108 protein-coding genes, 2 tRNA genes and 1 pseudogene (1 of these 111 only partly in view) are annotated in these 112,653 nt (G+C 74.4%); 51 read left to right on the forward strand and 60 right to left on the reverse strand.

Going from position 1 to position 112,653, the window contains the following annotated elements; all coding sequences use genetic code 11:
• The first annotated feature begins 194 nt into the window (after positions 1 to 194).
• Complete coding sequence (locus ABZ881_RS09890; protein ID WP_358483370.1) at positions 195 to 1,439, forward strand: EAL domain-containing protein; 1,245 nt, start codon at positions 195 to 197, stop codon at positions 1,437 to 1,439.
• Between the two features lie 42 nt (positions 1,440 to 1,481).
• Positions 1,482 to 3,011: an ATP-dependent DNA ligase gene (locus tag ABZ881_RS09895; RefSeq protein WP_358483372.1), complete on the forward strand. Its 1,530-nt coding sequence runs from the start codon at positions 1,482 to 1,484 to the stop codon at positions 3,009 to 3,011.
• Here the strand turns inward: ABZ881_RS09895 and ABZ881_RS09900 are convergent.
• A complete protein-coding gene (locus ABZ881_RS09900; protein WP_358483374.1) occupies positions 2,942 to 3,703 on the reverse strand; it encodes a GntR family transcriptional regulator in 762 nt (253 codons plus the stop codon). The two genes, ABZ881_RS09895 and ABZ881_RS09900, sit on opposite strands and share 70 nt — an antisense overlap.
• Before the next feature lie 100 nt (positions 3,704 to 3,803).
• Here ABZ881_RS09900 and ABZ881_RS09905 point away from each other — a divergent pair, with 100 nt between their 5' ends.
• The gene (locus ABZ881_RS09905; RefSeq protein WP_358483376.1) at positions 3,804 to 5,249 is read left to right on the forward strand and encodes a GuaB1 family IMP dehydrogenase-related protein; all 1,446 of its coding nucleotides are present in this window, start codon (positions 3,804 to 3,806) and stop codon (positions 5,247 to 5,249) included.
• Between the two features lie 54 nt (positions 5,250 to 5,303).
• Here the strand turns inward: ABZ881_RS09905 and ABZ881_RS09910 are convergent, their stop codons facing one another.
• Entirely contained in the window at positions 5,304 to 6,632 is a 1,329-nt protein-coding gene (locus ABZ881_RS09910; RefSeq protein ID WP_358483578.1) for a PhoH family protein, read from the reverse strand.
• Positions 6,633 to 7,048: 416 nt separating this feature from the next.
• Positions 7,049 to 8,299: a DUF885 domain-containing protein gene (locus tag ABZ881_RS09915; RefSeq protein WP_358483378.1), complete on the reverse strand. Its 1,251-nt coding sequence runs from the start codon at positions 8,297 to 8,299 to the stop codon at positions 7,049 to 7,051.
• A 312-nt stretch (positions 8,300 to 8,611) separates the two neighbouring features.
• Between ABZ881_RS09915 and ABZ881_RS09920 the strand changes: the two genes are divergently transcribed.
• Positions 8,612 to 9,001, forward strand: a complete 390-nt coding sequence (locus tag ABZ881_RS09920) for a hypothetical protein (protein ID WP_358483380.1) — start codon at positions 8,612 to 8,614, stop codon at positions 8,999 to 9,001.
• A gap of 766 nt (positions 9,002 to 9,767) precedes the next feature.
• A complete protein-coding gene (locus ABZ881_RS09925) occupies positions 9,768 to 10,229 on the forward strand; it encodes a hypothetical protein (RefSeq protein WP_358483381.1) in 462 nt (153 codons plus the stop codon).
• A gap of 137 nt (positions 10,230 to 10,366) precedes the next feature.
• Here ABZ881_RS09925 and ABZ881_RS09930 read toward each other — a convergent pair whose 3' ends face one another.
• Positions 10,367 to 11,137 carry an isoprenyl transferase gene (locus ABZ881_RS09930; protein WP_344026556.1) on the reverse strand — a complete coding sequence of 257 codons (771 nt, stop codon included), beginning with the start codon at positions 11,135 to 11,137 and terminating at the stop codon, positions 10,367 to 10,369.
• Positions 11,138 to 11,257: 120 nt separating this feature from the next.
• Between ABZ881_RS09930 and ABZ881_RS09935 the strand changes: the two genes are divergently transcribed.
• Positions 11,258 to 11,926 carry a hemolysin III family protein gene (locus ABZ881_RS09935; protein WP_358483383.1) on the forward strand — a complete coding sequence of 223 codons (669 nt, stop codon included), beginning with the start codon at positions 11,258 to 11,260 and terminating at the stop codon, positions 11,924 to 11,926.
• 21 nt (positions 11,927 to 11,947) lie between these two features.
• Here ABZ881_RS09935 and ABZ881_RS09940 read toward each other — a convergent pair whose 3' ends face one another.
• From ABZ881_RS09940 to mca, 4 genes are all read right to left on the reverse strand, one after another.
• A complete protein-coding gene (locus tag ABZ881_RS09940; protein ID WP_358483385.1) occupies positions 11,948 to 12,514 on the reverse strand; it encodes a hypothetical protein in 567 nt (188 codons plus the stop codon).
• A gap of 61 nt (positions 12,515 to 12,575) precedes the next feature.
• Entirely contained in the window at positions 12,576 to 14,591 is a 2,016-nt protein-coding gene (locus tag ABZ881_RS09945) for a thioredoxin domain-containing protein (protein WP_358483387.1), read from the reverse strand.
• 13 nt (positions 14,592 to 14,604) lie between these two features.
• The gene (locus ABZ881_RS09950) at positions 14,605 to 14,898 is read right to left on the reverse strand and encodes a hypothetical protein (protein WP_358483389.1); all 294 of its coding nucleotides are present in this window, start codon (positions 14,896 to 14,898) and stop codon (positions 14,605 to 14,607) included.
• Between the two features lie 64 nt (positions 14,899 to 14,962).
• Complete coding sequence (mca, locus tag ABZ881_RS09955) at positions 14,963 to 15,886, reverse strand: mycothiol conjugate amidase Mca (protein WP_358483391.1); 924 nt, start codon at positions 15,884 to 15,886, stop codon at positions 14,963 to 14,965.
• A gap of 506 nt (positions 15,887 to 16,392) precedes the next feature.
• Between mca and greA the strand changes: the two genes are divergently transcribed.
• Positions 16,393 to 16,881: a transcription elongation factor GreA gene (greA, locus tag ABZ881_RS09960; RefSeq protein WP_344026566.1), complete on the forward strand. Its 489-nt coding sequence runs from the start codon at positions 16,393 to 16,395 to the stop codon at positions 16,879 to 16,881.
• Positions 16,882 to 16,949: 68 nt separating this feature from the next.
• Here greA and ilvA read toward each other — a convergent pair whose 3' ends face one another.
• Positions 16,950 to 18,188 carry a threonine ammonia-lyase gene (ilvA, locus tag ABZ881_RS09965; RefSeq protein WP_358483392.1) on the reverse strand — a complete coding sequence of 413 codons (1,239 nt, stop codon included), beginning with the start codon at positions 18,186 to 18,188 and terminating at the stop codon, positions 16,950 to 16,952.
• A 148-nt stretch (positions 18,189 to 18,336) separates the two neighbouring features.
• Between ilvA and ABZ881_RS09970 the strand changes: the two genes are divergently transcribed.
• The gene (locus tag ABZ881_RS09970) at positions 18,337 to 18,564 is read left to right on the forward strand and encodes a hypothetical protein (RefSeq protein WP_344026570.1); all 228 of its coding nucleotides are present in this window, start codon (positions 18,337 to 18,339) and stop codon (positions 18,562 to 18,564) included.
• A gap of 93 nt (positions 18,565 to 18,657) precedes the next feature.
• On the opposite strand, the gene ABZ881_RS09975 is transcribed toward ABZ881_RS09970, so the two are convergent.
• The 3 genes from ABZ881_RS09975 to ABZ881_RS09985 are packed head-to-tail and all read right to left on the reverse strand — an operon-like array spanning position 18,658 to position 21,695.
• Positions 18,658 to 19,803, reverse strand: coding sequence for a cystathionine gamma-synthase (locus ABZ881_RS09975; RefSeq protein WP_358483394.1), 1,146 nt, complete (start codon positions 19,801 to 19,803; stop codon positions 18,658 to 18,660).
• Between the two features lie 43 nt (positions 19,804 to 19,846).
• A complete protein-coding gene (locus tag ABZ881_RS09980) occupies positions 19,847 to 21,214 on the reverse strand; it encodes a cystathionine beta-synthase (protein ID WP_358483396.1) in 1,368 nt (455 codons plus the stop codon).
• Between the two features lie 19 nt (positions 21,215 to 21,233).
• On the reverse strand, positions 21,234 to 21,695 hold the full coding sequence (locus tag ABZ881_RS09985; protein WP_358483398.1) for a pyridoxamine 5'-phosphate oxidase family protein: 462 nt from the start codon (positions 21,693 to 21,695) through the stop codon (positions 21,234 to 21,236).
• A gap of 108 nt (positions 21,696 to 21,803) precedes the next feature.
• On the opposite strand from ABZ881_RS09985, the gene ABZ881_RS09990 reads away from it, so the two are divergent.
• Positions 21,804 to 23,024, forward strand: a complete 1,221-nt coding sequence (locus ABZ881_RS09990; RefSeq protein WP_358483400.1) for an acetyl-CoA C-acetyltransferase — start codon at positions 21,804 to 21,806, stop codon at positions 23,022 to 23,024.
• A gap of 7 nt (positions 23,025 to 23,031) precedes the next feature.
• Here ABZ881_RS09990 and ABZ881_RS09995 read toward each other — a convergent pair whose 3' ends face one another.
• From ABZ881_RS09995 to ABZ881_RS10005, 3 genes are all read right to left on the reverse strand, one after another.
• Positions 23,032 to 23,484, reverse strand: a complete 453-nt coding sequence (locus ABZ881_RS09995; protein WP_358483402.1) for a hypothetical protein — start codon at positions 23,482 to 23,484, stop codon at positions 23,032 to 23,034.
• A 156-nt stretch (positions 23,485 to 23,640) separates the two neighbouring features.
• Positions 23,641 to 24,441 (reverse strand): Bax inhibitor-1/YccA family protein, encoded by an 801-nt coding sequence (locus tag ABZ881_RS10000; RefSeq protein WP_344026582.1) that lies wholly within the window; start codon positions 24,439 to 24,441, stop codon positions 23,641 to 23,643.
• A gap of 156 nt (positions 24,442 to 24,597) precedes the next feature.
• Positions 24,598 to 24,873, reverse strand: coding sequence for a hypothetical protein (locus tag ABZ881_RS10005; protein ID WP_358483404.1), 276 nt, complete (start codon positions 24,871 to 24,873; stop codon positions 24,598 to 24,600).
• 154 nt (positions 24,874 to 25,027) lie between these two features.
• Here ABZ881_RS10005 and ABZ881_RS10010 point away from each other — a divergent pair, with 154 nt between their 5' ends.
• Positions 25,028 to 25,264 (forward strand): hypothetical protein, encoded by a 237-nt coding sequence (locus ABZ881_RS10010; protein ID WP_358483405.1) that lies wholly within the window; start codon positions 25,028 to 25,030, stop codon positions 25,262 to 25,264.
• Positions 25,265 to 25,273: 9 nt separating this feature from the next.
• Here ABZ881_RS10010 and ABZ881_RS10015 read toward each other — a convergent pair whose 3' ends face one another.
• Positions 25,274 to 25,675 carry a hypothetical protein gene (locus ABZ881_RS10015; protein WP_358483406.1) on the reverse strand — a complete coding sequence of 134 codons (402 nt, stop codon included), beginning with the start codon at positions 25,673 to 25,675 and terminating at the stop codon, positions 25,274 to 25,276.
• Positions 25,676 to 25,729: 54 nt separating this feature from the next.
• Here ABZ881_RS10015 and ABZ881_RS10020 point away from each other — a divergent pair, with 54 nt between their 5' ends.
• Positions 25,730 to 25,966 (forward strand): DUF397 domain-containing protein, encoded by a 237-nt coding sequence (locus tag ABZ881_RS10020; protein WP_344026590.1) that lies wholly within the window; start codon positions 25,730 to 25,732, stop codon positions 25,964 to 25,966.
• A 4-nt stretch (positions 25,967 to 25,970) separates the two neighbouring features.
• Here the strand turns inward: ABZ881_RS10020 and ABZ881_RS10025 are convergent, their stop codons facing one another.
• The gene (locus ABZ881_RS10025) at positions 25,971 to 27,020 is read right to left on the reverse strand and encodes a nitronate monooxygenase (RefSeq protein ID WP_358483407.1); all 1,050 of its coding nucleotides are present in this window, start codon (positions 27,018 to 27,020) and stop codon (positions 25,971 to 25,973) included.
• Positions 27,021 to 27,120: 100 nt separating this feature from the next.
• Here ABZ881_RS10025 and prcB point away from each other — a divergent pair, with 100 nt between their 5' ends.
• The 3 genes from prcB (at position 27,121) to ABZ881_RS10040 (ending at position 28,842) form a co-directional block, all read left to right on the forward strand.
• Positions 27,121 to 27,912 carry a proteasome subunit beta gene (prcB, locus tag ABZ881_RS10030; protein ID WP_358483408.1) on the forward strand — a complete coding sequence of 264 codons (792 nt, stop codon included), beginning with the start codon at positions 27,121 to 27,123 and terminating at the stop codon, positions 27,910 to 27,912.
• 1 nt (position 27,913) lies between these two features.
• Positions 27,914 to 28,420: a DinB family protein gene (locus ABZ881_RS10035; protein WP_358483410.1), complete on the forward strand. Its 507-nt coding sequence runs from the start codon at positions 27,914 to 27,916 to the stop codon at positions 28,418 to 28,420.
• Positions 28,421 to 28,488: 68 nt separating this feature from the next.
• Positions 28,489 to 28,842 carry a hypothetical protein gene (locus ABZ881_RS10040; RefSeq protein WP_358483412.1) on the forward strand — a complete coding sequence of 118 codons (354 nt, stop codon included), beginning with the start codon at positions 28,489 to 28,491 and terminating at the stop codon, positions 28,840 to 28,842.
• 33 nt (positions 28,843 to 28,875) lie between these two features.
• Here the strand turns inward: ABZ881_RS10040 and ABZ881_RS10045 are convergent, their stop codons facing one another.
• Positions 28,876 to 29,082: a hypothetical protein gene (locus ABZ881_RS10045; protein WP_358483413.1), complete on the reverse strand. Its 207-nt coding sequence runs from the start codon at positions 29,080 to 29,082 to the stop codon at positions 28,876 to 28,878.
• Between the two features lie 85 nt (positions 29,083 to 29,167).
• Between ABZ881_RS10045 and ABZ881_RS10050 the strand changes: the two genes are divergently transcribed.
• Genes ABZ881_RS10050 through ABZ881_RS10060 form a run of 3 tightly spaced genes read left to right on the forward strand, consistent with a single transcriptional unit; the run spans position 29,168 to position 31,069 of the window.
• Positions 29,168 to 29,740, forward strand: a complete 573-nt coding sequence (locus tag ABZ881_RS10050; RefSeq protein WP_358483416.1) for a TetR/AcrR family transcriptional regulator — start codon at positions 29,168 to 29,170, stop codon at positions 29,738 to 29,740.
• A 41-nt stretch (positions 29,741 to 29,781) separates the two neighbouring features.
• Complete coding sequence (locus ABZ881_RS10055) at positions 29,782 to 30,552, forward strand: class I SAM-dependent methyltransferase (protein WP_358483418.1); 771 nt, start codon at positions 29,782 to 29,784, stop codon at positions 30,550 to 30,552.
• 19 nt (positions 30,553 to 30,571) lie between these two features.
• Entirely contained in the window at positions 30,572 to 31,069 is a 498-nt protein-coding gene (locus tag ABZ881_RS10060; RefSeq protein WP_344026604.1) for a hypothetical protein, read from the forward strand.
• Between the two features lie 161 nt (positions 31,070 to 31,230).
• Here the strand turns inward: ABZ881_RS10060 and ABZ881_RS10065 are convergent, their stop codons facing one another.
• Entirely contained in the window at positions 31,231 to 31,803 is a 573-nt protein-coding gene (locus tag ABZ881_RS10065; protein ID WP_358483420.1) for a dihydrofolate reductase family protein, read from the reverse strand.
• Between the two features lie 7 nt (positions 31,804 to 31,810).
• On the reverse strand, positions 31,811 to 33,238 hold the full coding sequence (locus ABZ881_RS10070; RefSeq protein ID WP_358483422.1) for an amidohydrolase family protein: 1,428 nt from the start codon (positions 33,236 to 33,238) through the stop codon (positions 31,811 to 31,813).
• Positions 33,239 to 33,437: 199 nt separating this feature from the next.
• Between ABZ881_RS10070 and ABZ881_RS10075 the strand changes: the two genes are divergently transcribed.
• The 7 genes from ABZ881_RS10075 to ABZ881_RS10105 all read left to right on the forward strand — a co-directional run bounded on the left by ABZ881_RS10075 (position 33,438) and on the right by ABZ881_RS10105 (position 41,812).
• Complete coding sequence (locus tag ABZ881_RS10075; protein ID WP_344026610.1) at positions 33,438 to 34,247, forward strand: IclR family transcriptional regulator C-terminal domain-containing protein; 810 nt, start codon at positions 33,438 to 33,440, stop codon at positions 34,245 to 34,247.
• Positions 34,248 to 34,320: 73 nt separating this feature from the next.
• A complete protein-coding gene (locus ABZ881_RS10080; protein WP_358483423.1) occupies positions 34,321 to 35,487 on the forward strand; it encodes a CoA transferase in 1,167 nt (388 codons plus the stop codon).
• The gene (locus ABZ881_RS10085) at positions 35,484 to 36,287 is read left to right on the forward strand and encodes a citryl-CoA lyase (protein ID WP_358483425.1); all 804 of its coding nucleotides are present in this window, start codon (positions 35,484 to 35,486) and stop codon (positions 36,285 to 36,287) included. The genes ABZ881_RS10080 and ABZ881_RS10085 overlap by 4 nt, the downstream gene beginning before the upstream one ends.
• A complete protein-coding gene (locus tag ABZ881_RS10090; RefSeq protein WP_358483426.1) occupies positions 36,284 to 37,180 on the forward strand; it encodes a dioxygenase in 897 nt (298 codons plus the stop codon). Before ABZ881_RS10085 ends, ABZ881_RS10090 begins: the two co-directional genes overlap by 4 nt.
• A 2-nt stretch (positions 37,181 to 37,182) precedes the next feature.
• Positions 37,183 to 38,130: a zinc-binding alcohol dehydrogenase family protein gene (locus ABZ881_RS10095; protein ID WP_358483428.1), complete on the forward strand. Its 948-nt coding sequence runs from the start codon at positions 37,183 to 37,185 to the stop codon at positions 38,128 to 38,130.
• A 74-nt stretch (positions 38,131 to 38,204) separates the two neighbouring features.
• Positions 38,205 to 38,876 carry a GntR family transcriptional regulator gene (locus tag ABZ881_RS10100; RefSeq protein ID WP_358483430.1) on the forward strand — a complete coding sequence of 224 codons (672 nt, stop codon included), beginning with the start codon at positions 38,205 to 38,207 and terminating at the stop codon, positions 38,874 to 38,876.
• Between the two features lie 59 nt (positions 38,877 to 38,935).
• Positions 38,936 to 41,812 carry an FAD-linked oxidase C-terminal domain-containing protein gene (locus tag ABZ881_RS10105; protein WP_358483432.1) on the forward strand — a complete coding sequence of 959 codons (2,877 nt, stop codon included), beginning with the start codon at positions 38,936 to 38,938 and terminating at the stop codon, positions 41,810 to 41,812.
• On the opposite strand, the gene ABZ881_RS10110 is transcribed toward ABZ881_RS10105, so the two are convergent.
• A complete protein-coding gene (locus ABZ881_RS10110; protein ID WP_358483434.1) occupies positions 41,787 to 42,428 on the reverse strand; it encodes a LysE family translocator in 642 nt (213 codons plus the stop codon). The genes ABZ881_RS10105 and ABZ881_RS10110 overlap by 26 nt on opposite strands.
• Before the next feature lie 588 nt (positions 42,429 to 43,016).
• Here ABZ881_RS10110 and ABZ881_RS10115 point away from each other — a divergent pair.
• The gene (locus ABZ881_RS10115) at positions 43,017 to 43,373 is read left to right on the forward strand and encodes a GNAT family N-acetyltransferase (RefSeq protein ID WP_358483436.1); all 357 of its coding nucleotides are present in this window, start codon (positions 43,017 to 43,019) and stop codon (positions 43,371 to 43,373) included.
• 4 nt (positions 43,374 to 43,377) lie between these two features.
• Here the strand turns inward: ABZ881_RS10115 and ABZ881_RS10120 are convergent, their stop codons facing one another.
• Entirely contained in the window at positions 43,378 to 43,767 is a 390-nt protein-coding gene (locus ABZ881_RS10120; protein ID WP_358483438.1) for a nuclear transport factor 2 family protein, read from the reverse strand.
• Between the two features lie 225 nt (positions 43,768 to 43,992).
• On the opposite strand from ABZ881_RS10120, the gene ABZ881_RS10125 reads away from it, so the two are divergent.
• From ABZ881_RS10125 to ABZ881_RS10135, 3 genes are all read left to right on the forward strand, one after another.
• Positions 43,993 to 44,370 carry a DUF4345 domain-containing protein gene (locus tag ABZ881_RS10125; protein ID WP_358483439.1) on the forward strand — a complete coding sequence of 126 codons (378 nt, stop codon included), beginning with the start codon at positions 43,993 to 43,995 and terminating at the stop codon, positions 44,368 to 44,370.
• A 416-nt stretch (positions 44,371 to 44,786) separates the two neighbouring features.
• Positions 44,787 to 45,107, forward strand: a complete 321-nt coding sequence (locus ABZ881_RS10130) for a metalloregulator ArsR/SmtB family transcription factor (RefSeq protein WP_358483441.1) — start codon at positions 44,787 to 44,789, stop codon at positions 45,105 to 45,107.
• Positions 45,104 to 45,772 carry a cation transporter gene (locus ABZ881_RS10135; RefSeq protein ID WP_358483442.1) on the forward strand — a complete coding sequence of 223 codons (669 nt, stop codon included), beginning with the start codon at positions 45,104 to 45,106 and terminating at the stop codon, positions 45,770 to 45,772. Before ABZ881_RS10130 ends, ABZ881_RS10135 begins: the two co-directional genes overlap by 4 nt.
• Before the next feature lie 356 nt (positions 45,773 to 46,128).
• Here the strand turns inward: ABZ881_RS10135 and ABZ881_RS10140 are convergent.
• A tRNA-Leu gene (locus tag ABZ881_RS10140) sits at positions 46,129 to 46,202 on the reverse strand.
• Between the two features lie 34 nt (positions 46,203 to 46,236).
• On the opposite strand from ABZ881_RS10140, the gene ABZ881_RS10145 reads away from it, so the two are divergent.
• Both ABZ881_RS10145 and ABZ881_RS10150 read left to right on the forward strand, forming a co-directional pair.
• Positions 46,237 to 47,055 carry a class I SAM-dependent methyltransferase gene (locus ABZ881_RS10145; protein WP_358483443.1) on the forward strand — a complete coding sequence of 273 codons (819 nt, stop codon included), beginning with the start codon at positions 46,237 to 46,239 and terminating at the stop codon, positions 47,053 to 47,055.
• A gap of 27 nt (positions 47,056 to 47,082) precedes the next feature.
• Positions 47,083 to 47,415 (forward strand): hypothetical protein, encoded by a 333-nt coding sequence (locus tag ABZ881_RS10150; RefSeq protein ID WP_358483444.1) that lies wholly within the window; start codon positions 47,083 to 47,085, stop codon positions 47,413 to 47,415.
• 140 nt (positions 47,416 to 47,555) lie between these two features.
• On the opposite strand, the gene ABZ881_RS10155 is transcribed toward ABZ881_RS10150, so the two are convergent.
• Positions 47,556 to 48,272, reverse strand: a complete 717-nt coding sequence (locus ABZ881_RS10155; protein ID WP_358483445.1) for a uracil-DNA glycosylase — start codon at positions 48,270 to 48,272, stop codon at positions 47,556 to 47,558.
• Positions 48,269 to 49,222 (reverse strand): Ppx/GppA phosphatase family protein, encoded by a 954-nt coding sequence (locus tag ABZ881_RS10160; RefSeq protein ID WP_358483447.1) that lies wholly within the window; start codon positions 49,220 to 49,222, stop codon positions 48,269 to 48,271. The genes ABZ881_RS10155 and ABZ881_RS10160 overlap by 4 nt, the downstream gene beginning before the upstream one ends.
• Before the next feature lie 86 nt (positions 49,223 to 49,308).
• Here ABZ881_RS10160 and ABZ881_RS10165 point away from each other — a divergent pair, with 86 nt between their 5' ends.
• Positions 49,309 to 50,973, forward strand: a complete 1,665-nt coding sequence (locus ABZ881_RS10165; protein ID WP_358483448.1) for an acyl-CoA dehydrogenase family protein — start codon at positions 49,309 to 49,311, stop codon at positions 50,971 to 50,973.
• A 112-nt stretch (positions 50,974 to 51,085) separates the two neighbouring features.
• Here ABZ881_RS10165 and ABZ881_RS10170 read toward each other — a convergent pair whose 3' ends face one another.
• The 3 genes from ABZ881_RS10170 to eno form a co-directional block, all read right to left on the reverse strand.
• Positions 51,086 to 51,595, reverse strand: coding sequence for a DUF501 domain-containing protein (locus ABZ881_RS10170; RefSeq protein ID WP_344026835.1), 510 nt, complete (start codon positions 51,593 to 51,595; stop codon positions 51,086 to 51,088).
• A 40-nt stretch (positions 51,596 to 51,635) separates the two neighbouring features.
• A complete protein-coding gene (locus tag ABZ881_RS10175) occupies positions 51,636 to 52,214 on the reverse strand; it encodes a septum formation initiator family protein (protein ID WP_344026658.1) in 579 nt (192 codons plus the stop codon).
• Between the two features lie 120 nt (positions 52,215 to 52,334).
• On the reverse strand, positions 52,335 to 53,630 hold the full coding sequence (gene eno / locus ABZ881_RS10180; protein WP_358483450.1) for a phosphopyruvate hydratase: 1,296 nt from the start codon (positions 53,628 to 53,630) through the stop codon (positions 52,335 to 52,337).
• A gap of 140 nt (positions 53,631 to 53,770) precedes the next feature.
• On the opposite strand from eno, the gene ABZ881_RS10185 reads away from it, so the two are divergent.
• The 4 genes from ABZ881_RS10185 to efeB all read left to right on the forward strand — a co-directional run bounded on the left by ABZ881_RS10185 (position 53,771) and on the right by efeB (position 57,567).
• Positions 53,771 to 54,172 (forward strand): tetratricopeptide repeat protein, encoded by a 402-nt coding sequence (locus ABZ881_RS10185; RefSeq protein ID WP_358483451.1) that lies wholly within the window; start codon positions 53,771 to 53,773, stop codon positions 54,170 to 54,172.
• Between the two features lie 193 nt (positions 54,173 to 54,365).
• Complete coding sequence (efeU, locus tag ABZ881_RS10190) at positions 54,366 to 55,184, forward strand: iron uptake transporter permease EfeU (protein WP_358483453.1); 819 nt, start codon at positions 54,366 to 54,368, stop codon at positions 55,182 to 55,184.
• Between the two features lie 14 nt (positions 55,185 to 55,198).
• Entirely contained in the window at positions 55,199 to 56,338 is a 1,140-nt protein-coding gene (gene efeO / locus ABZ881_RS10195; RefSeq protein WP_358483454.1) for an iron uptake system protein EfeO, read from the forward strand.
• Positions 56,335 to 57,567 (forward strand): iron uptake transporter deferrochelatase/peroxidase subunit, encoded by a 1,233-nt coding sequence (efeB, locus tag ABZ881_RS10200; protein ID WP_344026668.1) that lies wholly within the window; start codon positions 56,335 to 56,337, stop codon positions 57,565 to 57,567. The genes efeO and efeB overlap by 4 nt, the downstream gene beginning before the upstream one ends.
• A 19-nt stretch (positions 57,568 to 57,586) precedes the next feature.
• Here efeB and ABZ881_RS10205 read toward each other — a convergent pair whose 3' ends face one another.
• Genes ABZ881_RS10205 through ABZ881_RS10225 form a run of 5 tightly spaced genes read right to left on the reverse strand, consistent with a single transcriptional unit; the run spans position 57,587 to position 63,221 of the window.
• Complete coding sequence (locus tag ABZ881_RS10205; protein ID WP_358483455.1) at positions 57,587 to 58,327, reverse strand: lytic transglycosylase domain-containing protein; 741 nt, start codon at positions 58,325 to 58,327, stop codon at positions 57,587 to 57,589.
• Positions 58,328 to 58,372: 45 nt separating this feature from the next.
• Complete coding sequence (locus ABZ881_RS10210) at positions 58,373 to 59,308, reverse strand: MazG family protein (protein ID WP_358483458.1); 936 nt, start codon at positions 59,306 to 59,308, stop codon at positions 58,373 to 58,375.
• A complete protein-coding gene (locus tag ABZ881_RS10215; RefSeq protein ID WP_358483459.1) occupies positions 59,305 to 60,240 on the reverse strand; it encodes a SurA N-terminal domain-containing protein in 936 nt (311 codons plus the stop codon). The genes ABZ881_RS10210 and ABZ881_RS10215 overlap by 4 nt, the downstream gene beginning before the upstream one ends.
• Positions 60,241 to 60,294: 54 nt before the next feature.
• The gene (locus tag ABZ881_RS10220; RefSeq protein ID WP_358483460.1) at positions 60,295 to 60,945 is read right to left on the reverse strand and encodes a response regulator; all 651 of its coding nucleotides are present in this window, start codon (positions 60,943 to 60,945) and stop codon (positions 60,295 to 60,297) included.
• On the reverse strand, positions 60,921 to 63,221 hold the full coding sequence (locus ABZ881_RS10225; protein WP_358483462.1) for an ATP-binding protein: 2,301 nt from the start codon (positions 63,219 to 63,221) through the stop codon (positions 60,921 to 60,923). The genes ABZ881_RS10220 and ABZ881_RS10225 overlap by 25 nt, the downstream gene beginning before the upstream one ends.
• Positions 63,222 to 63,379: 158 nt before the next feature.
• Here ABZ881_RS10225 and ABZ881_RS10230 point away from each other — a divergent pair.
• Positions 63,380 to 63,580: pseudogene (locus ABZ881_RS10230) on the forward strand (formate/nitrite transporter family protein); the annotation flags it as partial.
• A 48-nt stretch (positions 63,581 to 63,628) separates the two neighbouring features.
• On the opposite strand, the gene mfd reads toward ABZ881_RS10230, so the two are convergent.
• Entirely contained in the window at positions 63,629 to 67,258 is a 3,630-nt protein-coding gene (gene mfd, locus ABZ881_RS10235; RefSeq protein WP_358483464.1) for a transcription-repair coupling factor, read from the reverse strand.
• Between the two features lie 279 nt (positions 67,259 to 67,537).
• Here mfd and ABZ881_RS10240 point away from each other — a divergent pair, with 279 nt between their 5' ends.
• Positions 67,538 to 68,419, forward strand: a complete 882-nt coding sequence (locus ABZ881_RS10240) for a hypothetical protein (RefSeq protein ID WP_358483466.1) — start codon at positions 67,538 to 67,540, stop codon at positions 68,417 to 68,419.
• Between the two features lie 62 nt (positions 68,420 to 68,481).
• Here the strand turns inward: ABZ881_RS10240 and ABZ881_RS10245 are convergent, their stop codons facing one another.
• The 5 genes from ABZ881_RS10245 to ABZ881_RS10265 all read right to left on the reverse strand — a co-directional run bounded on the left by ABZ881_RS10245 (position 68,482) and on the right by ABZ881_RS10265 (position 72,660).
• Positions 68,482 to 68,751 carry a DUF2277 domain-containing protein gene (locus tag ABZ881_RS10245; RefSeq protein ID WP_358483468.1) on the reverse strand — a complete coding sequence of 90 codons (270 nt, stop codon included), beginning with the start codon at positions 68,749 to 68,751 and terminating at the stop codon, positions 68,482 to 68,484.
• 68 nt (positions 68,752 to 68,819) lie between these two features.
• Positions 68,820 to 69,845 (reverse strand): SDR family oxidoreductase, encoded by a 1,026-nt coding sequence (locus ABZ881_RS10250; RefSeq protein WP_358483470.1) that lies wholly within the window; start codon positions 69,843 to 69,845, stop codon positions 68,820 to 68,822.
• Positions 69,846 to 69,877: 32 nt separating this feature from the next.
• Positions 69,878 to 70,564: a PIG-L deacetylase family protein gene (locus ABZ881_RS10255; protein WP_344026689.1), complete on the reverse strand. Its 687-nt coding sequence runs from the start codon at positions 70,562 to 70,564 to the stop codon at positions 69,878 to 69,880.
• A gap of 31 nt (positions 70,565 to 70,595) precedes the next feature.
• Complete coding sequence (locus ABZ881_RS10260; RefSeq protein ID WP_344026691.1) at positions 70,596 to 71,435, reverse strand: sugar phosphate nucleotidyltransferase; 840 nt, start codon at positions 71,433 to 71,435, stop codon at positions 70,596 to 70,598.
• A gap of 1 nt (position 71,436) precedes the next feature.
• On the reverse strand, positions 71,437 to 72,660 hold the full coding sequence (locus ABZ881_RS10265; protein WP_358483471.1) for a class I SAM-dependent methyltransferase: 1,224 nt from the start codon (positions 72,658 to 72,660) through the stop codon (positions 71,437 to 71,439).
• Between the two features lie 222 nt (positions 72,661 to 72,882).
• Between ABZ881_RS10265 and ABZ881_RS10270 the strand changes: the two genes are divergently transcribed.
• From ABZ881_RS10270 to ABZ881_RS10280, 3 genes are all read left to right on the forward strand, one after another.
• A tRNA-Gln gene (locus ABZ881_RS10270) sits at positions 72,883 to 72,953 on the forward strand.
• A gap of 216 nt (positions 72,954 to 73,169) precedes the next feature.
• The gene (locus ABZ881_RS10275; protein ID WP_358483473.1) at positions 73,170 to 73,601 is read left to right on the forward strand and encodes a protein phosphatase; all 432 of its coding nucleotides are present in this window, start codon (positions 73,170 to 73,172) and stop codon (positions 73,599 to 73,601) included.
• A 77-nt stretch (positions 73,602 to 73,678) separates the two neighbouring features.
• Positions 73,679 to 73,960, forward strand: a complete 282-nt coding sequence (locus ABZ881_RS10280) for a DUF4287 domain-containing protein (protein WP_358483474.1) — start codon at positions 73,679 to 73,681, stop codon at positions 73,958 to 73,960.
• A 15-nt stretch (positions 73,961 to 73,975) separates the two neighbouring features.
• Here ABZ881_RS10280 and ABZ881_RS10285 read toward each other — a convergent pair whose 3' ends face one another.
• The 7 genes from ABZ881_RS10285 to ABZ881_RS10315 all read right to left on the reverse strand — a co-directional run bounded on the left by ABZ881_RS10285 (position 73,976) and on the right by ABZ881_RS10315 (position 82,028).
• A complete protein-coding gene (locus ABZ881_RS10285) occupies positions 73,976 to 76,732 on the reverse strand; it encodes a LuxR C-terminal-related transcriptional regulator (protein ID WP_358483476.1) in 2,757 nt (918 codons plus the stop codon).
• Between the two features lie 78 nt (positions 76,733 to 76,810).
• The gene (locus ABZ881_RS10290) at positions 76,811 to 79,093 is read right to left on the reverse strand and encodes a hypothetical protein (RefSeq protein WP_358483477.1); all 2,283 of its coding nucleotides are present in this window, start codon (positions 79,091 to 79,093) and stop codon (positions 76,811 to 76,813) included.
• A gap of 125 nt (positions 79,094 to 79,218) precedes the next feature.
• Complete coding sequence (locus ABZ881_RS10295) at positions 79,219 to 79,575, reverse strand: hypothetical protein (protein WP_344026705.1); 357 nt, start codon at positions 79,573 to 79,575, stop codon at positions 79,219 to 79,221.
• 157 nt (positions 79,576 to 79,732) lie between these two features.
• Entirely contained in the window at positions 79,733 to 80,335 is a 603-nt protein-coding gene (locus ABZ881_RS10300) for a TetR/AcrR family transcriptional regulator (protein ID WP_358483479.1), read from the reverse strand.
• Entirely contained in the window at positions 80,319 to 80,918 is a 600-nt protein-coding gene (locus ABZ881_RS10305; RefSeq protein WP_344026709.1) for a GNAT family N-acetyltransferase, read from the reverse strand. Before ABZ881_RS10305 ends, ABZ881_RS10300 begins: the two co-directional genes overlap by 17 nt.
• Positions 80,919 to 80,971: 53 nt before the next feature.
• Positions 80,972 to 81,415, reverse strand: a complete 444-nt coding sequence (locus tag ABZ881_RS10310) for an OsmC family protein (protein WP_344026711.1) — start codon at positions 81,413 to 81,415, stop codon at positions 80,972 to 80,974.
• A gap of 121 nt (positions 81,416 to 81,536) precedes the next feature.
• Complete coding sequence (locus ABZ881_RS10315; RefSeq protein WP_358483481.1) at positions 81,537 to 82,028, reverse strand: L,D-transpeptidase; 492 nt, start codon at positions 82,026 to 82,028, stop codon at positions 81,537 to 81,539.
• A gap of 415 nt (positions 82,029 to 82,443) precedes the next feature.
• Here ABZ881_RS10315 and glmU point away from each other — a divergent pair, with 415 nt between their 5' ends.
• Complete coding sequence (glmU, locus tag ABZ881_RS10320; RefSeq protein WP_358483580.1) at positions 82,444 to 83,928, forward strand: bifunctional UDP-N-acetylglucosamine diphosphorylase/glucosamine-1-phosphate N-acetyltransferase GlmU; 1,485 nt, start codon at positions 82,444 to 82,446, stop codon at positions 83,926 to 83,928.
• On the forward strand, positions 83,925 to 84,905 hold the full coding sequence (locus ABZ881_RS10325; RefSeq protein WP_344026715.1) for a ribose-phosphate diphosphokinase: 981 nt from the start codon (positions 83,925 to 83,927) through the stop codon (positions 84,903 to 84,905). The genes glmU and ABZ881_RS10325 overlap by 4 nt, the downstream gene beginning before the upstream one ends.
• 58 nt (positions 84,906 to 84,963) lie before the next feature.
• Here ABZ881_RS10325 and ABZ881_RS10330 read toward each other — a convergent pair whose 3' ends face one another.
• Positions 84,964 to 86,115, reverse strand: coding sequence for a Fic/DOC family N-terminal domain-containing protein (locus ABZ881_RS10330; protein WP_358483485.1), 1,152 nt, complete (start codon positions 86,113 to 86,115; stop codon positions 84,964 to 84,966).
• 308 nt (positions 86,116 to 86,423) lie between these two features.
• On the opposite strand from ABZ881_RS10330, the gene ABZ881_RS10335 reads away from it, so the two are divergent.
• The 3 genes from ABZ881_RS10335 to ABZ881_RS10345 are packed head-to-tail and all read left to right on the forward strand — an operon-like array spanning position 86,424 to position 88,625.
• Positions 86,424 to 87,113: a 50S ribosomal protein L25/general stress protein Ctc gene (locus tag ABZ881_RS10335; RefSeq protein ID WP_344026719.1), complete on the forward strand. Its 690-nt coding sequence runs from the start codon at positions 86,424 to 86,426 to the stop codon at positions 87,111 to 87,113.
• The gene (pth, locus tag ABZ881_RS10340) at positions 87,110 to 87,703 is read left to right on the forward strand and encodes an aminoacyl-tRNA hydrolase (protein WP_344026721.1); all 594 of its coding nucleotides are present in this window, start codon (positions 87,110 to 87,112) and stop codon (positions 87,701 to 87,703) included. Before ABZ881_RS10335 ends, pth begins: the two co-directional genes overlap by 4 nt.
• Before the next feature lie 28 nt (positions 87,704 to 87,731).
• On the forward strand, positions 87,732 to 88,625 hold the full coding sequence (locus tag ABZ881_RS10345) for a DMT family transporter (RefSeq protein WP_358483487.1): 894 nt from the start codon (positions 87,732 to 87,734) through the stop codon (positions 88,623 to 88,625).
• Positions 88,626 to 88,648: 23 nt separating this feature from the next.
• Here the strand turns inward: ABZ881_RS10345 and ABZ881_RS10350 are convergent, their stop codons facing one another.
• Entirely contained in the window at positions 88,649 to 90,331 is a 1,683-nt protein-coding gene (locus ABZ881_RS10350; RefSeq protein WP_358483488.1) for a fatty acyl-AMP ligase, read from the reverse strand.
• A 91-nt stretch (positions 90,332 to 90,422) separates the two neighbouring features.
• Between ABZ881_RS10350 and ABZ881_RS10355 the strand changes: the two genes are divergently transcribed.
• Together ABZ881_RS10355 and ABZ881_RS10360 are read left to right on the forward strand one after the other, a co-directional pair.
• The gene (locus ABZ881_RS10355; protein ID WP_358483490.1) at positions 90,423 to 91,790 is read left to right on the forward strand and encodes a dipeptidase; all 1,368 of its coding nucleotides are present in this window, start codon (positions 90,423 to 90,425) and stop codon (positions 91,788 to 91,790) included.
• A 79-nt stretch (positions 91,791 to 91,869) separates the two neighbouring features.
• On the forward strand, positions 91,870 to 92,709 hold the full coding sequence (locus ABZ881_RS10360; protein ID WP_358483493.1) for an LLM class F420-dependent oxidoreductase: 840 nt from the start codon (positions 91,870 to 91,872) through the stop codon (positions 92,707 to 92,709).
• Here the strand turns inward: ABZ881_RS10360 and ABZ881_RS10365 are convergent.
• Positions 92,654 to 93,502, reverse strand: coding sequence for an alpha/beta fold hydrolase (locus tag ABZ881_RS10365; protein ID WP_358483582.1), 849 nt, complete (start codon positions 93,500 to 93,502; stop codon positions 92,654 to 92,656). The two genes, ABZ881_RS10360 and ABZ881_RS10365, sit on opposite strands and share 56 nt — an antisense overlap.
• A 44-nt stretch (positions 93,503 to 93,546) precedes the next feature.
• On the opposite strand from ABZ881_RS10365, the gene ABZ881_RS10370 reads away from it, so the two are divergent.
• Positions 93,547 to 96,702 (forward strand): BTAD domain-containing putative transcriptional regulator, encoded by a 3,156-nt coding sequence (locus ABZ881_RS10370; RefSeq protein ID WP_358483494.1) that lies wholly within the window; start codon positions 93,547 to 93,549, stop codon positions 96,700 to 96,702.
• On the opposite strand, the gene ABZ881_RS10375 is transcribed toward ABZ881_RS10370, so the two are convergent.
• From ABZ881_RS10375 to ABZ881_RS10405, 7 genes are all read right to left on the reverse strand, one after another.
• On the reverse strand, positions 96,677 to 97,504 hold the full coding sequence (locus ABZ881_RS10375) for an ABC transporter permease (RefSeq protein ID WP_358483496.1): 828 nt from the start codon (positions 97,502 to 97,504) through the stop codon (positions 96,677 to 96,679). The two genes, ABZ881_RS10370 and ABZ881_RS10375, sit on opposite strands and share 26 nt — an antisense overlap.
• Entirely contained in the window at positions 97,501 to 98,466 is a 966-nt protein-coding gene (locus ABZ881_RS10380) for an ATP-binding cassette domain-containing protein (protein WP_358483498.1), read from the reverse strand. The genes ABZ881_RS10375 and ABZ881_RS10380 overlap by 4 nt, the downstream gene beginning before the upstream one ends.
• A 305-nt stretch (positions 98,467 to 98,771) precedes the next feature.
• Complete coding sequence (locus ABZ881_RS10385) at positions 98,772 to 100,568, reverse strand: ABC-F family ATP-binding cassette domain-containing protein (protein WP_344026736.1); 1,797 nt, start codon at positions 100,566 to 100,568, stop codon at positions 98,772 to 98,774.
• 19 nt (positions 100,569 to 100,587) lie between these two features.
• Positions 100,588 to 101,565, reverse strand: coding sequence for a 4-(cytidine 5'-diphospho)-2-C-methyl-D-erythritol kinase (locus ABZ881_RS10390; protein WP_344026738.1), 978 nt, complete (start codon positions 101,563 to 101,565; stop codon positions 100,588 to 100,590).
• A gap of 62 nt (positions 101,566 to 101,627) precedes the next feature.
• On the reverse strand, positions 101,628 to 103,148 hold the full coding sequence (locus ABZ881_RS10395) for a DHA2 family efflux MFS transporter permease subunit (RefSeq protein WP_358483500.1): 1,521 nt from the start codon (positions 103,146 to 103,148) through the stop codon (positions 101,628 to 101,630).
• A gap of 55 nt (positions 103,149 to 103,203) precedes the next feature.
• Positions 103,204 to 103,992, reverse strand: coding sequence for an SDR family oxidoreductase (locus tag ABZ881_RS10400; protein ID WP_358483502.1), 789 nt, complete (start codon positions 103,990 to 103,992; stop codon positions 103,204 to 103,206).
• A complete protein-coding gene (locus tag ABZ881_RS10405) occupies positions 103,989 to 105,440 on the reverse strand; it encodes an aldehyde dehydrogenase family protein (protein WP_358483504.1) in 1,452 nt (483 codons plus the stop codon). Before ABZ881_RS10405 ends, ABZ881_RS10400 begins: the two co-directional genes overlap by 4 nt.
• A 182-nt stretch (positions 105,441 to 105,622) precedes the next feature.
• Here ABZ881_RS10405 and ABZ881_RS10410 point away from each other — a divergent pair, with 182 nt between their 5' ends.
• From ABZ881_RS10410 to ABZ881_RS10420, 3 genes are read left to right on the forward strand one after another with little or no spacing between them, the layout of a single operon-like run.
• Entirely contained in the window at positions 105,623 to 106,279 is a 657-nt protein-coding gene (locus tag ABZ881_RS10410) for a GntR family transcriptional regulator (protein WP_358483505.1), read from the forward strand.
• A gap of 32 nt (positions 106,280 to 106,311) precedes the next feature.
• Positions 106,312 to 107,448, forward strand: a complete 1,137-nt coding sequence (locus ABZ881_RS10415) for a 3-isopropylmalate dehydrogenase (protein ID WP_358483506.1) — start codon at positions 106,312 to 106,314, stop codon at positions 107,446 to 107,448.
• Entirely contained in the window at positions 107,445 to 108,215 is a 771-nt protein-coding gene (locus ABZ881_RS10420) for an FCD domain-containing protein (protein ID WP_344026750.1), read from the forward strand. Before ABZ881_RS10415 ends, ABZ881_RS10420 begins: the two co-directional genes overlap by 4 nt.
• On the opposite strand, the gene rsmA is transcribed toward ABZ881_RS10420, so the two are convergent.
• From rsmA to metG, 4 genes are all read right to left on the reverse strand, one after another.
• Positions 108,216 to 109,106: a 16S rRNA (adenine(1518)-N(6)/adenine(1519)-N(6))-dimethyltransferase RsmA gene (gene rsmA / locus ABZ881_RS10425; RefSeq protein WP_358483508.1), complete on the reverse strand. Its 891-nt coding sequence runs from the start codon at positions 109,104 to 109,106 to the stop codon at positions 108,216 to 108,218.
• A 44-nt stretch (positions 109,107 to 109,150) separates the two neighbouring features.
• The gene (locus ABZ881_RS10430; protein WP_358483511.1) at positions 109,151 to 110,002 is read right to left on the reverse strand and encodes a resuscitation-promoting factor; all 852 of its coding nucleotides are present in this window, start codon (positions 110,000 to 110,002) and stop codon (positions 109,151 to 109,153) included.
• Between the two features lie 302 nt (positions 110,003 to 110,304).
• A complete protein-coding gene (locus tag ABZ881_RS10435; protein WP_358483584.1) occupies positions 110,305 to 111,078 on the reverse strand; it encodes a TatD family hydrolase in 774 nt (257 codons plus the stop codon).
• A 71-nt stretch (positions 111,079 to 111,149) separates the two neighbouring features.
• On the reverse strand, positions 111,150 to 112,653 hold the 3' portion of the coding sequence (gene metG, locus ABZ881_RS10440) for a methionine--tRNA ligase (protein WP_358483512.1). 287 nt of this gene lie beyond the right edge of the window; only the last 1,504 of its 1,791 coding nucleotides appear in the window; its start codon lies beyond the right edge, outside the window; it ends in the stop codon at positions 111,150 to 111,152.

The following is a 112,653-nucleotide window of genomic DNA, read 5'->3' on the forward strand; positions in this document are numbered from 1 at the left end:
CGTGGCGCCCCGCAACGGCGGGCACATCGGGCATCTGCCCCTGACCTGTCACGGATGCACGACACAACGGTCCGCGATCGGCCGAACGCGGCCGGTCAGTCCATCCGCTGTTCACCTGCTGTCCCCCGTCCGGTCCACCATCGCGTGCCACCGTGTGATCCCTCTCGATCATCGTGACCGAACGGACCCGCCGGATGACCGATCAGCGTTTCGCGTACGAACCGGTGCACGACCTGCGCACGGGCCGGTTCGCCGGTGTCGAGGTGGTGCCCCGGCGCCCGTACGAAGCGGTCGCCGTGCAGGCCACGGACCGCGGCTGGGGCGCCCGCCAGGTCGCCGAGCTGGACGCGAGCACCGCGGTGTCGGCGGTCGTCTCGGCCCGCGCCGCACCCGGCACCAACCTGCAGGTGGACGTCGCCGCGGACACCGTGCTGTACGCGCGGGAGCGGCTGCGCCCGATGCTCGGCACGGTCGCCCCGCTGCTGGAGGTCGGCCCGCCGATCACCGCGGCGGCACCGGCCGCGCACCTCGTCCCGGCGCTGGCCGAGCTGCGCCGGTGGGGGTTCCGGATCGGGCTGGACGGCGCGGGTCGCGCCTTCGGCCCGGAACTGGTCGCCGCCGTCCGGCCGGACGTGGTGAAGCTGGAGCCGGATCTCGCCGACGGCGTGCTCCACGCCGGTTCCGGCGCCGCGGTGCGCGCCGTGCTGGAGGTGGCCCGATCGGTCGGGACCCCGGTCGCCGCGACCGGTGTGCGGGACCCGGAGCGACTGGCCGGGCTGTACGCCAGCGGCGTCGCGCTCGCCCAGGGCCCGCTGCTCGGCGGGGCCCGCGCCACCCCCGATCCCGATCCGGCGACGCTGCCCGAGCTGCTCACCCTGCTGCGGTCGTCGCCGGGTGCGCCGGTCCCGGCCGCACCGGCCGGTCCACCGGTCCGCGGTCTGGCCGGTCCCGCGGTCACCCTGACCGCCGACGTCACCGCGGACACCGCCCGCGAGGCGATGCGCGAGCACCCGGACTCGGCCGGAGTGGTGCTGATCGACGCCGCCCGCCGGCCGGTCGGCTACCTGGACCGGAGCCGGTTCCTGCTCACCATGACCGGCCGGTTCGGACACGCGCTGTGGGCGGACAAGCGCGCGAGCTCGCTCGCCGACCCGCCGCGCACGGTGGACGAGCGGGTCCCGCTGCCCCGGGCGCTGGAGCTGAGCCTGGCCGGGGAACCGTCCCGGGCGTACGACGATCTGGTCGTCGTCACCCCGGACGGGGTGTGCCGCGGGGTCGTCACCGTCGCCGAGCTGTGGCGCCGGACGATCCGGCCCACTGTGCTGGCAGCGCCGACTGTGCCCCGGCCGGCGTCCGTGGCCGCCGGGCATTCACCGGACGGGGCCGGTCCGGTCGCCGATCGGCCACCGGTGGGCCCACCGTCGCGCACCGCGGTGTGACGACGGCGCGCGACTGTCGGGGGTCGCTGCTTCACTGACCGGGTGCTGCTCAGCGACGTCGTCACCACCTCGGCCGCGGTCGGGGCGACCCGGGCGCGCCGGGAGAAGACCGCCGCGCTCGCCGACCTGCTGCGGGCCGCCGCGCCGGGCGAGGTGCTGCCGGTGGTGGCCTGGCTGTCCGGTACGCCCCGGCAGGGCCGGATCGGCACCGGCTGGCGCACCCTCACCGCGGTCGACGTGCCACCCGCAGGCACGCCGTCGTGGACCGTGCAGGAGGTCGACGAGCTGCTCGACGAGCTGGCCGGCACCGCGGGTGAGGGCTCGGCCCGGCGCAGGCGCGAGCTGCTGAACCGGCTCTACGGTGCCGCCACGGCCGACGAGCAGCGGTTCCTGCACCGGCTGCTCACCGGGGAGCTGCGGCAGGGCGCGCTGGAGGGGCTGATGGCCGACGCGGTGGCCGTCGCCTCCGGCGCCGGGCAGGCGGCGGTCCGGCGGGCGTTCATGCTGTCCGGGCGGCTGCCGGAGACCGCGGCGACCGCGCTCGGCGGCGGGGAGGGTGCGCTCGCGGAGATCGGCCTGCGGGTCGGCCGCCCGGTCCGCCCGATGCTGGCCTCGCCCGGCGACTCGCTGGATGCCGCGCTGGCCGCCCTCGGCACCGGCGTCGTCGTCGAGTACAAGCTCGACGGCGCCCGCATCCAGGTGCACCGCGCCGGCGACGAGGTCCGGGTGTGGACCCGCACGCTGCGCGAGATCACCGCCGCTGTGCCGGAGCTGGTCGAGCTGACCCGCGCGCTGCCCTGCTCGGCGGCGGTGCTCGACGGCGAGACCCTCGCCCTCGACGACGACGGCCGCCCGCGCGCCTTCCAGGACACGATGAGCCGGTTCGGCTCCGGCGACGACGAGGGTGCGGTGCTGCTCAGCCCGTTCTTCTTCGATCTGCTGCACCTCGACGGGCGGGACCTGGTCGACGAGCCGCTGGAGACCCGGCTCGAACTGCTCTCCGGGCTGCTCGCCGGGGAGGACCGGGCGCCGCTGCGGATGCCCGGGGTGCGGCGGCCGACGCCGGAACAGGCCGCCGCCGTGCTGGACGGGGCGCTCGACGCCGGGCACGAGGGCGTCGTCGTGAAGGATCTGGCGGCGCCGTACGCGGCCGGGCGGCGCGGGAAGGCCTGGCAGAAGGTGAAGCCGGTGCACACCCTCGACCTGGTGGTGCTCGGCGCGGAATGGGGGTACGGGCGGCGTACCGGGTCGCTGTCCAACATCCATCTCGGGGCCCGCGATCCCGACGGAGGCGAACCGGTGATGGTCGGCAAGACCTTCAAGGGCATGACCGACGAGCTGCTCGCCTGGCAGACCGGGACGTTCCCGCGGTACGCGCGGGCCGAGGAGCCCGGGGTGCTGTACCTGCGGCCCGAGCTGGTCGTGGAGATCGCGCTCGACGGGGCGCAGCGCAGCTCTCGCTACCCGGGCGGGGTCGCGCTGCGGTTCGCCAGGGTGCTGCGCTACCGCCCGGACAAGACCCCCGCCGAGGCCGACTCGCTCGACGCGGTGCGGGCGCTGCTCTCGGGGTGATCGCGGGCGGACGGCACCGCGGTGCCGGGGCGGGCCCGCAGCACGCCGGCCGCCAGCACCCGCCCGTCCGGGCCGGTGAGCGTCCGCTCGACACCGAGCAGCGGGGTCCCGGCGGGCACCCCGAGCAGGGTCGCCGCGTCCGGGTCGGCGGGCACCGGGCCGGACCGGGCCCGGATCGCCCCCGGCCGCAGGTGCGCCTCGGCCAGCAGCCGGTCGAACGGGCCGGTGTCGGGGACCGTCAGCAGGTCGGCCGCTGCGGGCGCGGCCACGTAGTGGGTCTCCAGGACCGCCCCGCCGCCCGCGGTCCGGGCCACGCACTCCACCCGCAGGCAGGGGCTGCCTGCGGGCACCCCGAGCCAGGCCGCGAGCACGTCGGGTGCGGCGATCCCGGACCGTTCCAGCGGGCGCGGCCGCTCCCCCGGGTCCGCGACGACCGAGATGCGGCCCGGGTAGTCCGGTTTCGCCACGATCCGGTGCGCCGCAGGCCCCGGCCGCAGCAGGCCCTCCTCGGACAGCAGCGCGAGCGCCGCCCGCACCGACGACCGCGGCACGCCGTAGCCGATCATCAGCTCGTCCTCGCGGGGCAGCAGGCCGCGGATCCGCGAGCGACCGGCGATCGCGATCCGCAGCAGGTCACGGACCCGGCGCGCGTCGGAAGCACGCACCCGCGGAATCGGCGACGGCACCGGCATGTACTCCACGGTAGGGGTAACGCATTGCTCGACGGTTCCCCGCGAATGACAGCCGCGTGACACGCCGGAACGGTCCGACGGCGCGTAGCATCCCGATACCGTGCGCTTCCTCGACGACCGCCGGCCGGAGCACGACCTCACCTACGACGACGTCTTCCTCGTCCCGCGCAGGTCCTCGGTCGCCTCCCGGTTCGACGTCGACCTCACCGCTCCCGACCGCAGCGGCGCCACCGTCCCGGTGGTGGCGGCCAACATGACGGCCGTCGCGGGCCGCCGGATGGCCGAGACGCTGGCCCGCCGCGGCGCCCTGACCGTGCTGCCGCAGGACGTCGCCACCGACGCCGTCGCCGGCATCGTGTCCTGGCTGAAGTCGCGGCACCCGGTGTGGGACACCCCGCTCGTGCTGCGCACCGGGGACGCGGTCGCCGACGCGTTGAACCTACTGCCGAAGCGGGCGCACGACACCGTCGTCGTGGTCGACGACGGCGGCCGCCCGGTCGGCACCGTCAACGAGGCCGGCTGCGCCGGTGTCGACCGGTTCACCCGGCTGGCCGACGTCCTGGAGCCGGACCCGCTGGTGCTCCCGGTCGACACCGCGCCGCGCGAGGTCTTCGAGCGGATCGACGCGCGCCGGGCGACGGTCGCGCTCGGCCTCGCCCCGGACGGCAGGCTCGCCGGCCTGCTCACCCCGCTCGGCGCGATCCGGGCCGGAATCTACACCCCCGCCCTCGACGACGCGGGCCGGCTGCGGACCGCGGCCGCGCTCGGGATCAACGGCGACGTCGGGGTGAAGGCGAAGGCACTGCTCGATGCCGGGGTGGACGTCCTGGTCGTGGACACCGCGCACGGCCACCAGGAGAAGATGCTGGACGCGATCGGCGCGGTCCGCCGGGTCGTCGACGACGCCGGGAGCACGGTGCCGATCGCGGCCGGGAACGTGGTGACCGCGGACGGGGTCGCCGACCTGGTGGAGGCCGGCGCGGACATCGTCAAGGTCGGGGTCGGCCCGGGCGCGATGTGCACCACCCGGATGATGACCGGCGTCGGGCGGCCGCAGTTCTCCGCGGTCGCCGAGTGCGCCGCTGCCGCCCGCGAGCGCGGCGCGGTGATCTGGGCCGACGGTGGCGTGCGGCATCCCCGCGACGTCGCGCTGGCGCTGGCCGCGGGTGCCGCCTCGGTGATGATCGGCTCCTGGCTGGCCGGCACCTACGAGTCCCCCGGTGACCTGCTGTGGGACGAGCGGGGCCGGGCGTACAAGGAGTCGTTCGGGATGGCGTCCAAGCGCGCCGTCAGTGCCCGGACCCGCGGCGACAACGCGTTCGACCGGGCCCGCAAGTCGCTGTTCGAGGAGGGCATCTCGGCGTCCCGCCAGCAGCTGGACCCGGAGCGCCCCGGCGTCGAGGACGTGCTGGACGAGATCTGCTCCGGGGTCCGCTCGGCGTGCACCTACGCCGGTGCCCGCACCGTCGACGAGCTGCACGAGCGCTCCGTGGTGGGGGTGCAGACCACCGCCGGGTTCACCGAGGGCACCCCGCACGGGCTCTAGGGGTGCCGCCGCGGCCCCGCGCACCGGCGGTGCACGGGGCCGCGGGCCCGCCGGTCAGGAGGCCGGGCCCTCCAGCATCTCGGTGACCAGCGCGGCGATCGGCGAGCGCTCGCTGCGGGTCAGGGTCACGTGCGCGAACAGCGGATGCCCCTTGAGCTTCTCGATGACCGCGTTGACCCCGTCGTGCCGGCCGACTCGCAGGTTGTCCCGCTGCGCGACGTCGTGCGTGAGCACCACCCGGGACGCCGACCCGAGCCGGGACAGCACGGTGAGCAGCACGTTGCGTTCCAGCGACTGCGCCTCGTCGACGATCACGAACGTGTCGTGCAGCGACCGGCCGCGGATGTGGGTGAGCGGGAGCACCTCCAGCATCCCGCGGGCGATGACCTCGTCGATGACGTCCTGACTGACCAGCGCACCGAGCGTGTCGAAGACCGCCTGCGCCCAGGGCTGCATCTTCTCGCTCTCGCTGCCCGGCAGGTAGCCGAGGTCCTGCCCGCCGACGGCGTAGAGCGGCCGGAACACCACGATCTTGCGGTGTGCCTGGCGCTCCAGCACCGCCTCCAGGCCGGCGCAGAGGGCGAGCGCCGACTTCCCGGTGCCGGCCCGGCCACCGAGCGAGACGATCCCCACCTCGTTGTCGAGCAGCAGGTCGAGCGCGATCCGCTGCTCGGCGGACCGCCCGTGCAGGCCGAACGCGTCCCGGTCGCCGCGGACCAGCTTCACCCGCTTGTCCGCGGTGACCCGGCCGAGCGCGTTGGACACACCGACCAGCCGCAACCCGGTGTTGCAGGGCAGGTCGCGGGCGGCGTCGTGGTCGATCACCCCGTCCCGGAACAGCGCGTCGACGTCGTCGGCACCCACCTCCAGATCGGTCATCCCGGTCCAGCCGGAGAACAGGACGTCCTGACCGTGGTACTCGTCGGCGTCCAGCCCGACGGCCGCGGCCTTGACCCGCAACGGCATGTCCTTGGTGACCAGCGTCACCTCGGCCGGTGATGCGGGATCGGCCCGCAGGTTCAGCGCGCAGGCCAGGATCCGCGAGTCGTTGGAGTCGGTGCGGAACCCGGCCGGCAGCACGGCGGGATCGGAGTGGTTGAGCTCGACGTGCAGGGTTCCGCCCTTGTCGCCGATCGGGATCGGCGCGTCCAGGCGGCCGTACCTGACCCGCATCTCGTCGAGCTGACGGAGTGCGGTCCGGGCGAACCAACCGAGTTCGGGATGGTGACGCTTGGCTTCGAGCTCGGAGATCACGACCAGCGGCAGGACGACCTGGTGCTCGTCGAAGCGGAGCAACGACCACGGGTCGGACAACAGGACGGACGTGTCGAGCACGTAGCAGCGGGTGGAACCTGCCGGCGTGTCCCCGACGGTCTCCGAGATCGGAGACTGATCGGTGAGGGCGGGACGACGATCGGTCACGGGTGCTCCCTCGCAGGCGCGGCACCACGCCTGCTCTGCGTCGGGCCGGCCGGTCCTGACGCGGGACGTGACGGCGTCGGCGGACCATGGCGGTCCTCCGGCCGGCACGCCCGCGAGGGCCGGGTGCCGGCCCTCTCGGGTGCGTTCGACACCACGTCCAGGGCCTCCCGGACGAGCCGCATCGGATACGGCGCGTCAACACGGACGCTACTAGTGGTCACCCTCATGCGGTCAATAGCAACTCTCGGTCGGTGAGCTACAAAGAACCCCGATGGAAGAGTTGTAACCTGCCGTTCATCGTGTGATCGACACCGTCCGGCGTCACCCGACCTGCGCGAACACGGCCGGGCGCCCGCCGTACAGAGCAGCCGGACGTGCTACGGACGGGCTGCCGGGAGTCCCGCGGGTGCCGCCGAATCGGAACCGTTCCCGATCTCCGGGCGGTCCGGCGCGGCGAGATCGGCGGGGAGGACCGGGGTGTCGAGCAGCCGGCGCAGGCCGGCCACCGGTCCGTCCGGCACCCGGGCGAGCCAGTCGCGCACCAGCGGCGCGCCCTCGGCGTAGGTGACCGGGTAGCTACGCCACTGCGGGTGGTCGAGGAAGGCGAGCACCCGCCGGGCCCGGTCCTCGGGCAGCAGCAGCCAGCGCGTCAGGTGGGCTACGACCTCGTCCGGGCCGGCGCCGTCGACGTGCCGCAGCAGCGCCGCGTCCTGGCGGACCCGGCCGAGCAGCTCCAGTGCGTTCTCGACGCGCTCGGCGAGCCCGCCGTCGATCCGCACCCCGATCCCGGCGAGCACCCGCTGTGCCACGGTGCCCCAGCCGGGGCCGGGCAGCACGGTCGCCGCGACCTCGGCGGCGCCCTCGGCGATCAGCCCCTGCGGGCTGTGCACCAGCCGCAGTGCCAGCTCCGGATGCCGGCCCGCGGCCCGCTCCGCCCGGCAGTACTGGGTGTGGTGCCCGGGATAGGTCTCGTGGGCGAGCAGCGGGAGCAGCGAACCGGCCCGGAGCCGGGCGCCGGTGCTGATCGACACCCGGCTGCGCAGGCCGCCCCGGTACCGGGTGAACGCGGTCCACGGCCGCCCGCCGACCAGCTCGACGACCGCCAGCTCCCCCGACGGCAGGCCGAGCCGCTCGCCGGTCGCACGGCGCAGCTCGGCGGTCAGCGCGGTGACGGCGGCACCGAGCAGGCCGGGCGGGACCAGATCGGCGTCCCGGTACGCCTGCATCCGGCGGGCGACCGGGCCGCGGCCGGGCAGCAGCCCGGCGAGCACGCGATGCGCCTCCCGGTAGCGGTCCGGGTCGGTCCGGCGCGGGCTCACCCCGAACAGTGCGCGGACCTCGTCCAGGTAGCCCGGCCGGTCCCCGGCCAGGATCCGCGCGTGGCAGTGCAACGCCACCAGCAGTGCGTCCCAGTGCGCCGCCGACGACGCCGACAGGCCCTCGGCGGCGATCTCCCGCCGCAGCGCCGACGCCCGGACGACGAGCTCGGCGGGCTCCGGGCGGGGCTGTGCGCCGATCGCCCGGGCGAGCTCCGGATCGGGGCCCGGCCCGTCCAGCACACCGGGCCGGAGCCGCTCCAGGTGCAACGCGAGCCGGGTGATCTCGCGCGGCAGGCCCTCCGGTGACACCCCCGGAGCGTAGGCGCGACGACACCGAACGACGGCCGCAGCCGCCGGGTACGCATCCGATCGGCCGTACGTGCTCACCGTCGGTGATCGCGCTTCGGGGCGTGACCACGTCGTGAACCGCGTCGTGAATGCCCGATCCAGGGAGTATCGGAACATAAAGTAATAGGTTAACCCGATAGTGTTGTGCGATTTGTTCGGCGCTGGCCGGAGCTATAGATTGTCACGCAGTCGGCACGGGCTCCCCCACTTGTCAACGTGTCGGCAAGCGTGAGACCGGCTTCGCGCCGACTCGAGACTCAACAGGAGAAAACTGTGCTGAAGAAGGCTGGAATCCTGGTTGCGGCCACCACCGCGTCCCTGCTCGCGGTGAGCCCGATCGCCTTCGCCGGTGACAAGGGCGACGACCACGGCCACAAGGGCGGCCACCACCACGGTGCCGAGAACGTCATCGACAAGGACGCCAAGGGCCTCATCGCCGGCCTGAACGGCAACAACGTCAACGTGCCGATCCAGGCCTGCAACAACAACATCCCGGTCAACGTCCTGGGCGTGCAGGTCCCGGTCGAGGACGCCTCGGCCCTCAACGGCCTCACCGGTGCCCTGGGCATCCTGGGCGACGCCAAGGCCAAGTCCGGCGACTCGGTCACCGACCAGTCCGACGCCTGCGCGCAGGAGTCCGGCGCCGGCGACTCGATCGGCTGATCTCGAACTGATCACCGGAAAGACCCCGGAGCGACTGCTCCGGGGTCTTTCCGTGCCATTTTCAGTTTTCCCCCGACAGGTCGACGCGATCGCGCCGGGAGCACCCGTGGTGCGTATCGGGACGGCGGTCTCACCCGTCGGGGCGGCGGGATTGCCGGAGTCATCCGCATGCCGGACGGTTGCTCACTCCCGGTCACCGGTCCGGGATCCGGTCCGGTCGGGCGGGCGCGGGCTCCGGCCCTGTTCACGCCGCGGACCGGCGCCCGCCCACGGACCCGCTCGCACCGGCGACACCCGGCGGCGCCCCGGCCCGGCCGGTCCGGTCCGGCGGAGCACCGCGCTCCACCGGGGCACACCCGGACCACGCCGCGGGACCACACCCGACCGCGCCGCGGGGCCGCACACCGGAGCGCGTCCCGACCGTCCCGCCGCGCCGGGCTCTCCGGCGCGAACGCTCCCCGACGCCCCCTTCCGCACGCCGTCTCCCCCTGCACCACTCGGTCCGTTCGGGATACCCCGAGCGGCGCAGTCGTGACACGCCCGTTCGCCACGCCGGGCGAGGGGAGATCGTGATCGACGAATCCCCTGGTACCCGAACGGTCCGCAGCTCCGCCGAAAAAAATACGGAGGGTCAGATTGTCGCCGCCGGAAGCCTCCGTTAGATTGACGCCCAGTCGATGCGGGCTCCCCGGTTCGAGCGTCGACAAGTACTGAGAGTGCTCCGGATCCCCCGTGCGCGCTCTCCGACTCAAACAGGAGACGGACTGTGCTGAAGAAGGCTGGAATCGTCGTCGCGGCCGGCGCCGCGTCGCTCGTCGCGCTGAGCCCGCTGGCGTTCGCAAGCGACAGCCACGAGGCGACCGACAGCTTCAACAAGACCAAGGACAGCTACAACAAGACCTACACCGACGTGAAGGACATCGACAAGACCGATGTCCAGTTCGGGCACAACGGCGGCAACGTCGCGGACAAGTCCAGCACCGGCCTGGTCAACGTCTCGGGCAACAACCTGAACGTGTCCCCGCAGCTCTGCGGCACCGCGCTCAACGGCAACAGCCTGATCCAGGGTGCCCTGGGCGGCCTGTTCTCCGAGGCCGAGAACTCCTCCGGCGTCACCTCGGACAACAGCGTCAGCTGCACCAGCGCCTCCGAGGTCGGCGACGAGTTCGACCAGGACAACGGCGGCAAGCAGCACGGTGGCGACAAGAGCGACAAGGGCTACAAGTAAGTCGTTCGCGCATCGCGCAGCAGAAGGGCCCCGGGGTGCACCCCCGGGGCCCTTCTCGCATCGCCGAGGCGCGCCCGCCCGCACCGACTGAATCTTCTATAACGAGCGAGCGCGCCGAAGGTTACGCACGAATCGGATCAGCCGCCGAAACGCCGGTGCCGTGCGGCGAAATCGCGCAGCGCGCGCAGGAAATCGACCCGCCGGAACTCCGGCCAGTAAGCCTCGCAGAACCAGAACTCCGAATGGGCCGACTGCCACAGCAGGAAGCCGGACAGACGTTGCTCACCACTGGTCCGGATGACGAGATCCGGATCCGGCTGACCGGACGTGTAGAGATGCTCCGCGATGTGGTCGACGTCCAGGCTCTCCGCGATCTCCTCCAGGGTGCGGCCGGACTCCGCCTGGGTGAGCAGCATCTTGCGGACGGCGTCGGCGATCTCCTGGCGGCCGCCGTAGCCGACGGCGACGTTCAACTGCAGCCCGCCGCGGTCGCCGGTGCGCGCCACGGCCGCCGCCAGCCGGTCCGCGAGCGACGCCGGCAGCAGCTCCATCGCCCCGACCACCCGCAACCGCCACGGCGTCTCCGGACCGGACAGGTCGTCCACCACGCCGCCGATGATCTCGAGCAGGTCCTTCAGCTCGTCCGGCGATCGGGTGTCGAGGTTGTCGGTCGAGAGCAGGAAGACCGTCACCACCTCGACCCCGGCCTCGGAGCACCAGCCGAGCATCTCCGCGATCTTGGCGGCACCGGCGCGGTGCCCCTCGGCCGGATCGTCGAGCCCGGCCTCGCGCGCCCAGCGACGGTTGCCGTCCAGGATCAGCGCGACGTGCTTCGGACTGTCGGCGCCGGCGATCTGGCGCAGGATCCTGCGCTCGTACACCGTGTAGAGCAGATCTCGAACTGCCACGAACACGGACCCTAGTCCGACCGCCGGGAGCCGACGCGGGCGCTGGTCGCCGGGCGCCGCACGGTGTGGCGTTCGCCCGCCTGCCGGGACGTGCGCCGGTACGGCACGTAACGTCGGGACGTGTCCCCGCTGAGCACGGCCCCCGCGCCGCTGAAGCCCCGGATGCGCGGCTGGCTGCACCTGTGGAGCCTGGTCGCGTCCGTCTTCGCCTGCGCAGCGCTGATCAGCATCGCCGGAGCGCTGGTCGGCGCACCGGCCGCGGCCGCGGTCGCGGTCTACACGCTGACCACGTTCGGCCTGTTCGGGATCAGCTCGCTCTACCACCGGCACACCTGGAGCGATCCGGGCCGGCGGCGGCTGATGAAGCGCCTGGACCACTCGATGATCTTCCTGTTCATCGCTGGCACCTACACCCCGGTGGCGGTGCTCGCCCTGCCCGCGGACACCGCGACCTGGGTGCTGGCGGTGGTCTGGTGCGGCGCGCTCGCCGGGGTCGCGCTGAAGCTGGCGTGGCCGTCGGCACCGTCCTGGGTCGGGGTGCCGATCTACGTCGCGCTCGGCTGGGTGGCCGTCTTCGTGCTCCCCGGCCTGCTCGACGGCGGCGGCGTCGCCGCGCTCGTGCTGCTGCTCGCCGGTGGGGCGCTCTACACGGCGGGCGCGGTGGTGTACGCGCTGCGCCGGCCCGATCCGTGGCCCGCGACGTTCGGCTACCACGAGATCTTCCACGCGGCGACCGTGCTGGCCTGGGCCTGCCACCACATCGCGATCTGGCTGGTGCTGCTGCGCTGACCGGGCCGGCACAGGCCGGGCTCAGCCCGGGCCCTGGGCCCGCAGGTCGTCCACCCGCGCCATCGCCGACCGCAGCTCGGCCAGCCACTCGTCGGCGTGCTGCCCGACCAGCCGGACCGACCAGCTGAGCGCGTCCGAGCGGGACCTGGCCACGCCGGCGTCGACCAGGGTGTCGAGCACCAGCCGCTCCGGCTGCCGCAGCCGGGTCATCACCGGCACCGAGACGGTGGTGAACAGCTCGGTCGTCCCGCCGAGCCGAGCGCCCCACGCGACCTTGCGCCGGTAGCGGGCCTCCGCCTGCCGGGCGATCTCGATCCGCGCCTCCCGGGTCTCCTCGCGGAACCGGGAGATCCGGCCGGACTCCTCGGCGGCCGCGTCGGCCCGACCGGCGTCGGTGTCGGGATGCGCGGTGTCCAGTGCGGGCAGCTCCCCGACCACGACGATCTCGTCCCGGTCGCAGGTGACCGCCGGCGCCCCGGCGAACCACCCGTCCGGCAGCCGGCCGGAGAACCAGGCCTGCGCGTCGTCGGCGGGCGGCAGGTCGGCCTGCTGCCAGCCGCCGCGTCCGCGTCCTCGTGCTGTCATCATCGGACACCTCCCGGATCGATGATTACAGCATTGCACTCATTACGTCGTAGCGCGATGAGGATCATCGGGCCAGCAGCGCCGCCAGCTCGTCGGGCCCGGTCACCGGCACGTCGCACACGAAGCCCCGGCACACGTACGCCGCCGCGCTGCCACCGACCGTGCCGCGCCCGGCGAGCAGCGGGATCCCGTCCGCGTCCGGCTCCCCCGCGACGACGACGGCGCCGCCGGGCGCCTCCCGGCGGGCCCGGTCGGTCAGCGGCCCGGCACCGGCCTCGCCGGCCACCGCCACCTGCAGCGGACCGCCGACCAGCGCCTCGGCCGCGGTCAGCCAGTGCCCGAGGAAGCGCGGCGCGCGCCCGGCGAGCGTCCCGACCGAGCGCACGGCCCGGTCCGCGGCCTCCCGGTAGCGGGCCGCCCGGTCCGGTCCGGCCAGCGCCGACGCCGTCACCAACGCCTCGGCGAGCGCCGACGAACCGCACGGCGAGGCGTTGTCGGTCAGCTCGCGCGGCCGGTGCAGCAGCAGGTCGGCGTCCGCGGAGTCGGCGGCGGTGTCCAGGTAGCTGCCCGGCCGATCGGGTGCGGCGAACCGCTCCAGGGTGGTGTCGAGCAGCTCCAGCGCCGCGGTCAGCCGGCCCGGGTCGCCGGTCGCCTGGTGCAGCGCGAGCAGCCCGGCGACGAGCAGCGCGTGGTCCTCCAGCACGCCGTCGGCGTCCCCCGGCCGGCCGTGCCGCGAGGAGCGCCGCAGCCGCCCGTCGACGACGTGCACGTCGAGCAGCAGATCGGCGATCCGGTCGGCGGCCCGCACCCACTCCGGGCGGGCCGTGGCCGCCCCCGCCTCCGCCAGCGCGACGACGGCGAGCGCGTTCCAGGCGGTGACCACCTTGTCGTCGCGGGCCGGTTGCGGCCGCGCCGAGCGCGCCGCGAGCAGCGCGGACCGGGTCCGCTCCCACCACGCCGGGTCGTCCGGGTCGCGCAGCAGCCGCAGGGTGGAGGTGCCGTCGCCGGCGGTGCCCTCCACGGTGACGCCGAGCAGCTCGGCGGCACGGTCGCCGTCGTCCGGCCCGAGCACCTCGCGCAGCTGCGCCGGCGTCCACACGTAGGTGAGGCCCTCGGTCCCGTCGGTGTCGGCGTCCAGCGCCGAGGCCAGACCGCCCTCCGGGGTGCGGAGCGCGTCCAGCAGGAACCGGGCGGTTCCGTCCGCGACCTGCGCGGCGAACACCGAGCCGCGGCGGCCGAGGTGCCCGTAGGCGCGCAGCAGCAGCGCGTTGTCGTAGAGCATCTTCTCGAAGTGCGGGACCACCCAGCCGTCGTCGACCGAGTAGCGGGCGAAGCCGCCGGCCAGCTGGTCGTGCAGACCGCCTCGGGCCATCGCCGTGCAGGTGCCCTCGACCAGCCGCAGCGCCTGCTCGGAGCCGGTCCGCTCGTGATGGCGGAGCAGGAACTCCAGCACCATCGACGGCGGGAACTTCGGGGCGCGGCCGAACCCGCCGTGCTCGGTGTCGTACTGCCCGGCCAGCGTCTCGACGACGTCGTCGAGGGTCTGCTCGCCGATCGCGACCGGCTCGGGATCGGACGCGGCCTGCTCGGCGAGCTGCTCGGCGATCCGGGCCGCGGCGACCCGGACCCGCTCGCCGTCCCCGGTCCAGGCGCCGGACACCGCGTCGAGCAGCTGCCGGAACGACGGCAGCCCGTGCCGGGGCTGCGGCGGCAGGTAGGTGGCGCAGTGGAACGGCTCGCCGTCCGGGGTGAGGAAGCAGGTCATCGGCCAGCCGCCCTGCCCGGTCATCGCCTGGGTGGCCGCCATGTAGACGGCGTCGATGTCCGGGCGTTCCTCCCGGTCCACCTTGATCGCCACGAAGCCGCGGTTCACGACCGCGGCGATCGCCGGGTCCTCGAACGACTCGTGGGCCATCACATGACACCAGTGGCAGGCCGCGTAGCCGACCGAGAGCAGCACCGGGACGTCCCGGCGGCGGGCCTCGGCGAACGCCTCGGCCGACCAGGGATACCAGTCGATCGGGTTGCCGGCGTGCTGGAGCAGGTACGGGCTGGTGGCCACGGCGAGCCGGTTCGGCATGCCGCACAGCCTCTCAGGTGTTGCGCGGCTCCGCGCCGGCGTCCTGCCCACCGCGCTCGCCCGGATCGCCCGACTCGTCGAACGACTCCGGCAACCGGGTGATCCGCTTGCTCATGTTCCGGATCAGGAACGCCGTCGCCAGCAGCAGCACCAGCACCACCGCGAGCCCCACCGGCGCCGCACTGCCCCATTCGGGCAGCTGCCCGGGGGGCGGCGGGCGCTCCTGCATCGGCACCAGGAAGCCCGCCGCGAGCTCGCGCGCCACCACCGTCGCGCCGTCGAACAGCACCGCCGATCGCCTCCGCACCCACCGAACCGTCACCGTCACGGCCGCGGCTCGCGCCGCGCCCGACGGCCAGGCTACCCGCGGGTCAGCCTGCCCTCCGCTGCTCCCCGCGCTCGAACGGGATGCCGGTGAACAGGTCGTCCTCCGGGGTGGCGGTGTCGACCAGCGAGTGCACCAGCTCGTAGTCCTCGGTCGGCCAGACCCGGGCCTGCACCTCGAGCGGGGTGAAGAAGAACCGGCTGGTCGGGTCGATCTGGGTGGCGTGCGCGCGCAGCGCGTCGTCCCGGCGGCCGAACCAGTCCGAGCACGGTACCCGGGTGGTCACCCGGGTACCCGGGTCCGGCCGGTCGGCACGCCAGTTCTCCAGCCACTCGGCGTACGGCGACTCCTCGCCGGCCTCCAGGAACGCCTGGTGGAACGCCTCCAGCCGGGCCCGGGAGAAACCGTGGCCGTAGTACAGCTTGAGCGGCTGCCACGGCGGACCGGCCTCCGGGAAGCGGGCCGGGTCGCCGGCGGCCGCCCAGGCGGCCATCGAGATGACGTGCGTGCGGATGTGGTCGGGATGCGGGTAGCCGCCGTTCTCGTCGTAGGTGACGATCACGTGCGGGCGGAACTCGCGGACCAGCCGGACCAGTTCCCCGGTCTGCTGCTCGACGTCGCCGAGCGCGAAGCAGCCCTCGGGCAGCGGCGGCGGCGGGTCGCCCTCGGGCAGGCCGGAGTCGACGAAGCCGAGCCAGGCGTGCCGGACGCCCAGGATCTCGGCGGCCCGGGCCATCTCGGCGCGCCGGACCCCGGTCATGTTCGCCAGCACCTCGGGGCGGTCCATCGCCGGGTTGAGGACGCTGCCGCGCTCACCGCCGGTGCAGGTGACCACGAGCACCTCGTGGCCCTCGTCGGCGTACCGGGCGGTGGTGGCCGCCCCCTTCGACGACTCGTCGTCCGGATGGGCGTGCACCGTGAGCAGCCGGGGCCGCTCGCCGGGAGCCGGCAGCGACAGGGGCTGGGACACGGGTTGTGGCGTGGGCGATGGGGTCATCGGGCGGGTTCCTCCACGGTCACCTTGCTCGGGGCCCGCTGCGCGACCGGGACCGGCGCGGGCGGCGAGTTCGTGTTCGTCGTGATCCTGGCAGAGGGGACCGACAACGACCGCTCCGCCCGGGATGCTCAGCTCTGCCAACGCGGTCCGGGTTTCCGCTGTTCCCGGAGCTGGACGCCCGTACCGGAACGCTGCGGCGGGCGGTTCCGCTGCACGTCGGAAAGGAAATCGGCCGCTCGGCTATCCTCGCTCTCACCTGCGACGATCCGCCCATCGGGAACCAACTCGGAGGCGTCGCCGTTCATCGAGGAGCTGCGACGAGCGGCGCGCATCGTGCTAAGGTGTCTCGTACACGGCCCGCCAGCGGGTCGTGTTTTTCCTTACTCGGGGCGTGCCGCCCGGTGCCGCTGACCCCGCTGCCCCGTCGGCGCCCGGCGCCCGGCGGCAACACGCCCTGTTCCCTGAAGGAGTTGATGACGGTGACGGATACCCAGGCGACCTGGCTGACCCAGGAGGCCTTCGACCGGCTGAAGTCCGAGCTGGACGGGTTGATCGCGAACCGGCCCGTCATCGCCGCCGAGATCAACGCCCGCCGCGAGGAGGGCGACCTGAAGGAGAACGGCGGCTATCACGCGGCCCGCGAGGAGCAGGGCCAGCAGGAGGCGCGGATCCGCCAGCTGCAGGAGCTGCTGCGCACCGCGCAGGTCGGCACCACGCCGTCGAGCGCCGACCAGGCCGCCCCCGGGACCGTCCTCACCATCAAGTACGAGGACGACGAGGACACCGAGAAGGTGCTGCTCGGCTCCCGCGAGGAGGGCAGCCACGGCGACCTGCAGGTGATCTCGCCGAACTCCCCGCTCGGCGCGGCCCTGCTCGGTGCGAAGCCCGGCGACGCCCGCGAGTACCAGCTCCCCGACGGCGGGAACATGAAGGTCACGCTGGTCGGGATCGAGGCGTTCACCGGCTGACGCCGGACCTGACGACGCGGGCCCGGCCGGTGCGGCCGGGCCCGTCGTCGTACCGGGCCCGGCACGGATCAGGCCGGCGCGGTCACGACGTGCCCGGCCGCCCGCAGCCCGGCGACGATCGTGTCGCGGTGCTCGGGCCCGCGGGTCTCCAGGCTCAGCTCGACATCGACCTCGCCGACCGGGAGCGCACCGCTGATCCGCGAGTGTGCCACGTCGGTGACGTTCGCGCCGAGCGTCCCGACCCGGGCAAGCAGCTCGGCGAGTGCGCCGGGCCGGTCCGGCACCTGCACCCGCAGCGTCAGGTACCGCGACGACGCGACCAGCCCGTTGCGGATGACCTGCAGCAGGACCAGCGGATCGACGTTCCCGCCGGACAGCACGGCGACGACCGGGCCGGCGAACCGGTCCGGGCGCTCCAGCAGCGCCGCGACCGGCGCGGCGCCGGCCGGTTCGACGACCAGCTTCGCCCGTTCCAGACAGTGCACCAGCGCACCGGACAGCGCGTCCTCGCCGACCGTGACCAGCTCGTCGATCAGGCCGGCCACCTGTGGGAACGTGACGTCACCCGGGCGTCCGACAGCGATCCCGTCGGCCATCGTGCGCATCCCGCCCAGCGGGACCGGCCGGCCGGCCGCGAGCGACGCGGGCCAGGCCGCTGCCCCGGCGGCCTGCACGCCGACGATTCGGGTGCCGGGCCGGTGCTCGCGCAGCACCGCGGCGATACCGCCGAGCAGCCCGCCGCCGCCCGCCGAGACGAGCACGGTGCCGGCGTCGGGCACCTGCTCGAGAATCTCGCAGGCGACGGTGCCCTGGCCGGCGATGATGTCCGGATGGTCGAACGGGTGCACCAGCACCGAGCCCGAGCGCTCGGCGGCCTCGGCGGCCGCACCGACCGCCTCGTCCACCGACCGGCCGGTCAGCACGACCTCGGCGCCGTAGCCGCGGGTGGCGTCGACCTTCGGGAGCGCGGCGCGCTCCGGCATGAACACCGTGGCCCGGACGCCGAGCAGCCGGGCCGCCAGCGCCACGCCCTGGGCGTGGTTGCCCGCGGAGGCCGCGACGACGCCGCGGGCCCGCTCCTCGGGGGTGAGCCGGGCGATCCGGGTGTACGCGCCGCGGATCTTGAACGAGCCGGTGCGCTGCAGGTTCTCGCACTTGAGGTGGACCGGGGTGCCGGCCAGATCGGACAGCGCCCTGGCCCCGGCGACGGGTGTGGTACGCACCACACCGGCCAGCAGCTCGCGGGCAGCGAACACGTCGGCGGAGGTCACCGGCGGGGTGACGGAGGCGTCCGGTGGGGCGACCATCCGGGCAGTCTCGCACCACCGCCGGTAGCCTCGCGGATGTCCACCGGGCGTGATCCTCGAGCCACTCGGGGTAGAGGCGCGCTGCGCGGGCCCCCGACGGTGCGGGGTCCGTTCGGCCCGGCGTCCGGGGTCGGGGAGGAACTCGCGGATGACCCGGTTGCGCACCACCGCGCCGCTGTTGCTGGCGGCCGCGCTGACCGCGCTCGCCGTGACGACGGTGCAGGGCGCGGGCTGCGACGACCCCGGCCGCTACGAGCCGGGGCCGGACGGCACGTGGGCGCTGGTCGGCGGGTGCGTCGAGCCGGGGGACCTCGTCGTCCCCCCGCCGCCGACCGTCACCGACCCGGCGACGGTCCCGGAGCAGTCCCGCAGCTGAGCACCGTCGCGCTCAGCGGACCGTGCACGATGTGGCCGCTCAGCGGACCGTGCACGATGTGGCCGCTCAGCGGACCGTGCACGATGTGGCCGCTCAGCGGACCGTGTCGAGCGCGGTCCGCAGGTCGTCGACCAGGTCGTCGGCGTCCTCGATCCCCACCGACAGCCGGACCAGGCTGTCCGGCACCTCCAGCATCGACCCGGCGGTCGAGGCGTGGGTCATCTGGCCGGGGTGCTCGATCAGCGACTCGACCCCGCCGAGCGACTCGGCGAGGATGAACAGCTTCGTCTCCGCGCAGATCCGCAGCGCCGCCTCCCGACCGCCGGCGGCCAGGAACGACACCATCCCACCGAACCGGCGCATCTGCTTCGCGGCGATCTCGTGGCCGGGGTGGCCGGGCAGACCTGGGTAGAGCACCTGCGAGACCGCCGGATGCGCGCCGAGCAGCTCGGCGATCCGCTCGGCGTTGTCGCAGTGCCGCTCCATCCGCACCGCGAGCGTCTTCACCCCGCGCAGCGTCAGCCAGGCGTCGAACGGGCCGGGGACCGAGCCGACCGAGTTCTGGGTGAACGAGATCCGCTCGGCGAGCTCGTCGTCGTCGGTGACCAGGGCCCCACCGACGACGTCGGAGTGCCCGCCGACGTACTTGGTGGTCGAGTGCACGACGACGTCCGCGCCGAGCGCGAGCGGGGTCTGCAGGTACGGCGAGGCGAAGGTGTTGTCGACGACGAGCCGGGCGCCGGCCTCGTGCGCGATCCCGGCCAGGCCGGCGATGTCGGCGATCCCCAGCAGCGGGTTCGTCGGGGTCTCCGACCAGACGACCCGGGTGCTCGGGCGCAGCGCGGCGCGCAGCGCGTCGAGGTCGGCGAGATCGACCGGGGTGTGCTCGACGCCGAACCTGGCGAGCACCTTGTCGACCAGCCGGAACGTGCCGCCGTAGGCGTCGTGCGGGATGACCAGGTGGTCGCCGGGGCGGAGCAGGACCCGCAGCAGGGTGTCGGTCGCGCCCATGCCGGAGCCGAACGCGTGCGCGTGCCGGCCGCCCTCCAGCGCGGCCAGGCACTCCTGCAGGGTGGTGCGGGTCGGGTTCGCGCTGCGCGAGTACTCGTACCCGCCACGGGTTCCGCCGACGCCGTCCTGCGCGAAGGTGGAGCTCGTGTGGATCGACGTGGTGACCGCGCCCGTGGTCGGGTCGGGGTCCTGACCGGCGTGGATCGCCCGTGTGGAGAAGCCCTGCATGCGCTCGGAGGGTACGCGCGCCGCCCGATCGGCCTCCGGCCGGTCAGCCGTTGCCGAGGAAGGCGATCACGTCGGACCGGGTGACGACGCCGGCCGGCTTGCCGTCCATCAGCACCAGGGCGGCGTCGGCCTTCGCGAACGCCGCCATCGCGTCCTGCAGCGACTCCCCGGCGCCCAGCGTCGGCAGCGGCGGGGACATGTGGTCCTCCAGCCGGTCGGCGAGCTGGGCGCGGCCGGTGAACAGCGCGTCCAGCAGGTCCCGCTCGACGACGGCGCCGGCCACCTCGGCGGCCATCACCGGCGGCTCGGCTTTGACCACCGGCATCTGCGAGACGCCGAACTCGCGCAGGTAGAGCGCCGCGTCGGCGACCGTCTCGTTCGGGTGCGCGTGCACCAGGGCCGGGATGGAGCCGTCCTTGCGGCGCAGCACGTCCCCGATGGTGGCGCCCTCGGACGGCGGCAGGAAGCCGTAGCTGGCCATCCAGGCGTCGTTGAAGACCTTGCCGAGGTAGCCGCGCCCGCCGTCGGGCAGCAGGACGACGACCACCGCGTCCGCCGGCAGCGTCGCCGCGGCCCGCAGCGCGGCGACCGCGGCCATCCCGCAGGAACCACCGACGAGCAGCGCCTCCTCGCGGGCGAGCCGCCGGGTCATCTCGAACGAGTCGGCGTCGGTCACGGCGATGATCTCGTCGCAGACGTCCCGGTCGTAGGTGGTCGGCCAGAAGTCCTCGCCGACCCCCTCGACGAGGTAGGGCCGGCCGGTGCCGCCGGAGTAGACCGAGCCCTCCGGGTCGGCGCCGATGATCCGCACCGCGCCGCCGGAGACCTCCTTGAGGTAGCGGCCGATGCCGGAGATCGTGCCGCCGGTGCCGATCCCCGCCACGAAGTGGGTGATCTTCCCGTCGGTCTGCTCCCAGATCTCCGGGCCGGTGCTCAGGTAGTGCGACTCCGGGTTAGCCGGGTTGGCGTACTGGTTGGGCTTCCAGGCGCCCTCGATCTCGCTGACCAGGCGGTCCGACGTGCGGTAGTAGGAGTCGGGGTGGTCCGGGTCGACGGCGGTCGGGCAGACGACGACCTCGGCGCCGTAGGCCTTCAGCACGTTCCGCTTGTCCTCGCCCACCTTGTCCGGGCAGACGAACACGCAGTGGTAGCCCTTGCGCTGCGCGACCATGGCCAGCCCGACACCGGTGTTGCCCGACGTCGGCTCCACGATGGTGCCGCCGAGGCGCAGCTCGCCGGACGCCTCGGCCGCCTCGACCATCCGCAGGGCGATCCGGTCCTTCACCGAGCCGCCCGGGTTCAGGTACTCGACCTTGGCGAGGACCGGCGGGGCGATGCCCTCGGCGACCGCTCCCAGCCGGACGAGCGGGGTGTTCCCGACCAGGTCGACGACGTGCTCGACGTAGCGCATGGGGGCATCCTCGCACCGCTCACTCCCGCTCCACCGATCGCAGTCCGGTCGACGGCGTCCACCAGCGCACGACGAGCCGGTTCTGGGCGTCGTTCAGGCCGGTCCAGACCACCTCGCCGAGATCGACCCGGAACGCGTCGCCGGCGACCGGGCCGGACATCGGCCCGTTCCAGACGGCCCGCCCGGCCACCTTGAGATCACCGTCGCCCAGGTCGCCGCCGCTCTGGTCGGCCGGCGCGGCGTGCAGCGCGAACCGCGGGTCCCGCCGCAGGTCGGCGCCCTTGCGCGCACCCGGCATCGAGCCGAACGCCAGCTCGGTGACCGGCCCGGAGTCGTCGAACACGACCTCGATCCCGGACACCCGGGGTGCGCCGTCGGCCCGCAGGGTCGCGATCACCAGGGCGACACCGCGCTGCAGGATCCGCTGCGCCAGCTCGGCGAACGCGGGCTCGGCGGACCGGAACTGTCCCCAGGAGGTCATGGCGCCAGCATGCCGGGACCCTCTGACAGTTTCGTCACGTCCCGGGCGGACGTCCGGTTACCCGCGAGTACAGTCGCGGCCGACCCCTGCGCTGGAGGAGGACGTCCCATGCCCGAAGCCGTCATCGTCGCTGCGGCCCGCTCCCCGATCGGCCGAGCCAACAAGGGCTCCCTCGCCGGGATGCGCCCGGACGACCTGACCGTGCAGATGGTGCGCGCGGCCCTGGACCAGGTCCCCGCACTGGACCCGGCCGAGATCGACGACCTGATGCTGGGCTGCGGTCTCCCCGGCGGCGAGCAGGGCAACAACCTGGCCCGGATCGTAGCCGTCCAGCTCGGGTACGACGGGCTGCCGGGTACCACGATCACCCGCTACTGCTCGTCGTCGCTGCAGACCACCCGGATGGCGCTGCATGCGATCCGGGCCGGCGAGGGCGACGTGTTCGTCTCGGCCGGTGTGGAGACGGTGTCCCGGTTCCCCCGCGGCACCTCCGACTCCTGGCCGGACACGCACAATCCACTGTTCGCCGACGCCGAGACCCGCACCGCGGAGACCGCGGAGAAGGGCGCGCAGACCTGGACCGACCCGCGCGAGCAGAACCTGCTGCCGGACGCCTACATCGCGATGGGCCAGACCGCAGAGAACCTCGCCCGCTACAAGAACGTCTCGCGCGAGGACATGGACCGGTTCGCCGTGCGCTCGCAGAACCTCGCCGAGCAGGCCATCGCGGACGGCTTCTTCGAGCGCGAGATCACCCCGGTGACGCTGCCCGACGGCACCGTCGTGCGCACCGACGACGGCCCCCGGCCGGGCACCACCTACGAGAAGATCTCCCAGCTCAAGCCGGTGTTCCGGCCGGACGGGCTGGTCACCGCCGGCAACGCCTGCCCACTGAACGACGGCGCCGCGGCGCTGGTGGTCATGTCCGACACCCGGGCCGAGCAGCTCGGCATCACGCCGCTGGCCCGGGTCGTCTCGACCGGCGTCACCGGCCTGTCGCCGGAGATCATGGGCTACGGGCCGGTGGCGGCCTCGGAGCAGGCGCTGCACCGGGCCGGGCTGACCATCGACGACATCGACCTGGTCGAGATCAACGAGGCGTTCGCCGCGCAGGTCCTGCCCAGCGCCCGCGACCTGGGCGTCCCCGAGGAGAAGCTGAACGTGCACGGCGGCGCGATCGCGCTCGGCCACCCGTTCGGCATGACCGGCGCCCGGATCACCACGACGCTGCTCAACGGGCTGCGCGCCCGGGACGGCCGCTACGGCCTGGAGACGATGTGCGTCGGCGGCGGCCAGGGCATGGCGATGGTGCTCGAGCGGCTGTCCTGAGCGCCCCTCAGGCGGCAGCCGGGCCCGGCGGGTCGATCCGCACCCCGCTCGCCTCCAGCGCGGCCTCGGTGCGCAGCCGGGCCAGGTCGCGCCCCGCGTCGAGCGCTCCGGCGGTGCCGCCTGCGTCGACCCAGGCCCGCAGCGGCGGGTCCTCGACGCCGGTGGCCCGGCAGGCGGCGAGCAGCACGTCGTCGTAGGCGGCGAGCAGCGCCACCCGGCGCAACCGGGTGCTCGGCGGCGGGCCGCGGCGCAGCCGGTCGAGCCGGCGCAGGTCGGCGACGAGCCGTTCCAGCGGCGGCCCCACCGGCACCGATGGCGCGGGCCGGGAACGGCGGCGCAGCGCCACGACCCGCCGGACGAGCGCCGGTGCGCGCACCAGCAGCCCCACCAGCACCGCCGGTCCCAGTGCGATGGCCAGGAAGATGGTGACCCCGGCCGCGACCGGGTCGTTCCCGGGCACGAGGGAGACGGTACGGCGCGCGGAGCGTGCAGGTAAGCCCGGACACGACCGGACACGACGACGCCGCGGACACCCGGAGGTGTCCGCGGCGCGTCGGACCGGAGGGGGCGAGTCCGGCCCGCTCCCCGGCCCGCGTGGGCCGGGTCGTGCTGCGGGTCAGTCGCCCTGGAAGTAGCTCAGCAGGCGGAAGATCTCGATGTAGAGCCAGACCAGCGTGGTCATCAGACCGAACGCGATGTACCAGGAGTACTTCTCCGGCACACCGGCCTTCACCGCGTTGTCGGCGGCGTCGAAGTCGAGCAGCAGGCTGAACGCCGCCACCCCGATGACCACCAGGCTGAACAGGATCGCCAGCGGGCTGCCGTCGCGCAGGCCGAGCCCGCCGCCGACGAAGAAGCTCATCACCAGGTTCGCCAGCATCAGGACGACGACGCCGATCAGGGCGCCCATCATCCACTTGGTGAACCGGGGGGTGACCCGCACGGCGCCGGTCTTGTAGACGACCAGCATCCCGAAGAACACACCGGCGGTGCCGATGACGGCCTGCAGCGCCACCCCGGGGTACATCGCGGAGATGCCGCCGAGGGCGACACCCATCGCACCGGAGTAGGTCAGCGTCAGCGGGGCGCTGGGCTTCTGCCGGAAGATGACGATCAGCGCCACCACGATGCCGACGATGAACGCCGGCAGTGCCAGCAGCGTGAGCCCCGACCAGACGGTCAGGAAACCCGCGACCAGCGCGAGACCACCGCTGATCGCGGTCTTCTGGACGATGTCGTCGATCGTGATCGGGCGGCCGGTCTCCTGGGCGGCCCGGCTCGGGTCGACGTGTGACGTCTGGGCGCCGGCGTAGGCGGATGCGCCGCCCATCATTCCGCCACCCGAGCGGTCGAACGTGGCGTAGCCGCCCTGCTGGGTGGGCAGGTTGCGGAACGCCGGGTTGCTCGTGGAGCGCACCTGGATCCTCCTCGACGGACGTGTGCGGGGCCCACCAGCGGCGGGCCCTCGCATCATTGCAACGTCGAGGGAGCGCCGGTGGTTCCCACCGGTAAAAGAAAATTTACCGCCTGTCGGTGGTCCGGCGACAGGCCGCCCCGCCGGGATCCCGGAAGATCAGCGCTCGAAGCGCCCCACCTGCGGGAACGTCCGCGTCGGCGGCGGCCGGTCGCCGTCCACCACCGGGATCTCGGGCGTGGTGTCGTCGCGGCGCGGCTCGGGGCCGAGCGGCGGTGCCCCGCGCAGCTCGGCCCGGATCAGGCCCGGCAGCCTGCGCAGCGACCGCAAGGCGGCCGCTCCGGCCCGGCGACCGGCGGGGAGCGTCAGGGCGACGGCGAGCAGCACCAGCACGAGGGCCAGGAACACCAGACCGTCGGCACCCGGAGCGAACACGGGCACACCTCCTCAACCCGGGCGTCCCGGCCGGGGGCCGCCGGAACCCGCCCTCGTACATCCAACGAGCGGGTGGCGGCACGGTCACGTAACCGGCGGGCGCCGGCTCGGCGTACTACCGTCCTCCCCGTCCGTCGTCGTCGAGTTCGGAGAGGTGGTCTCCACCATGTGGGCGTTGTTCTCCCGCCATCTGCGGGTGTGGCTGCTGCTGGCCGTCGGGGCGCCGCTGCTGGCCTGGCTGCTCGGCCGGGTCGGTGATGCGATCGAGCGCAGGCGCGGGCCGAACACGGTGAGCAGGATCATCCATCAGGGGCGGCGTTTCCTGGAGCGCCGGGTGCGCGGACCGCTGCGCAGGCGCGAGCAGCCGGACGCGGACCGGCTGGCCCGCTGAGCCGCCGGATCAGGCCGGGAGCAGCCGGCCGAGCCATCCGCCGCGGCGGCGCGGCGTGGTGACGGTCGGCGTCGGGTCCAGCTCGACGCACCGCCGGCACGGCGTCCCGTCCGCCGCGACCAGCGGCGCCGGTGACACGAGGTGCCCGCAGAGCGCCTCGTAGCGCCCCGTCCGCATGGCGTGCGGAGCACAGAGTTCCGTATCGGTCACTTTGTGTGCACGACGGTCGATGACCGAGGTCAGCGTCAGGACCTCCGGCCCGTCCTCACCGGGGGCTGTTCCGGCGCTCATGACGTCGACCTCCACGATGGATGTCCGTACGTCGACCGGCGCATTCTCACGACCCTTCCAGGCAGCCTGGCTCCCATCGTCGGCGATGCCGGTTGCGGATGCAAGATCGGATGCATACACGTTCGACACTCTCCGCAGTCATTCACCCCACAGCGACCGCCCCCGGAGGCCCCGATGACCGACCCGGACCGAACCCGCGCGGCCGATCTCGGCCCGGTCACCTGGCGGCGGCCCGGGGGCGCCGGCGCGGACACCGGCGACGGGGTCGAGTTCGCCGTGCTGGACGACGGCCGGGTCGCCGTTCGCAACGCGGCCGACCCGGACGGCCCGGTGCTCGTCTACACCCCCGCCGAGATCTCCGCGTTCGTCGACGGCGCCAAGAAGGGCGAGTTCGACGACATGCTGGGCTGAGCGCTCACGGCAGCAGCGCGTCCGCCTCCCGCCACATGCCGGCGACCACCTCGGCGGCCGGCCGGGTCGTCGCCCGCGCCGCGGCCTGCCCGGCCCAGTGGTTGACCCGGTCCAGCAGGCCGGGCTCGCCCGCCCGGTACCGGGCCACCAGGCGTCGCTGGTGCGGGTAGGGCGCGGGGGCCGGGGCGTCCGGCCCGGCCCAGGCCCGGACGTAGCCGGTCGGGACCGCCCGGGCCAGCCGGCCGGTGTACGCGCGGGTGGTCACCGTGTCCTCCGGCGCCAGGCCGTCCAGCCCGGCCGCCCACGCGGCGTCGATCCCCGCCTCGGGTGTGCGCAGCAGCGCCGTCCCGACCTGTACCGCACTCGCACCGAGGGTCAGCGCGGCGGCCACCGACCGGCCGTCGGCGACCGCACCGGCGGCCACCACCGGCACCGACAGCGCCCCGGCCAGCCACGGGAGCAGCGCGAACAGCCCGACGGTCGTGCCCTCGGCGTCCCCGGGACGGGTGCTGCCGCGGTGCCCGCCCGCCTCCATCCCCTGCGCGACGACGACGTCCGCGCCGGCCCGCTCGGCGGCCAGCGCCTCGTCCAGGGTGGTCGCCGTCGCGAACCAGGCGATCCCGGCGGCGTGCGCGGCGGCGACGTGCCCGGCCGGGAGCAGGCCCATGATCGTCGAGATGGCGGTCGGGCGGGCGTCGATCACCGCGCGGACCTGCTCGTCGAGGTCCGGGGCCGGGCCCGGGACGGGACCGGCGGTGCCGCCGAGCCGGTCGAGGAACGCCGCCTGGGCGTCCGTACCGGGTTCGGCGGGCGGGTCCGGGATCCACACGTTGAGCTGGAACGGCGCGTCGCCTGCCGCCTCTCGGTAGCGCCGGGCCCAGTCCGCGATCGCCGCCGGGCCGTCGTTGACCACGCCGGCGGCGCCCATCCCGCCCGCGGCGGCCACCGCCGCCGCCAGCCCCGGCGGGCACGCGCCCGCCATCGGCGCCTCCAGTACCGGCACCGTCAGGCCGAACCGGGTGCAGAAGGACCGGGCCCGCTCGCGTGCGCTCACCCCGGCGAGTCTGCCCGTTTCCCGCTGGACCTTCCGCGCCACCCGGGGAAGGATCGGCCGGGTCCGTCCGGCCCGAAGCAGATCGGAGCCAGCTCCCCGCATGACCGGCCCGTCGTTCCTGGAACAGCTGCGTGCACACGCCCCCGAGGCGCTGCCTGCCAACCTGCCCCGCGATCCCGCGCAGCGGGTCCCGCCCGACCTGCGGGCCCCGCACGGGACCACGATCATCGCCTTCACCTGGGCCGGCGGGGTGCTGCTCGCCGGCGACCGCCGGGCCACTGCGGGGAACCTGATCGCGCAGAAGGACCTGGTCAAGGTCGTCGTCGTGGACGGCACCTCGGCCGCCGGGTTCGCCGGCTCGGTCGGGCACGCGCTGCTGATGCTCAAGCTGTTCGCGGCGGAGGTCGAGCAGTACGAGAAGGTCGAGGGCGCGCCGATCAGCCAGGACGGCAAGATCCGCAGGCTGTCGACGATCGTCCGGGAGAACCTGCCGGCCGCGATGCAGGGCTTCGTCGCACTGCCGCTCTACGTCGGCTATGACCCGGCCGATCCGGATCCGGAGCGGATCGTGACGTTCGACGCGTCCGGCAGCATCGCCCGCAACCGCTCCGGCTACGCGGGCATCGGCTCCGGATCGGACTTCGCGAAGGCGTCGCTGAAGAAGCTGCACCGGCCCGACCTGGACCGGGACGGCGCGATCTCGCTGGCGGTGAACGCGCTGTGGGACGCCGCCGACGACGACACCGCCACCGCGGGCCCGGACCTGGTCCGCTCGCTGTTCCCGAATCTCGTCACGGTGACGGCCGAGGGCACCGCAGAGGTGGACGAGGTCGAGGTGGCGGCCGCGACCGAGGAGATGCTCGCCGAGCGGGCCCGGCGCCCCGGCGGCTGAGGTGGCCGGGCTGCTGCGCTGGCAGTTCGACCTGACCTGGGCGCTCTGCGAGTACCACCTGGAACGGCTGGCCGACGACGACCTGACCCGGGTCCCGGCGCCGCTGCACTGGACCGTGCACCGCGGACCGGACGGCTCCTGGACGCCGGACCTCCCGGCCGACGGCGACGCCGAGCCGGACCCGCCGCCTGCCCCGACCGGCGCCTGGATCGCCTGGCACCTGCTGTGGTGGTGGGGCACCGCGCTGGACGAGCTGTCCGGCGCGCCCCGCCGGGACCGCTCCGAGGTGACCTACCCGGGCGGCGCGGACGGCGTGGTCGCCGCACTGCGCGAGCTGGCGGCGGCCTGGACGGTGGCGCTCGACGGGGCCGATCTCGACCGGCCGGTGACGTTCCCGTGGCCGGCCGGGCACACCGTCGGGCACCTGATCGCCTGGGCGAACGCGGAGCTGATGAAGAACGTCGCCGAGCTGGGCCGGGAGCGGGTGGTGCGCGGCGCGGGCGGCTGAGCGCACCCGGGTTCGCAAGGTCCTCGTTATGCCCCGGGACCGCACGTGCATCCGGCAGGCTGTACCTCATGTCCACCCTGCGCTCGGTCGCGCCGGTCTTCTCCACCTCCGATCTCGGCCGGTGGCTCGACCACTACCGGGCGCTCGGCTTCGCCGTCGAGCGCTACGGCGACGAGTACGGCTTCGCGGTCCTCGACGGCGTGGAGCTGCACGTCACGGTGAACCCCGACCACGATCCGCGGCGCACCGCCGGCTGCGCCTACCTGCACGTCGACGACGCCGATGAGCTGCACGCCCGCTGGTCGACCGTGCCCGGTGGACGGGCGGTCGCCCCGGTGGACGCCTCCTACGGGCTGCGCGAGGGTGCCCAGATCGACCCGGACGGCAACCTGCTCCGCTACGGCTCGCCGCTGGCAGGCTGAGCCGGTCCGGGTCCGGGGCGGATCAGGCCTGCATCACCGGCGTGTCCGCTCCATCCGGTCGAGCACGACCAGCGTGCTCCCGGCCGCCACGACGACGATCAGCGGCGGGACCCACGGCGCCGGACCGGTGACGCCCAACGGCCCCCACAGCCCCACCCGTCCGGTGACCAGGAACATGACCAGCGGGGCGATCCCGAGGGTCAGCCCCACCAGGCCGACGACGTTCTGTGCTGCCTTCATCCTGCACCTCCCTGTTGGAATGCAGTCGCATTGCAACAGTGCTCCGGCGCCCTCGTCAATGCGATCGCATTGCTACGATGCCGTCGTGCCCCGCTCCGTGGACCACGACGCCCGCCGCTCCGAGATCGCCGACGCCGTGCTCGCGCTCGTCGCCCGGGCGGGCACCGAGGCGGTGTCGCTGCGCTCGGTCGCGACCGAGGCCGGGATCTCGATGGGCCGCGTGCAGCACTACTTCGCGAGCAAGGACGCCCTGCTGCTGCACGCGCTCGACCGCTCGCACCGCCGGATGGAGCACCGGATCGAGGAGCGGGCCCGCTCCGGCCCGCCCACCCCGAGGGCGGCGCTGGCGACGATCCTCGACGAGCTGCTCGGCGCGCATCCCGAGTCCCGCGACGCCATCCGGATCCACGCCGCGTTCGCCGCGCGTGAGGTCGACGAGCGGGCCCGCGCGATCCTCACCGACGGCGACGCCGAGATCCTCGGCCTCGCCGTGCAGGTCGCCGCCGCCGCCGGCTCCCCCACCCCGGAGGACGACGGCTACGCGCTGCTCGCGCTCGCCGGTGGCCTGGGGCACGACGTCGCCCTGCACGGCGCACCGGTCGACCGGGCCCGCCGGGTGCTGGCGGCGATGCTGGACCGGCTCGCGCCCGACCGATAATCGCTGGTCGCTGCGATCCCGACCGGCGAACATCGGCCCCGATGAGCTTCGTACCGATGGACTTCGACCCGTTCACCAGCTTCGGCCCCGAGGTGGCCGGGCGCTACGACGACGCCCCACGCGGTGACGAGGAGGTCGCCGTCGCCCGGCTCGCAACCCTCGCCGGCGAGGGCCCGGTGCTGGAGTTCGCGATCGGCACTGGACGGCTGGCCCTCCCGCTCGCGGCGCGCGGCCTGCGGGTAGATGGGATCGAGCAGTCGCAGGCGATGGTCGACCGACTGCGCGCGAAGCCGGGCGGTGCAGAGCCGGAGGTGGTTCGCGGCGACATGTCGACCGTCGTGCTGGAGCGGCGATACCCGCTGGTGTTCATCGCGTTCAACTCCCTGATGAACCTCACCACCCAGGACGACCAGGTGCGCTGCGTCGCGAACGCCGCACGGCACCTGACGCGCGGCGGGGTCTTCGTCGTCGAGAACGTCGTACCCGACCCGATGTACCGGCTCGAACGGCGTGCCGGGGTCGACCAGTACGTGCAGGTGGGTGGGGTGTCGGCCACGGGTGTGCATCTCGACGTCGGCCGGTACGACCGGGTGACCCAGCGGGTGGACAAGAGCCACATCCGGATCTCCGGCGGCGGGATCACGACGAACGCGCTGGCGTTGCGCTACGTCTGGCCGAGCGAGCTCGACCTGATGGCCCGACTGGCCGGTCTGGAACTGCGCGAACGGCACGGCGGATGGTGCGGCGAACCGTTCACGGCGGGGAGCGGGATGCATGTGTCGGAGTACGGGCGCCCGGTGACCGTCCGCTGACCTTTGCGACGATCGTCCGATGCGTCCGTGGTTCCCGCTTCTCGCCGGATCGGTGTTCTACGCCGCCGCACTGCTCTGGGCCGCGACGGAGCTGCCGCCGGACGGCGTCCCGCTGCACTTCGACGCCGGTGGCACGCCGACCTGGTTCGGCACCCGCACCCAGTTCCTCGGTTTCGGCGCCCTGTTCGGCCTGTTCATGATCGGGACCGGGGCGGGTCTGTACGCGCTGGTCGCCCGGGGCCCGCTCGGTGCGGTCAGCGTGCCGCACAAGGAGTACTGGATGCATCCGAGGCGGGCCGGGCGACTGCGGCGGATGCTCGCCGAGGACATGGGCCGGTTGTTCGGCGCCGTCGTCGCCTTCCTCGCGCTGGTCCCGGTGGCCGCGGTGCACGCGACGCGGGTCGATCCGCCGCGACTGCCGGTCGGACCGGTGTGGGTCGCCGTCACGGTGCTGGTGCTGGGGATCGTCGCGTGGTGCGTCTGGCAGACCCGCTACCGCTACCGCCCGCCCGCCTGAGCGCCCTGCCTCGCACCCCTCCACTCGCCGAGATGCACCTCAGCGGGAATTGTCGATCTTCGCGGCCCGCTGACGTGCATCTCGGCGGGCGCCGGGGTGCGGCGCGGTGGGCGGGGTGCGGTGCGGCGCAGTGGCGCGGTGCGGCGCAGCAGTGCGGCGGGTCAGGCGGGGGTGCGGCGGGTCCGGTAGTGCAGGAACGTGAACCCGCCCGCGAGCCGCTGCTGCTCCACGAGCTCCAACCGGGCCCGGACGCCGTCGGGCAGCGCCCGCAACCCCCCACCGACCAGCATCGGGACCAGGTAGAGCTCGAGGTCGTCGACCAGCCCGGCCCGGATCGCGTCGGCGGCGAGGGTCGGACCGGAGATCGAGACGTCGCCCGGTGCGGTGTCCACGATCGCCCGGACCCGGGCCGGGTCGAGCTCGCGTTCCAGGGTGGTCCGCGCGGTGCTCACCGCGGTCAGGGTCCGGGAGAACACCACCTTGCTCGCGGCCCGCCAGGTGCGGGCGAACTCGAGATCGGTCGCCGACCGGCCCGAGGTGACGTCGGTTACGTCCTCCCAGGACCGCATCTCCTCGTACATCCGGCGGCCGTAGAGGTGGGTGTCGGCGTCGCGCTCGCGCTCGGTGATGAAGGCGACCACCTCGTCGTCGGGGAACGCCCAGTCGTAGCGGCCCTCGGCGTCGGTCAGGTAGCCGTCCGCCGACATGATCGTCGAGTAGCGCAGTCGCCCCATCGGTCCATCACACCTGGTGCGTCGCCCCGCTGCGATAGTCGGTGTAGGTGTAGGGGTTGTCGAGGATCTTGGTCTCCGGGATCTCCGGGTTCATCCCGGCCTGCCAGGCGTCCTCACCCATCGTCGCGCGCAGGTGCTCCACGGTGGACCCGACGGCGGCCCGGACGGCGGCCAGATCGACGTCGACCAGCCGGCCGTCGCGCTTCACGATCCGGCCGTTCACCAGCACCGTGTGCACGTCGGCGCGCTGCGCCTGGAACGCGACGTGCCCGTGCGGGTTGAGCAGCGGGAACGAGACCGGCGAGTGGTCGTTGCGGATCAGCACCAGATCGGCCTTCTTGCCGGTCTCGACGCTGCCCAGGTCGGACTCGCGGCCGATCGCGCGGGCGCCGCCGCGGGTCGCCCACTCGACGACCTGCTCGGCGCGCAGCGCGGAGTGGGTGACCGTGTCGCCGCGGGCGTGCGCCTCCAGGTGCTCGCGGGAGCGGTCGGCGCCGAGCGTCGCGCGCATCGCGGAGAACAGGTCGCCGCTCCACCACATCGAGGTGTCCATGGACAGCGACACGTCGATGCCGTGCTCGCGCAGCGCCCAGGTGGGCGGGTAGCCCTGCCCGGCGCTCTGCTCACTCTCGGTGGACACCGACACGGAGCCGCCGGTCGCGGCGATCCGCTGGTAGGAGTCGGTGCTCAGGGTCGCAGCGTGCACGTACACCGTCTCCGGGGTCATGAAGCCGTGCTCGTGCATGAGCCGGATGCCGTCGTCGTTGGTGGCGCCCCACACCCCGGCGTGCGTGGTGACCGGCACCCCGAGCTCGCGGGCGGCCTCGAAGGCGGGCTTCTCCGGGAACGCCGGGTCGCCGGTCACGTCGAAGGCCAGCTGGAAGCCGAGCATGTCGTCGCCCGGGGTGATCCGGCGCCCGACGAACTCGCGGAAGCCGGGATCGGCGGTCCAGTTCGCGGGCGCGTCCTGGATGTTGCCGTAGGCGAGGACGAACCGGCCGGCGGTGGCCTGCAGGGCGTCGACGGCGGCGTCGGCGTGCTGCGGCGTCTGCAGCCCGTGCGACCAGTCGACGGTGGTGGTGACGCCGGCCTCGAGCGCCTCCAGGGCGGCGAGCAGGTTGCCCGCGTGGACGTCCTGCGGACGGAAGATCTTGCCCCACTCCAGGTAGTTCCAGACGAAGTACTGGGTGAGCGTCCAGTCCGCGCCGTAGCCGCGCAGCGAGGTCTGCCACATGTGCCGGTGGGTGTCGATCATGCCCGGCATGACGATGCCGCCGGTCGCGTCGATCTCCTCGGTGCCCTCCGGCACGGCCAGGTCCGGCCCGATCGCGGCGATCCGGTCGCCGGTCACCAGGACGTCGTGGCCGGTCAGCACGGTCCGCTGGGCGTCCACCGTCAGCACGGTTCCGCCACGGAGGACGATCGAGTCGCTCATCGGGGTGCTCCTTCACTGTCCACACTGATCGGACGGACGTCCGCTACGCGGACAGGCTCCGGCCGGGTCACTCTGGCGCAGACCGCTTGCGGTGTCAACGGACGCCCGGCGGCCCCGGCGCACGCACGGGAGACGCCCGTCCGCAGAGCGGACAGGACCGGCTAACGTGGGCGGCCGGACGGCGGACGAGGGGGAGCCCATGCCACGTGAGGGAACCGGGCCGGACTTCATCGAGGCCCTCGCACGCGGGCTGGACGTGATCACCGCGTTCCAGCCGTCCCGGCCGGAGATGACGCTGGCCGAGGTCGCGTCCGCCACCGGGCTCGCCCGGCCGACCGCGCGCCGGATCCTCATCACGCTGACCGAGCTGGGCTACGTCCGCAGCTCCGCCCGGGGTTACCTGCTCACCCCGCGGGTGCTGGAGCTCGGCGTCGCCTACGTCCGCTCGACCGGCCTGTGGGAGATCGCCCGCCCGCACCTGGAGCAGCTCGTCGAGCGGACGAACGAGTCCTGCTCGATCGGCCAGCTGGACGGCTCGGACATCGTCTACGTGGCCCGGGTCGCGGTGCCGAAGATCGTCACGCTGGCGGTCCAGATCGGCACCCGGTTCCCGGCGCTGCCGACCTCGCTGGGGAAGGTGCAGCTCGCCGCGCTGTCCGCGGACGAGCTGGACCGGGTACTGGCCGAGCCGAGCCGGTCCGGGCTGACCCCGCGCTGGCAGCCCGACCGCGCCGAGCGCGACACCGAGCTGCGGCAGGTCAGGGCGCGCGGCTGGGCGCTCACCGACGAGCAGCTCGCGCCCGGCATCCGGTCGGTCGCCGCCCCGCTGCGCGACGGCGAGGGCCGGGTGATCGCCGGCGTCAACGTCAACTGCCACGCGGCCGAGACCCCGCTGGAGACCCTGCTCGAGCACCATCTCCCGCTGCTGCTGCAGACCGCGGGCGAGATCAGCGCCGACTTCGCCCGGCTGGCGACCGTGCCGCACGTGACGGTGCCCGCCCCGGCTTGACCACGATCTCCTCCGGCGCCACGATCGGCATGAGCGGACAGTTGTCCGTATCGCGATCAGCACGGAGGATCTCATGGCCGACCCCGGAGCACCGGAGCCAGGCGGCGGACCGCTGTCGGGCATCCTGGTGGCCGACTTCTCGCGGATCCTGGCGGGGCCGTACGCGACCATGCTGCTGGCCGACATGGGCGCCGACGTGATCAAGGTCGAGGGCCCGGCCGGCGACGACACCCGCTCCTGGACGCCTCCCGAACGCGACGGCGAGTCCACCTACTACCTCGGCATCAACCGCGGGAAGCGGTCGATCGCGCTCGACCTGCGCGACGACGACGACCGGGCCGACGCCCAGGAGCTCGCCCGCCGCGCCGACGTCGTCATCGAGAACCTGCGGCCCGGCGGGATGGCCCGGTTCGGGCTCGATCACGCCGCCGTCGCCGCGACCAATCCGGGCGTCGTCTACGCCTCGATCTCCGGGTTCGGCTCGGGAGCGGGCGCGCACGTGCCCGGCTACGACCTGATGGTGCAGGCGATGTCCGGGCTGATGAGCCTCACCGGCGACCCGGACGGGCCGCCGTTCCGGGCCGGGATCTCGGTGTTCGACGTGATGGCGGGCAATCACGCGACGATCGGCATCCTGGCCGCGCTGCGGCACCGCGACCGCACCGGCGAGGGCCAGCACGTCGAGGTGAACCTGCTGTCGTCGGCACTGACCGGTCTGGTGAACCACAGCTCGGCGTGGGTCGCGTCGGGCACCGTGCCCTACCGGATGGGCAACGCGCACCCCAGCGTCTTCCCGTACGAGCCGCTGCCCACCGCCGACGACGACATGATCGTCGCCGCCGGCAACGACCGGCAGTTCGGCAAGCTCTGCGAGGTGCTCGGCATCCCCGGCGTCGCCGAGGACCCGCGGTTCGCCCGCAACGCCGACCGCACCGCGAACCGGGAGGCGCTGCGCCCGATCCTCACCGAGCGGCTCGCCGAGCGCGGTGCCGTCGAATGGTTCGAGCTGCTCACCGACGCCGGCGTGCCGTGCGGGCCGATCCAGACCATCGACGGCGGGTTCGCGATGGCCGAGCGGTTCGGCCTGGAGCCGGTCGTCGAGGTCGGCGACGGCGAGCGCGCGATCCCGACGACCCGGCACCCGATCCGGTTCTCGACCACCCCCGCGGTGTACCGCCTCCCCCCGCCGCAGCTCGACGAGCACGGCGCCGACCTGCGGAAGTGGCTGAGCGAGAGATGAGCGACCGGATCTACGAGACCGCGCTGGGCGCGTCCGACAAGGACAGCATCACGCTGCTCGGGCACGATCTCGCGAACGACGTGATGGGCGAGGTCGGGTTCGGCGAGCTGGCGTTCTGGCTGGCCACCCAGCGGCGTCCGGCCCGGGGTGAGACGCGGGTCTTCGAGGCCGTGCTCGCCGCGCTGGCCGATCACGGGTTCACCCCCACCGCGATCGTCACCCGGCTCACCCACCTGTCCGCACCGGACTCGGTGCAGGGCGCGCTGGCCGCCGGGCTGCTCGGCGGCGGATCCCGGTTCCTCGGCGTCACCGAGGACTGCGGCCGGTTCCTGCACGACCAGCTGCCCGCCGAGCATCCGGTCGACGACGCCGGCTGGGACGCCGTCGCGCTGGAGATCGTCCGGGCGCAGCGGGCCGCGAAGCGGTTCGTCCCCGGCCTGGGCCACCACGTGCACAAGGACGGCGACCCGCGCACCCCGCGGCTGTTCGCGATCGCCGAGGAGGAGTGCCTCACCGGCCCGCACCTGCGGCTGTTCGCCGCGATCGGCCGGGTGCATCCCGAGGTGCTGGGGCGGACGCTGCCGCTCAACGGCGCCGGGGTCTGCGGCGCGGCGCTGGCCGATCTCGGCCTGCCACTGGAGCTGCTGCGCGGTTTCGCGCTGCTCGCCCGCACCGCGGGACTGGTCGGGCAGCTCGCCGAGGAGCTGCGCAATCCGGTCGCGAACGACATCTTCCTGTCGGTCGACCTGAACAACCGCTCCGTCGACCCCCGTCCGTACCGACCCGAGGAGCTGCAGTGACATCGCAGTCGACGCAACCCGCCACCGTCACCGTCACCGTCACCGTCACCGAGGACACGATCACCGACGTCGCCGCCGCGCGCTGGGCGACCGCGCACGACCCGCGCACCGCCGAGCTGATGACCGCCCTGGTGCGGCACCTGCACGCATTCGCCAGGGAGACGCACCTGACCGAGGCCGAGTGGATGGCCGCCGTGCAGTGGCTCACCGCGACCGGGCAGATCAGCGACGAGAAGCGCGAGGAATTCATCCTCGCCTCCGACGTGCTCGGCCTGTCCATGCTCGTCGTCCAGCAGAACCACCGGTTCGACCCGGCGGCCACCCCGGCGACCGTGCTCGGCCCGTTCCACATCGACGGCTCGCCGGACCGCGACTTCGGCCAGGACATGTCCGACGGGCTGCCCGGCGAGCTGCTCTTCGTGCACGGCACCGTCCGGTCGCTGGACGGCACGCCGGTGCCCGGGGCGGTGCTCGACGTCTGGCAGTCCGACTCCGACGGCGCCTACGAGGCCCAGCTCGACGTCGACGAGGCCCGGCTGCGCGCCAAGTACGCCACCCGCCCGGACGGCAGTTACTGCGTGCGGACGATCGCCCCGCTCGGCTACGCGATCCCGATGGACGGCCCGGTCGGCGCGCTGATCTCCGGCACCGACATCAGCTACTACCGGCCGGCGCACATCCACTTCCTGATCGCCGTGCCCGGGTTCGAGCCGCTGATCACCCACCTGTTCCGGGAGGGCGCCGAGTACCTGGACTCCGACGTCGTGTTCGGTGTGAAGCGGGAGCTGGTCGTCGGCTTCACCGAGCACGGCCCCGGTCCGACGCCGGACGGCGGCCACTCGGACCGGCCGTGGCTGGAGGCCCGGTACGACTTCGTCCTGCAGCCGGCCTGATCGTGCGCCGGGTACTCGTCGAACGGCCGGGCGAGCCGCCGGTGGTGCGGGACGGTCCGGTCCCCGATCCGGGGCCCGGCGAGGTCGCGGTCGAGCTGCTGGCCGCGCCGATCACCCCGCTCGACCTGCTGTGCGCGTCCGGCAGGTCGTACTTCGGTGCGCCCGCGACGCCGTACGTCCCCGGCGTGCAGGGGGTCGGCCGGGTGGACGGCCGGACCGTCTGGTTCCCGACGACGGCCGGGATGCGCCCCGGTGACGGCAGCATGGCCACGGTCGCCACCGCCGTTGCCGAGGACCTGGTGGAGCTGCCCGACGCCGCCGATCCGGTCGCCGTCGCCGCGGCCGGGCTGTCCGCGGTCGCCGCGCACGCCTGCCTGCACGCCCGCGGCGGCCTGGTCGCCGGGGAGACGGTCCTGGTGCTCGGCGCCGGCGGGGTGGTCGGCCTCTCCGCGGTGCGGTTCGCCCGCGCGGCCGGGGCACGGGTGGTCGCCGCCGCCCGCTCCCCCGTCGCCCGGGCGCGGGCCGGGGCCGCCGGCGCGGACGTGCTGGCCGGCCTGGACGGCGATCTCGACGAGCTGACCGCGAGCCTCGCCGACGCCTGCGGCGGAGCGGCCGATCTGGTGCTCGATCCGCTGTTCGGGATCCCCGCCGCGGCGGCGCTGCGCACGCTGCGCCCGGGCGGCCGGATGGTGCACCTGGGCAGCTCGGCCGGGGACACCAGCCCGATCGACTCGGCGACGCTGCGCAGCAGGTCGCTGCGGGTGATCGGCTATACGAACAACGAGCTGTCGGCCGCCGAGCGGGCCGCCACCCTGCGCGCGGTCGCGACCGCCGTCGCCGACGGGACCCTCGATCTCCCACACGAGCGCAGGCCGCTCGACGACGCGGCCGCCGGCTGGCAGCGGCAGGCCGCCGGGGCACCGGACGGGCGGATCGTGCTGGTCACCTGACGCCGCACCGCGCGCCGACGGCGGCCGGCCGCACCCCGGCGGTGCGTAGGATCGCCGCCGAGCGAAGGAGTGTCATGGAACGGCTCGCCGACCAGCCCAGCAAGGCCGACCAGCTCACCGTCGCCGTGCGCGACGCGATCCGCAGCGGCGAGCTGACACCCGACCGCCTCTACTCGGCGCAGGAGCTCGGCGAGCTGTTCGGCGTCTCCCGGACTCCGGTCCGGGAGGCCCTGCTGAAGCTGGCGAACGCGGGCCTGGTCCGGATCGAGCGCAACCGCGGTGCCCGCATCGTGCACAGCACCGAGGCCGACGTCACCGAGGTCTCGACGCTGCGGCTGCTGCTGGAACCTGCCGCGACCGGCCGCGCCGCGGCCGACCCGGACTTCCCGGCCGCCGAGCTGGCCGCGACGCTCGACCGGATGCGCACGCACGCCGCGGAGCCCGAGGCGTTCTTCCGGGCCGACTGCGACTTCCACGACGTGATCATGCGGGCCGGTGGGAACCGGCGCCTGGCCGACATCGTGCTGTCCCTGCGGGACGCGATCGCGCTGCAGGGCAGGCGCAGCATGCCGGGCGTGCGGGATGCCGAACAGATCATCGCCGAGCACCGCGCGGTGGCCGACGCGGTCGCGAGCGGCGACCGCGAGCGGGCGAGCGCGGCGATGCGCGCGCACCTGCTCAGCACGGCCGACGCGCTGAGCGGGGACCCGGCCGGGTGGCGGCGGGAGTGGGAGCGCTGGGCCTGAGCGCGGCGCGCGGCACGATGCTGCTTACTACTCAGTAGCATGTAACGTGCAAGTGGCAGGTGACCACCACGCGAGAGGGGCCGGGCATGCTCGACGTCGACACCGGTACGGCCCTGGCCGCGGCACTGCACCGGCACGGCCTGGAGTACCGCGACGACCCCGGCACCCGGGCGATGTACGCCACCGACGCCTCGCTCTACCGGATCCCGCCGCGGGGCGTGGTCCGGCCCCGCTCCGCCGACGACGTCCTCGCCGTCCTCGCCGTCTGCCGCGAGCTCGGCGTGCCGCTCACCGCCCGCGGCGCCGGCACCTCGGTGGCCGGCAACGCGATCGGCCCCGGCCTCGTACTGGACTTCAGCCGGCACATGAACCGGGTGCTCTCGATCGACCCGGAGGCCCGCACCGCGGTCGTCGAGCCGGGCACCGTGCAGGCCACCCTGCAGGCCCGGGCGGCCCGGCACGGGCTGCGCTTCGGCCCCGACCCGTCGACGCACACCCGCTGCACGATCGGCGGCATGATCGGCAACAACGCCTGCGGCGCCCGCAGCCTGGGCTACGGCCGCACCTCCGACAACGTCGCCGGGCTGGACCTGGTCACCGCGTCCGGCGCCCGGCTCGGCACCGGGTACGACGCGGCCGGCCGGCCCACCGTCACCGGCGACACCGGCCTGGTGCCCCGGCTGCGAGACCTGATGGCCGGGTTCCTGGCCGTCGGCCGCACCGAGTTCGACCGGTTCGGCAGGCAGGTGTCCGGCTACGCCGTGCAGCACCTGCTCCCCGAACGGTTCGACCTCGGGCAGGCACTCGTCGGCTCCGAGGGCACCCTCGGCGTACTGACCGGGGCGACCGTCCGGCTGGTCCGCGACCCCGCGCACCGGGTGATGGTGGCGCTGGGCTTCGACGACATCGTCGCCGCGGGCGAGGCCGCCCCGCTGGTCGCGGGGTACCGGCCGACCGCCTGCGAGGGGCTCGACTCCCGGCTGGTCGACGTCGTCCGCACCCGGCGGGGCGCGGACCGGGTGCCGGACCTGCCGGACGGCCGGGCCTGGCTGTTCGTCGAGCTCGCCGGGGACGACCGGGACGAGGTCATGGACCGGGCGGCCACGCTCGCCGGGTCCGGGATCTCCGCGCGCACCCGGATCGTCGACGATCCGGCGGTCGCCGCGCCGCTGTGGCGGATCCGGGAGGACGGCGCCGGGCTCGCCGGGATCGCCCCGTCCGGCAAGCGCGCCTGGGCCGGCTGGGAGGACGCCGCCGTCCCACCCGGCTCACTGGGCGCCTACCTCGCCGAGTTCGACGAGCTTCTGGCCGCCCACGAGCTCACCTCCGCCCCGTTCGGGCACTTCGGCGAGGGCTGCATCCACGTGCGGCTGGACTTCCCGTTCGACCGCGCGGACGGCACCACCGCGTTCCGCGACTTCCTCGCCGCCGCTGCGAAGCTGGTCGCGAAGTTCGGCGGGACGCTGTCCGGCGAGCACGGCGACGGCCGCGCCCGCAGCGCGCTGCTGCCCACGATGTACTCGCCGGAGGCGTTGCGCCTGTTCGGCGGCATGAAGGCGGTCTTCGACCCGGACGGCCTGCTCAATCCCGGCGTGCTCGTCGACCCGGATCCCGTCGACCGCTCGGTGCGGCTCACCGCCGAGCTCCCGCTGGTCGGCTCGCGCGGCTTCCGGTTCGACCACGACGGCGGCGACCTCGGCAACGCCGTGCACCGGTGCACCGGGGTCGGCAAGTGCCGCGCCGACAACTCCGGGCACGGCGGCCTGATGTGCCCGTCCTACCTGGCGACCCGCGAGGAGAAGGACTCCACCCGCGGCCGGGCCCGGGTGCTGCAGGAGATGATCCGCGGCGAGCGGACCGACTGGCGGGCGCCCGAGGTGCACGAGGCGCTGGACCTCTGCCTGTCCTGCAAGGGCTGCACCTCGGACTGCCCGACCGGGATCGACATGCCCAGCTACAAGTCCGAGGTGCTGCACCGCGCCTTCAAGGGCCGGATCCGGCCGCGGTCGCACTACTCGCTGGGCATGCTGCCGCGCTGGGCCCGGCTGGCCGGGCTGGCACCGCGGCTCGCCAACCGGGCGGCGACGCTGCCCGGGATCGGCCGGCTGATGCTCCGGGTGGCCGGTGTGGACACCCGGCGCTCGATCCCGGCGTTCGCGACGACGCCGTTCCGCCGCTGGTGGCGGCGCACCGGCTCGGCCGCGGCCACCGGCGGCACCCCGGTGCTGCTGTTCACCGACAGCTTCACCGAGGGCTTCTCCCCCGCCGCCGCGCAGGCCACCGTCGCGCTGCTGCGCCGCGCCGGATTCGAGCCGCAGGTCCCCCGTCGTCAGCTCTGCTGTGGACTGACCTGGATCTCCACCGGCCAGCTCGACGCCGCCCGCCGGATCCTGAGCCGCACCACCGGCGAGCTGGCCGCGGCGACCGCCGCCGGGATCCCGATCGTCGGGCTGGAACCCTCGTGCACCGCGGTGCTGCGCAGCGACGCCGTCGAACTGCTGGGCACCGACGACGCCCGGGCCGTCGCCGGCAACACGTTCACCCTCGCCGAGTTCCTGTCCCGGCAGGACGACTGGACCCCGCCGGACCTGTCCGGGACGACGGTCGTCGCCCAGCCGCACTGCCACCATCACGCCGTCATGGGCTGGGCGGCCGACCGGGCGCTGCTGATCCGGGCCGGGGCGTCGGTCCGGGCGCTGTCCGGATGCTGCGGGCTGGCCGGGAACTTCGGCGTCGAGGCGGGGCACTACGAGGTGTCGGTGGCGGTCGCGGAGCAGAACCTGCTGCCCGCGCTCGACGCCGAGCCCGACGCCGTCGTGCTGGCCGACGGGTTCTCCTGCCGTACCCAGATCACCGACCTGCGCGGGCGCCCCGCGGTGCACCTGGCCGAGCTGCTGCTCGACGGCCGGGTCACGGAGACGACGGCGCGGGGCTGAACGCGGTCCGCACCGCGAACCCGCCGAGCACGGTGCCGGCGATCCAGCGCTGGACGGTCATCGCCCGCGGCCGCGCGGCCAGGAACCCGGACACCGACGCCGCAGTGAGGACGATCAGCGCGTTCACCGCGACGGCGACGACGATCTGGGTGGCGCCGAGCTGGAGCAGCTGGCTCCACGCGGCGCCGTCGGCCGGGCTGAGGAACTGCGGCAGCAGGGCGGCGTACATCAGAGCGATCTTGGGGTTGAGCAGGTTGGTGAGCAGCCCCATCCCGAACAGCCGCGCGTCCGACTCGGGCGCGAGATCGCGCGCCTGGAACGGCGAGCGGCCGCCGGGGCGCAGCATGGTCCAGGCCAGCCACGCCAGGTACACCGCTCCGGCGATCTTCACCGTGGTGTACGCGGCCGGGACGGCGGCGAACAGCGCCGACAGACCGGCCGCGGCGGCCACCAGGTAGCACAGGAACCCGGCCGCGGTACCCGCCAGCGACACCAGCCCGGCGCGGCGGCCCTGCGAGATCGCCCGGGAGGTCAGGTAGATCATGTTCGGCCCCGGCGTGAGGACCATGCCGAGTGCGATCACGACGACACCCAGTACCGCGGACAGCTCGATCACGGCTCGACCCAAGCACGCCCGCCCGGCGGCTGACCACTGGATTCCCGTCCGGCTGGAGTGATGCATGTCGCAACGACCGGAGGAGTCGGACGTGGCCGGGCCCAGGTCCTGCACGAGTTCACCGTGGACGGCTCCGGGTACCTCTACGACCGGGAGCGCCCGGCCGGGCTGCGCGAACACGGCCGCCTGCCGGTCGTCTGCGTCGAGGACGACGCCCGGATCATCCACGCCGCCGCGCAGCGATCGCCCCGGCGTGAGCACCGGATCCGCTCCGGTGGCGGCCGTCTGCGCCGGCTCCTGGGTTTCCCCGGGTACGACGCGCGCCGCGGAGGAGGCCACCATCAGCACCGAGCAGGGTGGCGCCACCGCTCTCGGACCGGCCCGGTTCGGTCGCGCGGTCGAGCGCGACGACGGCGCCGGCTTCCCCTTCTACGACGGGACGCCGGTCGGGGTGTCCACCGGCCGCTGGCTCGCACTGTGGTCCGCCTGCCCGGTCGCCTTCCTCGTCCTGTCCCTGGTCCCGCTGGTCGGCCCGTCCGCACTGGTCCGGCAGTCCGCGTTCACCGCGATCATGCTGGGTGCGCTCGGGTGGGCCACCGGCCGCGGCCGATCGCCGAGGCCGTGCTCGCGACCGTGGCGGACCGACCGGTCGGGTTCGCGCTGCACTACCCGGCGTACAGCACGGTCCTCGGCCAGGAGGGCATCCACCACCTGGAGGACCTCTACGTCGAGCCGGGGCACCGTGGGCGCGGGATCGGCGAGGCCCTGCTCGGGCACTTCGCCCGGCTCGCCGTCGAGCGCGGGTGCGGGCGGCTGGAGTGGTGGGTGCTGCACAGCAACGACGGCGCGATCCGGTTCTACGAGCGGTTGCGGGCACGTGGCCTGGACGAGATCGGGGTCATGCGCCTGGACGGGTCCGCGCTCGAACGGCTCGGCCGCGGGTGAGCGGTCAGAACATGCCGTTGTCGTTCGCCGATGTGTCCGGGACGACCTGCAGTACGTCCCAGTGCTCGACGACCTTCCCGTCGTCGTCGACCCGGAAGATGTCGATACCCGCGTAGTCCTCGCCGCCCGGCCAGCTCTGGTGACAGTGCAGCACCACCAGGTTCCCCTCCGCGACGACCCGGACGAACCGCACCGACTTGCCCGGGTACTCCGCCGCCATCCGTTCGAAGTAGTCGATGAACGCCTGCTTGCCGTCGGCGACGTGCACGTTGTGCTGGATGTAGGTCGCCCCCGCGTAGCGCTCGATCGCCTCGGCCGGCCGGCTCCGGTTGAACATCAGGTCGTAGAACGCCCGGACGTTGTCCTTGTTGCGCTGCAGGTCGGTGTCGGTCACGGCGCGCTCGCCTCCGGTGCAGGAGTGGGTAGGACGGCCCAACCCCGGCGCGGTCACGTTCATTCCACGGCGCGCGGAGTCCAGCCCGCGCCCCCGGTGATCGCCAGTTGTGGAGCGGGACACCCGACTCCCGGGTGCAGCACTCCACAACCGGTGATCACGACGGACCGGCGCCCTCCGGCGAAACGGGTGGGGCGACGCCCCCGCACCTGCGAGGATGCCGGCATGTCGACGCTGAGGACCGTGGGACGGCTGACCGGCTGGGCGTGCATGGCGATCGGCGGGATCCAACTCGTCGGCGGGGTGCGCGGCGAGCCGGGCATGACCGGTGACGCGACGGTGGACTCGCACGTCCGCTTCATGGGTCCGGTGTTCGCCGGCTACGGCCTGGCCTGGCTCGACGCCACCGCCGACGACGAACCGGACCTGGACCGGCTGCGGATCCTCGCCGGATTGATGGCGCTCGGCGGCGTCGGGCGGCTGGTGACCCGCGCGACCCGGGGCCGGCCGCACCGGTTCCACGACGCGCTGCTCGCCGTGGAGCTCGCCGCCCCGGTGGTCACGGAGGTGCTGGGCCGGCGCGAGCGGGCCGCGCGCCGGTGACCGGGCGAACCCGCTGCTCAGGCGCATAGGGTCGACGCCGGATCTGGTGCCCCCGGTGGGATCCGAACCCACACCGGTAACCCTTTAGTGGGAGGCACGGCGCCCGCTCGCCGAGGCACCTGACCAGCGCGAACGTGTGCGCGGGTCAGCCTCGCCGCCGTACTTCGACACGTACTCGGCATGACGCTGCTCGATCCGCTCCCCCCGTCCCCCTCCTATAGGCCGATCTCCTCGTCGTGGTGACGAGGGCAAGGGTGGCGCAGCCATCGCGTAGCGACGCCGCAGGCGCCCTTGCGGCCGGCACCGCGGCATGGACCATGAACCGGTCGAGGGGGATCCAGCAGTTCCATTACATCGCCATACCTAGCTAACATCGCTTTATGGCGATGAATTGCTGTCCTGACGTCGGCCCGGCGGTGGCCCTGTTCCGCTCGTTGGCCGATCCGGCCCGGCTGGCCATCGTGCTCCGGCTCGGTCAGGGCGAGGCACGTGTCGTCGATCTGACCCATCACCTGGGCCTGGCCCAGTCGACGGTGTCGAAGCACCTGGCGTGCCTGCGGGACTGTCGCCTCATCGATTCCCGCGCCGAAGGACGCCAGTCCTACTACCGCCTTGTGCGCCCGGAGCTGATCGATCTCCTGCGCAGCGCCGAGACGCTGCTGGCCGAGACCGGGGACGCGGTTGCCCTGTGCCCGAACTACGGCACCGTGGAGCCGGCCGAGGAGGAGGCGTCGTGACTCTGTCGCTCTCCGCCGACCGCCGCGCGGTACTTACGCACCGCATCCGCCTGCTCGTCGCGATCACCATCAGCTACAACGTCGTCGAGGCCGTGATCGCCATCGCCGCGGGCCACGCAGCCTCCTCGATCGCCCTGATCGGGTTCGGTCTGGACTCCATCATCGAGGTCAGCTCCGCCGCGGCCGTCGCCTGGCAGTTCGCCGGCCGCGACCCGGTCCACCGCGAACACATCGCCCTGCGGGTCATCGCGTGCTCCTTCTTCGCCCTCGCCGCCTACGTGACCGTCGAGGCACTGCGAGGCCTGTTCGGGGACGCGGAGGCGGACCGATCGACGGTGGGCATCGTGCTGGTCGCGATCAGCGTCGCGATCATGCCGTTCCTGTCCTGGGCCCAACGCCGCGCCGGGCACGAACTCGGCTCAGCCAGTGCCGTCGCCGACTCCAAGCAGACTCTGTTGTGCACCTACCTGTCGGCCGCAGTGCTGGTCGGGCTCGTCCTCAACGCTGCCCTCGGCTGGTGGTGGGCTGACCCCATAGCAGCCTTGGTGCTCGCGGTACTGGCTGTGCGCGAGGGTCTGAACGCGTGGCGAGGCGAGGGGTGCTGCGCCCCGCAACCCAGAACTGCCGGGGATACCGACGCGTGTTCGGCTGACTGCTGCCGCTGACGGCCGCCTTCTGGATTCGGCCCCGCCTGGTCGACGTGGGGCCGGTAGCCGAGCCACGGCCGCGAACGGGCCGGAGGTGTAGTGAGCGAGCGACGGGGCCGGCTGATGCTTGACGTTCCGGTCTCACCCGGTGCTTGACGTTCGGGCCTGATCGGCTTTCCTGTCCACTGTCCGTACTGGTCAGCGGGTGGTGGGAGGCCGGGATCGGTCCTGGTGGGCATGACCGTGGTCGAGCAGCGCTACCGCGCCGTGCTGGCCGTCGCGCAAGGCGAACCGCCCTACCAGCCGGACAACCAGATCACCACCTCGACGGGCGAACACGCTGGTCAGAGGCGTAGAGTCACGGTCGGAACGGGTGCCCCCGGTGGGATTCGAACCCACACCGGTAACCCTTTTAAGGGGCTTGCCTCTGCCGTTGGGCCACGGGGGCGCCACGCCAGCGTAGCCAGGCGGGGAGGTCGGCGATGGCGGGCACCGAGAAGGTGAACCTGCGCGGCGCCGCCGCGACCCTGCTGATGAGCCTCTACATGCGACGGCTCGACGCGCGTTCCCGCAGGCCAGTGCTCGGCGACCCGCACGCCGAGGAGGTCTACGACCGGATCGAGCACGACGTGCACGGCCTCTGGCAGGTCGCGGGCGACGCCGCCACCGTCGCTGCCCGGGCCGCCGTGCTGGACGGCTGGACCCGGGAGTTCCTGGGCACCGAGTCGCACGGCCAGGTGCTGCACCTGGGCTGCGGACTGGACAGCCGCCCGCTGCGGCTGGCGGTACCACCGACCGTCCGCTGGCTCGACGTCGACCAGCCCGAGGTGATCGACGTCCGGCGGCGGCTGTACACCTTCCCGGAGCACGTCGTGCAGGTTCCCGGCTCGGTCACCGGCGAGACGTGGTGGGAAGAGGTGGCCCCGGACCGGCCGACACTCGTCGTCGCCGAGGGTCTGTTCATGTACCTGCGGCCGGCCACCGTGCACGCCGTCGTCGACCGGGTCGTCGACGGGACCCGGCGGGCCGAGCTGGCCTTCGACGCCGTCTCCCCGTGGACGGTCACGATGTCCCGCTGGACCCCGACGTTCCGTGCCCTGGGCACCGGCTTCCGGTGGGCCTGGAACCCGGCCGACTTCGCACACCGCCACTCCACGCTGCGCGAGCTCGACGACGTCGCGATCATCGACGAGCTGACGATCCGGCATCCTCGGGTGTGGCTGCGGCCGCTGCTGTCCGCCGCCGGGCACCTTCCGACGCTGCAGGACGCGATGCGCCTGCACCGCTTCACCACCCGCTGAGAGAGAAGGCCACCGACCGTGTCCGTCGTGCAGACCGTCGCGAGACCGTTCAACGCCGTCGTCGATGCCCTGTTGTGTTCCCCGCGGCTGCGCGGGCTGGTGCAGGGCCGGATGACGGTCCTGACCTACACCGGACGCCGGTCCGGCCGGGAGGTCCGTCTCCCGGTCGGCTACGAGCGGGGCGGCCCGGAGCGGGTGCTGGTGCGGGTCGGGCTGCCCGACCGCAAGTCGTGGTGGCGCAACTTCACCGGCGACGGGCATCCGGTCACGGTCCTGCTCGACGGCCGGGAGCGGGTGGGGCACGGCGTCGTCGTCCGCGACGCCGGCCGGGTCACCGTCGACGTCACACTGGAACCGTGAGCCGGTGAGGCCCTGACCGCGCGATTCCCGCCGGGGCGTGACTGGCGGGCGGGGTGAGCAGAGCAGCGCGCGATGTGAGCAGAGCAAAGCGAGGTACACACAGACCCCCTGCCTGCGGCGATGCCGTGCCGGCGGGGCGGTTACCAGGGCGCCGGGGAGAGCCCGGCGGCCCGGGCGGCGTCGGTGAGGACCTGCTCGAGCATCGCCGGGGTCAGGCGTCCGGTGAAGGTGTTCTGCTGGCTCACGTGGTAGCAGCCGAACAGCTCCAGCGGCGAGCGGTCGGGGCCGGACGGGCTCAGCGTCACCGAGGTTCCGTGCCCGAAGCGCGGCCTCGGCCGCGGGATCTCCCAGCCGGCCCCGGCGAGCACCGGTAGCAGCGCCTGCCAGCCGAACCCGCCCAGCACCATGATCGACCGCACGGTCGGGGCCAGCAGGTCCAGCTCGCGTTCCAGCCAGCTCCGACAGGTGTCCCGCTCGGCGGGGGTGGGCTTGTTCTCCGGCGGCGCGCAGTGCACCGGCGCGGTGATCCGGACGCCGTACAGCTCCAGGCCGTCACCCGCGTGGACGGAGGTCGGCTGCGACGCCAGGCCGACCGCGTGCATCGCGGCGTAGAGCACGTCGCCGCTGCGGTCACCGGTGAACATCCGGCCGGTGCGGTTCGCGCCGTGCGCGGCGGGGGCCAGCCCGACGACGAGCATCGCGGCGTCGGCCGGGCCGAAGCCGGGCACCGGGCGTCCCCAGTAGGCCTGGTCGCGGTAGGCGGCCCGCTTCTCCTCCGCCACCTGCTCCCGCCATTCGACCAGCCGCGGGCAGGCCCGGCACTCGGCGATCTGCCGGTCCAGCAGGGCCAGGCTCATGCGATCGAGCGCGCGATGCCGTCCAGGATGTCGTGCTCGGAGACGACCACGCGGTCGATCCCGGCGCGCGCGTGCAGCTCGTCGGCCAGCGCCTGCACGACCAGCGATCCGGCGCCGATCACGTCCACCCGGCCGGGGTGCAGCGCACCGTGCTTCTCGCGCTCCGCGCGCCGGGAGTGGATCAGCAGGTCGGCGACCCGGTGCAGCTCGTCGCGGGACATCGTCGACAGGTGCACCCTCTCCGGGTCGTAGCTCGGCAGCTCCTGGGCGATCCCGGACAGCGTGGTGATCGTCCCGGCGACGCCGACCCAGGTCCGGGCGCCCTCGACCGGCACCGACGCGAACGCCTCGGCCAGCACCTCGGCGGCGACCCGGCGGGCCTGCTCCACCTCGGACTCCGACGGCGGGTCCGACGGCAGGCAGCGCTCGGTCAGCCGGACCGATCCCATGTCCACCGACCGGGCCGCGGTGACCTCGGCGACGCCGTCGCGCAGCTCACCGACGACGACCTCGGTGGAGCCGCCGCCGACGTCGGTCACCACGAACGGGCCGTCGTCCGGGTCGAGATCGCCGACCGCGCCGACGAACGACAGCCGGGCCTCCTCGTCGCCGGTGATGATCTCCGCCTCGACGCCGAGGGTGTCGCGCACCATCGCGAAGAAGTCCTCGCGGTTGGCGGCGTCGCGGGTCGCCGAGGTGGCGACCATCCGGACCCGCTCGGCGCCCTTGCGGCGGGCCGCGACGGCGTAGTCGACGAGTGCGATGCGGGTCCGTTCCAGGGCCTCCGGATCGAGCCGGCCGGTCGCGTCGACACCCTTCCCCAGCCGGACGATCCGCATCTCCCGGTGCAGGTCGCGCAGCTCCTTGGCGCCGTCGAACGCCTCGGTCACGTCGGCGACGAGCAGGCGGATCGAGTTGGTCCCGCAGTCGATGGCGGCCACCCGCGACATCGGCACTCCCTGGGCTGGACGACCGGTCGCCGCCACCGTACGCGGAAGCCTGGAGCCGGACCCACCGGTCGAGTTACTCTCGGGTAGTGACGACGACGCACGCCCGGCCGGAGACGCCCGCCCCCGTGTCCGATCTCGGCACCCACGAGGTCACGAACCAGGTCCCGCTGCGACCGGACGGCGACCTGCTCGACACCGACCCGGCGCTGACCGAGGCGCTGGACCGGGAGGGCGGCGACCGGGCCGCGCTGGAGCGGCTGGCCGCCGTGGTCGGCACCGCGGCGCACCGCGAGCACGCCCGCGCCGCGAACACCCACAAGCCGGAGCTGCGCACCCACGACCGCACCGGGCACCGGATCGACGAGGTCGGCTTCCACCCGTCGTGGCACGAGCTGATGCGGGTGAGCGTCGAGCACGGCCTCGGCGCCGCCCCGTGGGCGGCCGCACCCGGCACCGGCGCGCACCTGACCCGCGCTGCCGGGTTCTATCTGACCTCGCAGGTCGAGCAGGGCCACCTGTGCCCGATCTCGATGACCTACGCCGCGGTCCCCGCGCTGCGGCACGCCCCGGAGCTGGCCGCCGCCTACGAGCCCGGGCTGACCGCCCGCAGCTACGCCCCCGGGCTCGCCGTCCCGGCCGGCAAGGCCGGCCTGCTCGCCGGGATGTCGATGACCGAGAAGCAGGGCGGCTCCGACGTCCGGTCCGGCACCACGGTGGCCGCACCGCAACCGGATGGCAGCTACCGGCTGACCGGGCACAAGTGGTTCACCTCGGCCCCGATGAACGACCTGTTCCTCACCCTCGCCCAGGCGCCCGGCGGGCTGACCTGCCTGGTCCTGCCGCGGGTCCTGCCGGACGGCACGCGCAACGCGATCCGGCTGCAGCGGCTCAAGGACAAGCTGGGCAACCGGTCGAACGCGTCGTCGGAGATCGAGTACACCGGCGCGGTCGGCTGGCGGATCGGCGACGAGGGCCGCGGCGTCCGGACGATCATCGAGATGGTCTCGATGACCCGGCTGGACTGCGTGCTCGGCGCCGCCGGGACGCAGCGGGCCGCCGTCGTCGAGGCCGCGCACCACGCCGCGCACCGGTCGGCGTTCGGCGCCCGGCTGATCGAGGCGCCGCTGATGCGCGAGGTGCTCGCCGAGCTGGCCGCGGAGACCGAGGCGGCCACCGTGCTGGCGATGCGGCTGGCCGGCGCGGTGGACCGCGGCGAGACGGCGCTGCTGCGGCTCGCGCTGCCGGTGTCGAAGTACCTCGTGTGCAAGCGGACCTCCGCGGTGGTGGCGGAGGCACTGGAATGCCTGGGCGGCAACGGCTACGTCGAGGAGTCCGATCTGCCCCGGCTGTACCGGGAGGCGCCGCTCAACTCGATCTGGGAGGGCGCGGGCAACGTCTCCGCGCTCGACGCGCTGCGCGCGATCACCCGCGAGCCGGACGCGGTCGACGCACTGCTCACCGAGATCGACCTGGCCGCCGGGCGGGACCCGCGCCTGGACGCGACGACCGCCGCGCTGCGCACCGAGCTGGCCGCACCGCAGGAACGCCGGGCCCGCCGGCTCGCCGAGCTGGCCGCGCTCGCGCTGCAGGGCTCGCTGCTCGTCCGGCACGCCCCGGCCGCGGTCGCGGAGACCTTCCTGGCGACCCGGCTGGACGCCGGCGGCCCGCTGCGCACGGCCGGGACCCGGCCCGGCGGGAGCACGGTGGACGCCGTGCTGGAGCGGGCGACCACGGCGGCCGGGGGCTTCTGAGGGGAGCCGATCACATCACGTCCGGCCCTCGCCGAGCAGCCATCGCAGCACCGGCACACCCGCGTCGGCCACCGAACCGTTCCGGTGACCGAACCGCACGGTGACCGGCGACTCACCCGGCGCAGTCGCCGTGCCGCCACCACGCGCCGAGCTCGTCGAGCGCCTCGTCGCCGAACGGGTTCACCCCGGATCCGGCGGCGAGCGCGTGCGCGACGTGCACGTGCAGGCACTTCACCCGGTCCGGCATGCCACCCGCGGTGACGTCCGGATGGGTGGCCAGCGGCTCGATCGCGTCCCGCTCCGCCAGGTAGCGCTCGTGCGCGGCCCGGTAGCGCCCGGCGAGCTCCGGATCGGTGGCGAGCCGGGCCTCCATCTCGCGCATCCGACCGTCGGCCTCCAGGGTCCCGATCCGGGACGCCAGGCGCGGGCAGGTCAGGTAGTACAGCGTCGGGAACGGGGTCCCGTCCGGCAGCCGGGGCGCGGTCTGCACGACCGCCGGATGCCCGGACGGGCAGCGGTAGGCGACCGCCAGGATCCCGCGCGGGGCCCGGCCGAGCTGCCGGGCGACGGCGTCGAGATCCGCCTGCGACGGCGGGCCGGTCTCGAGTCCGGGTGCGCGGATGACGGGATCGGGCTCGGGATCGGACTGCGGGCTCACCCCGTCATCGTCGCGGTTCGCCGGTGACGTCGTTCCACAGGGTGGTGAACCAGGGGACGCCGGGCTCGGCCTGCCCGTCGTCGACGACCGGTTCCGGCGGCGCCGGGAACTGCACGACGTAGGGCGTCTCCCCCGGCTGCACCATCCCGAGCCGGGTCCTGGCCTGGGCCTGCACCTCCGCCGGGTCGGACAGCCGGGCCCGGTCCGCGGACAGCCGGTCGACCTCGGCCTCCAGCGCCTGCTGCCGGTCGGAGACGGCGGCCAGCTCCTGGCGCTGGGCGACGTAGTTGTGCAGCGGGACCGCGACGGTCAGCGCCAGCGCGCACACCACGATCGCCAGGATCGCGGCGCGCTTGGTCGACGACAGCCCGAGCAGGCCGGTGGTCCGCGCGACGACCTCGCCCGCCTTCGACCGGGCCCGGGTCAGCCGCGGGCGGGCCGGCGGCGGCCCGGCCGGCCGGGAGCGCGCGGTGCCGTTACGGGTGCCCGACGGCGCGGTCCGCGGCTTGGCCGGGGCGCGACCCCGGCCGGTGCCGGAGGTACGCGCCCTGGCGTCGCGGCCACGGCTGCGCGTGTCCCCCACGGCGTCCTCCTCCCCCGGACCGGTACCGCTGCGTGTCCGTCACCCCCAGGATGCCGCCCGATCGGGCGTCGGTCCGGGTGCCGCGCCGAGGGAACCCGGCCCGGCACCCGGATCGGCCGCTCAGCCCTGGCCGGGCACCTGGTAGCGGGGGAACGCGAGCTCGCCGTTGTAGCGGGCGGCGTCGCCGAGCAGCTCCTCGATGCGCAGCAGCTGGTTGTACTTCGCGACCCGCTCGGACCGGGCCGGGGCGCCGGTCTTGATCTGGCCGCAGCCGGTGGCGACGGCCAGGTCGGCGATCGTCACGTCCTCGGTCTCGCCGGAGCGGTGGCTCATCATGCAGCGGTAGCCCGCGTTGTGCGCCATCGTCACCGCGTCGAGGGTCTCGGACAGCGTGCCGATCTGGTTCACCTTCACCAGCAGCGCGTTCGCGGCGCCGCGGGCGATGCCGTCCTCCAGCCGCTCCGGGTTGGTGACGAACAGGTCGTCGCCGACCAGCTGCACCTTGTCCCCGATCGCCTCGGTCAGCGCGACCCAGCCGTCCCAGTCGTTCTCGTCGAGCGGGTCCTCGATGGAGACCAGCGGGTAGGCGTCGACGAGCTCGGCCCACACCTCGGCGAGCTTGTCCGACGACACCTTCTTGCCCTCGAAGGAGTACTTGCCGCCGTCGTGGAACTCGGTGGCGGCGACGTCGAGCGCCAGCACGACGTCGGTCCCCAGGGTGTAGCCGGCCCGCTGCACGGCCGCCGCGATCAGGTCGAGCGCGCCGCGGGTGCCGCCCTTGACGTCGGGGGCGAAGCCGCCCTCGTCGCCCAGCCCGGTCGACAGTCCCTTGTCCTTCAGCTCCGACTTGAGCGCGTGGTAGACCTCGGCGCCCCAGCGCAGCGACTCCCGGAAGGTCTCCGCGCCGATCGGGGCGACCATGAACTCCTGCACGTCGACGGAGGTGTCGGCGTGCGCTCCCCCGTTGAGGATGTTCATCATCGGCACCGGCAGCACGTGCGCGTTGGAGCCGCCGACGTAGCGGAACAGCTCCAGGCCGGACGACTCGGCGCCGGCCTTCGCGACCGCGAGCGAGACGCCCAGCAGCGCGTTCGCCCCGAACTTCGACTTGCCCGGGGTACCGTCGAGATCGACCAGCCGTTGGTCGACGAGCCGCTGGTCGACCGCCTCGACCCCGACCAGCTCCGGCCCGATCTCGTCGAGGACGGCCGCGACCGCCTTCTCGACGCCCTTGCCGCCGTAGCGCTTCGGGTCCCCGTCGCGCAGCTCGACGGCCTCGTGCTCGCCGGTCGAGGCGCCGGACGGAACCGCGGCACGGGCCAGCGTGCCGTCGTCCAGCGCGACCTCGACCTCCACCGTCGGGTTGCCCCGTGAATCGAGGATCTCGCGTGCCCCGACCTGCTCGATGACCGCCACCGTCACTCCTTCTCGCATCGCCGGTCGTGTCCGGCGCCAGCGTAGTCACAGCGGCGTGACGCGGGAGGGACGCTTCCGTCACGGTCCCCGGTGTCAACCCCTCGCGTCGAACGTGGATCACACCTAACGTGGGGGTGACCATGAGCAGTCCACGCCCGAACCCCACGGACCCGGTCGCCGCGTTCCGCCGGGCGGACGAGCTGCTCTCCCGGCGCCGGCCGCTGGAGGCGCTGGACGCGCTGCGCACGGTGCTCGGCCCGGGCGGCTCGCCGGACGCCTCGGTGCACCTGCTCGCCGGTCGTGCGTACCTGGACTCGGCGCAGCTGCAGAAGGCCGAGGAGGCGTTCCGGCGGGTGATCGAGATCGATCCGGCCGACCACTACGCCCGCTTCGCACTCGGCAAGACGCTGCAGCGGCAGGGCCGGCTCGGCGAGGCGGAGACGTCGCTGAAGATGGCGTCGGCGATGGACCCGCGGCCGGAGTACCAGGAGGCGCTGGGCGAGGTCCGGGCCCGGATCGCGGTCGGCTCCGATCGGCACTGACCGGCACTGACCGGCACTGATCACCCGGGCCCAAGGTCCTGACCTGGGCCGAAGCGGACTCCACGGCCTCCGGGGATCTTCCGGGAGGAAGGACTCGCGACCCTGTTCCGGAGCGAAACGGCGAGGCTAGCCTCCACACCGGGCAGCGCATCCTGACCTCGCGACTGCCGTCACCACCGGGGGTCGGAGGCTCATGCTCGGGAACGCCCTGATCGGGCTGCGCGAAGGTCTCGAGGCGTCGCTCGTGGTGGCGATCCTGGTGGCCTTCCTGGTGCGCACCGGCCGCCGCGCCGAGCTGCCGCGGGTGTGGCTCGGGGTCGGCCTCGCGGTCGCCGTCAGCGTCGGGGTGACGCTCGGGCTGACCCTGACCCAGCAGGCGCTGACCTTCGAGGCCCAGGAGGCGCTCGGCGGTTCGCTGTCGATCATCGCGGTCGGCTTCGTCACCTGGATGATCTTCTGGATGCGCGCGCACGGCCGCACGCTGTCGGCCGAGCTGGAGGGGCGGCTGGACGCCGCGATCGGGATGGGCCGGTGGGCCGTCGTGCTGATGGCCGCGCTGGCCGTGGGCCGGGAGGGCCTGGAGACGGCGGTGTTCTTCTTCGCCGCGGCGCAGGCCGCCGGCGAGACGACCGGGCCGCTGATCGGCTTCCTGTCCGGGATCGCGGTCGCGGTGCTGCTGGCCCACCTGCTCTACCGCGGCGCGCTGCGGATCGACCTCGGCCGGTTCTTCACCGTGACCGGTTTCCTGCTGGTCTTCGTCGCCACCGGGATCCTCGCCTACGGTGTGCACGACCTGCAGGAGGCCGGGATCCTGCCCGGCCTGAACACGCTCGCCTTCGACGTCAGCGCCGCCGTCCCCGCCGACTCCTGGTACGGCACGCTGCTCAAGGGGATCTTCAACTTCTCGCCGCGGACGACCGTGCTGGAGGCCGTCGTCTGGTCGGTCTACGTCGTGGTCGTGCTGGCGCTGTTCCTGCGCCCGGCCCGCCGCTCCACCCGCACCACCACCTGAAACCCGGGAGAACCATGTCCACCGCCCCACGCACGGCCGCCGGCCTCGCATCCCTCGCCGCTGCCGCCGTGCTGGCCGGCTGCACCTCGACCGCCCCGCCCGCGGACACCGCGGGCGGCCCGATCACGGTGAACGCCACCGACACCGCCTGCGAGGTCTCGGCCGGTTCGGCACCGGCCGGGAACATCACGTTCGCGATCACCAACACCGGGTCCAAGGTCACCGAGTTCTACCTCTACGGCGTCGGCGACCGGATCATGGGCGAGGTCGAGAACATCGGTCCCGGGCTGTCCCGGGACCTGATCGTCGAGGTCCCGGACGGCGGCACCTACACGACCGCCTGCAAGCCGGGGATGTCCGGCGACGGGATCCGCGCCCCGTTCACCGTCACCGGGAACGCGCAGCGCGCCACCGACACGAACGCCGAGCTGGCGGCGGCCACCGCCGGGTACACCCGCTACGTGTCGTCGCAGGTCGACGCGCTGGTCCCGAAGACCCAGGAGTTCGTCGACGCGGTGAAGGCCGGCGACGTCGAGCAGGCCAAGGCGCTGTTCCCGGTCGCCCGGACCTACTGGGAGCGGATCGAGCCGGTCGCCGAGTCGTTCGGCGACATCGACCCCAAGATCGACGGCCGGGAGGACGACGAGCGCGATCCCGGCGTCGGGTTCACCGGCTACCACCGGTTGGAGAAGGACCTCTGGGCCACCGGTCTGCAGCCGGACTCGGCCGTGATCGCCGACCAGCTGATGGCCGACATCAACGATCTCGCCGCCCGCACCAGGACCGCCGAGCTCACCCCGGTGCAGCTCGCCAACGGCGCGAAGGAGCTGCTCGACGAGGTCGCCACCGGCAAGATCACCGGTGAGGAGGACCGCTACTCGCACACCGACCTGTGGGACTTCCAGGCCAACGTGGAGGGCTCGCAGGCCGCGGTCGCCGCGCTCCGGCCGGTGATCGACCAGAAGGACCCGGCGCTGGGCCCGCAGCTGGACGAGCGGTTCCAGGCCGTCGACGAGCTGCTGCAGGGCTACCGGGACGGCGACGGCTACGTGCTCTACACCCAGCTCACGCCGGAGGACATCAAGAAGATGACCGCCGCGATCGACGCGCTGTCCGAGCCGGTCAGCAAGGTCGCGGGGACCGTCACCGCATGACGCCGCGGGTCTCCCGGCGGCGGCTGTTCGGGCTGGCCGGCGCCGGTGCGGCGCTGGCCGGTGCGGGCGTCGCCGCCGGGTACGGGCTGGACGCGGCGACCGCACCCGGGCGTGGCACCGTGGACTTCCGCGGCCCGCACCAGGCCGGGATCGTCACCCCCGCCCAGGACCGGCTGCACTTCGTGGCGCTCGACCTGACCAGCACCGACCGGGGCGCGGTCCGCGACCTGCTGCAGCGCTGGACGGTCGCCGCCGAGCGGATGACGGCCGGGCTGGAGACCGCCGACGGCGGCGCGATCCCGGCCAACGTCAACGTGGCCCCGGCCGACACCGGCGAGGCGCTCGGGCTGCCGGCGGCGTCGCTGACCCTGACCTTCGGGGTGGGCCCGTCGCTGTTCACCCGGCTCGGGCTCGACGACCGCCGGCCGGCCCCGCTGGCCGAGCTGCCGCACTTCCAGGGCGACCGGCTCGATCCCGCCCGGTCCGGCGGCGACCTGTGCCTGCAGGCGTGTGCCGACGACCCGCAGGTCGCCGTGCACGCGGTGCGGAACCTGGTGCGCGACGGCTTCGGGGTGACCGAGGTCCGCTGGTCGCAGCTCGGGTTCGGGCGGACCTCGTCGACCTCGACCGGCCAGGCCACCCCGCGCAACCTGTTCGGGTTCAAGGACGGCACGAACAACCTCAAGGCCGAGGAGCCGGAGCTGCTCGACGAGCACGTGTGGGTCGGCGACGAGGGGCCGGACTGGCTGCGCGGCGGCTCCTACCTGGTCGCCCGCCGGATCCGGATGCACGTCGAGACCTGGGACCGGACCTCGCTCGACGAGCAGCAGCTGATCGTCGGCCGGGACAAGGGCGAGGGCGCCCCGCTGACCGGGACCGCCGAGTTCGACGTCGCCGATCTCGCCGCGACCGGCCCGGCCGGGCCGGTGATCCCGGACGACGCGCACATCCGGCTGGCCTCGGCCGAGGCGAACGGCGGGGTGCGGATGCTGCGCCGCGGCTACAACTTCGTCGACGGCTCGGACGGCCGCGGGCATCTCGACGCGGGCCTGTTCTTCGTCGCGTTCGTCCGGGACCCGCAGCGCCAGTTCGTGCCGGTGCAGCGCGCACTCGCCCGGCACGACGTGATGTCGGAGTACCTGGAGCACACCGGTTCGGCGCTGTTCGCGGTGCCGCCCGGGCTCACCGGCCCGGACGACCACTGGGGCCGGGCCCTGCTCGACGGCTGACCGCCCGGCGGGCGACCGGTCAGCGGGCGTCGCCGGCCGGCGCGGTGCGGGCGGCGTACTCCGCGGCGGCCGACCACACGTCGCGGGCGTACTCGCCGGAGGCGTTGTAGGCGAGCACGCCGTCCCACCAGTCCCCGGCGTCGGTCACGTCCCGGTCGCCGCTGCACAGGTAGCCGGCCGCGGCGAGCGCGGCGTCGTCGATCTGGTGCGGATCGGCGACGCCGTCGCCGTTGCCGTCGGCGCCGTGCCGCTCCCAGGTCTCGGGCAGGAACTGCATCGGCCCGACCGCCCGGTCCAGGTCCGGGTCGCCGTCGAGCCGGCCGCCGTCGGTGTCGGGGACCAGCCTGGTGCCGTTCGTGCCGTCCAGCGGGATCCCGACGACGGGTGGCTGCACCCGGCCGTCGGGAAGCACCTGCGCGTCGCGCAGCGTGCCGTGCCGGGACTCGATCCGGCCGATCCCGGCGAGGGTGGCCCAGCCGACCCGGCACTCCGGGGTGCGTTCGCGCTGGCGCAGCTCGGCGTTCGCGTAGGCCTGCAGGGTGCGCTCGGGGATGTCGGCGCCCGGCGCGGTCGCCCCGGCCCAGGCGACCGGATCGGTGCCGTCCGGCAGGGTCGCCGCGGCCGGGGGCGGACTGTCCCGGTCCACCGGCGTCCGGCCCGGTCCGCCCGGGCCCGGGCCGGTGACCAGCAGGCCGAGCACGACCAGCAGGACCAGGGCCAGGATCCCGCCGACACCTGCCGCCAGAGATCGGATACGCACCCCGTCCACCGTACCGACCGGGAGCACCCGGCCGGGTGACCCGGCTCAGGGGGTCTGCCAGTACCGGCGCCACTCGTCGGCGGTCAGCGCGTGCGGGTCCCGGCCGTCGGCGGCCGCGGCCTTCTCGGCGGCGCGCACCCGGGCGTCGAACGCGCGGGCGACGCCGCGCAGCGCGTCCTCCGGATCACCCCCGCCGAGCTGGGTGGTCGCGGCCAGCCGGAACAGCTGCTCGCCCGGCCCGTCGCCGCCGGGCAGCAGGTCCGCGGGCAGCCCGGCCCGGGCGGTGCGGGAGGCCAGCTTCGCGGCCAGCGCGACCGCCGGCTGGGCGGTCGCGACGCCGTCCACACTGGACTCGCGCTGCTTCTCGGCCCGCTTCAGCTCGTCCCAGCGGCGGTCCTGGTCCTGCGCGGTCGCCACCCGCTCCCCGGTGCCGAACACGTGCGGGTGCCGCCCGACGAGCTTGTCGACCAGGCCGGTCGCGACCGGGTCGATGCCGAACGGGTCGTCCGGGTGCTCGGCGGCGACCCTGGCGTGGAACAGCACCTGCAGCAGCACGTCGCCGAGCTCCTCGCGCAGCTCGGTCCGGTCGCCGTCCTCGATCGCCTGGTAGAGCTCGTAGCACTCCTCCACCAGGTAGCGCAGCAGCGAGACGTGGGTCTGCTCGGCGTCCCACGGGCAGCCGCCCGGCGAGCGGAGCCGGTCCATCACCGCGATCGCGTCGAGCACGGCGTGCCCGGTGGGCGGGGCGACGGTGCCGTACGGACGGTCCGGGCGGGCAGCCGGATGACCGGCCGGGACCAGCAGCACGATGCCGTCGGGCAGCGACGCCGGATCGGTGCCGTCCCAGTCCTGCGCACCGGCGGCCGCACCGGCCTCCAGCCCCGGATCGGCGAGCACCGCGGTGGCCGCCCGCAGCGCGGGTACCGCCGCCGCCGGCAGCGCGGCCCCGCGGCGCGGGCAGGCGACGACCGTCGCCGTCACGGCGTCAGCGCACCGGATCCGGTGCCGGCCCCGGTGGACACCGGCAGCAGCGTCGCCGCCTCGTCCGCGCCCGGCACGGCGAGCATCTGGATCGGGTCCCAGCTGCCGTAGCGCGGGTTCAGCTCGACCCCGGCGCGCAGCGCGGTCGGGGTGAGCAGCCGGATCCCGGCCTCGGACAGCGTCTCCGGGTCGAGCCGGTCCACCGCGCCGCCCTCCGGCGGGGCCTGCGCGTCGAGGGTGCGGTCGGTCACCCGGACCACCACCCAGCCCTGGCCGGTGCCCAGCTGGAACGCGGCGACCCAGCCCGCCGGGATGCCGATCAGCGGGGTCAGCGCGGCCTGCGGCGTCTCCGCGGGGCGGATCGCCAGGTCCCGCTGGGTGGTTCCGGCGCCGGCCAGCGCCCGCTCGGCGCGCTCGCCGCCCGCGGCGACCTCGCGCGCCAGGTCGAGTGCCTGCTCGCGGGACTCGGCGATGGCGACGTCGGCGGTGACCGAGAGCCGGTCGAGATCGCGGCCGGCCAGCGCGGCGAGGGTCAGCCGGTCCCGCACCGCGGCCTGCGCCCCGCCCACCGACAGCGAGCTCGCGGTGACCGCCTCCGGGCCGCCCGCCTCGGCGACCGCGGCGTCGACCTGCTGGTCGCTGACGGTGATCCCCTGCTCCTGCGCCGCCCGGCCGAGCAGGTCCCGGATGACGAGCTGGGACACCACGGCGCGGCCGATGTCGGCCTCCGAGCCGCCCTGCGCGGCCAGCCCCTCGACCAGCCCGGGCCGGACGAGCACGTCGGTGATCGACTGCTGGGTCTCGTCCAGCGGGATCGAGGTCTGCCCGACGATCGCGGCCGAGTCGGCCCGGTTCGGACCGGCACCGCAGCCCGTGACCAGCGCCGAGACGATCACCAGGGCCGCCGTGAACCTGCCCGTCCGTGTGCGCACCGGCCCAGCCTCTCACGCGGTGTGGCGGCGGTCTCCGGCGGCTGGCGGCGCCGGTCACAGCTCGCCGAGCTCCACCAGGCCGTCCTGCAGGGCCCTGGCCACCAGCGCGGCCTTCGACGGTGCGGGCCGGCCGGCGTCGGCGTACTTGGCCCGGACCCGCGCGATGTAGGTGTCGACGGTCTTCGCCGACAGGTGCAGCCGGTGCGCGACGAGGGTCTTCGACTCGGACTCGAACCAGGCCAGGAGCACCTGCCGCTCCCGGACCGACAGCACCGGACGCTCCGGGCGGCGGTCGCCGGCGAGCACGCCGCCGAGCACCGGCCCGGTGTACGACGCGCCACGGGCCGCCGCGTGCACCGCGGCGACCAGGTGCCCGGCGCCCTCGGACTTGGCCAGGTAGCTCGACGCGCCGAGATCGACGCAGCCGAGCACGGTCTCCGGGGTCTCGTCCTGGGAGTAGACGACGACGTTGCGGCCGGCCTCGACCAGGCCGCGCAGCACCGCGAGGTCCGGCACCGAGCCGCCCAGGAACAGGTCCAGGACGACGACGTCGGCGGCGGCTCCTGGGCCGGTCGACGCGATCTCCGGACCGGGCCCGGCCGCCAGCACGGTGATCGGCGGGTCGGCGGCGGCACACCAGCCGCTCACGCCCTCCACGATCGCCGGATGGTCGTCGACGATCACCGCGGTGACCGCTGCTGCCATCTGACCTCCAACCAGGTGCGTCCCTCGTGCTCCAGGATCTCGGTGCGGATCCCGGACCCGTCACCGGGTACGGGCCGCGGGCCGCGGCCCGCACCGAGCTCGGCGACGACGGCGAGCACGAGCCCGCCGTCGTCGGCGTGCAGGGCCACCCGGGCGGTGCCGGTCGCGGCGGCCAGCATCGCACCGACGTGGCCGACCAGTGTCCGGCGCACCTGCGCGGGCGGCTCGGGCCCGGGCGCCGCGGCGGCGAACCGCACGACGAGGCCGCGCCGCTCGGCCCGCTCGACCAGCGCCTCCAGCTCGCCGGCGAGCTCGCCGCCGTCGTCACCGGCGGCGAACAGCCGGCGCATCCGGGCCGACTCGACGGCGGCGCGGCGCCGCACGTCCGGGTCGCCGGGGGCCAGCGAGCCGTCCCGCAGGCCGCGCAGCAGCGGCAGCACCCCGGCCCGCAGGGCCGCGTAGCGCCGCTCCCGGTCGCCGTGCACCCGCTGCGCGATCTCCTCCCGGGTCACGGCTGCGGCCCGCGCGGCGGCCGCCGCGGTGGTCTCCGCCGCGACGGTGCGCAGCGCCACCGCGCCGAGCGCGACCGCCAGGTGCAGGCCCTCCACGCCGACCACGACGATGCCGAACTCGACCAGGGTGGCCGGATCGGCGCGGCCGCGGAGCACGAGCACCCCGGCCATCAGCACGACGTGCGTCACGATGAACCCGACGGTCCAGCGCAGCCGCCGGTCGCAGAACAGCAGCACCCCGAGGAAGCCGGTCACCCCGAGCGTCCAGTGCGCGGGCCGGACGAGCCCGTCGGCGGGCAGCGACAGCGTCGCCCCGAGCGCCATCAGCAGCACGAACGCGGCCGCCGGGAGCCGCACCGCACCCCAGTACCGGTCGGCCGTCACCAGGGCCAGGTCGGCGAGCGCGACGGCGGCGATGCCGGCGAACCAGATCCAGGCCGCCCACGGCGCCGGGTACAGCTCCGCGGTGGCGAGCAGGTTCCCCAGGCAGAACACGACCAGCACGACCAGCACGACCAGCGACTGCGCGAGCCGCAGCCCGCGCAGCAGCCGCAGCGCGGGCACCCCCGGGTCCGCCGCACCCGGTCGGCCGGAGCCGCCGGGCCGCTCGGGTCCGTCCGGGGCGGGCCGGTCCGGGGCGGGCCAGTCGAGGGTCACGGTGGTGCCGCGGCCGGCCGCGGACACCACGGTCGCCCGGCCGCCCGCGCCGGCCATCCGTCCGGCCACCGACGTCCGCAGCCCGGTGCGGCCGCGCGGCACCGACGCCGGATCGAACCCGCCGCCGTCGTCGGTGATCTCGATCCGGACGCCGCCGTCGCGCGGGTGCAGCCGGAGGCGGGCGGCGCCGGTCCCGGCGTGCCGGCGTACGTTCTCCAGCGCCTCGCCGACGGCGCCGTCCAGCGCGGCGAGCGCGGGCCCGGGCAGACCCGGGTAGGCCGGCACGGGCTCGGGCCGCACCCGCACCCGGGACCGGGCCACGGTGCGGGCCAGCGACGGAGCCGGATCGGCGGACCGGCCCTCCAGCGTCGCGATGTCGCGGTCCACCTGCCCCCGCAGCCAGGGCTCCCGGCCGCCCACCTCGCCGAGTCCGACCATCAGCAGGGTCCCGGCGGCGGTGTCGTGCACGGCCGCCCAGTGCCGGCGCTGCTCGGCCCGGCGGGCGGCCTCGGTGGCGGCGGCACGCTCGGTGGCGAAGCGGTCGGCGAGCAGCGCGTCGGCGTCCTGGCCGGCCCGCACGACCAGCACCCGCAGCAGCCGGGACAGCGCCGCGCCGACCAGCATCCAGGCGCCGCCCCCGGCCAGCAGCGCCTCGCCGGGACCGAGCCCGGAGAGCAGGCAGCCGGCCAGGTAGGCGCCGGCCAGCAGCACCGCGGTCAGCGCGCCGGCGAGCGGCGGCCTGTACCACTGCACGGTGATCGCGGTGAACGACACCACCACCGCCACCCAGCCGAGCTGCAGCGCGACGAGCCCCGGATCGACCAGCCACGGCTGGGCCAGCGCCAGCAGCGCGACCACCGCCGGATCGGCCCGGCCCACCCCGGCCGGGCGGCCGGTGCGCGCCCAGTGCAGGTGGAGCAGGTTCCATCCGGCGAAGGCCACCGCGACCGCACCGCACAGCCACGCCCCGGCGGGCGGTCCGGCGAACGGCGCGAGCCCGGCCGCCAGGATCCCGACGACGGCCCGCGCGGACACCGCGTACCGGCGGCCCCGGCGATCCAGGAACCGCGTGGTCGCAGCCTCCTCTGCCGGCGAGGTCCGGAACATCACGGAGAGGGTGTCGCGTCTCCGGCCGTCCCGTTAGCCCGGTCCGGCTCCCGGGTGCCGAACATCTCGTCACACGGCGCCTGGGAGGTGTTCCTGCGCGCGGTGGCCTGCAACTGGCTGGTCTGCCTGGCGATCTGGCTCTCGCTCGCCTCCGACGGATCACCGGGAAGATCCTCGGGATCTTCTTCCCGATCAGGGCGTTCGTGGCGATGGGCTTCGACCACATGGTCGCCGACATGTTCTTCCTGCCGGCCGCGATGTTCGCCGGTGTCCCCGGTCTGACCTGGTCCGACGTGACCGTCAACCTGTCGATCGCGACCGTCGGCAATCTCGTCGGCGGCGTTGTGTTCGTCGCGCTCGCCTACTGGTACCTGTACCTGAAGGGCGAGCCCGCCGACGCCCGAGCCTCAGCCGCCGGTCGAGTGCACCGGCGTCGACGACGGCACGATCTGCGCCAGCAGCTCCGCGCACCAGCCGAGGAGCTCGACGTCGCGCACCGGCGCCCCGCCGATCCGCCCGCCCTGCACCGGCTTCGGCACCGTGACGACCTGCGCCGCCGCCTTGTACTGGGCCTTCGGGTAGAGCCTGCGCAGCCGCAGCTGCGCCGAGTCCGGCAGCTGCACCGGGCCGATCCGCAGCTGCGTCCCGGCCGAGGCGACCTCGCGGACGCCGAGCCTGCGGCACAGCTGCCGGAACCGGGCCACCTCCAGCAGATTGCGCACCGGGGTCGGCGGCTCGCCGTAGCGGTCGGTCAGCTCCTCCACGATCGCGCCCAGCGCGGCGTCGTCCGGCGCCTCGGCGATCTTGCGGTAGACCTCCAGCCGCAGCCGCTCGCCGTCGACGTAGTCGTGCGGCACGTGCGCGTCGACCGGGAGATCGACCCGGACCTCGGGCAGGTCCTCCTCGATCTCCCCGGCCTCGCCGCCCGCCTGCCTACGGAACGCGGCGACCGCCTCGCCGACCAGCCGGATGTAGAGATCGAAGCCGACGCCGGCGATGTGCCCGCTCTGCTCGGCGCCCAGGATGTTCCCGGCGCCCCGGATCTCCAGGTCCTTCATCGCCACCGCGGCGCCCGAGCCCAGCTCGGAGTGCTGGGCGATGGTCGCCAGCCGGTCGTGCGCGGTCTCGGTGAGCGGGTGCTCGGGCGGGAACAGGAAGTAGGCGTAGCCGCGCTCCCGGCCGCGGCCCACCCGGCCGCGCAGCTGGTGCAGCTGGGACAGCCCGAGGGTGTCCGAGCGCTCGACGATCAGCGTGTTGGCGTTGGAGATGTCCAGCCCGTTCTCGACGATCGTGGTGCACACCAGCACGTCGGACTCGCGATGCCAGAACGCGCTGACGGTGCGCTCCAGCAGGTCCTCGTGCATCTGGCCGTGCGCCACCGCGACCCGGGCCTCGGGCACCAGGTTCTGCACGTGCCGGGCGGCCCGGTCGATCGAGGACACCCGGTTGTGCACGTAGAACACCTGGCCGTCGCGCAGCAGCTCGCGGCGGACCGCGGCGGCGACCTGCTTGTCGTCGTAGGCGCCGACGTAGGTCAGCGTCGGGTGCCGGTCCTCGGGCGGGGTGGTGATCGCCGACATCTCGCGGATCCCGGCGAGGCTCATCTCCAGGGTCCGCGGGATCGGCGTCGCGGAGAGCGTGAGCACGTCGACGTGCGCGCGCAGCGCCGTGATGTGCTCCTTGTGCTCGACCCCGAAGCGCTGCTCCTCGTCGACGATCACCAGGCCGAGGTCCTTGTAGCGGACCCCGGTCTGCAGCAGCCGGTGGGTGCCGACGACGACGTCCACCTCACCCTCGGCGAGCTTCGCGATCGTCTCCTTCGCCTCGGCCGGATCGGTGAACCGGGACAGCCCGCGCACGGTCACCGGGAACGCGCGCATCCGCTCGGCGAAGGTCGACAGGTGCTGGGTCGCCAGCAGCGTCGTCGGCACCAGCACGGCGACCTGCTTGCCGTCCTGCACGGCCTTGAACGCCGCCCGCACCGCGATCTCGGTCTTGCCGAAACCGACGTCGCCGGAGATCACCCGGTCCATCGGCACCGGACGCTCCATGTCCCGCTTGACCTCGTCGATCGCGGTCAGCTGGTCGGGCGTCTCGGTGTAGGGGAAGGCGTCCTCAAGCTCCCGCTGCCACGGGGTGTCCGCGCCGAAGGCGTGCCCCGGGGACGCCTGGCGGGCCGCGTAGAGCTGCACCAGCCCGGCGGCGATGTCCTTGACCGCCTTGCGCGCACGGCCCTTCGTCTTCGCCCAGTCGGCGCCGCCCAGCTTGTTCACCGCGGGCTGCTCGCCGCCGACGTAGCGGCTGATCTCGTCCAGCGCGTCGGTCGGCACGAACAGCCGGTCCGCGGGCTGGCCCCGCTTCGACGACGCGTACTCCAGCACCAGGTACTCGCGGGTGGCGCCCTGGACGGTGCGTTCCTTCATCTCCACGAAGCGCCCGATGCCGTGCTGGTTGTGCACCACGTAGTCGCCGGGCTGCAGCACCGCCAGGTCGACGGCGTTGCGCCGGCGCGGGGTGGTCTTGCGCGGCGCCGCGTCCAGCCCGGCCCGGCTGCCGGTGAGATCGGCCTCGGACACCAGCACCAGGCCGACGTCGGTCGCGGTGAAGCCGTTCAGCATCCGGCCGCAGGTGACCGTGACGATCCCCTTGTCCGGCACCTCCGGCAGGGCGTCGACCTTCACCGCGGGCACCTCGGCCTCGCGCAGCTGCTCCATCGAACGGTCCGCGGTGCCCTGGCCGGCGAGCACCAGCACCGCGGCGCCACCGGTGGCGACGTGCGCGCGCAGGTCGGTCAGCGCCCGGTCGATGTCGCCGCGGTAGGGCTCGAGCTCGTGCACGGCGGGCACGATCGCGTCGTCCGAGCCGGACAGCAGCGGGGACAGCGACACCACCGGCCGCCCGGTGGCGGTGGCGTGCTCGAGGGTGGTGGTGAGATCCCGGTACGCGGAGCCGGAGACGTCGATCGGCGCCTCCCCCCCGGCGCCGCTCGCCAGCCAGGAGGCCTCCAGGAACTCCTGCCCGGTGCGCACCAGGTCGGCGCAGCGGGTGCGGATCCGCTCCGGATCGGCGACCAGCACCCGGGTGCCGTCCGGGAACAGGTCGGTGAGCGGCTGCATCTCGGACCCTGCGAGGACCGGGATCAGCGACTCCATCCCCTCCCCGGCGATGCCCTCGGCCAGCTTCTCCAGCAGCTCGCGCAGCGGGTTGCGGTTCAGGCCCGCCGTCGCGGGCTGCTCGGCGGCCAGCGCCCTGGCGCGGGCCCGGACCGGCCCGGTGAGCAGCAGCTCCCGGCAGGCCGGGACGACCACCCGGTCCACGTCGCCGACCGAGCGCTGGTCGGCGACCGAGAACGCCCGCAGCTCGGACACCTCGTCGCCCCAGAACTCGACGCGCACCGGATGCTCGGCGGTCGGCGGGAAGACGTCGAGCAGGCCGCCGCGGACGGCGAACTCGCCGCGCGCGGTGACCATCTCGGCGCGGGTGTAGGCCAGCTCGACGAGCCGCTCCAGCAGCTGCTCGAAGTCGTGCTCCTCGCCGGGGGCGAGCGTCACCGGCTCGAGTGCGCCGAGCCCGGGGGCGACCGGCTGGATCAGGCTGCGCGCCGCGGTGACGACCACCCGCGGCGCGGTCTCCGCCGACGCCAGCCGGTGGAAGATCGTCAGCCTCCGGGCGACGGTGTCCGGCCGCGGCGAGAGTTTCTCGTGCGGCAGCGTCTCCCACGACGGCAGCACGACGACCGGGGCGCCGGCGCTGTCGGTGACGGTGTCGGCGGCGGCGTCCAGCGCCTCGCCGTGCCCGAGCAGGTCGGACACCGCGGCCGCGAGGTCCTCCGCCTCCCGGTCGGTGGCGGTCACGGCCAGCACGGCCGACGACCCGGCGAGGGCCGCGGTGAGCAGCGGCCGCAGCGCCGCCGGACCCTCGACGCCCACCGCGGGTGTCTCGGTGGTGCGGGTGTCGGCGTCGCGGGCGGCATCGACGGCGGCCCGCAGGCCGGCGTCGGACAGGGCGGAGGTGAGCAGACCGGACAGGATGGCCACGACGGCGCTGGCTCCTCGATCGGGAGTGGGCTGGCGGTGCGCAGGACAGACCCCTGCCCGGGTCGCGTGCGGTCCGGGTGGGGGTGCCGACCCCCGACGATACGCCCGGTCGTCCCCGGTGCCGGGGACCGGCCACCACGGTCCGGCCGGAATCCGGATCCGGACGATCACGACACCGTGTCACTACTACCTTTCATCGTAGAACGGCACCCGTTCGAGTGCGCTAACGTCCGAGTGCGTCAGCCGGGGATCCGGATCCTGAACGGACGGAGCACACCGTTGATCACGGTCTACCTGAACCGCCGGATCGGCGACGACGATCGTCGCGAACTGCTGTTCGGCGGGGACTTCTTCCTCTACACCGACATCGGCGGCGCCGATGCGCTCGCCGATCACGCCAAGGACCTGATCGGGCAGGCGTTCGAGGGCCTGGACCCGGAGCGGGCCCAGTACGAGATGGACGTCGACGAGTTCATCCGCCGGGTCGAGCCGCTGAAGCGGGAGTTCACCAACGGGCAGCGCACGAAGGAGCTGTGCCGGCAGTTCGCGACCGATCTCGGCGTCGATCCCGAGCTCACCTACTTCGACATCCCGCGGTTGCGGGTGATCCCGGCCGACCAGTTCCTGACCGCCGGCGTCTCCTACAACTACAAGGCGCACCGGGACATGTGGTACGGCCATCCGCAGCAGCTGGTGAACTACTGGACGCCGGTTTTCCCGGTCGTCGGCGACAACGTGATGAGCATGTTCACCGACTATTTCGACCGAGCGGTGAAGAACGGGTCGAACCAGTACGACTACGACGAATGGGTCGCCAAGCACCGGACCGCCGCGGCCGGGGAGAAGACCACCGACACCCGTCCGCACCCGCTGCCGCTGGAGGACTTCGAGTCCCGCGGCGAGATCCGGATCGCCGGCCAGTCCGGCGACGTGTTCATGTTCTCGTCGAACCACCTGCACGCGTCGGCGCCGAACACCTCCGGCGTCACCCGGTTCTCCTACGACCTGCGGACCATCAACCTCGACGACGTCCGGCGCGGCCGCGGCCCGCGCAACGTGGACTCCGGCGCGACCGGCACCACGCTCGGCGACTTCCTGCGCGTCTCCGACCTGGCCCCGCTCGACGCGGACGAGTTCGCCGACGCCCTCACCCGCTCCTGACCGCAGCGGGCGGCCGGTCAGCGGCGCACACCGCCGCCGCCCGGCCGCCCCGCACCGCCCGGTCAGCGGGCGTAGCGCAGCTCCGCGCGGGCCCTGGCCTTCGCCGCCTCCACCTCGCGGTCCTTCGGCGGGGCCGTCGTGGTCAGCCCGTCCAGTAGCTCCCGGGTCACCTCGGCGACCGCCGCCACCGCCCGGTCGAACACCTCGGCGTTGGCCTGCGACGGCTTCGCCGAGCCCGAGATCTTGCGGACGTACTGCAGCGCCGCCGCCTGCACCTCGTCGGTGTCGGCGGGCGGCTCGAAGTTGTGCAGCGTCCGGATGTTGCGGCACATCGGCACCTCCGGTGCTCGTGGCTGGTGTCGCGGTGCAACCACGATAACCACCCACGAGCGGCCGGCGGCTACTTCACGACGTGCATCGACCCGTCCAGCTCGCCCGCCTTCTGCCGCGCGTTCAGCACGGCGAGCCGGGTGAAGGAGTTGTCGAACGCGTCCTGGGTGAGGCCGCGGGCCTGGTACTCGGTGGCGAGCTGCTCGGCACCGGCCGGGATCGTCCAGCCCGCCTCGAAGCCGAGCTCCTTGCGGGCCCGGGAGAAGTCGACCCGGTACGAGCGCGGGTCGTTGCCGGCCTCGCCGGTGATGTTCAGCGTCGAGCCGGGGACGGCGTCGATGACCGCCTGGGCGATCTCGGCGACGGTCCGGTTGTTCTTCTCGGTGCCGACGTTGTAGGCGCGCGCCCGGACGACGTCCGCGGGGGCCTCCAGGGCGGCGACGACCGCACCGGAGATGTCCTCGGCGTGCGCCAGCGGGCGCCACGGCGTGCCGTCGGAGAGCACGGTGACCTCGCCGGTGAGCACGGCGCGCCCGACCAGGTTGTTCAGCACGATGTCGGCGCGCAGCCGCGGCGAGAAGCCGAACGCGGTGGCGTTGCGCATCGAGACCGGCACGAAGTCGCCGGACGCCAGCTCGGCGAGATCGTCCTCGACCCGGACCTTGGAGATCGCGTACGGGGTGACCGGCTTGAGCGGGGCGTCCTCGTCGACCAGGTCGTCGCCGGACTGCGCGCCGTACACCGAGCAGGTCGAGGCGTAGACGAACCGCCCGACGCCGGCCTCCTTCGACAGCGTCGCCAGCCGGGTGGAGGCGTGGTGGTTGATGTCGTAGGTGATCTCCGGTGCCATCGAGCCGAGCGGGTCGTTCGACAGTGCGGCCATGTGCACCACGGCGTCGAAGCCCTGCAGCTGCTCGACGGTGACGTCCCGCAGGTCGGTGCTGAAGCCGTCGACGTCGGGGGCGTCCAGCGACCCCAGCACGCAGGAGGCGAACAGCCCGGAGTCGAGCCCGGTGACCTCGTGGCCGGCGGCGGCGAGGATCGGTGCCATCACCGTTCCCAGGTAGCCCTGATGTCCGGTGAGCAGTACCCGCATGGTGATCCCTTCGAGAGTGTGGTCGTTCGAGGTCAAGCGGCGCCGAAGCCGGGCGAGGGCTCGGATCCGGCGATCGGTGCGACGGACAGGGTGAGCTTCTGCACGTGGAACGCCTCGGCGTAGCGGGCGTGGCACTGCACGCCGCGCACCCGGGCGAGCCCGCGGAAGGTCTCGTCGTCGAACCAGGGACGGTCCTGCTGGGAACCGTAGTGCTCGCCCAGCTTCACGATCTTCTCGGTCAGCACCGGCTCGGCGAGCGGGAGGTAGACGCCGGGCTGGGCGAGGTCGCCCTCCCACTTGAGGATCTCGTAGCCCAGCGTCAGGTGGTCCCGGTAGGCGGTCGGGATCATCTGGGCGAGCGTCCGGTGGTCCTGGTGGGCGTCGTGCGGGGACGGCCCGATGACCAGGTCGGGCTCACCCCGGGTGCGCAGCTCCTCGAGCGCCATCTTGGCGCGCTCCCAGTGCTGCGGCACCCGGCCGTCCGGCAGGTCCATGACGGTGACCTCGAGCTCGGCCCCCGGCGTGAACGCGGCCAGCGCCGAGCGCTCCTCCTCCTCGCGCAGCGACCCGGCACCGGTCAGGACCAGCGCGGTGACGTGCACGCCCGGATAGGCGCGGCACAGCTCGAGGAGCGTGCCGCCCGCCCCGATCGCGATGTCGTCGCAGTGCGCGCCCAGCAGCAGGATGCGGTCCAGCCGCTCGGGCAGCAGGTTCAGCACGGTCTCTCGGTCCCTCCGGCAACTCGGCGCGTCAGTCGCGCTGGTGGCTGCTGCTGTGCATCGCGACGATCGCGGCCTGCAGCGGGTCGCGATCGGTCCCGTGCGACTCCCACAGCATCCACGGCCGGGCGCCACCCTGGTAGGCGGCCTCCAGAGCGTTGCGCTCCTTCACGGTGTCCGCGGGCTGCCAGAATCCCCGGTGCCGGAACGCCGCCATCCTGCCCTTGCGGGCCAGCGGTGCACACACGTCGCCGATCAGGTCACAGTCCTTCTCGAGATACTCGAAGACGCCGGGCCGGAACATCAGGTAGCCGCCGTTCTCCCAGAGCGGCATCTCCTGCAGCGTGGTGATCGACTCCAGCTTCCCGTCGTCGGTCACGTCGACGCAGTGGAACGCCGACTGCGGCGGGACGGCCATCAGCTGACCGATCGCGTCGGTCCCGCGGAACTGCTCGACCATCCGGTCCAGCGGCGCGTCGGTGAGGACGTCGGCGTAGTTGGCGTGGAACATCTCGTCGTCCTCCACGAGATGGCGGACCCGCCGCAGCCGCTCGCCGATCGGCGAGTCCAGGCCGGTGTGCACGAACGTGATGTTCCAGTCCTGGATGTCGCTGCCCATCAGATCGACCTCGCCGTGGTGCAGCACGAAGTCGTTGGACTCGGTCTCGTCGTAGTTCAGGAAGTAGTTCTTGATGTGGTGCGCGCCGTAGCCCAGGCACAGGATGAAGTCCTTGTGTCCGAAATGGGCGTAGTAGCGCATCACGTGCCAGATCAGCGGCCGGGGACCGACCGGATGCATCGGCTTCGGGAGATCGGAGGCGCCATCGCGCATCCGCATGCCGTAACCACCGCAGAACAGGACGACCTTCACGTCAGACCACCTCGAGCGACGGGATCGGGAACACCAGCCGGCCACCCCAGTCGTGCACGTGTGCCAGCTGCCCGGTGAGCTCGGCACGCAGGTTCCAGGGCAGGACGAGCACGTAGTCGGGACGATCCCGGGTGATCCGTTCCGGATCGTGGATCGGGATCCGGGTCCCCGGCGTCAGCCGGCCGTGCTTGTACGGGTTCCGGTCCACCGTGTACTCGAGCAGATCGGGCCGGATCCCGCAGTAGTTGAGCAGGGTGTTGCCCTTGCCGGGGGCGCCGTAGCCGACGACCCGCTTCCCCTGCCTGCGGGCGTCGATCAGGAACGACACCAGGTCGTCGCGGATGGTGGAGACGGCCTCGGCGAACCCGTCGTGCCCCTCCGGACTGTGCAGGCCGGCCGCCGCCTCGGCGGCGAGCACCTCGCGCACCCGCTCGCCCGGCTCGCCGGCCGCGCCGTCCGGCCGGGCCCACATCCGGATCGAGCCGCCGTGCGTGTCGAGCAGCTCGACGTCGACCAGCGTCAGCCCGCCCGCGGCGAGCGCCCGCTGCCCGGTGAGCAGCGTGTAGTACTGGAAGTGCTCGTGGTAGATCGTGTCGAACTGGCGGCGCTCGACCAGCGTGAGCAGGTGCTGGACCTCGATCGAGACCCAGCCGTCGTCGGCGACCATGGCGCGCAGACCCTGCGCGAAGCCGACGACGTCCGGGATGTGCGCGAACACGTTGTTGCCGCAGACCAGATCGGCCGGGCCGTGCTCGGCGCGCACCCGGGCGCCGGTCTCCGGGGTGAGGAACGCGGTGAGCGTCGGGACGCCCTTCTGCCGGGCCGCCTCGCCGACGTTCACGCTCGGCTCCACGCCGAGGCAGCGGATGCCCTTCCCGAGGACGTGCTGGAGCAGGTACCCGTCGTTGCTGGCGACCTCGACGACGAACGAGTCCGGTCCCAGCCCGATCCGCTCGGCGGCGGTGTCGACGAACCGGCGGGCGTGCTCCACCCAGGACGAGCTGAACGACGAGAAGTAGGCGTACTCGGAGAACGTCTCCTCCGGCGTGATCTCCGGCGGGAGCTGGGCCAGCAGGCAGGTGTCGCACACCCGGACGTGCAGCGGGTAGGTGACCTCCGGCCGGCCCGCCGCCTCCGGCGTGAGGAACAGCTCGCACGGCGGCGTCGCGCCGAGGTCGCAGAAGCTGCGCAGGTCCGTGGAACCGCACAGCCGGCAGGTCAGCACGGCTTCGGGTGCCCCTGTCGCACCGGTCTCCACGCCGCTCTGCCTGGGACCCCCCGTTTTCAGCACGTATCTCAGTCTGTCAACTCGGAGCGCTGGTGGCACGCCCGGGGGTGGGGTCGCCCGATAGTGGGTGTTTGTCCCGGGACGGACCGTCGCAAACCGCCCACACGGGGAGGTGTGCTGCGGGGCGGCCGAACGGCGCGTGCCAGGATGAGTGCCTGATCCGCCGTGGTGTAACGGCAGCACCTCGGATTTTGGTTCCGATGGTCCAGGTTCGAATCCTGGCGGCGGAGCAAGGCCCCGACACACAAGACTCCCCGCACCGTCTCCCCCGCTCCGCCGACGCATCCGCACAGGTTCCTCGCGTTCGCACGGGATCGGACCCCGTGCGAACGCCACGAACCCGTGCGAACGCCAGGATCTCGCCGTTGGTGGGGAGGGTGGACGTGCGCTGCTCGGGAGGGCGATGCTGGTACCGGGCACGACGGGTGGAGGGAGGCGGGACGGGCGTGGCGGACACCTGGACCGAGGACGCGCCCGGCGTCCTGTGCCTGCCGTCCGGACGGCTGGTCCGCGGCCGCGCACTGCGCCGGCCGCTGCCCGACGGGCCGGTCCCCGACTTCGGGCTCTACCTGCTCGGCCGCGAACCCGAACCGACCGGCTGGCCGTCGCGCTGGGTGCACTGGCCGGACTTCCTGCTCCCCCGCGACCGGATCGCGTTAGGCTCGGGCCTGCGCGAACTGCTCGACCGGGCCGGGTCCGGACGGGTGGAGGTCGCCTGCGCCGGCGGGTCCGGCCGCACCGGCACCGCGCTCGCCTGCCTGGCCGTCCTCGACGGCGTCCCGGCCCGCGACGCCGTCGGCCACGTGCGCCGGCACTACTCGCCGCGGGCCGTCGAGACCCCGTGGCAGAAGCGGTTCGTGCGGCGCTTCGGCGGCTGAGACAGCCGTCACCGATGAGTTCCGGCCGGACGCACGGTCGGACGGTGGACAGCACACCCGACAGAACGGACAGACGCATGTCGTTCCAGGCGTACCTCGACGCGATCGAGAAGAAGACCGGGAAGATCCCGGCCGAGCTGGTCGCCGAGGCGACGGCGCGGGGCTTCGGCACCGGGACGAAGGCCGGGGACATCGTCGCCTGGCTGAAGGCCGACTACGACCTCGGTCGCGGGCACGCGATGGCGCTGGCCCACGTCGTCCGCAACGGCACCACCATCAGCGACACCCACGTCGGGACGACCGGCTCGCACCGCGACGAGTCGACCGAGCTGCGGCTCGACGGGATCGCGAACCGCTGACCCGCGCCGCCGCGCTCAGTCCGGCCGATCCGGTGCGGGCAGCGCCGCGATCAACCCGGTCCTGCCCTCGATCCCCAGCTTGGCGTACGCGTGCGCGAGGTGCGTCTCCACCGTGCGCACCGACAGCACCAGCCGGCGGGCCACCTCGGCGTTGCTCGCCCCCTCGGCCGCGAGCTCGGCGATCTCCCGTTCCCGGCCGGTCAGCCGGGGCCGGACCAGCCGGTCCAGCGCGGGCGTTCGCGCGCCGCAGCCGCCCGCCAGCTCGGTGGCCCGGGCGGCCGACGCCGCGGAGCGGCGACGCTCCCCCGCCCGGTGGTGCGCGGCGGCCGCGGCGGCTGCGACGTCGGCGGCCTCCAGCCGGGCGCCGGCCAGCGCGAGATCGGCGGCCACCCGGTCGAGCCGGCCACCCGCGCCCGGGCCGGCACGGGCCACCGCGGACGCGTGCGCGGCGAACAGCTGCAGCAGCGGTGACCGGCCGCGGGCCGCGCGATCGGCGAGCCGGTCGACGACCCGGTCCGGTCGGCCGAGCCGGGCCACGTCGTGCAGCAGGACGACCTCGGTGACCAGGTCGCCGCGGGCCGCCGCGGACCGCGCCCCGGCGAGCAGCGCGCGGACCGGTGCGGCGCCGGAGTTGTCCGCGGCCTGCAGCCAGGCCCTGGCCCGGGTCACCGCGGCGGCCGCGGCCGGCGGCACCCGCCCGGGCAGGCCGTCGATCAGCGCGCGGGCCCGGTCCCGGTCACCGGTGAGCACGTGCACCAGCGCGAGCGTCGCGGAGCAGTCGGTCGCCAGCCCCAGCGGGTCGCGGTCGGCGGTGCCGGCCCGCGCCTCGGCGAGATTCCGGCCCGCGGCGTCGAGATCCCCCCGGGCCAGTGCGGCGCGCCCACGGTGCCAGGCGATCCAGGCGTCCCCGGCCCAGCCGGGTGCGGCGAGATTGTGGCGGTGCGCGTCCTCGGCGGCGCGCCGGAGATCCTCCGGGCGGCCGGCGACGCGCAGCGCGGACAGCTCCGCGTCCACCAGCAGCAGCCCGGTGAGTGCGGACTCGGCGCGACCGTCCGGGTCCGGGGCCGACCGCACCCCGGCGACGGTGTCGAGCGCCTCGGCGGGACGGCCCGCCGCTGCGAGCCGGCCGGCCCGGGCGGCCGCGGCGAGCGCGGCCCAGCGACCGCCGGGCAGGTCCTGCCCGACGGTTGCGGGCTCGCTCCGCGCGGGCGCGTCCCCGGGATCCGGGTCGGCGCCGGTCCCCGGCCCGGGGTCGCCCGGCACCGGACCCGGCCTCCCGGCGGGCTGCCCCACCTGCGACGACGCGGCCCTGGCGAGCGCGACGCCGTCCAGCCGGGCGGCGGCCTCCAGCACCGCGACCTCCGCGGCGAGCGCGTCCCGGGAGCCGACCGGCTCCCCCGGGCCGGGCCGCTCCCCCGGCGAAATCCGGTCCCCCGGGGCCGCTGACGACGCGAGGCCCGCCGGAGCCACCGGACCGCCCGGTCCCGACCCGTCCATCCCATCCGCTGACGGCTCCCCCGCGAGCGCCTCCTCGGCCGCCGCGAGCGCGGGCTCACCGGCCCGCCGCGCGAGCAGCGCCCGGGTCATCGCGATCCGGGCAGGCCCGTCACCGGTACGCGCCCGCCGGCCGGCCTCCGCCAGCAGCGGCGGGAGCTCGGCCCCGCGGTCCTGCCAGCGCAGCGACTCGATCAGTTCCAGGTGCGCGATCCCGTCCCGGTCGTCGGCGAGTGCCTGGCGGGCGATCCGCTCGGCGCGGGCGTGGTCCAGCTCGCGGTTGGCCGCGGTCGCGGCCGCGACCGGGTCCGGCCGGTCGCCCGGCTCCCGGGCGGCGGGCACGTCCGGCCCGGCGCGCCCCGCCCCGGCGACGACCGCGGCCACGAACGGCGGCACCGCGGCCCGCCCGGCGCGGTCGGTCCGCACCAGCTCGCGGCGGACCAGCTCCCCCGCACCGCCCGGCCCGGCACCCGGCCCGCCCGCCACCAGCCGCTCCAGCGCGGCCCACTCGTCGGGCGCCAGACCGGCCAGCACGAACGATCCGAGCCGCGGCGGCGGCTCCATCGGGCCGTCCCACCGCCACGGACCGGCGCGCCGGGTGAGCCGGCCCGACTCGTGACCCGCGCGCACCAGCTCGCACAGGAACAGCGGGGTGCCCTGGGCCAGCTCGCGCAACCGCTGCGCGGTGCGGGCCTCCACGTCGCCGCCGAGCATGCCGTGCAGCAGCCGGTCGGTGTCCGCCTCGGCGAGCGGTCGGACCGCGATCGGGCGCACGTCGTCGCCGAGGGTGCGCAGCCGGTCGACCGGGGCGCGGTCGCTGCGCTCGGTCGCGACGACCGTCGCGTCCCCGGCGAGCAGCAGCTGCTCCAGCACCGAGCGGGTGAGGTCGTCGAGCCGGTGCGCGTCGTCGACCGCGATCACCGGGCGGTCCCCACGCAGCGCGGCGAGCGCGTGCTGCAGCAGGACGAACCGGTCCGGCTCCCCCGGCACCGGCGGTACCGCGTGCGCGAGGGGGCCCAGCGGGACGTCCGGTCCGGTCCCGGTGATCAGCACGGTGCGGCGCCCCAGATCGCGGGAGATGCGGACGGCCTCACGCAGCAGCCGGGTCCGCCCCACCCCGAGCGGCCCGGTCAGCAGCACGCCGCCCGGTTGCCCGTCGGTCAGGAACCGCTGCAGGACGGCCAGTTCCGGGTCCCGCCCGACCAGCGGCGGATGCGTGCTCAGCACCTCCGGGCCGGCGTCGTGCCGGCGGTCGGACGACGGCGCCACTCCGGCCACGCGATCCTCCCGTCCTCGGCGATCGTCTACCGGTATGTCCGTTTCCGGGGACGGTTCGGTTCAACCCGGTGGCTGTACTCACCCCCCGGCCCACCCCGGCGCGCCGGGCACCGACGCGGCCGGGGCGGCGCTGGTCGCCGCGGCCGTCACCACCGGGCCGGACGCCGCCAGCAGCACCGCGACCGTCACGCCGAGCAGCGCCCCCGCCCGCACCGGCCGTTCCCGGTCCAGCACCCGATCGGCCAGCCCGGCGGCGAGCATCGCCAGCACCGGTCCGAGCAGCAGCACCGCCGCCGTCCGGGTGTCCGGGAACGCCGACGCGGCGAGCAGCACCGCCGCGGCGGTGCCGAGCGGGGCGAGCGGGCGCCGGAAGCGCACGGTCAGCAGCACCAGCACCGCACCGGCCGCGACCGGCGCGAGCTGCATCGCGCCCAGCTCCTGGACGACCCCGGCCCGGCCGGCGAACACCGCGCCACCGAGCGCGGCCGCGGTGCCCGCGACGACCACCAGCGTCCACCGCCCGGCCGGGCGCAACCGCGGACCCAGCTGACCGGTGTGCGCGGCGTGCGCGACGAACGCCGCCAGCGCCACCGCCGCGACCGGCGAGGTCAGCGCGGCGACCGCGCAGGCCAGGTAGGCACCCCGGCCGGCGGCCGGACCGCGGCCGGCGAGCAGCGCGGCGACCAGCAGCCAGAACGCGGCCGGGGCCGCCGGATCGCCCGCCGCGTGCACGACGACCAGCGGCGGCACCGCCCCGGCCAGCACGACGGCCAGGCCGGCGATCGGTGCCGGCAAGCCGATCCGGCGCGCCATCGGCCACAGCAGGACCGCGGTGACCGCGCCGAGCAGCACCCCGGTGACCGGTCCGGACGCCCCGGTCAGCGCGAGCAGCGCCGCGGTCTGCCGCTCACCCAGCCCGAGCGGGTCCGCCGACGCGGCCGCGGCGGGCAGCTGCGATGCCCCGGCCGCCGTGAGCGCACCGACGAGCAGCACCGGAAGCAGGGTGCCGGCGAGCGTCGGCAGCGCCCGGTCGCCGGCGTCCCGGGTCTCGACGAGCCGGCGCAGCAGCGGCGCCCCGAGCAGCGAGAGCACCAGCCCGAGCAGCAGCGCACCGCCGACGATCGGCAGCACCAGCAGCGCGGCGCGGACCGTGCCGAGCACCGCCTCGACCGCGATCCCGTCCCGCACCCCGGCGGCGGCATCGCCGAGGAAGCCACGCGCCCCGCCGAGCATCTCGGGCACGACGACCGGTGCGGCCAGCAGGAACCCGCCGAGGAACACCACCAGGAACGGGACGACGAGTGCCACCCACAGCTCGACGGTGCGGCGGACCCCCGGCCGCAGCCGGGTCAGCTTCGGGTCCGGCGCCGCACCGGGCAGCCGGCTGCGCAGCACCGGGCCGAGGTAACTGAACAGGTCCGGGACGCCGACGATGTCGCTGAGGATGTAGTAGCCGTCGAGCCGGATCATCGGCAGGAACTGCCGGGCCGTCTCCAGGTGCAGCAGCGCCAGCACCACGAGCAGCCAGTCGGTGCCGGTGAGCAGCCAGGTCGCGGCGAGCCCGCCGAGCACGATCGCGTTGAAGTAGACCCCGCCCAGGTCGGTGCGCAGCCGCCCGGCCCGGGACAGCCGGTAGCTGTCGGTCACGGTGCTGTAGAAGGCGGGCCAGACCAGGTAGACGCCGAGCCCCATCGCGCCGGGCCGGGCGCCGCCGTAGCGGCAGGCGGACACGTGCCCGGCCTCGTGGAACGCCCCGGTCGCCAGGAACAGGCCGAGCACCGCCAGCACCAGCGCGGGGTTCGCGACCATCTCGCCCGCCCCCGCGAGCGCACCGGCGATCCCGCCGCCGAACAGCACGACCAGGTCGAGCACCAGCACAGCGACCAGCACCGGGACGACGACGGGCGGCCGGTGCAGCCAGGTGAACATCCCGGCGATCACCCAGGTCACCGACGGCGGCACCACCGGCAGCCGGAATCGCAGCATCAGCAGGTGATCGGGCCGCTGCTCGAGGCGTTCCGACCGATCGTCGTTGTCGGAGCCGGAGCCGGTCTCGACCAGACCGGCCGGGACCAGCCGCTCCCGGACGAGCGCGTCGACGTCGGTGGCGGTGAGGTCCTCCCCGGTCTCCGCGACGACCCGCTCGGCCAGTTCCGCGGCGCCGGAGCGGCCGTCGATCGCCGAGACGATCAGGAAGAGCAGTTCGGAGAGCTGGACGACCTGGCCGTCCGCGCGCACCACGACGTAGCGCTGGTCGGTGTAGCCCGAGCCCTGGTACGGACCCACGAGCTCGATCCCGTCGGCCGGCCGGAACGGCGCCGCGACGAGCTGGGTCGGCGGATCGAGAACCAGGGTCTGCATCGCCTGCCTTCGTCCCGGTGGTGTCGGAAAAGTGCGGAAATTGCCTCGGACGCACCGGAGGGGCGACCCACGGGCCGCCCCTCCGATTATCCGGAAATCGTTTCGCAACGATTCCCGGAGATGGCTCATCGCCAGTTCTGGAAGACCCAGGAGTCGGCGTCGCCGCCGGAGCCGCCGTCGCCGCCGGACCCGCCGTCGCCACCGTCGGACGAGGCGTTGCCGCCGTCGCCGCCGGAGCCGCCCTCGGCCAGCTGATTGGTGCTGCCGCCGTCGCCGATGACGCTGAAGCCGCTGAGCACGGACACGTTGGTGCCGCTGCCGCCGCTGCCGCCGTCGGCCGACGCCGACGAGCTGCCGCCGTCGCCGCCGGAGCCGCCGTCGCCACCGGACCCGCCGATGACGCCCAGCAGGGTCATCTGGGTGCGGGCCGGGAGGAGCTCGGCGTGCTCGGTGTCCAGGTGCCGGGAGATCGAGTCGCTCATCTGCGGACTCCTTTTCTCGGTTCGGATCCGTGGACCTCGGTCCACGCTTTCGGGAATCGGCCCGGTCGAGCCGATCTGGAATCCATCCTGGCCATCCCGGCGAGCGGCCCGCAATCAGATCCGGTACGTACAAATCAATGTGCCGGACCACGTAGGTTCATTCTCGGGGTACGGAGATGGCCGGATCGGCCACTGATCCCGGGCCCAGCAGGATGCCGCTGATCAGTCCGGGCCCGGGCACCGGGAGCGCGTCGCCCAGCGCGATCCGCATCGCGGCCAGACCGGACAGCGCGGCGAGGTAGGTGACGCCGCGCTGTCGCGGGTCCCCGTCGCCGGTCGCCAGCCCGGCCAGGACGTCGAGCAGGATCCGGTGCCGCTGCGCCAGCTCGGCGGTCCGGGGCGGCGGCCCGGGCACCGCGAACGCCTGGTTCATCAGGAGCAGGAACTCGGCGAACCGGTCGTCGCGGGCGATCGCGGCGACCACCTCGCGGGTGAACTCCCGCAGCGCGTCGCCGTCGTGCAGCCGGTCGACGACCGCGTCGAGGCCGTCCGTGGCCTCGCCGACCAGCGCGTCGAACAGGTCCTCCTTGGACGCGTGGTGCCGGTAGACCAGGCCGGTGCTGATCCCGGCGGCGCGCGCGACGTCCCGGATGCCGGTCGCGGCGAAGCCGTGCCGGGCGAACAGCGAGACGGCGGCGGCGCGGATCCGCTCCTCGGTGCGCGCCCGCATCGCGCCGTACTGCTCAGCCGGCCGGGGCACCGCGGTCCAGCCGCATCGAGACGTAGGCGCCGATCCCGGTGCGCGCGGTGTGCGGCACCGGCCGTCGCCGGTACTCGACGAAGCCGAGCTTGCGGTAGAGGTTCAGCGCGGCGGTGTTGACGTCGGCGATGTCCTCCAGCACGAACGCGGTGCAGTCGCTGTGCCGCATCAGGTGTTCGAGCAGCGCGGTGGCGACGCCGCGGCCGCGGTGGGCCGCCGCGGTACCGACGAACTCCAGGGACGCGGTGCCGGGCGGCAGATCGAGGCTGCCGGAGAACTCGCGGCGCAGCATGATCCCGCCGATCCCGCCGCGGATCGGGCCGAGCCGGCGCAGCAGCGGCCACAACCGCGGCCGCACGCTCTGCTGCCTGCCGTCGGTGCGGGCGGCGAGCCCGGCCGGTTCGCCGTCGAGGACGGCGACGTGGAAGAGCTCGGGCACCAGCATGTGCTCGAACGCGTCCGCGAGCCGCCGCGGATCGGTGGCGAACCAGCGGAAGTCCGCGCCGAACGCGTCCAGGTAGAGCTCGACGAGCAGCCGCCGGTGCCGCGCACCAAGCTCCACCGCCGGTACGACGTCGACCATGACCGCCCCCGAGGAGAATGAACTTGTGTTCACTCTACTCCGGGGCGGGCCGGTCAGCTCTCCAGCGCGGCGTCCAGCGTGATCTCGACGCCGGCCAGCGCCTTCGAGACCGGGCAGCCGGCCTTGGCGGCCTCCGCGGCCTCCCGGAAGCCGTCCGCGTCCAGGCCGGTGACCTCGCCGCGGACGGTCAGCGTGATGCCGGTCAGCCGGAAGCCGCCGTTCGCCTCGTCCGGGCCGAGCGAGACGTCAGCGGACACGTCCAGCGACTCCGGGGTCCCGCCGGCCTGGCCGATGTTCGCCGAGAGCTGCATCGCGTAGCAGGCCGAGTGCGCGGCCGCGATCAGCTCCTCCGGCGAGGTGACGCCGCCGGCGTCGTCGGCGGCGCGCTTCGGGAAGCTGACCTCGTAGGTGCCGACCTTCGAGCTGCTGAGCTCGACCTGTCCCGAGCCCTGCTCGAGGGTGCCGTTCCAGGCGGTGCGGGCGCTGCGGGTGGGCATGGTGCCTCCAGGTGGATCGGAATCGGTTGTACGCAACCGGTCAACCCGATCCTGGTGGGCGCGACTCCTCGGCCGGCACCCGTCGCGCCGAAAGGCACCGGCCGGGCGTCGAGCGGTCGCCTCAGCGCACCTCGACCCGGTCGCCGACCTGCAGCGAGGCGTACCAGCGCTCGGCGTTCGCCCGGTCCAGCCGGACGCAGCCGGCCGACGGCGAGTCCAGGTTCCCCTCGTGGAAGGCGATGCCGCCGGGGGCGAAGAACACCGCGAACGGCATCGGGGCGCCGTCGAACTCGGTGCTGCGGTGGTCGCGGTTCTTCCACTCCACCCGGAACGTGCCGAGCGGGGTCTCCTTGCCCTGACCGCCGGGCGCGACCCGGACCGGCCCGGCCTCGATCCGGCCGTCCCGGATGAGCCACGCGGTGCGGCCGGCCCGATCGACGCAGGCGCGCGCCTGGGCGCTGCACGGCGTGCCCTCGGCCCGGCCCTCGGACCCGCCGCGCCCCTCCGAGGGGGCCGCCGGTGCCGCCGGAGCCGGTGCGGCCGAGGCCGTCGCGGCGAGTGCGCCGAGCAGCACCCCCGGCACCAGGACCAGCACCGTGACCAGGGCCGTCATCGTGCGGGACCGCCCGCGGCGACCCCCGACCTCGCGCGTCATCGCACTCCCGCTCGTCACCGCGGCGGCCACCGCGGCCGGCACGTGACCGGTTGAACGACGGCGTCGCAACCTGGTTACCACCCGAAGGTTTGATCTTCGGCCGGGCCACCCGGCCGGGTGCCGGAACGACGGGCCGGGACCGACGCGGAGCGGCCCCGTACGATGCCGTACCGGCACGGGGGGCCGTTGCACCACGAGCGACCGACCGTCCGCGACGCGGCCGGAGCACGGGCCGTCCGACCGGCGGCGGGAACCCCAGCAGGAGGAACCGAACATGCCCGATGCCCACCAGGGCGGCACCGGCGACCGAACCGACCCGACCGCACCCGGCGCAGCCGCGGCCGTGGTCCTGGCTGCCGGGGCGGGCTCCCGGATGCGCTCGGCGACGCCGAAGGTGCTGCACCGGCTCGGCGGCCGCAGCATGCTGGGACACGCGCTGCACGCGGTGGCCGGGGTGCTCCCGGAGCACCTGGTGGTCGTCGTCGGGCACGAGCGGGAACGGGTCGCCGAGGCCGTCACCGGCATCGCCGGCGAGCTCGGCCGCACCGTCACCGCCGCCGTGCAGGAGAACCGGCTCGGCACCGGCGACGCGGTCCGCGCCGGACTCGCCGCGCTGCCGCCCGACCTGGGCGGGACCGTACTGGTCACCTACGGCGACGTCCCGCTGCTCGACACCGCGACGCTCACCGCGCTGGTCGGCGAGCACGAGCGGGCCGGCGCCGCGGTCACGCTGCTGACCTGCGACCCGGACGATCCCACCGGCTACGGCCGGATCGTGCGCGACGAGGCCGACCCGGCCCGGCCGGTGACCGCGATCGTCGAGCACGCCGACGCCACCGCGGAGCAGCGCGCGATCACCGAGGTCAACTCCGGGGTCTACGCCTTCGACGCGGAGTTCCTGCGTGCCGGGATCGGCGGGCTCGCCGCCCACAACTCGCAGCAGGAGCTGTACCTGACCGACCTGGTCGGCGCCGCCGTCGAGGCCGGCCGGACGGTGCACGCCGTCCGCTGCGCCGACGAGTGGCTGCTGCGCGGGGTGAACGACCGGGTGCAGCTCGCCGAGCTGCGCGCGGAGCTCAACCGCCGGGTGCTGCGGCGCTGGATGGTCGACGGCGTCACCGTCGTCGACCCGGCCACCACCTGGGTGGACGTCCAGGTGCGGCTCGGCACCGACGTCGTCCTGCACCCGGGGACGCAGCTGCACGACGCCTGCACGATCGGCGACGGCGCCGAGATCGGGCCGGACAGCACGCTCGCCGGCTGCGTCGTCGGGCCGGGCGCGACCGTCGTCCGCACGCACGGCTCGGAGGCCGAGATCGGCGCCGACGCCTCCGTCGGGCCGTTCGCCTACCTGCGGCCGGGCGCCCGGCTCGGGACCCGCGGCAAGATCGGCACCTTCGTCGAGGTGAAGAACTCCGACATCGGCGCCGGCAGCAAGGTGCCGCACCTGACCTACGTCGGCGACGCCTCGATCGGCGAGATGAGCAACATCGGCGCCTCGTCGGTGTTCGTCAACTACGACGGCGTCCGCAAGCAGCGGACGACGATCGGCTCGCACGTGCGGACCGGCTCGGACACCATGTTCATCGCGCCGGTCACGGTCGGGGACGGCGCCTACACCGGCGCCGGGACGGTGCTGCGCTCGGACGTCCCGCCGGGGGCGCTCGCGGTGTCGGGCGGGACACAGCGCACCATCGAGGGGTGGGTGCCCCGCAAGCGCCCGGGCACACCGGCCGCCGAGGCGGCCGAGCGGGCGGGGGTCCACCCGGTCACCCAGCAGGACGACAGCACCGGCCGGAACAGCGACGCCCGGAACAGCGACAACAGAGACCTCAGCCGAGGAGGCACCGCACGGTGAGCGCGATCGCAGGAACCCCGAAGAAGAACATGATGCTCTTCTCCGGACGGGCGCACCCCGAGCTGGCCGAGCACGTGGCCAAGGAGCTCGACGTCACCGTCACACCGCAGTCGGCGTACTCGTTCGCCAACGGCGAGATCTTCTGCCGGTTCGAGGAGTCGGTCCGCGGCAGCGACGCGTTCGTGATCCAGGCGCACTCCGCCCCGATCAACGACGCGATCATGGAGCAGCTGATCATGGTCGACGCGCTCAAGCGCGGCTCGGCCAAGCGCATCACCGCCGTCATGCCGTTCTGGGGCTACGCCCGCCAGGACAAGAAGCACCGCGGCCGCGAGCCCATCTCGGCCCGCCTGGTCGCGGACATGTTCAAGACCGCCGGTGCGGACCGGATCCTCACCGTGGACCTGCACACCTCGCAGATCCAGGGCTTCTTCGACGGCCCGGTGGACCACCTGTTCGCGCTGCCGGTGCTGGCCCAGCACATCAAGAGCACCCGCCCCGGGGAGGACTTCGCGGTCGTCTCCCCCGACTCCGGCCGGGTGCGCCTCGCCGAGCGCTGGGCGGACACCCTCGGCGGCACCCCGCTGGCGTTCATCCACAAGACCCGCGACCCGCTCAAGCCCAACGAGGCCGTCGCCAACCGGGTGGTCGGTGACATCGAGGGCCGCTGCTGCGTCGTCATCGACGACATGATCGACACCGGTGGCACGGTGGCGAAGGCGGTCGAGGTGCTGCTGGCCGAGGGCGCGACCAAGGTCGTCGTCGCCGCGACGCACGGTGTGCTGTCCGGCCCGGCCACCGAGCGCCTGGCCAACTGCGGCGCCGACGAGGTGATCTTCACCGACTCGCTGCCGATCCCGGCCGAGAAGCGCTTCGACCGGATGACCGTGCTGCCGATCGCGCCGCTGCTGGCCGAGGCGATCCACCAGGTCTTCGAGGACGGCTCGGTGACCAGCCTGTTCGACGGCAACGCCTGAGCGGTCCAACCAGCGCACGACGGCGCCCCACCGATTCGGTGGGGCGCCGTCGTGCCCGTCAGGCCCGCAGCAGGATCGCCACGATGTCCGGTGCGGTGAACTCGCGTGCGTAGGCCGACTCGTCGTACCTGCGCAGGACGCCGAGCTCCACGAGCTGACCGACCAGTCCGTTGGCCCGTGTGTAGGTGACACCGAGCTGTTCCTGCACCTGGCGCACGGTGAAGATCGGCCGGCCGAGCGCGAAGTCGACGAGCAGCGTCGCGTTGTCCGCGCGCAGCCCGCCCGCCCGCACCCGGCGCTTGAGGTCGTCCTGCACCGCCAGGAGCTCCACCAGCCGCTGCTCGGTGTCCCGCGCCGCCGCGGCGACCCCGCGGGCGAAGAACCGGATCCAGCCGTCCCAGTCGGCACGGGTGCTGACCGCCATCAGCGCGTCGTAGTAGTCCGCCCGGCGGGCCTCGAACCACGGGGAGACGGTGAGCGTCGGTTCCACCAGGACTCCCGCGTAGAGGAGCTGGAGCACGATCAGCAACCGCCCGATACGACCGTTCCCGTCGTGGAACGGGTGCAGCGTCTCGAAGTGGTAGTGGCTCATCCCGGCGGCCACGACGGGATCGATGTCGGCGTCCCGGCTCCGCGTGAACCAGTCGATCCAGGTGCGGACCTGCTGTTCCAGCTCCGGGCCGGGCGGCCGCGGGACGAACCGGGCGTCCTGCACACGCATGCCGGGATCGCCACCGACCATCACCTGGATCGAGCGGAGCCGGCCCGTCTGGTCCCCGTCGACCGAGGTGCCGCGGACCAGCGCGGCGTGCAGCTCGGTGAGCAGGGTCATCCCGAACGGCCGGCCCTCCCCGTGCCAGGCGAAGGCGTGCTCCGCCGCGCGGACGTAGTTGATCACTTCGCGGAGGCCCGCGTCCGTCTGGTCCTCCCGCTCGTCGGCGGCGAGCACCACGGGGAGCGGGGCGTAGGTCCCCTCGAGGGCGGACGTGCTCTGCGCCTCACGGCGGAGGACGGGCCTGCGGAGCAGCGCGGGGTTCGGCAGGCGGCGGGCCGAGCTGTCCAGCGCGGCCACCGCCGCGCGGGCGTCGGCCACCGCGTTGAACGTGCTGGCCGACAGAGCGGGCGACTCCAGCGGCAGCGCGGCCGGGACGAACGCGACGTGCTCCCAGCGGCCGTAGCGGATGCTCTCCCCGCTGATCGGAACGAGCATGCCCGGACTGTCCGGACCGAACTCCTCGACGCGCACAACTGAACACTATCGGCAGTTGTGTTGCGTTGTCCGGCGAAATCGGGGACGGAATGCAACACGGCCGCCCGTCCCGTCGCATGCACGTTCCGGGCGTTGCGGGTGGGTGCCACAGGGTGTAAAGCAGCCGTGCCGTAGACTTCGGGCATCTCCGCGGCGAGGGCGGGTGCACGCTGACCCGCCGTGATCGACGTGGGCCGATCCCGGTCGGCTCCTCGCCGCGCGCACGCCTTCCACAGCGCAGAACGCAGCAAGAACCGAGGAGCACCCCCGTGGCCCAGACCCGCATTCCCGCCGAGAACCGGACCGAGTTCGGCAAGGGCGCCGCCCGCCGCACCCGTCGCGCCGGCAAGATCCCCGCCGTGCTCTACGGGCACGGCACCGACCCGGTGCACCTGTCGCTGCCGTCGCTGGAGTTCGCCGCCGTCGTCCGCGAGCAGGGCCGCAACGCCGTCCTGGAGCTCGACGTCGCCGGCAGCGCGCCGCAGCTCGCGCTGACCAAGACCGTCGTCGTGCACCCGCTGCGCCCCTACATCGAGCACGTCGACCTGCTCGTCATCAAGCGCGGTGAGAAGGTCGAGGTCGAGCTCGACGTCGTCGTCACCGGCGACGCCGCCCCGGGCTCGCTGGTCACCCAGGACCTCAACACCGTCCTGGTCGAGGCCGACGTGCTGAACATCCCGGAGAACATCGAGATCTCCGTCGAGGACGCCGAGATCGGCACCCAGTACTTCGCGAAGGACCTGCGCCTGCCGCAGGGCGTCGAGCTGCGCACCGACGAGGAGTACCTGGTCGTCCAGGTCGTCCCGGCCCCGACCGAGGAGGACCTCGAGGCCGAGATCGACACCGAGGGCGCCGGTGTCGTCGAAGAGCCGTCCGACGAGGAGGAGGCCGCCGAGCCGGCCGCCGAGTCCGCCGAGGGTTCCGAGGGCTCGGACGAGTCCTCCGACGACGCCAAGTGAGCCCCGTGCCGGGGCCCGCGCTGGTCGTCGGGCTCGGTAACCCGGGCCCGGACTACGCCGAGACCCGGCACAACGTCGGCACCCGCGTCGCCGCCCTGCTGGCGGCGCGGGCCGGCGCCGGCCGGTTCTCGGTCCACAAGCGGACGAACTCCGACGTGGCCCAGGGCCGGCTCTCCGGTCGGCCGGTGACCGTGGCCGTCCCGAGGACGTACATGAACCTCTCGGGCGGCCCGGTCGCCGGGCTCGTGCAGTACTTCTCGATCCCGCCGGCCGAGGTGATCGTCGTGCACGACGAGCTGGATCTCGAGTTCGGCGTCGTCCGGCTCAAGCGCGGCGGCGGCGAGGGCGGGCACAACGGCCTGCGCTCGATCAGCCGGTCGCTGGGCACGAAGGACTACCTGCGGGTGCGGTTCGGCATCGGCCGCCCGCCCGGCCGGCAGGACCCGGCCGACTACGTGCTGAAGCGGTTCTCGGGCGCCGAGAAGAAGGAGCTCGATCTCGGGATCGACCTAGCCGCGGACGCCACCGAGGCACTGCTGGCCGACGGGCTGGAGGCGGCGCAGAACCGCTTCCACCCGCTGTCCGGCTGACCGCCGGCCGCCCCGGAGCATCCCGCGCGTGTCCCGTCCCGGCCTCGTCGGCGCCGCCGCATCGCTGGTCGGTGCGACGCTGTTCTGGGCGGGCAACTACATCGTCGGGGCCGAGGCGGTGCGCAGCATCGACCCGTTCAGCCTCACGCTGCTCCGGTGGGTGCTGGCGCTGCCGCTGCTGGTCGCGCTCGCCCAGCTGGTCGAACGCCCGGACTGGCGGCGGGTGCTCGCCGCCTGGCCGTGGCTGCTGGCGCTGTCGCTGTTCGGGATGCTCGCCTACACCGGGTTCCTCTACGCCGCGCTGGCGGCGACCACCGCCTTCAACGCCTCGCTGATCAACGCCTTCAATCCGGCGCTGATCGCGCTGGCCGGTGCGGTCCTGCTGCGCGAGCGGCTGACCCCGGTCGCGGTCGCCGGGATCCTGGTCGCGCTGCTCGGCGTGCTGATCGTCGTCACCGACGGCGACCCGGCGACCGTGCTGCGCACCGGGTTCGGCGCGGGCGAGCTGCTGATGCTGGGGGCGATCCTGTCCTGGACCGGCTACGCCGTCGTCGGCCGGCGCGCCCCGGCGCTGCCGCCGATCTCCTCGACCGCCGCCCAGGCCGCGGTGGCGGTGCTGCTGCTCGCCCCGGCCGGCCTGCTCACCGGGGTCACCCTGCCCGACGGCCCGTCGTCGACCGGCTCGCTGCTGTTCATCGTGGTGTTCCCGTCGGTCCTGTCGTACCTGCTGTGGACCCGGGCCCTGCTCGTCCTGCCGGCCGGCAGCGCGGGCGTGTTCCTCAACCTGATCACGGTCTTCACCGCCGCGTTCACGATCGCGGTGGGCGACCCGTACACGTCCGCGCAGCTCGTCGGCGGCCTGATCGTGATCGTCGGGGTCTTCCTCACCTACGGGCGGCACCTGCGCCGCCGGCCCGGCTGACCGGGCCGGGCGGCGCGACGGCGTCAGCCGGGGGTGCCGAGCCGGTCGGCGGTGGCGGCCCGGCGCAGCTTGCCCGACGGCGTCTTCGGCAGGGTGCCCGGCGCGAGCACCGCGACCTCGGCCGGGCGCACCCCGACCGCGGACACCACCCGGCGCACCACGTCGTCCCGGATCGCCTTGACCGCCTCGGGGCTGTCTGCGCCCTTCGCCTCGACCGCTACCGCGAACGACTCGCGGTGCCGCCCCTCGCCTGCGGCCAGCCGCACGGCGACGACGTTCCCGGCCCGGACCCCGTCGGCGGCGGCCGCCGCGCGTTCGATGTCGGTCGGGTAGATGTTGCGGCCGCCCATGATGATGACGTCCTTGGTGCGGCCGCACACGACGACCGCGCCGTCCGGGGTGAGGTAGCCCTCGTCACCGGTGTCGAACCAGCCCTCGGCGTCCTGGGTGGACCGCGGACCGTCGACGGTGAGATAGCCCGGTGTCACGGCCTCGCCGCGCAGGTGCAGCACGCCGACCTCGCGCGGCCCGAGCACCCGGCTGCCGGGGCCGACCGCCCGCACCTCGAGACCGGGCAGCGGCGGCCCGAGCTCGGGGAACTCCCGGACCGGCCCGTCCGAGGCCGGTTCGGCGCGCCGGTGCGTCTCCAGCGACGCGGCGTCCACCCGGTCCACCCTCAGTCCGGTGTGGACCGGCGCGAACGACACCCCGAGCGCCGTCTCGGCCATCCCGTAGGCGCACAGAACCGACTCCGGGCGCAGTCCGAACCGGGCACCGGCCGCGGTGAACGCGGCGACGGCCGCCGGATCGACCGGCTCGGCGCCGTTCAGCGCGATCCGCAGCGACGACAGGTCGAGCTCGCCGTCGCCGACCCGGGCGAGCTGGCGGGCCAGCACGGCGTAGGCGAAGTTCGGCGCCGCGGTCACCGTGCCGCGGTACTTCGAGATCAGCTCCGCCCACAGCCGCGGCCGGCCGAGGAAGTCGACCGGGGTGACCGTGACCAGGTCCAGCCCGACCGTCATCGGGATGGTCAGGAAGCCGACCATCCCCATGTCGTGGAACAGCGGCAGCCACGACACCATCCGGTCCGATGCGACGTCCAGTTCGGACGCGGTGACCATCGAGCCGATGTTCGCGTGCAGGTTGGCGTGGGTGATCCGGACGGCCTTCGGCGCCGCGGTGGAGCCGCTGGTGAGCTGGAGCAGTGCGGTGTCGCCCTCGTCGGCGACGGCGGCGTCCGCGGCGAACGCGTCCGGGTCGCCGTCCAGCGAGTCCAGCGTGCGGAACGGGATGCCCTGCTCCATCAGCACCGGCGCGAGCGCGTCGAACGGCGCCCCGAGCAGCACCATCGACGCGTCGATCATCTTCAGCGTGGTGACGGTGTCCGCCGCCCACTCCGCGAGGTCGGTCCGCGGGGTCGGCTGGTGCAGCATCGTGACGCTGCCGCCGCGCAGCCACACCGCCTGCGCGGTCGGTGCGATCGCCGCCGGCTCGCCGGCGAGCACCCCGACCGCCCCGCCGGCCGGGAGCGCGGGCGCGCCGTCCGCGCCAGGCCTGCGCAGCGCGTCCGCGCAGCCCCGGGCGGCCCGGTGCACCTCCGCCCAGCTGCGCCGGGTCGGCTCGCGCGGCTCCCCGGTGGTCATCCCGCGGGCATCCCGGTCAGGACCGGTCGCGGACTCCAGCAACGTCGCCAGGAATCGGGACATGCGCCCGACCCTAGCGACGAACCGGGCACGCGCGCCGCCGCGATCGGTGACCGGCTGATCCGGCACGGGCCCGGGCGTAGCATCCGGGCCCATGACGGACCAGCAGATCAGCACCCCGCCGGCCGAGCTCGCCGAGGCGGTCGCGGCCGTCCTGCCCGGGGCGCGCACCGACCTGGAGGCGCTGGTCCGCATCCCGAGCATCTGGGCCGATCCGGCGCACGCCGACGACACCCGGCGCTCCGCCGACGCGGTCGCCGCGCTGGCCCGCGACGCCGGCGCGGCCGACGTGCAGGTGATCTCCGCCGGCGGTGGCGCGCCGGCCGTCGTCGCGCACTGGCCGGGCCCGGAGGGCACGCCGACCGTCATGCTCTACGCCCACCACGACGTCCAGCCGACCGGCGGCGACGAGCACTGGACGACGCCCCCGTTCGAGCCGACCGAGCGGGACGGCCGGCTCTACGGCCGCGGCGCCGCCGACGACAAGGCCGGCGTGATGACCCACCTGGCGGTGCTGCGCGCCTACGACGGGCGGCCCCCGGTCGGGGTGGTGCTGTTCATCGAGGGCGAGGAGGAGTCCGGCTCGCCGACGCTGACCGCGCTGCTCGCCGAGCACCACGCGAGCCTCGCCGCGGACGTCATCGTGATCGCCGACGCGGCCAACCCGGCGGTCGACGTGCCGGCGCTGACCACCAGCCTGCGCGGGCTGGTCGACGTCGTCGTCGAGGTGTCGATGCTGGAGCGGCCGGTGCACTCCGGGGTCTACGGCGGCCCGATCGGCGACGCGCTCACCGCGCTCTGCCGCACGCTGGCGACCCTGCACGACGACAAGGGCGAGGTCGCCGTGCCCGGCCTGGTGCACGGCAGCTCGGACGCCCCCGACCCGGACGAGGCGACCTACCGGGCCGACGCCGGTCTGCTCGACGGCGTCGAGCTGATCGGCTCCGGCAGCATCCCGGAGCGGGTGAACGTCAAGCCCGCCGTCGCCGTGCTCGGCATCGACGCGCCGCGGGTCGCCGAGGCGTCGAACGTGCTGCTGCCGCGGGCCCGGGCGATGGTGAGCATGCGGCTAGCCCCCGGCGAGGACGCGGCGCAGGCGCAGCGGGCGCTCGCCGAGCACCTGGAGCGGAACGTGCCGTGGGGCGCGCACGTGACGGTGACCCCCAGCACCGGGGTCGCCGAGCCGTTCAGCCTGTCCGCGACCGGCGAGGTGTACGACCACGCCCGCGCCGCCTTCTCCTCGGCGTACGGCAACTCCGCGGTGGAGACCGGCATCGGCGGCTCGATCCCGTTCATCGCCGAGTTCGCGCGCACCTTCCCGGGCGCCGCGGTGCTGGTCACCGGTGTCGGCGACCCGGCCAGCCGGTGGCACGGCATCGACGAGAGCCTGCACCTGGGCATGTTCGGCCGCGGTGTGCTCGCCGAGGCGCTGCTGCTGAGCCGGCTCGGCGGGCAGGACTGACCCGGACCGGCCCCGGCCGGTCCGGTGACCCGGCCGGGCCCGCCGACTGGGCCGGGGCCGGATCGGGTATCCACGGACCATGAAATTCGGCATCGCCACGTTCGTGACCGACGAGGGCATCCGGCCGGGTCCGCTGGGCCGCGCGCTCGAGGAGCGCGGGTTCGACTCGGTCTTCCTCGCGGAGCACTCGCACATCCCGTCCAGCCGGGAGTCCCCGTACCCGGGCGGCGGTGACCTGCCGCGGGTCTACTACCGCACGCTCGATCCGTTCGTCGCGCTGACCGCGATGGCCGCGACGACCACCGATCTGCTGCTCGGCACCGGGATCGTCCTGCTCCCGCAGCGCGACGTGATCCACACCGCGAAGTCGGCGGCCAGCCTGGACCTGGTGTCCGGCGGGCGGCTGCTGTTCGGCGTCGGCGCCGGCTGGAACCGCGAGGAGATGCGCAACCACGGTGTCGACCCGGCGACCCGGGGCCCGCTGATGACCGAGCAGCTGCACGCGCTGAAGGCACTGTGGACGCAGGAGGAGGCCGAGTTCCACGGCGAGCACGTGCACCTCGATCGGTCGTTCTGCCGGCCCAAGCCGGTCCGCGAGCCGCACCCACCGATCTACCTCGGCGGGGAGAGCGGGGCCGCGCTGAACCGGCTCGCCGAGGTCGGCGACGGGTGGCTGCCGCGCGGGCACCTGCCGATCGACGAGATCCGGCGGGTGCGCGCCGAGCTCGCCGACCGCGGGAGGCCGGACGTGCCGACCACGGTGTTCGCCGTCCCGCCGGAGCCGGCGGCGGTGGCCGGCTACGCCGACGCCGGGATCGAGCGGGTGACGTTCCTGCTGCCGACGCTGCCCGAGTCGGAGACCCTCACGAAGCTGGACGAGCTGGCGCAGGTGACGCGGGTGGCGCAGGGCGCCCGCTGACCGCGCCGAGCACCAGCGCGGTCAGCGCCTCCGGGGCGTCGAGCTGGATCAGGTGCCCGGCGGCGGGCACCAGGTGCAGCTCGGCGCCCGGGATCGCGGCGGCGAGCCGGTGCGCCCGGTCCACCGGGATCCAGGTGTCCTCGGTGCCCCACACGATCCGCACCGGCAGGTCGAGCTCGCCGTAGCGGGGCTCGATCTCGTCGGTGAAGCGCTGGTCGGCCTGCGCGATCTGCCGGTAGAACGCCGCCCGCCCCTCCGCGCCCAGCCACGGCCCGACCAGCATCTCCTCGTCGTCGGCGCCCAGCGGGCGGAACGCCGCGCCGCGCACGTAGGCGCGGACCAGCGCCTCGTGCAGCGGAGCGGGCAGCGCGGTGAACACGGCCGCGTTGTCCCGGACGAGCCGGAAGAACTCCGAGCCCCACGGGGCGAGCGCGACGACGTCGACCAGGGTCAGCGAGGCGTACGCGGCGCCGTGCAGCAGGTGCGCCCGCAGCGCGACGGCGCCGCCGTAGTCGTGCGCGACGACGTGCGGCGGATCGTCGAGCCCCCAGTGGTCCAGCAGCGCGGCCAGCATCCGGCCCTGCACGCCGAGCGACACGTCGTCGCTCTTCGACGACGTCCCGTAGCCGGGCATGTCCCACAGCAGCACCCGGTGCGACGGGGCGAGGGCCGCCGCGACCGGTGCCCACAGCCGCGACGACCACGGCGTGCCGTGGCAGAACACCACCGGTGGGCCCGCGCCGCGCGAGGTCCATCGCACCCGGTGGCCGTCGACCGAGTACACCTCGTCCATATCCACCGGCGGAGCCTCGCACATTCCGGGCAGAATGAGCGCCGATGGAGATCCGGCTGCTGGGCACCGTGTCCGCGCTCGACGGGTCCGGTGCGGAGCTGCTGCCCGCCGGTCCGCGGCTGCGCGGGCTACTGGCCCGCCTGGCACTGGACGCCGGTCACCCGGTCGACGCCGCCACCCTGGTCGACGCGCTCTGGGGCGAGGCGCCGCCGTCGACGGCGAACGCGCTGCAGTCGCTGGTGTCCCGGTTGCGCCGGTCGGTGGGCGCCGACCGGGTGCGCTCGGCGCCCGGCGGCTACCGGCTCGACGTCGGCGCCGACGCGGTCGACGCGCTGCGGTTCGCCCGGCTGCGACGGGAGGCCGCCGCGACCGCGGACCGCGAACGGGCCCGGGAGCTGCTGGACCGGGCGCTGGGTCTGTGGTCCGGCCCGGCGCTGGCCGACCTGCGCGAGGTCGCGTTCGCCGGGCCGGCGGCGGCCCGGCTGGCCGAGGCCCGCGCCGCGACGGCCGAGGAGCTGACCCGCCGCGCCCTGGAGGACGGGGTGCCCGCCCCCGGCACGCTGCGCGGCGTGCTCACCGAGGTGCTGGCCGAGCAGCCGCTGCGGGAGACCTCGACCGTCGCGCTGGCGAGGTTGCTGCACGCGTCCGGGCACCGCGCCGACGCGCTCGCCGTGCTGGACCGCACCCGCTCCGCCCTGGCCGCGGAGCTGGGCGTCGACCCGGGCCCGGAGCTGCGGGCCGCCCGCACCGAGCTGCTCCACGACGCCCCCGCCGGGAACGGCCGGGTCACGGCACCGGCACCGGCCACCCGCGCCGGCCCGGCGGGGACCCCGCGCCACCGCGCGCCCGCGCTGACCTCGTTCATCGGCCGGGAGGACGATCTGGCCCGGCTCCGCTCCCTGCTCGCGGGCGCCCGCCTGGTCACCGTGACCGGGCCGGGCGGGGCCGGGAAGACCCGGATCGTCGCCGAGGTGGTGCGCGACCTGGACCGCCCGGTGGAGGTGGCCGAGCTGGCACCGCTGGCCGGGCCGGAGCAGCTCGCGGCGACCGTGCTGCACGCCGTCGGCGGCCCCGATCTCAGCCTCGGCGACCGCACCGGGCCGGGCACCCTGGCCCGGTTGCGGACCGCGCTGGCCGGCCGGGAGCTGCTGCTGGTGCTGGACAACTGCGAGCACCTGATCGACCCGGTCGCGACGCTGGTGCACGACCTGCTGGGCACGGTGCCGGGGCTGACGGTGCTCGCCACCAGCCGGGAGCCGCTGGGGGTGCCCGGCGAGGTGCTACACCCGCTGGGCGCGCTCGACGACGCGCAGGCGGCCCGGCTGTTCACCGACCGCGCCGCGGCGGTCGCGCCCGGGTTCACCGCCGATCCGGCGACCGTCACCGAGATCTGCCGCAGGCTCGACGGGCAGCCGCTGCCGATCGAGCTGGCCGCGGCCCGGGCCCGGACGCTGAGCGCGCGCGAGATCGCCGACCGGCTGGCCGACCGGTTCCGGCTGCTGGTGACCGGTAGCCGCACCGTGCTGCCCCGGCACCAGACCCTGCGCGCGGTCGTCGACTGGAGCTGGGACCTGCTCGGCGCCGCCGAACGCACCCTGGCCGACCGGTTCGGGGTGTTCGCCGGGCCGGTCGGCGCGCACGCGGTGGAGACCGTGTGCGGGGGCGGCGGCCTGGACGGCGACCCGCTCGGCCTGCTCGACGCGCTCGTGGAGAAGTCGCTGGTCGTCGCGACCCAGGATCCGGGCGGCGGGCCCACCCGGTACCGGATGCTGGAGACGATCCGGGAGTACGCGGCGGCCCGGCTCGCCGAGTCGGGTGGGTCCGGCCGGATGGTGCGGGCACACGCCGACTGGCTGCTGGCGGTGCTCGAACCCGCCGAGCCGCAGCTGCGCACCCGCGCGCAGCTGGACACGCTGGCGACGGTGCGCCGGGTCGAGGGCGAGGCGTTCCGGGCACTCGACCGGGCCGTCACCGATCCGCGGCCGGAGCACGCACACCGGCTGCTGGCGGCGGTGTCGTGGAGCTGGATGATCCGCGGCGAGAACATCGCGCTGCTGCACTGGTCGGACCTGGTGGCCGCGCTCGACGCGCCGGCGGACGTGCCGGCGGTCACCACGAACCGGGCGATCCGGGCGCTGCTGCTCGCCGGTTACGTCTCCGTCGAGGGTGCGCCGGCCGAGATCGACGCCGTCGGGTCGGCACTGCCCGGGCTGCCGCATCCCCGGCACCCCGCCGTCGTCCTGGCCGGGCCGGTCGCCGAGGCGTTCCGCTCGGGCGACCGCACCGAGCTCGGCGCCCTGGTCGCCCGGGGTGCGGACCCGTGGCTGCGCGGCGCGGCCGCGTTCCTGGCGTCGGTGCACGCGGAGAACGAGGGGGACCTCGACGAGCAGCGCGCCTACCTGCGGGTCGCCCATCCGCTGTTCCGCTCGGTCGGCGACCGGTTCGGGCTCGGGCTGACCGTGGCCTCGCTCGGCGAGCTGGAGGACCTGGCCGGCAACGGTACGGCCGCCTGCACCGCCTGGACCGAGTCGATCGCGCTGACCGCGGAGCTGGGCAACCTCGACGACCTCCCGCACTACCGGATGCAGCTGGCCGGTCTCGCGGCCCGCCGGGGCGACGAGGCCGGGGCCCGGGAACATCTGGAGCTCGCCGCGAGCGACCTGCGCGAGCACCCGCACCAGCGCCCCGCGAGCTGGATCGACTGGGGTCGCGCCGACGTCGAGCGGCGGCTCGGCAGGCCGGTGCACGCCCGGACACTGCTCGCCGAGTCGTGGAACGCCGACGGGCCCGGCGCGGGCCGGATGCAGCGGGTGGCCCTGCAGCACGTCTTCGCGGCCGCGGCCGAGCTGGACCTCGGCCGGATCGACGCCGCCCGGGTGCTGCTCGACGCCGCCGCCGACGCCGCCCTGCAGAGCAACGACGGCCCGGTGCTCGGCATGACCGCCGAGGCGTCCGCCCGCTGGGCGGTCGCCGATGGCGACCCGGAGCGCGCCGGTGAGCTGCTCGGCGTCGCGATCGCCCGGCGCGGCACCCTGCACCTGGGTGATCCGGAGGTCGTCGCGACCCGCGACGCGGTCGTCGCCGCGCTCGGCGAGGGCGGCGCGGTGACGGCGATCGACCGCGGCCGGGCCGCCCCGCGCGACGTCGCGCCCCGGCCGCTGCGCGCCCATGACGTCAGGTCCGCCGCCGGTACAGGGTGACCGCCAGCGGCGCGAAGATCGCAACCACGATCGCCGAGGTCACCAGTGACGCGGTGACCGCGGCTGCGGCGGGTTCGCCGTCGAGCAGGGCCCGGACCGCGTCCGCGCACCGGCTGACCGGGTTCACCTCGGCGAACGGGCGCAACCAGTCCGGCATGGTCTCGACCGGGACGAAGACCGAGCTGGCGAACGTCAGCGGCAGCATGATCATCGCGCCGATGCCCTGCACCGACCGCGGCTCCCGGACCAGCACCCCGAGCGCGGTGAAGATCCAGCACATCGCGAAGGCGAACAGCACCACCAGTGCGAACGCACCCAGCACCGCGGCCGGCCCGGCCGAGGTGCGGTAGCCGAGCGCGAAGCCGAAGGCCAGCATGATCACACCCGAGGTGATGTAGCGGACCAGGTCGGCGCCGACCGCACCGACCAGCGGCGCCGCCCGGGAGATCGGCAGGCTCCGGAACCGGTCGAAGATCCCGGTCTTGAGGTCCTCGGCCAGCCCGACCCCGGTCCCGGCGGAGGCGAACACGACGGTCTGCAGCAGCACACCGGGCAGCGCGTACTGCAGGTAGTCCTCGCTGCTCCCGGCGATCGCGCCGCCGAACACGTAGACGAACAGCAGCAGGAAGACGATCGGCTGCAGGGTGACGTCGAGCAGCGCCTCCGGCGAGTGGATCGTCTTGGTCAGGCCGCGGCGGGCGAGCGCGGCACTGTGCCGCAGCGGGGCGGGTACCCGGCTGCGGCGGGCGCCGGCCGGCGCCGCGGCGGGCGGCGACGGGCGGCCGGTGAGGGTGGCGGTCACGCGGACTCTCCATCGGTGGTGGTGGCCTGCCGGCCGGTGAGGGTGAGGAAGACGTCGTCGAGGCTGGGCAGCCGCAACCCGATCTCGGCGACCGCGATCCCGGCCTCGGCCAGCCGGCCGTCGGCGCGGCCCAGCGCGCCCGGGTCGCCGGCGGGGACGCTGACCTCGCCGGAGGGCGCGATCGACGGCTCGCCGCCGGTCTCGGCCGCGACGACCGCGGCGACCTGCGCGGCGTCGCCCGGCCGGACCGGCCGCACGTGCAGCAGCTGTCCGCCGGTGTCCGCCTTCAGCTCGGCCGCCGTGCCCGCGGCGATCACCCGGCCCCGGTCGAGGACGACGAGATCGTGCGCGAGCTGGTCGGCCTCCTCCAGGTACTGGGTGGTGAGCAGGACGGTGACGCCCTCGTCGGCGAGCCGGCGGACGGCCTCCCACACCTCGTTGCGGTGCCGTGGATCGAGCCCGGTGGTCGGCTCGTCGAGGAACAGCACCTCCGGGTCGCCGACCAGGCTGGCCGCGAGATCGAGCCGGCGGCGCATGCCACCGGAGTAGGTGCGGACCCGGCGGCCCGCGGCCTCGGTGAGCCCGAACCGGTCGATCAGCTCGTCGGCGCGGGCCCGCGCGGCGCGGCCCGGGAGATCCAGCAGCCGCGCGATGAGCACCAGGTTGTCGCGGCCGGTGAGCGCCTCGTCGACCGCGGCGTACTGCCCGGTGAGCCCGATCCGGCGGCGGACGGCGGCCGGATCGGAAGCGACGTCGTGCCCGAGCACGGTGGCCCGGCCCGCCGTCGGCGGCAGCAGGGTGGCGAGCATCCGGACGGTGGTCGTCTTGCCGGAGCCGTTCGGCCCGAGCAGCCCGAGGACCTGACCGGGACGGGCGGTGAAGGAGATGCCGTCGACGGCGCGGACGTCGCCGAACGTGCGGACGAGCCCGTCGACCTCGATGGCGGGCGGTGGAGCGTTCATGCGTCCATCGTGCGCCGGGGCCCTGGCACGGGGCTGGCACGGGGCTGGCACGGCCCTGGCACGGGACCTGGCACCGGGCTGTCACGGGACCGGGGCCGGATCAGCGCCGGCCGGTGCGGTCCGATCGGCCCGGCTCCACCGCCGCCCCCCGACGGCGGCGGCGGAACCGAACCGCTCCCCCCGTCACGGCGACGCTCCCCAGCCCGCCGTGACCCGTCCGACGGTATCGGGGTCGCGCGGCGTCCGGATCGGTCGAACTACTGATCTCCAACCCCGGCTCCTCCTACCGAGGTAGGAGAAACGCCCTATCCTTCGGCGCGTTCGGCGGCATCCAGCCACTCGATCTCGACCGTCTCCCGCTCCGCGACGACCGCCTTGAGCTCGCGGTCCAGCTCCATCAGCCGGTCCGGATCGGTGGCCGCCTCGGCCAGCTGCGTGTGCAGCCGCTCCTCACGCTTCGTGAGCTGCTCCATCCGCCGTTCGAGGCGCTGCGCGTCCTTGCGGGCGGTCCGCTGCGCGGCGGCGTCGACCTTCGGTGCCCGCCCCGCCGGGGTGCCGGCGGGTGACGGCGCGGCCTGCGCCACCGCGGCCGGGCCGCGACCGGCGGCCGCCCGGCGCGCAACGTACTCGCCGATCCCGCCGGGCAGGTGGGTCAGCTTCCCGTCCCCGAACAGCGCCAGCACCTGGTCGCAGACCCGCTCGGTCAGGTACCGGTCGTGGCTGACCACGACCAGCGTGCCCGGCCAGCCGTCGAGCAGGTCCTCCAGCCCGGCGAGGGTGTCGACGTCCAGGTCGTTCGTCGGCTCGTCGAGCAGCAGCACGTTCGGCTCGTCCATCAGCAGCCGGGTCAGCTGCAGCCGTCGGCGCTCGCCGCCGGAGAGCCGCCCCACCGGCGTCCACTGCCGGGCGGCCGGGAACCCGAGCTGCTCCAGGACCTGCGACGCGGTCATCTCCTGCTTCCCGAACCGCACGTACTTGGCGACGGCCTCGGTCGCCTCCAGCACGCGCATCTCGGCCGGCAGGTCGATCAGCTCCTGGGTCAGCTGGGCGAGCTTCACCGTGCTGCCCTGCACCCGGCGTCCGGCGTCGAGCTCCCGCTCGCCGGTGAGGGCGCGCAGCAGGGTCGTCTTTCCGGACCCGTTGACGCCGACGATGCCGACCCGGTCGCCCGGCCCGAGCCGCCAGGTCACCCGGTCCAGCAGGGTCCGCCCGGCGACCTCGACGGTGGCGTCCTCCAGCTCCAGCACGGTGCGGCCGAGTCGGTTGGTCGCGAACTGCATCAGCTCGACGGTGTTGCGCGGCGCCGGGACGTCCGCGATCAGCGCCTCGGCGGCCTCGATCCGGTATCGCGGCTTCGACGTCCGGGCGGGCGGGCCGCGGCGCAGCCAGGCCAGCTCCTTACGGGCGAGGTTACGGCGGCGCTGCTCGGCGGCGTCGGCCTGCCGGGACCGCTCGGCCCGGGCGTAGACCCAGTCGGCGTAGCCGCCGAGGTAGGACTCGACCTTCCCGTTCGCGACCTCCCAGGTGCGGGTGCAGACGGTGTCGAGGAACCAGCGGTCGTGCGTGACGACGACGAGCGCGATCCGGCGGGTGATCAGGTGCTCGGCCAGCCAGCCGATGCCCTCGACGTCGAGATGGTTGGTGGGCTCGTCGAGCACCACCAGGTCGAGCTCGCCGACGAGTGCCGCGGCCAGCGCGACCCGCCGCTTCTCGCCGCCGGACAACCCGTCGGTGGGCCGCTCCGTGTCGGTGATGCCCAGTCCGTCGAGCACGTCGCGCACCCGCGGGTCGGACGCCCACTCGTGATCGGCGCCGTAGTGCTGCAGCACGATGTCGCGGACGGTCGACCCGGCCGGGAACCGGTCCCGCTGGGCCAGGTGCGCCATCCGCAGGCCGCCGAGCCTGCTGACCCGGCCGCCGTCGGTCGGGCGGTCCCCGGTGAGCACGTCGAGCAGGGTGGTCTTGCCGCCGCCGTTGAGGCCGACGACGCCGATCCGGTCGCCACGTTCCACCCCCAGCGAGACGGCGTCGAGCAGCACCCGCGACGCGTCACCGGGCACGTGCGCGGTGACGTTCTCCAGGTTGAGCAGGTTCTCCGGCATCAGTCGGTCCCTCCGGCCCTCAGGCCCGCGCCGGCGGCCAGCTGCCGGATCCGGTCGGGCCGCCGCGTCCCGGCGGCGGCTCGTGCTCGTCGATCACCCGGGCGCCGCCGACCGGGCCGTGCGCGACCCGGACGGTGCGGCACACGCCCATCCCGGCCAGCTCGGTCGCCACCTCGACGGCGGAGTCGGCGTCCGCGCAGAGGAACGCGCAGGTCGGCCCCGATCCGGAGACCAGACCGGCGATCGCCCCCGCGTTCACCCCGGCGCGCAGCGTGCGGCGCAGGTCCGGCGCCATCGAGACGGCGGCGGCCTGCAGGTCGTTGCCCAGGTTCAGTGCGAGCTGGCGGGGATCGCCGCCGGCGAGCGCCTCCAGCACCGGCTCGACCGGCCGTTCCGGCGGCTCGGCGCCGCCGCGCAACCGGTCCAGCTCGCCGAACACCGCCGGGGTGGACAGCCCGCCGCGGGCCAGCGCGATCACCCAGTGCAGCCGGTGCCGGGCGAGCACCGGGATGACCTGCTCGCCGCGGCCGGTGCCGAGCGCGGTCCCGCCGTGCAGGCCGAACGTGACGTCCGAGCCGAGCTCGGCGGCCAGCCCGGCCAGCTCCTCGCGGCCCAGCTCCATCCGCCACAGCGTGGACAGCGCGACCAGCGCACCGGCCGCGTCGGCGGATCCGCCGGCCATCCCGCCGGCGACCGGGATGCCCTTGCGCAGGGTGACCCGCACGTCCGGCTCCCGGCCGGCCCGCTGCGCGAGCAGCTCGACCGCCCGCCAGGCCAGGTTGGTGGCGTCCAGCGGCACCTCGGCGACGCCGTCGCCGTGCACGTCCAGCGCGGGCTCCTCGGCGGGCTCGACCGACACCTCGTCGAACAGGCTCACCGCGTGGAACACGGTGACCAGGTCGTGGAATCCGTCCGGCCGCACCCCGCCCACGGCGAGGTGCAGGTTGATCTTCGCGGGCACCCGGACGGTGACCGGTCGTGGCACGGCGGACAGCACCGTTCAACCCTACGGGCAGCGCCGGGCGGCGTGCCGCCACCCGGGGAGTACGGTGGCCCGGCTCACCGCCGCGGTGCGTCGCCCCGGTCGGCCGCGGCCGGGTCGCGGGTGCGCAGGTGCTGCGGCCGGGCGAAGCAGAGCACCGCGACGAGCCCGATCACCAGCACCGCGGCCGGCAGCAGCACCGACTGCGCCATCGCCGTCGCGAAGGACTCGCGGACCTCGTCGGGCAGCGGACCGGTCGCGAAGGCGGCGTCCGGGGTGGCCGCCCCGCCCGGCACCAGCGCGGCGATCCGGGCCTCCATCAGCACCGCGATGCCCGCGCTGCCCAGCACCGCGCCGACCTGCCGGGTGGTGTTGTAGACGCCGGAGCCCGATCCGGCCTGCTCCATCGGCAGGTTGCGGGTCGCGCTGGTCGAGATCGGCGCCCACACGCAGGAGTTGGAGATGCCGAGCAGCGAGATCGGCAGCAGCAGCTGCCAGACCGGGGTGTCCGGGCTCATCACCGCGGCCAGCCAGAGCAGCCCGATCACGAACGTCGACATGCCGAAGCCGCCGATCAGCCGCGGATGGATCCGGTCGGTCAGCCGTCCGGTCCACGGCGCGAGCGCGCCGGAGAGCACCGCGAGCGGCACCAGCAGCAGCGCCGCCTCGGTCGGCGAGAAGCCGCGCACGTTCTGCGCGTAGATCATCAGCGGGAAGCCCTGCGCGGTGATCGCGAACCCGACGGTGCAGATCGCGATGTTGGCCAGCGAGAAGTTCCGGTCCCGGAACAGCTGCAGCGCGACCAGCGGCTCGGAGCGGGTGCGGGACTGCCACCACACGAACACCACCAGCACGACGGCGCCGACCACGATCAGCATCCACACCGGGACCGGGCCGACGATCGGCCCCCAGTCGTAGCGCTGGCCCTCCTGGATCCCGAAGACCAGCAGGAACACGCCGGTCGCCGACAGCACGACGCCGACCAGGTCGAACCGCCGCTTCGAGGTCTCCAGCGCGGGCACCAGGTACCAGACGGCGGCGAACGCGACGACGCCGAGCGGCACGTTCACGAAGAAGATCCACTCCCAGCCGAGCGCGCCGACCAGCACCCCGCCGAGCACCGGGCCGGCCAGCGTCGCGACCCCGGCCACCGCGCCCCACAGGCTCATCGCCCGCCCGCGCTGGGCGGCCGGGAAGGTGCGGGTGATCACCGCCATCGTCTGCGGCGTCATCATCGCCGCGCCGAGCCCCTGCGCGACGCGGGCGACGATCAGCTCGCCGATCGTGCCGGTCAGCCCGCACCACAGCGACGCCAGGGTGAACACCGCGAGCCCGGCGAGGTAGACGTTCTTCGGCCCGAACCGGTCCCCGAGCCGGCCGGTGACCAGCAGCGGCACCGCGTAGGCGAGCAGGTAGGCGCTGGTCACCCAGACCACGGTGTTGACGTCGGTGCCGAACGCCACCAGCAGCGCGGGCGTCGCGACGGTGACGATCGTCGCGTCGACGAGAATCATGAAGAACCCGATGACGAGCGCCCAGAGCGCCGGCCACGGGCTCGTCCCGTCCGCGCTCACGACCGCCTCGCGTGCCCTCGTCACCCGACCATGATGGGCCCGGCGGGTCCGGCCCGCCGCGACGGGCCCGGGTGACCGCTCAGGCCGGTGGGGTGAATCGCCCGTCCACCGCGGTCCAGCCGCCGTCGACGAACAGGGTGGAGCCGGTCACGAAGGTGGCCGCCTCCGAGGCGAGGTAGACCACCGCGCCGGTCAGCTCGGCGGGCACCGCCCACCGGCCGAGCGCGCCCTTGGTGGCGTAGGCGGTGTACCAGGCGTCGTCGCTGCGGATCTGGGCGGTCAGCGGGGTCTCGACGACGCCGGGTGCGATCGCGTTGACCCGCACGCCGGCCCCGCCGAACTCGACGGCAGCCGTCTTCACCAGCTGCTCGGTGCCGGCCTTGGTCGCGGCATAGACCGACTGGCCCGGCTCGACGACGCAGCCGCGGATCGACGAGAAGAGGATCATGCTGCCGGTGCCGCGCTCGACCATCCCGCGGCCGAACGCCTGCACCACGGAGAAGGTCGCGCGCAGGTTGAGGCCGACGACGCGGTCGAACTCGTCGAGGGAGTAGTCGAGGATCCGCTTCCGGACGTTCGTCGCGGCGGTGTGCACCAGCACGTCGACCGGGCCGGCGGCGCGGGCGGCCCGCTCGACGGCGGCCGGATCGGTGACGTCGAGCTCCAGCGGCTCCCCGCCGGCGGCGGTGGCGGCGGCCCGGGCGACGCCGGCGTCCCGGTCGGCGCAGATCACGTGGGCGCCGTGCGCGGCCAGCCCGAGCGCGAGCTCGTGGCCGATGCCGCCGGCGCCGACCAGCACGGCCCGCCGGCCGTCGAGTCGGAACAGGTCGGTGTAGGGGTTGTGCGGCATACCGGTCAGCTCGCTCATTCCGGCCGGATCACGGCCATCCGGGTGACGGTCAGTTCCTCGATCGCGAAGCGGGGGCCCTCCCGGCCGATGCCGGAGTCCTTCACGCCCCCGTAGGGCATCACGTCGGAGCGGAACCCGGGGACCTCGTTGACGACGACGCCGCCCACGTCCAGCTCGTCCAGCGCGGTGAAGGCGGCGGCCAGCGAGCGGGTGAACACGGCGGCGTGCAGGCCGTAGCGGGACCGGTTGACGGCCTCGAACGCGGCGGGCAGGTCGGGCACCGAGCGGATCGCGACGACCGGCGCGAAGATCTCCTCGCACCACGCCTCGGCGGACTCCGGGACGTCGAGCAGCAGGGTCGGCTCGACGGTCCGGCCGGTCGCCCCGCCGCCGTGCAGGACGGTGGCGCCGGCCCGGCGCGCCCGGTCGATCCAGGACAGCACCCGCTCGGTGGCGGCCGGGTCGATCAGCGGCGCGACCCGGGTGGCCGCGTCCCGCGGGTCGCCGACGGTCAGCTCGCCCATCCGTGCGGCCAGCCGGGCGACGAACTCCTCGCGGACCGGCTCGCAGACCAGCACCCGCTGCACGGCGATGCACGCCTGGCCGTTGAAGTAGAAGCCGCCGCGCAGCACGGCGTCGGCGGCGCGATCGAGATCGGCGTCCGCGGCGACCACCAGCGCGGTGTTCGAGCCCAGCTCGAGCAGGGTCTTGCGGGGCGCGGCGACCCGGGCGATGACGTGCCCGACGGCCGCGGAGCCGGTGAAGGACACCGCGGCGACCCGGGGATCGGTGACCAGGGCACGGCCGACCTCGGCGTCGCCGGTGACGACCTGGACGAGCTCGGCGGGCGCGCCGTGCGCGACCAGCGCGCGGCGCACGACATCGGCCAGCCAGAGCGTGGCCAGCGGGGTGGCCGGGGCCGGCTTGCAGATCACCGGGCAGCCCGCGGCCAGCGCCGGCGCGATCTTGTGCGAGGCGAGCAGGAACGGGGCGTTGAACCCGGCGATCCCGACGACCAGCCCGATCGGGCGGCGCACCCAGAACCCGACCAGTCCCTCGCCCGAGGGCTGCAGGTCCAGCGGGACCGTCTCGCCGTGCAGGTGGCCGATCTCCTCGGCGGCCGCCGCCCAGGTGAACAGGGTGCGGTCGACCTCGACCGCGCAGTCGGTTCGGGTCTTGCCGGTCTCGGCGATCAGCAGCTCGACGAACGCCTCGCGGTGCCCGGCGAGCTCGCGCTGCACGGCCAGCAGGACGGCGCGGCGGGTCCCGGCGCTGAGCCGCCCGGCCGGGCGGACCGCGGCGGCGCCGGCGTCCAGTGCGGCCTCGGCGTGCCCGGTCCGGCCGACCGGGCCGTGCGCGAGGACCGAGCCGTCGTAAGGGAAGACGACGGGGGCGAGCGCGGTGTCGTCCCGCCATCCCGATCCGATCGGCAGGCCGGCCGGGTGATCGGGCAGTGCGAGGGTCATGGACGGCAACTCCTGCGGACGACGACGGCGGCCTGCTGGTCAGACCAGCTCACTGACGCCGAGCATGCAGATCGCGCCCGGCGCGCGTCAAGTCGCCGGGTCCGGGCAGGTCGAAGCGATCAGGTTGACAGTGCGACGATCGCCGACGAGGCTCCGGAGCCACTGGATCCACCGGGTCCACGATGCGCCGCGGAGAGGGGATCATGGCCGGCCTGGTCGAGGAGGTCGCCTCGGTGCTGCGCGAGCGGATCTACGCCGGCCGGATCGCGCCTGGCGGCCCGCTGCGCCAGGAGCCGCTCGCCGCCGAGCTCGGGGTGAGCCGCACCCCGCTGCGCGAGGCCATCCGTCTGCTCGAGCAGGACGGCCTGGTCCGGGTCGATCCGCGGCACGGCGCCCGGGTGGTGACCGGCGACCGGGCGACCCTGCTGCGGGCCTACGAGCTGCGCGCCGTCGTCGACGGGCTGGCCGCCCGGCTCGCCGCCCGGGCCCGGCCCGGTGCGGCCCGGGTCCGCGAGCTGCACGTGATCCTGGCGGCCCAGCGGGCGGCGCTCGACCCGTGGGACGCCCGCGCCTACACGGTGGCGAACGTCGACTTCCACGAGCAGCTGCTGCACCTGTCCGGCAACGAGTTCCTGGTCGACCGGGCGCCGCTGCTGCGGATGACCGCGCAGGTGTTCGGCCCGGTCGCGCTGCTCGACCCGGCGGGCGCCCGGCGGGCGGTCACCGAGCACGCGGGGATCGTCGACGCCGTCGCGGCCGGCGACGAGGACGCCGCGGAGCGGCTGGCCCGGGCGCACGTCGAGGCGACCCTCGACGCGCTGCGCGGCGGAACCGGATGACCACGACCCCACCCACCCCTGGAGGAGAGCACGTGCGCAGCTACGACCTGGCCGTCGTCGGTGGCGACGGGATCGGCCCGGACGTCACCGACGCCGCCCTGGCCGGTGTCCTGGCTGCGGCCGACCGGTTCGGCTTCGCGGTCCGGCCCACCCGGCTCGATCTCGGCGCCGAGCGCTACCTGCGCACCGGCACCGTGCTGGACGACGACGACGTCGCCACGCTGCGCCGGCACGACGCGATCCTGCTCGGCGCCGTCGGCGACCCGCGGGTGCCGCCGGGCGTGCTGGAGCAGGGCCTGGTGATCGCGCTGCGGGTCGCGCTGCGCCAGTCGGTCAACCTGCGCCCGGTCCGGCTCTACCCGGGCGTGACCAGCCCGGTCACCGGCGTCACCCCGGACAACTGCGACCTGGTGATCGTCCGGGAGAACACCGAGGGCCTCTACAGCGGCGGCGGCTCCACCTCGCACGCCGGGACCCCGCACGCCCTCGCCCTGCAGCACTCGGTGACCACCACCGCCGCCACCCGGGACGCGGTGGAGTTCGCGTTCCGGCTGGCCGCCGCCCGCCGCGGCAGGCTCACGCTGTGCCACAAGACGAACGTACTGGTGCACGCCGGCCGGCTGTGGTCCGGTGTGGTGGAGGAGGTCGCCGCGGACTTCCCCGGCGTCGAGCACGACTACGTGCACGCCGACGCGATGTGCCAGCACCTGCCGCTGGATCCCGGCCGGTTCGACGTCGTCGTCACCGACAACCTGTTCGGCGACATCATCAGCGACCTGGGCGCCACCGTGCAGGGCGGTCTCGGGCTGGCGGCGAGCGCCAACCACAACCCGCACGGCGACGCGCCGAGCATGTTCGAGCCGGTGCACGGCTCGGCGCCGGACATCGCCGGGACCGGCGGCGCGAACCCGGCCGCCGCCGCGCTGTCGGCGGCGATGTGCCTGGCCGGCCTCGGCGAGGCGGACGCCGCGCTGGCGCTGGAGGCGGCCACCGCGTCCGTGCTCGCCGAGCTGCCCGCCCTCGCCGGGCCGGCGATGGGCGCCGACACGGTCACGATCGGCGACCGGATCGCCGAGCGGGTCGGCACCGCCGCACCGGTCGGCGACCCGGCGACCTCGTTCGTGGCCGCGTTCGCCGGTCTCGCCCCGCGCCGGGCCGTCCCGGCGTGACCGGTGGCGACGCCGATCCCCGGGTGTTCCAGCGGGTGGTCGACCACGTCGAGCGGGCGATCGCCGGGGGCGAGCTCGCCCCCGGCGACCGGCTGCCCAGCGAGCGCGAGCTCGGCGAGCGGTTCGCGATCGCCCGCACCTCGGTCCGCGAGGCGCTGCGGGTGCTCGAGCACGCCGGACTGATCCGGTCCCGGCCGCGCGACCCGCGCGGGCCGCTGGTGCTGGCACCCTCCCCCGGCCCGGCCCGCCGCTCGATCGCCACCTTCACCAGCACCGGCGGGTTCGGGCTGGCCGAGCTCGTGCAGTTCCGGATGGTCGCCGACGCGTCCGCGAACCTGCTCGCCGCGCGCCGGCGCACCCCGGCCGACCTGGTCGCCCTGGAGCGCAACACGGCGCGGATGCGCGCCGCCATCGACGCCGGCTACGTCGAGTTCGGTCTCGCCGACCTGGAGTTCCACGAGATCATCGCCCGCGCCGCCGGGAACCGGCTGGTGCAGCTCTACGGCGACGTGACCCGGGAGGCCGTGCTCGGGCTGATCCAGCGCACCATCCTCGACGCCGACGACCGGCACACCCTGATGTTGCGGTCGGTGCGCCACCATCGCGCCGTATTCGCCGCGATCGCCGACCGGGACGGTCCGCTGGCGTCCCGGCTCGCCCGGGAAACCCTGTACGCCTACTACGCCGAGCACGTCGGCGACGACGACCGCGAGATCATGGCCGACCTGGTACGCGAGGTCGGCGGGCGGCTGCCGGACCGGCCCTGATCAGCCGTGCTCGGCCGGGTGTGCGGCGGCAACGGCCGCGAAGTCGGCGACCGAGAGCCGTTCGGCCCGGGTGGCCGGGTCGATCCCGGCGGCCCGCAGCGCCGCCTCGGCGGCCGCCGGGGAGCCGGCCCAGCCGGCGAGCGCGCCGCGCAGCGCCTTGCGCCGCTGCGCGAACGCGGCCTCGATCACCGCGAACGTCGCCGCCCGGCCGGCACCGGCCGGCGGATCCTGCCGGACGAACCCGAGCAGCCCCGAGTCGACGCCCGGGACCGGCCAGAACACCGCGCGCGGCACCGGACCGGCCCGGCGGGCGTCGGCGTACCAGGCGAGCTTCGCGCTCGGCGCGCCGTACTCCCTCGACCCGGGGCGGGCGGCGAGCCGGTCGGCGACCTCGGCCTGCACCATGACCAGTCCGCGCTCGATGCCGGGCAGCTCGGCGAGCAGGTGCAGCAGGACCGGGACGGCCACGTTGTACGGCAGGTTCGCGACGATCGCGGTCGGACCGGCCGCGCCGGGACCGGCGTCGGCGGCCAGCTCGGCGGCGCCGACCCGCAGCGCGTCCGCGGTGGTGACGGTGAGCCGGTCCGCGAGGCCGGGCGCCCGCTCGGCGACGGTCCCGGCGAGCACCCCGGCGAGCACCGGGTCGATCTCCACCGCGTGCACCCGGGCGACGGCGGGGAGCAGGGCCAGGGTGAGCGAGCCGAGGCCGGGCCCGACCTCCAGCACCACGTCGTCGGCGCCGACGCCGGCGACCTTCACGATCCGCCGGACCGTGTTGCCGTCGTGCACGAAGTTCTGGCCGAGCTTCTTGGTGGGGCGCAGGCCGAGCCGGTCGGCCAGCACCCGGACGTCGGCGGGGCCCAGCAGCCGGGCGGTCCCGTGGTCGCTCACCGGGCCATTGTCGCCGGGCGCCCGCGGCCCGGACGCGCCGGGGATCAGCGCAGGCCGAGCTTGCGGGAGCAGGCCGGCCAGGCCCCGTAGCCGCCGCGGTCGTCGAGCACCTTCTCGGCGATCGCGATCTGCTGCTCGCGGCTCGCCTTGTCGGCGGTCGGCGCGTAGGTGCCGCCGCCGTAGGCCTGCCACGTCTGCTTGTTGAACTGCAGACCGCCGTGGTAGCCGTTGCCGGTGTTGATCGACCAGTTGCCGCCGGACTCGCACTGGGCGAGCCGGTCCCAGGTCGCGCCGTTCGACACGGCGGGGGCGGCCGGGCTCTCCGGCGCCTCCTCGACCTCCTTCTTGGTGCCGACCTTGACCACCCGCGGCTTCGCCGGGGTGTCCTGACCGGCGCCGATCCGCTCCCGGGAGACCTCGTTGCCCTGGTCGTAGGTGACCCGCCAGATCACGCTGCGCTCACCCTCGGTGCCCGGGTCGACCACGGTGCGGGTGCCCTCCTCCAGGGTCGGGTCCGCCACCTCCTCCTCCGGGACGGGGAGCTTCAGCAGCTCGACGACCTGCGCGTCGATGATGTCGGCCGCGCTCGCCGGAGCCGCGACCGGGGCGAACGACGCGACCGACGGGGCGGTCTCCAGCGCCATCGCCGCGGTGCCGAGATCGGTCGCGCCGGCGGCCAGGTCGGCGCGCAGCGTCTGTGTGTCGGGCTCGGCCTGCGGCGCCATCACGGCCGCGGCGAGACCGCCGGTCGGCAGTGAGAACAGGGCCGCCGCGGCGACGGTGCGTACACCCGCCTTCGAGCGGCCGGTGGACCGGTGCCTGCCCTCGTACGCGGCTCCGGCCAGACCGGCGGGGGCGGCGATGGGAAGCGGACGCGTGACGTCGTCGTCGGACACACCGTCTCCGGACACACCAGCGTTGCGCTCGAACATGACTTCCCGGGTGACTCGGCTCTCCGGGCAGGGGGTGTGACCTGCGGAGACGACGGCCGGCGCGGTGCCGGGGAGCGGAACCGATGCTGGGGAGCGGACCGGCCGTCGCCCCGCGGGTCGGGGAGCTTTCCCATCCCGGTGGGTACGGCGCAGGACGTTAGCGGACCGTGACCCGCCCGCGGTGCACCCGACGCGCTTGCCGCGGCGAGCGGCTTGTGATCGACGGTGAGTGACGACCGGGCCGCCGGCGGGCTCGGCGGGCGGCGTTATTCGATTGCGCCCGTCCGGAAGATCCGTTCGGCGTTGCGCCGCGCCATCTCGGCGACGCGTGCTTCCGTCTCCCCGCGCGTCGCCGCCATCCCGCGGACCGTCCAGGGCAGCACGTAGGGCTCGTTCGCCCGCCCGCGGTGCGGGTGCGGGGTGAGGAACGGCGCGTCGGTCTCGACCAGGTACTGCCCGTCCGGGACGAGCGCCGCGGCGGCCCGCAGCTCGTCGTTGCGCGTGAAGGTGACCGGCCCGGCGAACGACAGGACGTAACCGGCGTCCACGCACTCGCGGGCCATCGCCGCGTCCCCGGAGAAGCAGTGGAACACCACGGTCTCCGGGGCGCCCTCCTCGCGCAGGATGCGCAGCACGTCGTCGTGCGCGTCCCGGTCGTGGATCATCAGCGGCTTGCCGGTGCGCTTGGCGAGCCCGATGTGCCAGCGGAACGCGTCCTGCTGGGCGGCCTGCGGCGAGTGGTCCCAGTAGTAGTCCAGACCGGTCTCGCCGATGCTGACCACCCGCTCGTCGGCGGCCAGCCGCTCGATCTCGGCCAGCTCGGCGGCCCGCACCGACGCGGTCCGGGTCGGGTGCAGCGCGACCGCGGCCCACACCCGCGGATCGGCGTGCGCGGCGCGCACCGCGAACCGGGCGCCGGCCAGGTCGTCGGCGATCGTCACGGCGCCGACGACGCCGACCGCCGCCGCCCGGTCCATGGCGGCGACGACGTCGGCGTCGGTCTCGCAGCCGCACGCGTCGAGATGGGTGTGGCTGTCGATCGTCGGTGCGGCGAGCGGCTCCGGCGGGTCCGGCCGGGGACGCCTGCCGTACGGCGGGTCCCCCTGCTCGCTCACTGCCCGATCGGGGCCCACTCCGGGCCCGTCTCCCCCAGCTCGGGCGCGAGCTTGGCGAAGATCGGCGACGGCTTGGCCAGCGGCCGCCCCACCTCGATCGGGGTGGATCCCCAGTGCGCCTGCTCTGCGGCGTAGTCGCCGGTCAGCACCGGGTACGACGGGCCGTCGCCGAGATCGTCGACCTCCGTGCGCTCCGGCTGCGCCGCCCAGGTCCCGCTGCCGCCCAGCGCCTCGTGCACCTGCTGCGCGGCGTGCGGCAGGAACGGGGTGAGCAGCGTGTTCGCGTCCTGCACGACCTGCAGCGCGGTGTGCAGGATCGTGTCCCGGCGCTCCGGGTCGTCGCGGCGCTTCCACGGCTCCTGGTCGGACAGGTACCGGTTGGCGGCGGTGACCACCCGCATCGCCTCGGAAGACGCCTGCTTGAACCGGTTGCGGGCGAGCAGGCCGCCGACCGTGTCGAACCCGGCCCGCGAGTAGGCGAGCAGGTCGGCGTCGGCCTGGGCGGGGGCGGCCGGCTTCGGGACGGCGCCCACGTTCTTGTGCGCCATCGAGATGGACCGGTTGACCAGGTTGCCCCACTCGTTGGCCAGCTCGAAGTTGATCCGGCGGACGAACTCGTCCCAGGTGAAGTCGACGTCGGTGTTCTCCGGGCCGGCGACGGCGATGTAGTAGCGCAGCGCGTCCGGCCCGAACTCGCGCAGGAAGTCGCCGACGTAGATGACGGTGCCGCGGCTGGTGGAGAACTTCGAGCCGCTCATCGTCAGGTACTCCGAGGAGACGACCTCGCTGGGCAGGTTCAGCGTGCCGTAGGTGCCGGGCTCGCCGCCGCGGTCGCCCTGGCCGTTCTGGCCGAGCAGGATGGCCGGCCACATCACCGAGTGGAAGGTGATGTTGTCCTTGCCCATGAAGTAGTACGCCTGGGCCGCCGGATCGGTCCACCACTGCTTCCAGGCGTCCGGGTCGCCGCTGCGCCGCGCCCACTCCACCGACGCGGACAGGTAGCCGATCACCGCGTCGAACCAGACGTAGATCTTCTTCATCGGGTTGTCCGACCAGCCGTCCAGCGGCACCGGGACACCCCACTCCAGGTCCCGGGTGATCGCGCGCGGCTTGAGGCCCTTGGCGAGGTTCGCCGAGAACCGCAGCACGTTCGGCCGCCAGTCGGTGCGGGTGGACAGCCACGAGCCCAGCGCGTCGGAGAACGCGGGCAGATCGAGGAAGAAGTGCTCGGTCTCGACGAACTTCGGCGTCTCGCCGTTGATCTTCGACCGCGGGTTCTTCAGGTCGGCCGGGTCGAGCTGGTTGCCGCAGTTGTCGCACTGGTCGCCGCGGGCCCCGTCGTAGCCGCAGATCGGGCAGGTGCCCTCGACGTAGCGGTCCGGCAGGGTGCGGCCGGTGGACGGGCTGATCGCGGCCAGCTGCGTCTTCGGGACGATGTAGCCGTTGCGGTACAGCGACGAGAAGATGTGCTGCACGACCTCGTAGTGGTTCGAGGTCGTG

This window comes from Pseudonocardia sp. NPDC046786, assembly GCF_040645415.1.
GTDB classification, from domain to species: Bacteria; Actinomycetota; Actinomycetes; order Mycobacteriales; family Pseudonocardiaceae; genus Pseudonocardia; species Pseudonocardia kongjuensis.

What these genes read in the sequence shown, in the direction of transcription:
- ABZ881_RS10280 (WP_358483474.1), top strand. Translation starts at nt 73,679, where the DNA reads ATGTCGTTCCAGGCGTACCTCGACGCGATCGAGAAGAAGACCGGGAAG.
- ABZ881_RS10245 (WP_358483468.1), bottom strand. Translation starts at nt 68,751, where the DNA reads ATGTGCCGCAACATCCGGACGCTGCACAACTTCGAGCCGCCCGCCGAC.
- ABZ881_RS10385 (WP_344026736.1), bottom strand. Translation starts at nt 100,568, where the DNA reads ATGCCGGAGAACCTGCTCAACCTGGAGAACGTCACCGCGCACGTGCCC.
- ABZ881_RS10290 (WP_358483477.1), bottom strand. Translation starts at nt 79,093, where the DNA reads ATGCAGACCCTGGTTCTCGATCCGCCGACCCAGCTCGTCGCGGCGCCG.
- ABZ881_RS10040 (WP_358483412.1), top strand. Translation starts at nt 28,489, where the DNA reads ATGTCCACCCTGCGCTCGGTCGCGCCGGTCTTCTCCACCTCCGATCTC.
- ABZ881_RS09990 (WP_358483400.1), top strand. Translation starts at nt 21,804, where the DNA reads ATGCCCGAAGCCGTCATCGTCGCTGCGGCCCGCTCCCCGATCGGCCGA.
- ABZ881_RS10185 (WP_358483451.1), top strand. Translation starts at nt 53,771, where the DNA reads ATGAGCAGTCCACGCCCGAACCCCACGGACCCGGTCGCCGCGTTCCGC.
- ABZ881_RS10405 (WP_358483504.1), bottom strand. Translation starts at nt 105,440, where the DNA reads ATGACCCTCGCACTGCCCGATCACCCGGCCGGCCTGCCGATCGGATCG.
- ABZ881_RS10070 (WP_358483422.1), bottom strand. Translation starts at nt 33,238, where the DNA reads ATGAGCGACTCGATCGTCCTCCGTGGCGGAACCGTGCTGACGGTGGAC.
- ABZ881_RS10410 (WP_358483505.1), top strand. Translation starts at nt 105,623, where the DNA reads ATGCGCCGCGGAGAGGGGATCATGGCCGGCCTGGTCGAGGAGGTCGCC.
- ABZ881_RS10350 (WP_358483488.1), bottom strand. Translation starts at nt 90,331, where the DNA reads ATGTCCCGATTCCTGGCGACGTTGCTGGAGTCCGCGACCGGTCCTGAC.
- ABZ881_RS10330 (WP_358483485.1), bottom strand. Translation starts at nt 86,115, where the DNA reads ATGCTCGTTCCGATCAGCGGGGAGAGCATCCGCTACGGCCGCTGGGAG.
- ABZ881_RS10355 (WP_358483490.1), top strand. Translation starts at nt 90,423, where the DNA reads ATGACGGACCAGCAGATCAGCACCCCGCCGGCCGAGCTCGCCGAGGCG.
- efeB (WP_344026668.1), top strand. Translation starts at nt 56,335, where the DNA reads ATGACGCCGCGGGTCTCCCGGCGGCGGCTGTTCGGGCTGGCCGGCGCC.
- ABZ881_RS10220 (WP_358483460.1), bottom strand. Translation starts at nt 60,945, where the DNA reads ATGGCAGCAGCGGTCACCGCGGTGATCGTCGACGACCATCCGGCGATC.
- ABZ881_RS10400 (WP_358483502.1), bottom strand. Translation starts at nt 103,992, where the DNA reads ATGAGCGAGCTGACCGGTATGCCGCACAACCCCTACACCGACCTGTTC.
- ABZ881_RS10055 (WP_358483418.1), top strand. Translation starts at nt 29,782, where the DNA reads ATGAGCTTCGTACCGATGGACTTCGACCCGTTCACCAGCTTCGGCCCC.
- ABZ881_RS10065 (WP_358483420.1), bottom strand. Translation starts at nt 31,803, where the DNA reads ATGGGGCGACTGCGCTACTCGACGATCATGTCGGCGGACGGCTACCTG.
- ABZ881_RS10085 (WP_358483425.1), top strand. Translation starts at nt 35,484, where the DNA reads ATGAGCGACCGGATCTACGAGACCGCGCTGGGCGCGTCCGACAAGGAC.
- ABZ881_RS10160 (WP_358483447.1), bottom strand. Translation starts at nt 49,222, where the DNA reads ATGTCGCGGGTGGCCGCCATCGACTGCGGGACCAACTCGATCCGCCTG.
- ABZ881_RS10370 (WP_358483494.1), top strand. Translation starts at nt 93,547, where the DNA reads ATGGAGATCCGGCTGCTGGGCACCGTGTCCGCGCTCGACGGGTCCGGT.
- efeU (WP_358483453.1), top strand. Translation starts at nt 54,366, where the DNA reads ATGCTCGGGAACGCCCTGATCGGGCTGCGCGAAGGTCTCGAGGCGTCG.
- ABZ881_RS10225 (WP_358483462.1), bottom strand. Translation starts at nt 63,221, where the DNA reads ATGTTCCGGACCTCGCCGGCAGAGGAGGCTGCGACCACGCGGTTCCTG.
- ABZ881_RS09900 (WP_358483374.1), bottom strand. Translation starts at nt 3,703, where the DNA reads ATGCCGGTGCCGTCGCCGATTCCGCGGGTGCGTGCTTCCGACGCGCGC.
- ABZ881_RS10155 (WP_358483445.1), bottom strand. Translation starts at nt 48,272, where the DNA reads ATGAGCCTGGCCCTGCTGGACCGGCAGATCGCCGAGTGCCGGGCCTGC.
- glmU (WP_358483580.1), top strand. Translation starts at nt 82,444, where the DNA reads ATGCGCTCGGCGACGCCGAAGGTGCTGCACCGGCTCGGCGGCCGCAGC.
- ABZ881_RS10075 (WP_344026610.1), top strand. Translation starts at nt 33,438, where the DNA reads ATGCCACGTGAGGGAACCGGGCCGGACTTCATCGAGGCCCTCGCACGC.
- ilvA (WP_358483392.1), bottom strand. Translation starts at nt 18,188, where the DNA reads ATGGTCGCCCCACCGGACGCCTCCGTCACCCCGCCGGTGACCTCCGCC.
- ABZ881_RS09970 (WP_344026570.1), top strand. Translation starts at nt 18,337, where the DNA reads ATGACCCGGTTGCGCACCACCGCGCCGCTGTTGCTGGCGGCCGCGCTG.
- ABZ881_RS10310 (WP_344026711.1), bottom strand. Translation starts at nt 81,415, where the DNA reads ATGCCCACCCGCAGCGCCCGCACCGCCTGGAACGGCACCCTCGAGCAG.
- ABZ881_RS10365 (WP_358483582.1), bottom strand. Translation starts at nt 93,502, where the DNA reads ATGGACGAGGTGTACTCGGTCGACGGCCACCGGGTGCGATGGACCTCG.
- ABZ881_RS10045 (WP_358483413.1), bottom strand. Translation starts at nt 29,082, where the DNA reads ATGAAGGCAGCACAGAACGTCGTCGGCCTGGTGGGGCTGACCCTCGGG.
- ABZ881_RS10080 (WP_358483423.1), top strand. Translation starts at nt 34,321, where the DNA reads ATGGCCGACCCCGGAGCACCGGAGCCAGGCGGCGGACCGCTGTCGGGC.
- ABZ881_RS09890 (WP_358483370.1), top strand. Translation starts at nt 195, where the DNA reads ATGACCGATCAGCGTTTCGCGTACGAACCGGTGCACGACCTGCGCACG.
- ABZ881_RS10380 (WP_358483498.1), bottom strand. Translation starts at nt 98,466, where the DNA reads ATGAACGCTCCACCGCCCGCCATCGAGGTCGACGGGCTCGTCCGCACG.
- ABZ881_RS09940 (WP_358483385.1), bottom strand. Translation starts at nt 12,514, where the DNA reads ATGATGACAGCACGAGGACGCGGACGCGGCGGCTGGCAGCAGGCCGAC.
- ABZ881_RS10305 (WP_344026709.1), bottom strand. Translation starts at nt 80,918, where the DNA reads ATGGTCGACGTCGTACCGGCGGTGGAGCTTGGTGCGCGGCACCGGCGG.
- ABZ881_RS10315 (WP_358483481.1), bottom strand. Translation starts at nt 82,028, where the DNA reads ATGACGGCCCTGGTCACGGTGCTGGTCCTGGTGCCGGGGGTGCTGCTC.
- efeO (WP_358483454.1), top strand. Translation starts at nt 55,199, where the DNA reads ATGTCCACCGCCCCACGCACGGCCGCCGGCCTCGCATCCCTCGCCGCT.
- ABZ881_RS09975 (WP_358483394.1), bottom strand. Translation starts at nt 19,803, where the DNA reads ATGCAGGGCTTCTCCACACGGGCGATCCACGCCGGTCAGGACCCCGAC.
- ABZ881_RS09985 (WP_358483398.1), bottom strand. Translation starts at nt 21,695, where the DNA reads ATGACCTCCTGGGGACAGTTCCGGTCCGCCGAGCCCGCGTTCGCCGAG.
- ABZ881_RS10250 (WP_358483470.1), bottom strand. Translation starts at nt 69,845, where the DNA reads ATGCGGGTACTGCTCACCGGACATCAGGGCTACCTGGGAACGGTGATG.
- ABZ881_RS10060 (WP_344026604.1), top strand. Translation starts at nt 30,572, where the DNA reads ATGCGTCCGTGGTTCCCGCTTCTCGCCGGATCGGTGTTCTACGCCGCC.
- prcB (WP_358483408.1), top strand. Translation starts at nt 27,121, where the DNA reads ATGACCGGCCCGTCGTTCCTGGAACAGCTGCGTGCACACGCCCCCGAG.
- ABZ881_RS09945 (WP_358483387.1), bottom strand. Translation starts at nt 14,591, where the DNA reads ATGCCGAACCGGCTCGCCGTGGCCACCAGCCCGTACCTGCTCCAGCAC.
- ABZ881_RS09980 (WP_358483396.1), bottom strand. Translation starts at nt 21,214, where the DNA reads ATGCGCTACGTCGAGCACGTCGTCGACCTGGTCGGGAACACCCCGCTC.
- ABZ881_RS10125 (WP_358483439.1), top strand. Translation starts at nt 43,993, where the DNA reads ATGTCGACGCTGAGGACCGTGGGACGGCTGACCGGCTGGGCGTGCATG.
- ABZ881_RS10100 (WP_358483430.1), top strand. Translation starts at nt 38,205, where the DNA reads ATGGAACGGCTCGCCGACCAGCCCAGCAAGGCCGACCAGCTCACCGTC.
- ABZ881_RS10145 (WP_358483443.1), top strand. Translation starts at nt 46,237, where the DNA reads ATGGCGGGCACCGAGAAGGTGAACCTGCGCGGCGCCGCCGCGACCCTG.
- ABZ881_RS10295 (WP_344026705.1), bottom strand. Translation starts at nt 79,575, where the DNA reads ATGAGCGACTCGATCTCCCGGCACCTGGACACCGAGCACGCCGAGCTC.
- ABZ881_RS10360 (WP_358483493.1), top strand. Translation starts at nt 91,870, where the DNA reads ATGAAATTCGGCATCGCCACGTTCGTGACCGACGAGGGCATCCGGCCG.
- ABZ881_RS10020 (WP_344026590.1), top strand. Translation starts at nt 25,730, where the DNA reads ATGACCGACCCGGACCGAACCCGCGCGGCCGATCTCGGCCCGGTCACC.